Origin of the sequence: Puniceibacterium sediminis, from assembly GCF_900188035.1 — a bacterium.
Taxonomy (GTDB): domain Bacteria; phylum Pseudomonadota; class Alphaproteobacteria; order Rhodobacterales; family Rhodobacteraceae; genus Puniceibacterium; species Puniceibacterium sediminis.
The window spans coordinates 57,672-169,277 of sequence record NZ_FZNN01000008.1; the positions used below are offsets into that span (position 1 = coordinate 57,672).

Sequence of the window (111,606 nt, forward strand, 5' to 3'; positions counted from 1 at the left end):
TCCTGACCTTTGTCGTCGTGGTAATCGGCGGAATCGGGTCAATCCGCGGCGCATTCATGGGTGCGCTGCTGGTGGCGATTGTGGACACTCTGGGCCGCACCTTTGGCCCGATCCTGCTGCGCTATGTTATGGAGCCATCCGCTGCGGGCCAGACCGGCCGTATGCTGGCACCGATGCTCGTCTACATCCTGATGGCAGCGATCCTGTTCGCCCGCCCGCAGGGCCTGTTCGGGCAACGCACGACATGAGTGTCTCAGCCCCCCCCACAGCCCGCCGCCCTGTTCTGATGTCCGCGCGGATCTGGTTCGCGCTGCTGATCTTTGCCGGTTTTGCTGCCCTGCCCCTCATCGCCGTGGTGACAGACGATCCCTTTCTGCTGCTGATCGGCACCCGCATCCTCGCCTATGCCATCGCCGCGATGGCGCTGGACCTGATCCTTGGCTACGGCGCGATGGTCAGCTTTGGCCATGCGGCATACCTCGGGTTCGGGGCCTATGCCGTGGCAATCCTGAACAGCTATGGCGTGACCGATCTGACCCTGCACATCACTTTCGCCGTGGCGATTTCCGCGCTTTTTGCTACGATCACCGGTGCGATTTCGCTGCGCACACGCGGCGTCTACTTTATCATGATCACTCTGGCCTTCGGGCAGATGGCCTATTTCTTCTTTGTCTCTCTCTCGGCCTATGGCGGCGATGACGGCACACCTCTGGCGACCCGCTCCACCCTGTTCGGCAGCGCCGCGCTAGAGGATGACAGGGTGATGTTCTACGTCGCCCTCGCCCTGCTGATCGCGCTGTTCATCGTCGCCACCCGCATCGTCGGGTCGCGCTTTGGCCGCGTGCTGATCGGCACCCGCGAAAACCCCGTGCGGATGGAAGCGATTGGCCTCTCGCCCTTCCGCTACCAGCTGACGGCCTTCGTGATCTCGGGCTGCATGACCTCGGTCGCGGGGGTGATCCTTGCCAATCAGGCCGAATTCGTCTCGCCCGCCTTCATGTCCTGGCATCGCTCGGGCGAGCTGATCGTGATGGTCGTGCTGGGCGGCATCGGCAACCTCACCGGTGCCATCGGCGGCGCTGTCGTGGCGCTGCTGCTCGAAGACTGGCTTGCCGTTCTGACCGAACACTGGCGGCTGCTGTTCGGCGTCTTTCTGATCCTCATGGTGCTCTATTCGCCGCACGGGATCACCGGCGCGCTGGAACGTTTCACAAGGGGGCGGAAATGAGCCTTCTGTCAGTGCGCAACCTTTGCAAGAATTACGGCGCCCTCGAGGTGACCCGCGATGTCTCGCTCGATGTTCAGCCCGGCGAATTGCACGCCATCATCGGCCCCAATGGCGCGGGCAAGACCACGCTGATCGGGCAGCTGTCTGGCCAGATCGAACCGGATTCGGGGACTGTCTCGCTCGAAGGGCAGGACATCACCAAACGCTCCATGGCTGAACGCGTGCACCTTGGCCTTGCGCGATCCTTCCAGATCACCTCGATCCTGCCGCGCTTTACCGTGCTTGAGAACGTGGCGCTGGCCGTGCAGGCCCGGTCGGGGTCCTCCTTCCGCTTCTTTGCACCTGTCGCCACCGAAAAACCCCTGAACGACGCCGCGATGCAGGCGCTGGTCGAGGCTGGGCTTGCGGACCGCGCCGGGGTGCGGGCCAGCGCCCTGTCCCATGGTGAACACCGTCGACTGGAACTGGCGATTGCGCTGGCCACCGAACCCAAGGTCTTGCTGCTGGACGAACCGCTCGCCGGTACGGGCGGCGAAGAGGCTGATGCGTTCATCGAACGACTGCGCGCGCTCAAGGGCCGCTTTGCCATCGTGCTGATCGAACATGATATGGAGGCGGTCTTTGCCCTTGCCGACAGGATCTCGGTGCTGGTCTATGGTGAAATCATCGCCTCGGGCACGCCGGACGTGATCCGCAACGATCCCAAAGTCCGCGCCGCCTATCTCGGTGATGAGGAGGCTGCCTGATGCTCGAAGTCACCGGACTGACCGCCGCCTACGGCGACAGCCGCATCCTTTTCGGCATCGACCTGCATGTCGCCAAGGGCGAAGTCGTGACCCTGCTGGGCCGCAACGGCATGGGCAAGACGACGACGATCCGCTCGATCTTTGGCCTGCTCAAACCGACCGGTGGCACGGTCCGGATCGACGGTCAGGATCTGACCGGGGCCGAACCGCATCTGGTGGCGGGCGCCGGTCTGGGTCTGGTGCCCGAGGGCAGACAGATCTTTCCCACACTGACAGTGCAGGAAAACCTTCAGGCGACCGCGACCAAAGGCAAATGGACCCTGCAAGGGATCTACGACCTGTTCCCACGCCTGCACGAACGCCGCCGCAACATGGGCAACCAGCTGTCTGGGGGCGAACAGCAGATGCTGGCCATCGGGCGCGCGCTCATGACCAATCCCCGCCTCGTGGTGCTGGATGAGGCGACCGAAGGCCTTGCCCCGCTGATCCGCGCCGATATCTGGGCCTGCCTCACCCGGCTCAAATCCGAGGGCGAGGCGATCCTTGTCATCGACAAGAACGTCGACGCGCTGACAAAATTCGCCGACCGCCATGTGGTGATCGAAAAGGGCCAGGTCGTGTGGCAGGGCACGACGGCTGATATTCTGGCGACCCCGGACGTCAAGGACCGGTTCCTGCATGTCTGACCCAACCCAAAGGACCTCATGATGAAGATGATCCCCGGTGTGACAAAATCCGGTTCCGGCATGGACAATATCAGCTGGAACATCCTCGGGCAGACCTATGTGCCCAAGCAACATTCTGAATCCTCGATGTCGTGGCACGCGACCCTGCCCAAGGGCACATTCGTGCCGCCGCACATCCACCCCCATCAGGACGAATTCATCTATGTTCTCGAAGGCCGGTTCGATCTGCTGCTGAACGGGGTCGAAACCTATGCCGAACCCGGTGATCTGATCCGCCTGCCGATGGGCATTCCGCACGGCATCTTCAACAAGACCGACACCACCATCAAATGCCTGTTCTGGGTCGCCCCGTCCCGCAGGCTTTATGATCTGTTCTGGGCTCTGCACAACCTGGGCCCCAAGGCCAATCCGGCGGATGTGGTCGCCGTTTCCGCCCAGCACGAGGTCGATTTCCTGCCCCCGCCCGAGGAGGCGTAAATGAAGGTCCTGATCGCAGGCGCCGGGATCGGCGGGCTGGTGACGGCCTTGATGCTGCACCGGCGCGGCATCCCCGTCCAAGTGTTCGAGGCATCGCGCGAAGTGCGCGAAGTCGGCGTGGGGATCAACGTCCTGCCCCACGCAATCCGGGAGCTTGAGGCATTGGGCCTCCTGCCCGCCCTCGACAAGGTCGGCGTTCGCACACGCAAGCTGTCCTACCTCACCAAGCAGGGGCAAGAGGTCTGGTCTGAACTGCGCGGCCTGCATGCGGGCCACGAGGTGCCACAGTTTTCGATCCACCGGGGCCGACTGCAAAAGACGATCTATGACGCGGTGATTGCCCGTCTCGGGCCGGATTCGGTGCTGACCGGCCGCCGCATGGCCGGCTTTGTTCAGGATGAATCCGGCGTAACCGCGCATTTCACGGATTCGGTCGAAGGCGGTCCGGGCATCAGCGCCCGGGGCGATGTTCTGATCTGTGCCGACGGCATCCATTCGCAGGGGCGCAAGACATTTTACCCAGACGAAGGCGCGCCCAGTTGGCAGGGCGTCGCCATGTGGCGTGGTGCTGCGGACTGGCCGGTCTGGCTGGATGGCGAAAGCATGGCCATCGGCGGCGGGCTGGGTGGCAAGTTCGTGCTCTATCCCATCGCCCCCGCCAGGGACGGCAAGCAGCTGACAAACTGGGTGGTGAATATCCGCATCAAGGATCCCGCCATTTCCGGCCCGCCGCCGGACAACTGGTCACGTCAGGTGCCGCTCGCGACCGTGCTGCCGCATGCCAAACGTTTCAACGTACCGGGCATGGACATCGAAGGGCTGGTGCGTGCCACCCCCGCGATTTTCGAATACCCGATGGCGGACCGCGATCCCCTGCCCCGCTGGACATTTGGCCGCGTCACCCTGCTGGGCGATGCGGCGCATCCCATGTACCCGGTCGGATCAAACGGTGCCTCGCAGGCGATACTGGATGCCCGCTGCATTGCCGACAATCTGGCCACGGCGGAACATCCGCGTGCCGCGCTCTGGGCCTATGAAAAGGGCCGCCTGCCAAAGACTGCCGAAGTGGTGCGCACCAACCGGCTTGGCGGACCCGAGCGGGTAATCGACGCCGTGGAAAAGCTCGCCCCCGCAGGCTTTGACGATATCGACCGCGTGCTCAGCCTCGAGGCGCGGCAGGCCATCGTCGGCGGCTATGCCAGCATGGCCGGGTTTTCCAGCGTCACAACCGGGCGCAAGGCGGGCTGACCCATTCTGCGGCGTGGCGGACTGGCAGGCTGCGCGTCACCACAATTGCGCGGCTGCCCGCGATCAAGCCACTTCATTGCCGCCGGGGGCGCGCTAACCCGTGGTCCGGGGCGTTGATGCGGGCAACTTCCCTTTCGCCCCCGCGCAAATGAACCCATGCTCCGGCGACGGAACTGGCCACATCGCGCGTTGAACCCAAAAGGCCGCAATCGGGGACAGTTTGAACATAACGGGACGACACAGGTTCGGCGCGCACATCAGATGTGCGCTCTTCATGCTTCAATTTCGGGTGTCCGACGCGCTGCAGGCATTGGCATTCACGGACCAGAAGCTATTGTCCGGCACAACCACCGATTTTTCGGCCACCGGTCCCTCAACCGCTTCCCCGACCGTCCGCCAATTGAACGAAAGACATCACGCATGAACCTCCGCACTCCCGCCATGACTATTGTGACACTTGGCCTTGCGGCCTGCACGGCTGTCGGCCCGAACTACAAGGCCCCCGACATAGCCCTGACCGCCAGCTATGTCGAAGGCGGCGCCGCGCCCATAGGCGATGTCAGCCAGCAGTTGTGGTGGACGGACTATCAGGACAAGACGCTGAACGCTCTGGTTGATCGGGGTCTTGCACAGAACCTCGACATCCGCACCGCGATCGAACGCATCACCGAAGCACAGGCAAGCCTGCGCACTACCGGTCTGTCCTCTCAGGTGGGCGGCTCGCTCAGCGGCAGCCTGAAACGGTCCGGGTCGACGGGCGTCGATTATACGCAAAGCACCTCGGCAACGTTCAACCCCTCAATCATCCTCGACCTGTTTGGCGGCGAACAGCGGACCCGCGAACAGGCACTGGCGCAACTCGAAGCCGCGCAGCTGGACGTGGGCGTCGCACGTCTGGCGTTTCTGTCCGCGCTGATCTCGAACTATATCGACGCGCGCTATTACCAAGAGGCGCTGGCCATCACCCGTCAGAACCTCAGCAGCCGCGGCGAAACGCTGGATCTGGTCAAACGCCAGCGCAGTGCCGGGACGGTTTCGGATCTCGACGTCGCGCGCGCGCAGGCCGTTTACGACGAAACCCGGGCCAACGTCCCCTCGCTTGAGGCGAACTTTCTGGCCACGGTCTATGCCCTTGCGACCCTGCTCGCGGAACCGGCACAACCGCTGATCGCATCCCTGCAACGTGGCGCACCGCAGCCAAGGGCGCGCGGCAACAGCGGCGTCGGCATTCCGGCGGATCTGCTGCGCAACCGCCCGGACGTGCGTTCCTCCGAACGCGATCTCGCCGCCGCAGTGGCCGCCATCGGCGTCGCCGAGGCGCAGCTTTTCCCGGCGCTCAGCCTGAGCGGAACCGTGACCAGCGCGGCAACCCGCAGCTGGAATTTCGGCCCCGCCATCAGTATTCCGGTTCTGAACCAGCCGGTGCTGCGCGGAAACCGCGATCAGGCCATCAGCCGGGCGCGGCAGGCAGAACTGGCCTGGCGTGCCTCCGTTCTGGGCGCGGTCGAGGACGTTCAATCGGCACAGACCGCCTATAGCCGCAGCGCCGCCACGGTGTCGGCGACCCGCGCGGCCCTGACCTCCTACGAACGTGTGGTCGAACTGTCCCGCGCAACCTACGAAGGCGGCACCACAACCCTGCTCGACCTGCTGGATTCCGAACGTTCGCGCGGCAGCGCGCAACTGTCGCTGGCGCAGTCGGTGCGCGATCAGGCCAACGACTGGGGCACCTTGCAGATCGCCTCGGGGCGCGGCTGGAATTACCAGCGCTGAACCGGCAACGGGGTTTCACACGCCCCGAACCCTGCTAGGGTTCGGCGTGCCCCGGCTGAAAGGACCCACGCCAAGTGCTGTCTGCCCGCGACCTGACCAAAAGCTTTACCACTTCCGAAGGGTCGCTTCAGGTGCTCAGCGGCGTCTCGGTCGATGTGGCACAGGGCGAAAGCGTCGCCCTGACCGGCGAAAGCGGGTCAGGCAAAAGCACACTGCTGCATCTGCTGGGCTGCCTTGATACCCCCGACAGCGGCACGATCACCCTCAAGGGCGCGCCGCTGCACGATCTAGATGAGGCGGGCCGCGCGCAAATCCGCCGCTCCCGCGTCAGCGTGATCTTCCAACAGCTGAACCTCATCCCCTCGCTCACCGTGGCGCAGAACCTCGACTTTCAGGCGCGGCTGGCCGGGGTGCTGGACCCAAGCTGGCAACAGGAACTCACGCAACGGCTTGGTCTGACCCACCTGCTGACCCGCTACCCCGAACAGTTGTCGGGTGGACAGCAGCAGCGCGTCGCGATCGGCCGGTCCCTCGCGATCCGTCCGGAACTGGTTCTGGCGGACGAACCAACCGGAAATCTGGACGAGGCGACGGCGGAAACCGTGCTGGACCTGCTGCTCGAAGGCGTCGGGCGCAGCGGATCGGCACTGCTGATGGTGACCCATTCCCCACGGCTGGCGGCGCGGCTGGACCGTGTCCTGCATCTGCAAGAAGGCCGGTTGCGGTGAACCGGGCGGCCTTTGCCGCGCTGTGGTCGCACTGGCGGCGCCACCCGGTTCAACTGGCCACTTTGGTCGCGGGGCTGGCACTCGCAACCGCGCTCTGGTCCGGGGTGCAGGCCATCAACGCCGAGGCGCGCAAAAGCTACGACCGCGCGGCGGGCGTGCTGGGTCAGGATCAGCTAGACCGGCTTGAGGCATCGGGCGGCATCACGGTCGCGCAATACGTCGCCCTGCGCCGCGCCGGATGGAATGTAACCCCGATGGTCGAAGGCGACCTGCCCAAAGACAATCTGCACATTCTGGGCGTCGACCCGCTGACCGCGCCGCCGCAACCGGCGCTGGCCGCCTTTGCCGGGGATGGTACAGCCCTCGCCGCATTTCTGGGGAACGGCTTTCTGCTGGTCTCGCCCGAAACTGCCGCCCGGCTGGACAACGCCGACCTCCCGCCACTGCGCATCGCCGCAGACGTCCCACCAGACACCGCAATCACCGATATCGGCGTCGCCCTGCGGCTGCTGAACACCGACCGGCTGAGCCATCTTCTGATCGCGCGCCAGCAGCCGATGGGCTTGGCACCGCTGTCGGACATCACCGATCTGCGCCGCGTCACCCCGCAGGATCAGTCGTCACTGGCGCAACTGACCGAGAGCTTTCATCTCAACCTCACCGCTTTTGGCCTGCTGTCCTTTGCCGTGGGGCTTTTCATCGTGCAATCCGCCATCGGCCTCGCCTTCGAACAACGGCGCGCCACCTTTCGTACCCTGCGCGCGCTTGGGCTTGGCCTGCGGCGGCTGATGACCCTTCTGGCGCTTGAACTTGGGGCCATCGCGCTGGTTTCCGGCATCGTCGGAATTGCCCTTGGGTATGGTATCGCGGCGGCGCTGCTGCCCGATGTCGCCGGGACATTGCGCGGGCTTTATGGCGCGCAGATCACCGGCACGCTTGGCTTTGATCCGCTCTGGGCGCTGTCGGCGCTTGGCATCGCCTTGCTGGGTGTGACAGCGGCAGGCGCGCAGGCATTGTGGCGGGTGGCGCGGATGCCGCTTCTGGCCCCGGCGCAGCCACGGGCATGGGCCATGGCGTCAGGCCGCGCAATCCGCGTTCAAACCGCTGCCGCCCTTGGCCTGCTGACCATTTCCGCAGCATTGGTGATCTGGGGCGGCTCTCTGATGGCAGGGTTTGCCTGTCTCGCCGCGCTGCTGATCGGGGCGGCTCTGGCACTGCCCGTGATGCTTCTGGCCCTGCTGCGGCTGGCGCGCAAATTCGCGCGGGGGCCGCTGGGCGAATGGCTGGTCGCCGATGCGCGCCAGCAGGTTCCCGCACTTTCGCTGGCCTTGATGGCCCTGTTGCTGGCGCTGTCGGCAAATATTGGCGTCGGTACGATGGTTGGGTCGTTCCGAACCACCTTTACCGGCTGGCTGGATCAGCGGCTGGCGTCGGAACTCTACATCACCGCCCCCACCGCTGACGAGGCTGACGAGATCCGCGCCTATCTTGCCCCCCGCAGCGATGCGGTGCTGCCGATCTGGTCGGTGGACATCACCCTGCGCGGTGCGCGGGCACAAGTTTACGGCATCGCGGATCACGCCACCTATCGCGACAACTGGCCACTGCTGCAGGCACTGCCCGAAGCCTGGGACCGACTTGCCAACGGCACCGGAGTCCTGATCAACGAACAGATGGCGCGCCGCGATCGCCTTGGGCTGGGCGATATGCTGGCGCTGGCCGATGGTTGGAGCGAACCGGTGCTTGGCATCTATTCCGACTATGGCAACCCGCAGGCCCAGCTGATCACCGGGACAGATGCGCTGGCGGCGCGCTATCCCGACACGCCTGTGCTGCGCTTTGCCGTGCGGGTCGCCCCCGCCCGCGTGCCCGGGCTGATCGCCGATCTGACCGACCGCTTTGCCCTGCCCGAAGGCACCTTGCGCAACCAGAGTGAGGTCAAGGCAGCGGCGATGAATGTCTTTGATCAGACCTTTGTCGTGACCGGGGCGCTGAACGTCCTCACGCTGGGCGTTGCGGGATTTGCCATGCTGACCAGCCTTCTGACCCTGTCGACACTGCGCTTGCCTCAGGTCGCGCCGGTCTGGGCGCTGGGGGTCGCGCCCCGCCAGATCGCACTGGCAGAACTGGCCCGCACCGCACTTTTGGCCGCGCTGACCTGGGCGCTGTCGATACCCGTGGGCTTGGCCCTCGCCTGGGTGCTGCTTGCCGTGGTCAATGTGCAGGCCTTTGGCTGGCGCCTGCCGATGCAGGTGTTCCCCGACGGCTGGCTGTGGCTGGGACTCTGGGCGCTGATCGCCGCCCTTCTGGCCAGCGCATGGCCGGTCTGGCGGCTGGTATCGCTGCCCGGCGGGCAATTGCTGCGGGTGTTCGCCAATGATCGCTAGGGCCCTGACATTCCTCTGGATCTGCCTTTCCAGCGCTGTCAGCGCGCAGGGGTTTGCGGGCCTTGGCACCGACGCCGACGGGTATGCCCTGCCCTCTGCACAGACCGCACTCACCTTCCCAACTGACCACCTGTCCCATCCCGATTTCCGCATCGAATGGTGGTATCTGACGGCCAATCTGCAGGGCGCCGATGGCCGCGAATACGGCGTGCAATGGACGCTATTCCGCTCTGCCCTCGCGCCAGAAACCGGCAGCGGCTGGCAAACCCCGCAAATCTGGATGGGCCATGCTGCGCTGACCTCGGCGCGCACTCACCGCTTTGCCCAGAAACTGGCGCGCGGCGGGATCGGTCAGGCCGGGGTCACGGCCGCCCCCTTCGACGCCTTCATCGACGATTGGCAAATGCAAAGCCAAGCAACGACAGGCGATCCGCTGGACGCTCTGATCCTGCGCGCCCGTGGCGATGATTTCGCCTACGATCTCAACATGCGCGCGCAGGGCGATCTGGTGTTGCAGGGCGATCAGGGCTTTTCCCTGAAATCCCCGACGGGCGAGGCAAGCTATTATTACTCGCAGCCTTTCTATCAGGTCAGCGGCACACTCACCTTGCCCGACGGCGACATCGCGGTCACAGGGCAGGCCTGGCTTGACCACGAATGGTCGTCACAACCCCTGAACGAAGATCAGGATGGCTGGGACTGGCTGTCGCTACACTTCGAGGATGGCTCCAAAATGATGGGCTTTGGCCTGCGCAGCGGATCGGGCGCCCATTTCACCTCGGCCACATGGGTGACGCCTGTGGGCGAGACAACGGCCTACGGCGACGGAGCCCTTGCCCTGGAACCGTTGGAGACGGCACGGGTCGCCGGTCGCGACCTGCCAGTGCGCTGGCGCGTAACCCTGCCCGCACGCGGGATCGATATCGTGACCGAACCGCTCAACCCCCAAAGCTGGATGGGGACAGGCTTTCCCTATTGGGAAGGCCCGATCCGGTTCAGCGGAACGCACAGCGGCAGCGGATATCTGGAAATGACGGGATACGACTGATGCGGCGGCGCTAATTATACGCAGGCTTGGCCGCAGACCATCCCACGCCCCCAGAAGGCCGCTTGCCCATTGCCCCCGTCCCGCTGGCGTCTAAAGTGCGGCGCAAACGCGACGGGGGGAACGCATGTTCATCGGGATCGATATCGGCACATCCGCGGTCAAGGTCAGCCTGACGGATGCGGATTTGCAGCCGCTTGCCACGGCAACGGTCCCGTTGGCCATTTCGCATCCCCACAGTGGTCACAGCGAACAGAACCCCGCCGATTGGTGGGCCGCAGTCCAAAAGGCAGTTGCCGAGGTGCTTGCCACACACCCCGCCGCCGCCAGTTCGCTGCAAGGGATCGGCCTCTCGGGGCAGATGCACGGGGCTGTGCTGCTTGATGCCCAGCGGCAGGTGATCCGCCCGGCGATCCTGTGGAACGACGGGCGCAGCGATGCACAATGTCAGGGCCTGATGCAGGACGCGCCGCACCTCGCGGCGCTTGCGGGTGTGAACCCCATGGCCGGCTTTACCGCGCCCAAGATCCTGTGGCTGAAAACCCACGAACCCGAAAACCATGCCCGCATCAGCCATGTGCTGCTGCCCAAGGATTACATCGGCCTGCAACTCCACGGCGCATTGGTCACGGACCCCTGCGATGCGGCGGGAACATGGTGGTTCGATCAGGCCGCACGACGCTGGTCACCGGAATTATGCGCCGCAACCGCGACAAATCCCGACTGGCTGCCCAGAGTATGCGAAGGCACCGAGGCGGCAGGACACCTGACCCCACAGGCGGCCGCCACACTGGGTCTGCCCGCGGGCATTCCCGTGGCGGCAGGCGGCGGCGACGCAGCCGCCGGGGCCGTGGCCGTGGGGGCGGTCATGGATGGGTCGGCGTTCATCTCGCTCGGGACCTCGGGGCAGCTGTTCGTCACCACCGATACCTTCCGCGCAGCCCCCGAAAAGGGCATCCATTCCTACGCTCATTGCCTGCCGGATCTGTGGTTCCAGATGGCGGCGATGCTGAACGGCGCGCGCCCGCTCAGCTGGTTTTCCGAAGTGACCGGCACCCCCGTCGGCGACCTGCTGCAAGAGGCAGAAACCGCACAGCCAGACCGGGTGCCGCTGTTCCTGCCCTACCTCACCGGCGAACGCACGCCCCATGCCGACGCCCGGATCCGGGGCGCGTTCTATGGGTTGGGCGATGCCACCGGGCGGGCCGAAATGGCACGGGGGATCGTCGATGCCATTGCCTACAGCTTTGCCGATGCGCGTGACGCGATCCAGTCGGTTACCCCCATGCCATCGTCGCTGCTGGCCATTGGCGGCGGCAGCAAAAGCGACCTGCTGCTTCAGACCATCGCCGATGTGACAGGCCTGGAATTGCACCGGGGCGAAGGGTCCCCCGCTGGCCCGGCGCTTGGCGCGGCTCGGCTGGCGGCGGTGGCGGCGGGTGTATCCAGAGTGTCCGACATCGGCCAAAGCACCGAAATCACAGCCGTTTTCAAACCACAGGATGTGCCGCGCCATATTGGACGGCTGGCAACCTACCGTGCGCTTTATGGCGCGCTGAAACAGGTCCGCGACCTGCCACGCTGATCATCGAAACAAAAAAGGCGGTGCCGGACAACCGGCGGGCGTTTGAACCCGCTGTTATCTGGCGCCGCCCAATGACGTTTCAGAAAGGCGTGCCCTACCCGGTCTGATCCACATAGGCCTTCAGCGTCGCCTCAACCCCATCAGACCAAAGCGCGTCCAGCCAGGCGGCAAAGGCAGACTGAAACGCGTCAGATTCAGACAGCGCCCCGAACACGGCTTCGTTCGTCAGGAAAGCCGAAGGCGTTTCCTTGGACTCCAGCGCAAGCCGCGTCAACATTTCGGCGTTGTCGTCATTGACCAGCATCGGTTGACCGGCATCGTCGGTGCCCGCGCAGTAACGGCACCAAAGCGCGACTTCCAGCGCGAGGCCCTGAAACGCGGTATTCTCGGCCAGCGCTTCGGACAGGATCGGCAGCACGAACTTGGGCTGGCGGTTCGACCCGTCAAGGCACAGACGCTGGACCGTATCCCCAACCTCGGGATTGGAAAACCGCTCAAGGATCTTTTCGAAATAGGCGTCATAGCTCACACCCGGGATCGGCTTGAGCGAGGGCATGAATTCACGCGTCTCAATCGCGGTGAGCCATGCACGAATGCGCGGATCGGCCATGCCATCATGCACGAAATGATGTCCCAGCAGCGCCGAAGGATAGGCAATCGCCGCGTGCCCACCATTCAGGATACGCAGCTTCATCAGCTCATATGGCGCGACGTTTTCGACAAATTCGGCCCCGACGGTTTCCAGCGCCGGGCGACCTTGGGGAAAGGTATCCTCAAGCACCCACTGCCGGAAGGGTTCGCAAACCACAGGTGCGGCGTCGATGATGCCGAACTTGTCCATCACCATCGCGCGTTCGCGATCAGACGTCGCCGGCGTGATGCAATCCACCATCGAATTCGGAAAGGCGATGTTTGCACTGATCCAATCGGCGAACGCCGGGTCGGACAGGCGGGCCAGCCCGGTGACGGTCTGTTCCGCTACATGGCCGTTTTCCGGCAGGTTGTCGCAGGACAGCACCGTGAACGGCTCCAGCCCGGCATCCCGGCGCTGTCGCAGCGCCTTGAGGATCATGCCAAACACCGTCTTGGGCGCATCCGGGGATGCGGCATCGGCTGTCATATCGGCGTGTTCGGCGTCAAATCCAGTGGTGCGGGCATTCACATAATAGCCGCCTTCGGTGATGGTCAGCGAAACGATGCGGATATCGGCCTCGGCCATGCGGGCCACGGTCTTGTCCGCATCAACCTCGACAAAGTCGATCATCGCGCCGGTGACCTGGGCAGACAGCCCCTTTGGGTCAAGCTCGACAACTGTGGTCAGCCAGTCCTGCGCCGCCAGCCGGTCGCGCATTGCGCTGTCGCCGGGGCGCACGCCGGCACCCACCAGCGCCCAGTCATGGCTGGCCCCAGTGGCAAACAGACGGTCAAGGTAGACCGCCATATGGGCGCGGTGAAAGTTGCCCACACCGACATGCAGGATGCCGGGGGTCAGCGCGCTGCGGTCATAGGCCGGGGCGGCAACGCCCGCAGGCAGTTTGTCCAGCGCAGAATTATCAAGGTGCAGTGCCATCAGCTCATCCAGTTTCCGCCATCGACGTTAAAGCATTGGGCGACGATGTAGTCGGCCTCGGGCGTGGCAAGGAAGATCGCCATGCCGCTCAGGTCGTCTGCGGTGCCCATGCGCCCGTAGGGCACGGCCGCGCCGACCTGTTGCTTCTTTTCGCCGGGTTTCAGGTTTTCATATTTAGCAAAGAACGCATCGACGCCGTCCCAGTGTTCGCCATCGACCACGCCGGGCGCGATGGCATTGACGTTGATGCCGTGTTTGATCAGGTCCAGCCCCGCCGATTGCGTCAGGCTGATCACAGCCGCCTTTGACGCACAGTAGACCGCGACAAGCGCTTCGCCCCGCCGCCCCGCTTGGCTGGCCATGTTGATGATCTTGCCACCTTGCCCGCGCGCCACCATCGACTTGGCGACCGCCTGCATCATGAACAGCGTGCCTGCGACGTTGATGCCAAACACGCGGTCATAATCCGCACGCGCGATCTCGGCGATCGGCGCGGCGCTAAAGATCGCCGCGTTGTTGATCAGGATGTCGATGCCACCCAGTTTCGACACGGCTTCGGCCACGCAGGCGTCAATGCTGGCCTGATCCGAAACATCCACATGCACCGCCTCAGCTCCGATTTCACTCGCGGTCTTTTGCGCCGCTTCAAGGTTGATATCGGCAATCGCCACCCGGGCGCCTTCGCGAATATAGGCCTCGGCAAAGGTTCTGCCGATGCCGCGGGCGGCACCGGTGATCAGGGCGGTTTTACCCGCAAGCCGTGTCATGAAAGGCGCAGCCCCGAGTCGTCAAAGCGGTGCATTTTTTCCATGTCGGGGGTCAGGTAAACGTCATCCCCGGCCTTCAACTCGACTTCGCCCGGAACGCGGACGGTCATGTCATCGGCAAGGCCGGTGTCATGCACATAAAAGAACGTATCCGACCCCAGGTGTTCGGACACGCCAACGCGGCCCTTCCACATGCCTTCGGTCGCTGAGACGCTGATATGTTCGGGGCGGATGCCGATGGTCTTGCAGCCATGCTTGGACGCCTCGGAACCTTCGATCAGGTTCATCTTGGGTGATCCGATGAAACCAGCCACAAACAGGTTACGCGGCGTGCGGTACAGTTCCAGCGGCGACCCGACCTGTTCGATGTGACCGGCACGCAGCACGACGATCTTGTCGGCCATGGTCATGGCTTCGACCTGATCGTGGGTCACATAGATCATCGTGGTCTTGAGCCGGGCATGAAGTTCCGTGATCTCAAGCCGCATCCCGACGCGCAGGGCGGCATCAAGGTTCGACAAAGGTTCGTCAAACAGGAATGCCGCCGGTTCACGCACAATAGCGCGGCCAATGGCCACCCGCTGACGCTGACCACCCGACAACTGCCCGGGGCGGCGGTCGATGTAGTCGGTTAGGTTCAGAACCTTCGCGGCATTGTCGATCCGCCGCTTCTGCTCATCCTCAGGCATCCCCGCCATTTTCAGCGGAAATGCGATATTCTTGCGAACCGACATATGCGGATATAGCGCGTAGCTTTGAAACACCATCGCAAGACCGCGCTTGGCGGGCGGCGTTTCGGTGGCGTCTTTGCCGTCGATGCGGATCTGGCCGCCGCTGACGTCCTCTAGCCCGGCGATCAGGCGCAGCAGGGTGGATTTACCGCAGCCCGAGGGGCCGACGAAAACCACGAATTCGCCTTCTTCGATCGTCAGATCCAGCGGCGGGATGACCTCGACTTCGCCGAAGCGCTTGGCCACCTTGTCAAGAGTAATGCGTCCCATGAGTATACTTCCTTATTTGACGGCGCCGAAGGTGAGGCCACGGACAAGCTGTTTCTGGCTGAACCAGCCCATGATGAGGATTGGCGCGATGGCCATGGTGCTGGCCGCGCTGAGTTTTGCGTAAAACAGCCCCTCGGGTGAGGAATAGCTGGCGATAAAGGCCGTGAGCGGCGCGGCATTGGCGGCCGTCAGGTTCAGCGTCCAGAATGCCTCGTTCCAGGCCAGGATGATGTTGAGCAGCATGGTCGATGCAATGCCCGGTACCGCCATCGGCGTCAGGACATAGATGATCTCGTTGCGCAGCGACGCGCCATCCATCCGGGCCGCCTCAAGGATATCAACAGGGATTTCCTTGAAGTAGGTGTAGAGCATCCAGATGATGATCGGCAGGTTGATCAGCGTCAGCACAATCACCAGACCGGTGCGGGTATCAAGCAGCCCGACGTTCTTGAAGATCAGATAGATCGGGATCAGCACGCCGACGGGGGGCAGCATCTTGGTCGACAGCATCCACATCAGAATGTTCTTGGTGCCCTTCCCCGGCACAAAGGCCATCGACCAGGCGGCGGGCACGGCGATGATCAGCCCGATCAGGGTCGAACCGACCGAAATCACCACCGAGTTCATGAAGAACCGGAAGTAGTTCGAGCGTTCCATCACGATGCCATAGTTCTCGATCGTCCAGTCAAAGAACACAAAGCTCGGCGGCGATGCGATCGCCTCGGCTTCGCTCTTGAAGCTGGTGAGAACGGTCCAGAGGATCGGAAAGAAGATCAGGAACCCGATGCTCCAGGCGATCACGGTCATGGTGATCTTGCGGTTGGTTGTGACTGCGCGGGCCATCAGAATATCTCCTTATGGGAGTGTGTGATCTGTGTCGGGGTCATGATCACGCGTCCAGGTTCTTGCCGATCATCCGCATCAGGAAGATCGCAACGATATTGGCCAGGATGATGGCGACGACACCGCCAGCCGATCCACCGCCAACGTCAAAGTTCAGCAGCGACTGGGCGTAGACCAGGTAAGTCAGGTTCGTCGATGAGGTGCCCGGGCCGCCGTTGGTGGTCACGAGGATCTCGGCGAAGACCGACAGAAGAAAGATCGTCTGGATCAGGATCACCACGGTGATGGCACGCGAAAGGTGCGGCACGACCATGTAGAAGAACCGCGCCAGCGGCCCCGCCCCGTCCATTTCGGCCGCTTCCATGCGCTCACTGTCCAACGACTGCATCGCGGTCAGCAGGATCAGCGTGGCGAACGGCAGCCATTGCCAGCTGACGATCAGGATGATCGATGCCAGCGGGGCATGTGCAAGAAAATCAAACGGTTGCAGACCCAGGAACTTGGCCATGTAGGCGAAAAGCCCGTTCACCGGGTTCATGAACATGTTCTTCCACACCAGCGCGGACACGGTCGGCATGACAAAGAATGGCGCAATCACCAGGATCCGCACGATCCCCTGCCCCCACATCGGCTGATCCAGCAGCAATGCCAGCAGCACGCCGCCAACGATGGTGATGATCAGCACACCACCAACCAGCACAAGCGTGTTGGTCAGGGCGGAAAAGAACGCCGGATCGGTCAGGAAATAGGTGTAGTTTTCAAAGCCGACAAAGGGGTTCGCCCCCGGCATCAGCAGGTTGTAGCGCAGGAAGGAAAAGTAGAGCGTCAGGCTCAGCGGGATGATCATCCACGCCAAAAGCAGAATGACCGAAGGCGAGATCATGAGACGTGCGGCGGATCGGGAATGCTGGGTGGACATCAATACTCTCCTGGTGCGGACAGAGTTATAGCGACGCGTATAGAACCCGGTATCCGGGAGATTTACGCACAGGAGTCGCTTTAAAGGTCAGTATCAGCCTAACCTGCAAAAATGTGGCAAAGCCAGCATTATTTGCAGGTTAGATGGGCGGGGCCAAGCATTGGCCCCGCCGGGGGGAGGTATTTACTTGATGTAACCCGCGCGTGTCATCTCGCGTGTGGCCATGGTCTGGGCCGCGGCAAGCGCATCTTCCGCCGACATCTGCCCGGCAAGTGCTGCCGAGAATTGCTGGCCGACACCGGTAGCAATGCCCTGGAACTCGGGGATCGCGACAAACTGGACACCGGTATAAGGCACCGGATCCACGGTCGGGTTGGTCGGGTCAGCCGAGTTGATCGACTCGAGCGTCATCTTGGCGAACGGAACCTTCTGGTACTCCGCATTGTCATAAAGCGACTGACGTGTGCCGGGGGGAACATTGGCCCAGCCTTCGTTTTCAGCCACCAGTGCGAGGTATTCCTTCGAGGTCGCCCATTCGACGAACTTCTTGGCAGCTTCCTCTTTCTGAGTGCCCGCCGGGATGCCCAGCGACCATGCCCAGAGCCAGTTGCCGCGCTTGCCCAGACCATTGTCAGGCGCAAGAGCAAAGCCGACCTTGTCCGCTACGGAAGAATCCGTCGGGTTGGTCACAAAGGATGCCGCAACGGTTGCGTCGATCCACATGCCGCACTTGCCGGTCTGGAACAGCGACAGGTTCTCGTTGAAACCGTTGCTGGACGAACCGGGAGGGCCGTAGTTGTTCATCAGGTCAAGATAGTCGGTCAGCGTCGCCTTCCATGCGTCACTGTCGAATTGCGGCTGCCAGTTCTCGTCGAACCAACGCGCACCGTAAGAGTTGGACATGGCGGTCAGGAAGGCCATGTTCTCGCCCCAGCCGGCCTTGCCACGCAGACAGATGCCGTAGATCTCGCCATCCTTGTCGGTCATTGCCGCCGCGGCTTCCTTGATGAACGCCCATGTCGGCGCGTCGGGCATTTCCAGACCGGCCTTCTCCATCAGATCGGTGCGGTACATCACCATCGAGGATTCGCCATAGAACGGCGCGGCATAAAGTTCGCCATCGACGGTCAGGCCACCACGGATGGCGGGCAGGATATCGTCGGCATCATAGCTTTCGGGCAGATCGTTCAGCGAAACCAGCCAGCCCTGCTTGCCCCAGATCGGAACTTCGTAGGTGCCGATGGTCATCACGTCGTACTGACCGCCCTTGGTTGCAACGTCCGTGGTCACACGCTGGCGCAGAACGTTTTCTTCCAAGGTAACCCACTCGACATCGATGCCGGGGTTCTTGGCTTTGAAATCGTCGGTCAGGCCCTGCATCCGGATCATGTCGCCGTTGTTCACGGTCGCAATGGTGATCGTCGTATCCTGGGCGCTGGCAATGCCAGCGGCGGCGCACAGAGCAGTTGCACCCAAAAGGGTGCTCAGTCGAATTGTCATAATTTCCTCCCTATTGCCACATTGGGCAAATGCTTATCGCGTGGGCAAATGTTCGCTCAGCAAAGTGAGTCTGTCAAGAGTTGCATTCACAAGACGCAAATATTTCAGGCAAAACCCTGAAAAACTTAAATTCTTAAGGGAAATTTCAGGCGAGAAGGCTCGCGGCGGTCGATTCATTGGTGATCAGACCACTGATCAGGTTACCGGCAATCGCCGCCTTGATCGCCGCAATCTTGGCCTGCCCGACGGCAACAGCAACCACATCACGGTCACTCGCCACGGGCAGTGGCGCGCTGGCGACGCGGCTGTTAAAATCTGTGTCGATCCGCACGCCCTGCGCATCGTAGATCCAGCTGGTGATCTCTCCGGTCGCACCGGCGGCCTCCAGTATCTCCATTTCGGCGTCCGAGATGAAGCCATCGACATACAGCGGCGCCGAACGCCCCATGTTGCCAATACCCACCAGGGTCAGATCGGCGCGCTTGCACAGTTCCAGCGTGTGGCGCACCGCCTCCTGCCCCTGTAGCAGGCGCAGCTCTTCTTCGTCGCGGGCCAGCACGGGCAATGGATAGGGATAGTGCTGCGCGCCCACCCGGTCAGCCATGCGGATTGTCGCGTTATAGGGCGTCGCCGAACCATCGGCCATCATGTTGCCCAGCAGTGAAACGATCCGGTGCTGCGGGCAGGACATGCGCGGCAACTGCTCGACACAGGCCTTCAGCGCGCGGCCCGTCCCCAGCGCAATGATCTGCGGTTCGGGCAGTTTCAGCCGACGCTCCAGTTCCGCCGCCGCAGCGATCGCAACCCCGGTCAGCAGATCCGGCGCGTCCGGGTCGGACGGAACCACCTCGCAGAACCGCAGGCCGAACCGTTCGGTCAGCGCCATCGCCAGATCCATGCAGGCGGCAATCGGGTGGTCGATGCGCACCTTGACCAGCCGTTCGGACATCGCCAGCGACACCAGCCGCTGCACCGACTGGCGCGACACGCCCAGCTTGCGCGCGATCTCGTCCTGAGTGTTGCCGGCGACATAGTACAGCCACCCTGCCCGCGCCGCATCGTCCAGACGTGTTGTTTCCGGCGTGATGCGTCCCAGGGTCACAGCAACCTCTCCTTCTCAATCAGATGAAAGCAGGTTCTGCGGGAAATTTGACCAGCTGTCAAAACATGTGACGGTTTCCTCAGCGTCGGGCACATGCCCGGCAAGGTGTGAACCGCCCGTATAGCGCATCACTTTCATGCCCGCCGCAAGCCCCGCCGTCATGCCCGGGCGACTGTCCTCGATCACCAGAACACGATCCGGCGGAACGTGCATCTGACTGGCAGCAAACAGAAAAAGATCCGGCGCGGGTTTACCGTTGCGCACCTGCGACGCGGTGAAAACGTTCGGGCCAAAGAACTGCGCAAGGCCGGTGACCTGCAGCGAATTCTGCGCGCGCGGCGGGCTCGAACTTGTCGCGACGCAGGCCGAGCAGCCAAGCCGCGACAGCACCGATACAACGCCATCAGTCGGGCGCAGCTCGGTCTGGAACCGTTTCAAAAGCGCCGAACGATAGCGCGCCTCGAACCCTTCGGGCAGGTCCGTGTCGAATGCGGCATTGATCGCGCGGGCGACGGTGGGAAAGCTGCGGCCCAGGAAATGCTTGCGGATATAGGGTTGATCAAGATGAATGCCGACGCCCGCCAACTCGGTGATCAGAACCTCAGCGCTCAGCATCTCGCTGTCGACCAGCACACCGTCGCAATCAAAGATCACAAGGTCGATATCGTCAGAAAAGGAAGGCATAGACCAGCACCCAGATCGACAGAGTTACCGCACAGATCAGCGCATATGCGCCATTCCAGACCAATCCCACCTTCTGCGCGCTGATGCCCGCAAAGGACCCGATCAGCAGCGTCGTCGCGGTGAATGGCGATGTAATGCCACTCAGCACCCAACCCGCCGTGATCGCAACCACCAGCGCCACCGGATCAATGCCCAGCGTCGCCGCATCCGGCACCAGCGGTGCCAAAAGCGTAACCGCCAGAATCGGGTTCATCCCCGCCTGCCCCGCCAGCGGAATGATCCAGACCAGCGCCAAAAGGATCAACCAGGTCGGCAGGGCCGCCACATCCAGCCCCGCACGCGCAATCAGCGGCACCAGCAGCGCCGATCCCACCGTGCCGATATAGCCCGCCATCATCAGCAACGTCAGCTCGGACCGATACCCCGGCAGCTCCGTGACCACATAATCGCGCAACCGGGCCGTGATCGCGCCCAGCCCCCCGGGGCCGCGATTCTGGATAAACAGCCACCCCACGGCAATCGTCGGCACGATCAGCGTGACAAGGCCAATCACCCGCACATCCGTCAGGAAATGCAGAATGGTAACGCTGCTCACCAGAAGGCCCAACAGGATCAGCAGCGGTGTCATCACCGCCCAACTGCCGCTCGGATCCCTGCGCTGCGGCGGCGGCGCCGAAAGTTTTGGTTTGAACGCGGTATCAAGGCCCCAGCCAATGCCTGCCACCAGCGCCGAGGTCACCAGCCCCGGCACCACGGCCTGCGCCCAGGACGTGCCGGGCACCACTGTGGTGGAAATGGCAACGGCAAAGGACAGCGGCGACCACGGCAGGGTCGACACAAACGCCCGCTGAATCGCCAGCAGCATACGCCGGATGCGATGGCCGCGAATTTCGGCGTTGGGCTCGGCGCTGGCATTGGCCAGCGCAAGCGCCCCCAGCAGCTGGATCGCACCGTAATTCAACAGCAGCGCAAAGCCCTGCCCGCCCAGCGTCAGCGCCGCATAGCGCCGCCCCGGGCGCTGTTCCGACAGGAACCGCCCGGCCTGCTGAATGGCCGGAGAGGTCTGCGCCACATTGCGCAGGGTCGACAGCGCCGAGAAAAACGCCGCAATAAACCCTGCGGATTCCAGCGCCCTGATGGTCGTCGCCTGCCAATCACCCTGTGTCAGCGCAAGTGCGACGGTCAGCGCGGCGGCAACGGCGATAAAGGCCTTGCGAGACGCGCGAACCTGCATGGCGAAAAATGCGATGACGACAATCACGAGGTAAGGCTTCATCGCGCCGGGCCAGCTGGCGATCCCCCATTCGCGGCAAATGAACAGGATCGTGATGGCCGTCAGCAAAATCCCGACGATACGATCAGCCAGGCGTCCTTTGAACATGAATTGCCTTCCCGGTAGCGTGGTCCATGTCTGCAAGCCATGTCCGGTATTTGCAAGGGGCCAAAGCGCCCCGTTATGCGGGGCAAAGCACCTGCGCCAGCAAACGCCGCTCTGACGAGCATCGCGAAAACCCGCGTACAAAGCGCCGATCCTGCACCGACGGGAATGGTGCACTTGGGCCGATCAGGCCCCTCAGCCGGTCCGCTCAGCGCGGCATCTCAATCCGCGCAAACGCGCCCGCCTGGACGAGCGATCCGGCAACGGTGGCGGCTGCAATTCACACAACATCCGGGGTTGCTAGCCAGGCCAGCAATCACGCGTTCAATCACCCGCGGATCACAGGCGCGAACGGCCGCTTACTCCGCTGTCGACGACAAAACCGGCAGGATGACCGTAAAGGTTGTCCCCTTGCCCGACGCCGCCGTCCTCACATCAACCTTGCCGCCATAAGTCCGCACGATCTTTTTCAGAATCGCCAGCCCCATGCCAGCGCCATCTTCCTGATCGCGCGACACAAGTTTCGACATTGGCATGAAAATCAGATGACGCACTTCCTCCGGAATCCCCGGACCGTCGTCGGTCACCTCAAGCTGCCAGTTCACCGAATCCAGCGCCTGCGCCTTTACGACAATCTCGGGCGAATGTGTCGGGTGGAAACCGATCGCGTTGCCGACCAGAATCGCAAAGACACGCTTGAGATCGGTCTCACCCATACGGACCAGCTGATCCGCGACCAAATCGTGCACGGTGACCCGCGAACTGATCGAAATATCCTCCAGAACATCCTGAAGGATTTCAGAGGGGTTCAACAGTTCGACTTGCTGCATGCGTCCAACGCGAGAGTATTCGAGCAGCCCGCTCAGCATCGCATCAAGCCGCGTGGCATGTGAGCTGAGAAGCTTGAGATGCCGCGCGCTCTTGCCCGGCAATTGAATCGCCGCCTCTTCCAGATCTTCGACTATCCAGCAGGGCAGTTCCTGCAGCGCCCGCACTGATGCCCGCAAATCATGCGAGATCCGATACATGATTTCGTCAAGCTCGGATTCGGTATTCCCGAGAGGATAGTTCGGACCATTTGCATGAAGGTCCTGGCTCTGCATTTCCATTGTGAACTCCTGGATGGCTTCAGCTTGGGGCGGACAAGCGACCATGGTAACGATTGATTTCGGCCACTATTGAAAACAGTTGACGGGGCGCGTCATTTGGAATTGGCGCTTCCCGCCATATCGGGCTGGTCCGCGGGCCGACCTCCTTACCCGTCAGATCGATGTAACGAAACGCAATTGTGCTGGCGAAGAACTCCTCCTGAGTCCGGGTGTCGATTACATTTTCATTTCATAGATCCGCAGCCGTTAACCGCCGGTAAATATGGGTCATTTAACACTCGTGACCGGCAGCGGCTTTGACATTGGTCTGTGCGCCTCAGCGCGCACAGCCGTGGCGCAACAAGGACAACTGCATATCAGGATTGAGATAAAATGATGAATGAAACAGACGTCACATTTCTCGTTGTGGACGACGATGAGGTTTCAGTCATGGCGATCGAACGGGCGATTCGCAAACTGAACATCACCAATCCGGTCCGGATCGCGCGCGATGGCCTTGAGGCACTCGAATTGCTGACCAGCAAGGACCACGATCCCGTGCGCCGCCCCTTCATCATCCTTCTGGACGTCAACATGCCGCGGATGAACGGGCATGAATTCCTCGCCGCCCTGCGCACCAATCCAGAGCTTAAGGGGTCCGTGGTCTTCATGCTTACCACCTCGGATGCGCCAAAGGATGTCGCCGCGGCCTACCGGCAGACGGTTGCCGGCTACATCGTCAAAGAGGACGCCTACAGTTCGATAAAATCAGCGATCGAACTGCTCGGTGCCTATATCAAGATCGTCCGCCTGCCGGACTAAGCCCCGATTTTGTCTAAGACAATTAACAGTTTCGAAGCCAGTTTGCAGGCAAACTGCAGCTGCCGCCAAAGTCATCGGAGGAGCGCAACATCATGCTGGCCACGAACACAGCTCCGCAGACATCAAACAGCTTCCGGCCTGCGTTCACCCGGTTGCGCGTGCTGATTCTCGACGACAGCGAACTGGATCGGCTTCGTCTGATACGGATGTGCGATCGTGCGGGGATAGCCGTCGAAACGGTCGAGGCCAGCGATCTGAAAACCTTTTCCGATGCGCTGGACCAGTCGGCTTTCGATCTCGTGTTCGTCGATTACCTCCTCGCGGAAGAGACCGGATTACAGGCGGTTGAGGTTCTCAGATCGCGGATCGACCCCGCGAGTTGCGCCGTGATCATGCTTGTCGGGGTTGGCCGCATCCAGACCGCGGTCGAGGCGATACGCAAGGGCTGCTCGGACTATCTTTTGAAGGAAGAACTGACAACGGCCACGCTGCGCCACTCGGTCGATGCTGCGATAGAACAGCTGTGCAGCCAGCGCGAGGCCAGCAAGGAGAGCACCTTGGATGCAGCTCTCGAACGGACGGTCGGGCAGAATCTCAACAAATTCTCAAGGTCGATGCGTTCTCTCCTGTCCACCACCCTTCTACGAACAGCCAGGGCACGCGAATCCACAATGCCGAAACAGGACAACATCGACCAAATCGAAGATGACTGCTTTAAGATACTGAAAGTGCTTTCAGATTTTCACGCCGATACAGTATCTCTTTTGGAAAGATCCGCCCGGCGCCGCCTGCCAAAGGGGCCGGGCGTATGACCCGTTTCCACCCTGCCACCCCGCCGCGCGAACAGGTTCGCGACTTGGCCAACAGTGCCATCCGTGACCCGATCTGCCCATGTTCAAAATAATCCAAACCTTGATGACGTCCGTGACGGACCGGCTTTTGCCCACGACCCTTCGGGGTCGAATTCTGCTGATCGTAATCGCCAGCACCTTCAGCCTTGCGGTGATAAATACGCTCACGAGCTACTACATTACCAACCGGCTGGTCACCCAGACTGCGGGCGAAAGGCTCGAAGCCCAGGGCCGACTTTATGCGGACAAGTTTAAGTTTCAGCTCTCGGCCATCCGCAGTGACGCCCATGTGCTCAGGGAAGCCACACCAATCCAGAAGATCATCCGCGCCAGCCGCGCGCCTGACCGTCTTGATCCGGTCAGTGGCAGCAGCCTGGATTCGCACAGACAAAACCTCGCGGTGGCATTCACAACGTTTCTACGGACGCGGCGGCACTTCACGCAGATCCGCTTCATCGGGCTGGCGGACAACGGCCGCGAAATCGTACGCGTCGACCGCAGCCCTGCGGGCATTCAGATCACCAGCAAAGACGCCCTGCAGGAAAAAGCAAACGAAGAGTACCTGCTCGCCCTTCCAACATTGGGCCGAAGCGGCTTCTACGTCTCCAAAGTCACGCTGAACCGTGAAAATGGCGGGGTGTCCGATCCGCCTTTGCCGACGATGCGACTGGTCGAACCGGTGAGGGATGAAAACGGCCATCTTTTCGGCGCAGTCGTGATAAACGTAGATTACGAGGCATTTTTACGCAGCGCGATGCCGAATATTCCGCCTGCGGTGCAAATAACGGCCCTCAACGAAAACGGCGATGCGCTGATATTCGGCCCGGGGCAAGCCACACCGGAATTCACTTTTCATCTGGACGACACGCCGTTGTCGCGATCCCAGATCACGGGATTTGAGGGGCTCACCTCGCATGTTTCCATGTCTCGGGGCGCGGCCTCGATCCTGATTCCGGTGGCAGTTGGCAGCGCCTGGTCGCCCTTCACCTTCGGGATCGTCGCGAGCCTTCCGGCCGGAACATTTCTGGCCCCGGTCAAGGACGCTGTGCGCCGCACGACGGCCTGGTCGGTGATCTTCATTGCGCTCGCCACGCTCATTTCTGCCATCTTCGCGCGGCTGCTGACCAGCCCGTTACAACGGCTCAGCGCCCAGATTCTCAACCCCAGCGAAAACCGCGCCCCGATCGAGGCCGTGTTGAATTCACGCGACGAAATCGGGGATCTTGCCCGCGCCTTTCTGGACAGGAACAACGCCCTCATCGACGAGGCAAATCAGGCGCAGGCCATTCTGCGCCAAACTGCAGAGGGGGTCCTGACGATGGACGATCTCGGGCATCTGCGAACCATCAACCCCTCAGGGATCAGGATGTTCGGGCTGAGCGATGTGGATTACGTCGGATGGCATGTGAACCGCCTGATGCCGGACTGGGTCGACACCGGCACGGCAGAAATGCCGTTCGATGCCGCAAACTTGCTGCCGGATACGGGCAGCCGCGAATTCATCGCCGTCCATCAGGATGGCAGCGCCTTTCCCGTGGACGTCGCGATCAGCCATTTCCGGGTTGGCGCCGCTCTCTACGTCGCTGCTATGGTACGTGACATTTCGGAACGCGAACAACACCTCCAAGAGTTGACCACGCTGATCGAGGCACTGAAACGCTCCAACACGGAACTGGACAGTTTCGCCTATGTGGCATCCCACGACCTGAAGGCGCCACTGCGGGTGATCGACAATGCTTCGAAATGGATCGAAGAGGATCTGGCCGGCAAGCTCGACCCCGAATCCCGTGAAAATCTCGATCTCATCCGCAGCAGGATCAACCGTATGGAACGGCTGCTTGACGACCTGCTTGAACACTCTCGTATCGGGCGTGTCGACCACGGCACCCAAATGGTCAATGGCAGCGTTCTTCTCGAAGAGGTGCGCGGGCTGTTGCCCTTCACTCCCGAGTTCAAGATCGGGGTAGGCCCCGGATTTGACGATATCACCTTGCCCGTGCTGCCGCTGCGGCCGATCCTGCAGAACCTGATCGGCAATGCGATCAAGCACCATGACCGCAGCGCCGGGCGTATCCAGCTTGAGATCACCGAAACGGCCGATGCGGTGACCTTCAGGGTGACCGATGACGGTCCGGGAATCGCGCCCGAACATCACGAACGTGTCTTTGGCCTGTTCCAGACATTGCATCCCCGGGACGAAGTTGAAGGCAGCGGAATGGGGTTGGCCATGGTCAAGAAAAACGTCGAAGTGTTCGGAGGCTCACTCCGCCTGATCTCTGACGGCGTCAGGAGCACGACCTTCGAATTCACACTCCCGAAGTTCTGGAAAAACGCATCATCGCGAGAGGAGGCGGCATGAATATGCACGTCAAAGGCACGAACACGCAGGTTTCCATTCTGCTGGTCGAGGACGATGACGGCGACGCCAAGGCGGTCCGCCGTGCCTTCGCCGCGGCCCGGATCAGCAATCCGATCATCCGCCTGACGAACGGGGCCAAGGCTCTGCAATTTCTCAAGCAGGAAACCGAGGCCACCCCCCCTCGTCGCTACATACTTCTGGTAGACGTGAACATGCCGGTGATGAACGGCCACGAAATGGTGGCAAAGTTGCGCGAAACACCGGAACTTAATCGATCAATCGTGTTCATGCTGACCACCTCGGACGACGAGCGCGACATAAACGCCGCCTACGACAACCTGGTGGCAGGCTATATTCTGAAACAGACAGCGGGGCGTGATTTTTTGAAATTGATGGAAATGCTCGGTGCCTATTGGCGTCTTGTTGAGATTCCAGACATCAGCGCGAATTGCGGGCACATCTGATGCCCGACAGTTATACCGCCTGGATCATTGATGACGACGCAGGCGATCGCAAGGCCATCTCGCGCTATCTGCGCCGCTCCGGTCTGGCCTGTCGACTCAGCGAATTCTCTTCGCTGACACAGGCGCTTGCCGGTGATCACGACAATCAGCCCGAAATCGCCTTTCTGGACTATAACATGCCCGACATGGACGGGCTCTCGGCCGTCGCCAAGATGCTGAAAATCTGGCCGGATCTGGCAATTGTGGTGGTGACCGGCCAGGGCGATGAAAAGATTGCCGCAGCCGCAATCTCGGCGGGCGCGACCGAATATATCCCGAAACGGGATCTCAACGAAAACGCCATCCAGAGAAGCGCGGAAAACGCGCTCAAACTTGCACGACTCAGATCCCAGATCACCGCGCAGCACACAGAGCTCGAGGCCTTTGTCCATGTCCTGGTGCACGACCTCGCCGCGCCGATCCGGGGGGTCGACATGCTGTCCGACATCTTGCTGGAACATATTGAAGATGGCGATCTGGACGGCGTGTCAGAAATTTCCCACAAGATGCAAAATCAGACCCGGCGCATGTCGGCGCTGCTCAAAAGCCTGCGCGCCTATGCATTTCTGGATCGCCCGCCAACTTTCGAGAAGATGGAAACAGCAGATATCATCGCCGATGTGACCGAATTTCTGGCCATGGAAATAAGCGAGGCAGGCGCCACCATCGAAACGGACCATCTGCCCACCCTTTACGGCGACCGCGCGCAACTGAGCCAGCTGTTCCAGAACATCATCGCCAACGGAATCAAATTCTGCGTCGGCCGCCCGCCGGTTGTGCGCATAACCGGGGCAGGCCAGAACGGGAACATGGCGCAGATCGTGTTTGCGGATAATGGCATCGGCATCGCCAAGCAGGATCTGCCCAAGATGTTCGAACCCTTCATGCGCCTGAACCATCAGTCCGAATTCAAGGGATCCGGGTTGGGTCTGGCCACCTGCGCGCGCATCATCAAACGTCATCGCGGCAGGATTCGTGTCGAATCAACTCCGGGTGAGGGGACACAGTTCATTCTGGACCTTCCGGTCCAACCTGCGGGGCAGATATTGCCGTGATCGGCCGCGCCCGCGAAACACACCGCCAGATCGCCCGCCGATCAGGCCGCGGCAAGAGCGCACATTTCGCGAGTTGCCATTCGCCTGCCCCCTTCTAAACTGTATTCAACGCCGTGACAGGCGCAGCAAAGCGCCGTGTGCCAGATACAGGAGGACGCCATGCTCGATGGTTTCACCGCAGAAACGCTTGCACGTGCCCAATTTGCTTTCACCGTTTCGTTTCACATCATCTTTCCGGCGTTTTCGATCGGCCTGGCCAGCTTCCTCGCGGTGCTGAACGCCCAGTGGTTGCGCACCGGGGATGAAACCTATCTGCATCTGTTCAACTACTGGAAAAAGATCTTTGCCGTCGCCTTTGGCATGGGCGTCGTGTCGGGCATCGTGATGTCCTACCAGTTCGGCACGAACTGGAGCGTTTATGCCGACAAGACCGGCCCGGTGCTTGGCCCCCTCATGGCCTACGAGGTGCTGTCGGCGTTTTTCCTCGAGGCCGGCTTTCTGGGCATCATGCTGTTCGGGCGGGAAAAGGTCGGCAACGGGCTGCACATGTTCGCCACCGCCATGGTCGCCTTTGGCACGCTGATGTCCGCGACCTGGATCCTGTCGGTGAATTCCTGGATGCAGACGCCTGCGGGCTATGGCGTGAATGATGTCGGCCAGTTCATTCCGCTCGATTGGTGGGCGGTCATCTTCAACCCCTCCTTCCCCTACCGGCTGGTCCATATGGTGCTGGCCGCGTACCTCACCACGGCCTTTGTCGTGGCCGGGGTGGCCGGCTGGCACCTGCTGCGCGACTCGGCCCGCGCCGAAACCCGGCGGATGTTTTCCATGGCGATGTGGATGGCGGTCATCGTCACCCCGATCCAGATCTTTGCCGGGGATGAACACGGGCTGAACACGCTGGAACATCAGCCGGTCAAGATCATGGCGATGGAGGGGCATTACGACAGCCACCCCGACGGCGCGCCGCTGATCCTGTTCGGCATCCCCAACCCCACGGAAAAGCGTATCGACTACGCGATCCAGATCCCCAAACTGTCCAGCCTGATCCTCAAACATGACCTGAACGCCCCGCTGGATGGCCTCGACTCTGTGCCAGAGGCCGATCAGCCGCCCGTCACCATCGTGTTTTTCAGCTTCCGGGTGATGATCGCGATTGGCTTTGCCATGCTCGGCATCGGCATCTGGGGCATTGTCCAGCGCTTCAAGGGACGGCTTTACGATGACCGCTGGCTGCACCGCGCCGCACTTGTGATGGGTCCCAGCGGCTTTGTCGCCGTGCTGGCCGGCTGGATCACAACCGAGGTCGGCCGCCAGCCCTTTACCGTCTACGGGTTGCTGCGCACCGCCGACAGCCTCGCCCCCATCGCGGCCCCCGCCGTGGCCGCCTCGCTGATTGCCTTCATCGTGGTCTATTTCTTCGTCTTTGGCGCGGGCACCTATTATATCCTGCGCATGATGGGCAAACCGCCCGGCACCGACCGGCTGGGCCTGAACGACGCGCCCGTCCGCGCCGCCGGTGTCACCCCGGCCCAGCAGCCCCGCAACCAGACAAGCCCAGCGGAATAGGAGAGCGATATGGTCATTGATTATGCCTTCATCTGGGCCGGCATCATCGCCTTTTCCGTGCTGGTCTATGTGGTCATGGACGGCTTCGATCTGGGCGTCGGCATCCTGTTCCCCTTCGGCCGCTCCGAAGCGGATCGCAACCTGATGATGAACTCGGTCGCCCCGATCTGGGACGGCAACGAAACCTGGCTCGTGCTGGGCGGCGGCGGGCTTTTCGCCGTCTTCCCGCTGGCCTATGCGGTCATCATGCCGGCACTCTACATGCCGATCATCCTGATGCTGCTGGCGCTGGTGTTTCGTGGCGTGGCCTTTGAATATCGTTGGCGAACAAAGCGTTGGAAACCGGTCTGGGACATCGCCTTTTTCGGCGGATCCACCATCGCGGCCTTCATGCAGGGCATCGCTCTGGGCGCAATCGTTCAGGGGATCGAGGTCGCGAACCGCGCCTATTCGGGCGGCTGGTGGGACTGGCTCACGCCGTTTTCCGTCCTGACCGGCGTGGCCGTGGTGATCGGTTATGCGCTCCTCGGGGCCACCTGGCTCAACCTCAAACTGGGCGGCCCGGTGCAGGCCCAGATGCGCGGCTATGCCCGGCCCCTGGCCATCGCGACGCTGGGCGCTATCGGCCTTGTCAGCGTCCTCACCCCGTTTCAGGACATCGTCTATTTCGAACGCTGGTTCAAACTGCCGGGCATCGCGTTCAGCATGGTCATGCCCGCGCTCATGCTTCTGACCACGTGGAAGCTGTTCACCGGGTTGCGCGACCATCACGATCTCACGCCGTTCCTCGCCTCGCTCGCGCTCTTCGGGATCAGCTTTATCGGCATCGGAATCAGCTTTTATCCCTACATGGTGCCGCCAAAACTGACGATCTGGCAGGTCGCCGCCCCCGAGAGCAGCCTGAAATTCACGCTGGTCGGCGCGCTGGTGCTGGTGCCGCTGATCCTGGGCTACACCGCCTATGCCTACTGGGTGTTCCGCGGCAAGATCGACCCGGAACAGGGATACCACTGATGGCGCAGAACCGGCTGGGCGCACGTCTGGCGTGGTTCGCCGCGATCTGGCTGGCCAGTGTCGCGGCGCTGGCGGTCGTGGCCTATGGCATCAAACTGCTGATCAGCTAAGCTCCAGTCCCCGGTAGTGATCGCTGATCGCCCCGGCTGTGGTGAACCAGACCCGCCCGTCGGCGCGATCTTTCAGGGTGCCCAGCGCCCGGGCAAGGTGTTTGATGCGGTGCGGATGCCCCATCAGATAGCCATGCAGCGCGATCCCCATGACCAGCGGTCGCCGCGCGCTTTCCTCGATCATCACGTCAAAGGCGTCGATGATCATATCGGCAAAATCCACCCCCTCCCGCTTGCGCCCGACGATCTGCGGAATATCGTTCAGCTCCTGCGGATAGGGCACCGACAAAATGCGCCCGGCCCGCGTCTGCATCCAGACAGGCTGATCGTCATGGCACCAGTCCAGCAGATATTCATAGCCCGCCTCGTCCAACAGATCCGGCGTCAGCGCACTTTGCGAAATCCACGGCCCCAGCCACCCCTTCGGCGCGCGCCCCTCCTGCGCGGTGATCCGCGCCGTCGCCTCCCGGATCAGCGCCGCCTCGCCCGCCTCGTCCAGAATGCCCTGCCGTTCCGAATTGCTGCGCCCATGGCCGGCAATCTCGTCGCCCCGCGCACGGAACCCCTCGACCACCCCCGGCGCGGCATCATACATTTCACTATTCGCCAGCGCCGTGCAGGGCAGTTCCAGCCGGTCGAACAGCTCCAGCATCCGCCAGACCCCCACCCGGTTGCCATAGTCCCGCCAGCCATAGTTCAGCACATCCGGCTGCGGCCCACCCGGCGCCAGTTCCGCGCCCAGCCCCTGACCAAAGTCGAAACACTCAAGGTTCATGCCCAGATAAATCGCCAGCCGCGCGCCCCCCGGCCAGTCGAAATCGGGCCGGTCGGTGATCGGGCTAAAAGGATATCTGCCGTGGTCGGTAAGGGTCATGTCGCGCCTCCTGAATGCCCATTGGACACGCAGATCGACAGGCTGCAACCTCCAATCCCCGCAGACCGGGGGACCCGCTCATAAGTCTATACAAAACCGCCCGGCGCTGCGCATTTTTCAACCCTTGGCGCAGATTGCGCCTCAAAACGGCAAACAGCCATACGCCAGCCATACGGTTTCCATACGCTTGCCATACCGGCTCCATACGGCTTTTGGCGGCTACTGCGCCGCCATCCGCAGGCTCGCGATCAGCTGGTGAAACTTCTCACCCTGCACCGCCACATGCGCCCGCAGAGTATCCGCCGCCAGCACCGCATTTCCGTCGCGCAGGGCCTCCACGATCGTCTCGTGTTCGGACATCGACTGCCCCATCCGCCCCCGCCAACGCAGCTGCACCCGGCGGAACGGAATCAGCCGCCGGTTCAGCCGCAGCGCCTCATGCTCAAGAAAGCTGTTGCCGGTTTCGTGGTAGATAACGTGATGAAATTCCTGGTTTTCCCGGTAATATCCATCCGCGTCGCCCGCCGTCACCGCCGCCTGACACAGCGCATTGGTCTGCGCCAACCTGTCCAGCGCCGCGTCCGAAATCCGCATCGCCGCCAACCGCCCGCAGGCGGCCTCGATCTCGGCCATGGTCTCGAACATCTGCATCAGCTCGACCGGGCCGGGCTGGCGAATGAACACGCCGCGCCGGGGCAGTTGCTCGGCCAGACCGGACACCACAAGCCGTTGCAATGCCTCACGAATTGGCGTTCTGGACACCCCAAAGCGGGCCGCCAGCGTGATCTCGTCCAGACGGTCCCCGTCGTTGAATTCGCCGGTAAAGACCATCTCTTCAAGCGCGTCTGCAATCTCGTTCGGGCGCATCTTTTCCATCCCCGGATGCTACGGTGACGGCGCTTTGTCGGCAAGATGCAAATTCTTGTATACAAGATGATTGACTCTGTGTGCCCCATCCCGCACCCTTCGCCCATCAAGTCCGACCGGGGAGGGTCGGACGTTTCTGGGAGGAAATGATGAAAAACTTTTTGAAAACAACAGCCGCCGCGCTGACTCTGGCCGCGCTGGCCAGCACCGCACAGGCCACCGAACTGCGCCTGTCGCACCAGTGGTCCGGCAACGACGTGCGCAACAAGATCGCCGAAATGGTGGCCGAAGATGTCGCCGCCGCCAATGTCGATCTCACCATCAAGGTCTTCGGCTCGCAGTCGCTTTTCAAGGCGCGCGAACAGTATACGCCGCTGTCGCGTGGCCAGCTGGACATGACCGTCCTGCCCCTGTCCTACGCGGGCGGTCAGCAGCCTGCCTATAACCTCACACTGATGCCCGGACTGGTGAAAAACCTCGACCACGGCGACCGGCTGTCGCATTCGCCTTTCATGGAAAAACTTCAGGAAATCATGGCCGGCGATGACGTTATGGTGCTGGTCCACGGCTATCTTGCGGGCGGTTTCGGCTCCAACAAGGGCTGCATCACCAAGCCTGCCGATGTGAAGGGAATCGCGATCCGCGCAGCCGGAAAATCCTTTGAAGAGATGCTGGCCGGTGCCGGTGCGTCGATCTCCTCCATGGCCTCGTCCGAGATTTACCCGGCCCTCCAGACAGGCGTTCTGGATGCCACCAACACCTCGTCCGAAAGCTTTGTCAGCTACCGCCTTTACGAACAGCTGAAGTGCTACACACCCGCTGGCGACACCGCCCTGTGGTTCATGTACCAGCCGATGCTGATCAACAAGACGACCTTTGAATCGCTGACCCCCGAGCAGCAGAAGGCACTGACCGACGCCGCCGCCAAGGCCGAAGCCTTCTATCTCGAAGAGGGCAAGAAGGGCGACGAAACCGCACGCCAGACCTTTGCCGATGCGGGTGTCGAAATCGCCGACATGACACCGGAAGACTTTGACCAGTGGCTGGCTTTGGCCAAGACCACGGCATTCCCGGTTTTCGTGTCCGAAACGCCGAACGGTCAGGAACTTCTCGACATGGCACTTGAAGTAAAGTGATCCCCCTGCGCCCGCTCTGCCCCCCAAGTTGAGGCAGCGCGGGCGCCCCCCTTTGCCGACCGGAGCCACCCTAAATGACCGACTTCGCCCATCCCGGCGCCGTTCCAATCCCCGTGCGGATCATCCGCCGGGTTTCGGATCTTTGCGGCGTGATCGCCGCCCTGATGATCCTGCTGTCCGTGTTCATCACCTGCCAGATGATCTTTGTCCGGCTGATCCTGAAACAGTCCACCTTCTGGCAGACAGAGGCCGTGATCTACCTTGTCATCGCCGCCACGCTTCTGGGCCTGTCCTACGTCCAACTCCTGCGCGGGCACGTAGGCGTTGACCTTTTGCCGGGGCTGATGCCACCGGGCGCGCGCCGGGTCCTCGCACTCTTTGTGCTGATCATGACCCTCGCGATGGCGGCGGTGATGATCTATTACGGCTATGACACCTTCCACCTTGCCTGGTCGCGCAACTGGAAATCCGAAAGCGTCTGGGGCTTCCCGCTCTGGATCCCCTATCTCACGGTGCCGCTGGGTTTTGCGCTGTTCTTCCTGCAACTCGCCGCCGACCTCTGGATGACCGTAACCGGACGCGACAATCCCCTCGCTCCCTCCATGGTGCCTGACATCCAGCCACAGAAAGAAGGTCACTGATGGATCCGCTCACACTGGCACTGCTCGTCGCGATCATCACCATTGTCGTGCTGTTTTCGGGCATTTCGGTGGCATCCGGTCTGCTGATCGTCGCCACAGGTTTCCTTCTGGTTTTCGACGGGGTGCGGTCCCTTGCCTCCCTGCCCGACCTGTTTTTTGCCGAACTCAACAGCTTCGCCCTGCTGTCGATCCCGATGTTCATCATCATGGGTGCCTCCATCGCGTCGACCCGTGCCGGCGCTGATCTTTACGAGGCACTGGAACGCTGGCTGACCCGTGTTCCCGGCGGCCTTGTGATTTCCAACCTCGGGGCCTGTGCGCTGTTTGCGGCGATGTCTGGGTCGTCCCCCGCCACCTGCGCCGCCATCGGCAAGATGGGCATCCCCGAGATGCGCAAGCGCGGTTATCCGGATGGTGTCGCCGCAGGTTCCATCGCGGCGGGCGGCACGCTTGGCATTCTGATCCCGCCGTCGGTGACGATGATCGTCTACGGCATCGCCACTGAATCCTCGATCGGGCGGTTGTTTCTGGCCGGCGTCCTGCCCGGTATCATGCTGGTCGCCCTGTTCATGGCCTGGTCGATCTACGCCACCTGGCGGTCGGGCGATGCCCGTGTCCTGTCAGCGACCGACTATAGCTGGAAGCAAAAATTCGAGATCCTGCCAAAGGTCCTGCCGTTCCTCCTGATCATCCTCGGTGTGCTTTATGCCATGTACGGCGGCATCGCGACGCCGTCCGAAACAGCCGCCGTTGGTGCCCTGCTCTGTCTGGTCATCGCCGTGCTGATCTACAAGATGTGGCACCCGCGCGACCTGTGGGTGGTACTGCGCGATTCAACGCGGGAATCGGTGATGATCCTGTTCATCATCGGCGCGGCGGGTGTGTTTTCCTACATGCTCTCAAGCCTGTTCATCACGCAGAGCATCGCGGAATGGATCGGCACGCTGGACGTGAACCGCTGGGTTCTGATGGCGATGATCAACCTGTTCCTGTTGGTTGCGGGCTTCTTCCTGCCCCCAGTGGCGGTGATCCTCATGGCAGCGCCCATTTTGTTGCCAATCATCACCACCGCCGGTTTCGATCCGATCTGGTTCGCAGTGATCCTGACCATCAACATGGAGATCGGCTTGATTTCGCCCCCGGTCGGGCTCAACCTCTATGTCATCAACGGCATTGCGCCCGACATCTCGCTCAAGACCATCCTGCTCGGGTCCCTGCCCTACGTCGCCTGCATGGTGCTGGCCATCGTGCTGCTCTGCCTCTTTCCGGGTATCGCCACCTGGCTCCCGGACTATGTGATGGGACAAAGACTATGAGCCTTTTCGCGGACCTCCTTTCGACTGTCTTCGAACGTCGTTATCGCGGTGCCACTGAACCGGACCGCAAGGGTCGCAGCATCGAAGAGTTGTGCGCCGACCTGATCAGTAATGCCGGCGAGGTGTCGGGCACCGAACTGGCGCGCCTGATCCTGGATCGCTACGCCGCGATGGAGTGGGAGGAAAAGCGCGCCTTCTTTGCCTATCTCACCACCTCTCAGGGCATCGATACCGCCGCCACACGCACCGCCCTCGACACCTATGAGGCAGGTCCGAACAAGGCCAGCTACCGCGCCCTGATGGATCTGGTCGAACCACCCCGGCAGGAGTTAGCGCGGCGGCTGAATCAAGTGCCGGGGGCGACCGGGCAGCTGGTCGAAATGCGCGCGGACCTGTTGCGCATGACCGACAAGAACCCCGAATTCGCCATGCTGGATCTGGACCTGCGCCACCTGTTCGCCTCGTGGTTCAACCGCGGATTTCTGGTGCTGCGCCCCATCAGTTGGGAAACCCCCGCCGAGATATTGGAAAAGATCATCGTCTACGAGGCGGTGCACGCCATCCACAGCTGGGACGATCTGCGCCGCCGCCTGCAGCCCGAGGACCGTCGCTGCTTTGCGTTCTTCCACCCCTCCATGCCAAGCGAGCCGCTGATATTTGTCGAAGTCGCCTTGACCAAAGGTATTTCAACATCGATTCAGGACTTGCTGGCCGACGGGCGTGCGCCAATGGCGGCGCGGGCTGCGGATACCGCAGTGTTCTACTCGATCTCGAACTGTCAGGCCGGGCTCGCGGGGATTTCCTTTGGCAATTCCCTGATCAAGCAGGTGGTCGCGGACCTCAGCCGCGAACTTCCGGGCCTCAAGACATTCGTCACCCTTTCGCCAATTCCCGGCCTCACCCGCTGGCTGGAAAAGGAAGGCCGCCCCCTGCCCGGTGACCCCACGGCGCAACGCCAGTTGTCGGCGCACTACCTGACAAACGCCAAACGCCCGGACGGTGGCCCCGTCGACCCCGTGGCGCGGTTCCATTTGGGCAATGGCGCACGGGTCCATGCGGTGCATGCAGGTGCCGACACTTCGGCCAACGGGCTGCGGCAATCGGGCGGTGTGATGGTGAACTACCTTTACGATCTTGCCCAGATCACGCAGAACCACGAACGATTTGCAACCGCAGGCACCGTAGCCGCCTCGCCCGAGGTACGCGCGCTTGCCTCTGCCGTGTCGCTACAGGACGCATGAAGGACCAACACATGGCCAACCCGCTTTATGACACGCTTTTCGGACGCCACGCCGGGAAGAGTACAGTCTTTCTGCACCTTCCGGATGGCGCCACGCTGACTCATGACGCCTTTCTGCGTCTGGCTGCGCGCATTGCGCATGTCCTGACCGACCTGGGCCTGAAACCCGGCGACCGCCTTGCCGCACAGATCGAAAAGTCGCCCGAAGCACTGGCCGTCTATGCCGCCTGCGTTCAGGCCGGTGTGGTCTTTTTGCCGCTGAATACCGGCTACATGGGCGAAGAAATCCGCTATTTCGTTGAGAATTCCGGCGCAAAACTGCTGCTTTGTGATGCCACCAAGGCAGAGGCTCTGTCGCCCCTCGCCAAAGATTGTGGCGCCTTGATCGAGACGCTGAATGGCGATGGCACGGGCACCTTGATGGAGGCCGCCAAGTCCAAGCCCGACAGCTTTGGCACCGTCCCCCGCACCGCCGACGACCTTGCCGCCTTCCTCTACACCTCGGGTACCACGGGGCGGTCCAAAGGGGCGATGCTGACCCAGTCCAACCTGCTGAGCAATGCCCAGACGCTGGCCGACTATTGGCATTTCACCGCGGATGATGTCCTTCTTCATGCCCTGCCGATCTTTCACACTCACGGGTTGTTCGTGGCGACAAACACCCTGCTGATCGCTGGCGGGTCGATGATTTTCCTGCCTAAATTCGATCTCGACCAGATGATTGCCCGCCTGCCGCAGGCCACAACCATGATGGGCGTGCCGACCTTTTACACCCGTCTGCTGGACGATCCGCGCTTTGACCGCGACCTGACCCGGCACATGCGCCTGTTCATTTCGGGCTCTGCGCCACTTTTGGCCGAAACCCATGTCCAGTTCGAAGGCCGCACCGGGCATCGGATCCTAGAACGGTACGGCATGACCGAAACCAATATGAACACCTCGAACCCTTATGACGGTGAACGTCGCGCGGGCACGGTGGGCTTCCCCCTGCCCGGTGTCGAGCTGAAGATCACCGACCCTGCGACCGGCGCGACCCTGCCACAGGGTGAAATAGGCCAGATCGAAGTGCGCGGCCCGAACGTGTTCAAAGGCTACTGGCAGATGCCCGAAAAAACCGCCGAAGAGCTGCGTGCCGATGGCTTCTTCATCACCGGGGACCTCGGTCAGGTGGACAGCGACGGCTATGTCTCGATCGTGGGGCGCAACAAGGACCTGATCATTTCCGGCGGGTACAACATCTACCCCAAGGAAATAGAACTGCTGCTCGACGATCAGCCGGGTGTGCTGGAATCCGCCGTGATTGGCGTGCCACACCCGGATTTCGGCGAAACCGTGGTGGGGATTCTGGTGCCCTCACCCGGGGCCCAGCCGGATCTGGAAGCGATCAGCGCGCAGATGAAGGCCTCTCTGGCCCGTTTCAAGCACCCCCGCAAGTTGGTGATTCTGCCGGAACTGCCCCGCAACACCATGGGAAAGGTGCAGAAAAAGGCGCTGCGCGATCAGTTCGGGGATCTGTTTACCACCGCGTAGGGGCTTGGCGGATCAGTCGGCGTGGCGCTGGCCGCTACGCCGCACCTGAACCACCTGCGCCAGGATCGACAGGGCGATTTCCTCAGGCGTCAGGGCATGGATATCCAGCCCGGCCGGCGCCTGTACCCGGGCCAGATCCCGCGCGGCGATGCCTTCTGCCGCCAGCTTTTCGGACAGGGCGGCGAATTTGCGGCGTGACCCGACAAAGGCCAGAAAGATCGCCCCGGACGCCAATGCCATGCGCAGGCCGTCCAGATCACCCTTGCCCTGCGTTGCCACCACCACCAGCCTTTGCGCGCCTGCGGAAACTGGCTCAAGCGGTTCCGCCAGCGGCATCGCGTTCAGGCGGAAACCGAACCCTGCCGCCAGCCGCACAAGGGCCACCGCCACGGGCGAAGCCCCCAGCACCACCAGTTCTGGCTGGGGCAGATGCGGTTCCACAAACACATCCATCGATCCCTTGCTGGGGCAGCCGTTGCGCGCAAAGCGCACGCCCTCAACATCGCTGCCAGCAGTCACCCCGCGCCCCTGCAACAGATCCTCTGGCATCAGCGACAGGAATTTCGGCTGTCCGTCCGCCAGCGCCTCTTGCGCTGCTCGCGCCAGCGCAGACCGCACGCAGCCACCGCCAATCCAGCCACCGCCAATGGTCCCGTCAGAGTGGATCAGCGCCCGCGCGCCGGGCTTGGCCGCCGTCGCGCCGACCGTGCGCACCACCGTCGCCACGGCAAAAGGGGTTCCGGCGGCACGTAAACCTTCGGCCAGCCGGGTCATCTCGTCTTCCAGTGGCGTCACGTCGATCACAACCGTGTAAACTCCTGTTCCAGTGCAGCAAGGTCCGACAGCGTCCCCGCCGCGGCAAAGTGGTCGAGGTGCGGCAATGCCGCAGCCATGCCCGCCGCGACCGGCGCATAGCCTGCCCAGCCCTTGAGCGGGTTCAGCCAGACAATCCGGCACCCCCGCCGCCGCAGACGCAGCAGCGCGTCCCCAAGAACTTCGGGCGGGTCGGTGTCGTACCCATCCGACAGGATCACCACAACGCTGCGCCCGTTCACCAATCGACGGGCATGGGTGGCGGCAAACTGGTCCAGCGCCGCTCCGATCTTTGATCCGCCACCAAATCCATCGGCCAGCAGCGTCAGCCGGTTCAGCGCGCGCAAACCATCGGGGTCGCGCAGCGCCTCTGTGATACGCACGAGTCTGGTGTGAAACAGGTAAGCATCTGCCGCAGAATCGGCGCGCATCAGCCCAGCGAGAAAAGCCAAGAACACCCGCGCGTAGATTGTCATCGACCCGGACACATCACACAGGGCCACAATCCGCACTGGCCGATCCGGACGCTTGCGGCGCGGTAGACGCACAGGTTCGCCCCCGGTGGACAGGCTTTGTCGCAGCACGCGGCGCATGTCGAGCATCGCCCCCTTTTTCGCCGCGCGCCTTCTGCGCGAACGCCGGTCGCGCAGGGCCAAGGCAAGTCGCCGCGCCACGGTTTCGGCGTCGCGGATGTCTTCGGGGCTGACCAGATCGCGCAGATCGGTTTTCATCAGATTCTGGAGCCGCGATCCGACCAACCGCCCCTCCCCGCTCACCATGGCCTCGCCTTCGCCACCGGAGTCGTCGGGGCTATCCATTCGGCCGTTTCCGTCGGTCTCGGGGCCTTGGGCGGAACGCGAATTGCGCATGTGTTCGGTCGATGCCGAAGTTGAGGGAACCACCTTTTCCCGCACTCTGCCATCGTTGCGCCAGTAGGCGTCGAACAGATCCTCAAAGCCCGCCACTTCGTCCGCGCAACCGGTGCAGACCGCCTGCAGGGCAAGCCGCGCCTCAACCGGATCAGAGGCCCGGACATGGGTCAAAGCTTCGACTGCGAGCGCGGTTTCCCCGACCCCCAGACGCAGGCCATGATCGCGCAGATGCGCCATGAACCCGGCGACCCGCGCATTGGGTCCGGGATCGCGCCCGGCAAATCGCGTGACCTTGCTCATGCCGCCCGCCCTGCCAACCGCTGCGCCACTTCGGTGGGGATGTTGTCGCGGTCGGTCCGGGTCTTCAGCAAGGTCGCGAGTGTCGCCTGCAACACCTGAGGATCGGAATTCAGATCCGCGATGCCAAGGCCGGACAGCGCAGCTGCAAAGTCGAGCATCTCGGCCACGCCGGGGGTTTTTTCCAGTTCTTCGCGCCGCAGCGCCTGCACAAAGCCGACGATCTGCCCGGCCAGTAAATCCTCGATCCCCGGTATGCGCGCGCGCAGGATCGCAAGTTCGGTGGCCCGATCGGGGTAATCCACATGGGCATAGAGACAGCGCCGCCGCAATGCGTCCGACAGATCGCGTGTGCCATTGGCGGTCAGAATGACCATGGGCCGGGTGGTGGCCGTGATCGTTCCCAGTTCAGGGATGGAAATCTGAAATTCGGACAGGATTTCGAGCAGATAAGCCTCGAACTCCTCATCCGCGCGGTCGATCTCGTCAATCAGAAGGACCGGCGCGACAGCCTGGCGGATCGCCTTGAGAAGCGGGCGTTCCAGCAGGTAATCATCGGAAAAGATACGGGCCTCGACCGCGCTGCCGGTTTCTCCGTCCTCGGCGGCCGCACGGATCGCCAACAGTTGGCGCTGATAGTTCCATTCATAGATCGCCTGCCCCGCATCCAGCCCTTCGTAACATTGCAGACGGATCAGTTGGGTCGACTTCACCGCGGCCAGAACCCGCGCCACCTCGGTCTTGCCGACCCCTGCTGCCCCCTCCAACAGCAGGGGCCGACCCAGCGACAGCGCAAGATATAACGCCATTGCCAGATCATCGGACGCGACATAGCCCTGTTGGGCCATGTCCGTCTGAAGATCATTCCAGCTCATGCCCGATTACCCGTGCAGACCCAGACCTTCGGCAATGCGCCAGATCCGCCAGTGATCGTGCGGCATGTGGCTTTGCCTCAGTCCGAAGGCGCGGAAAGCATCGTGAACCGCGTTGGAAAACATCGGCACGCCTCCGACGTTCGGGCTTTCCCCAACGCCTTTGGCACCGATGGGATGGTGCGGGCTGGGGGTTTCTGTGAAATCGGTCGTGTAGTGCGGCGTCTCGACCGCCGTGGGCAGAAAGAAATCCATCAGCGTGCCGGTCTTGCAGTTGCCCATCTCGTCATAGGCAATCTCTTGCCCCATCGCGATGGCATAGGCCTCGGTCAGACCGCCGTGCACCTGTCCTTCGATCACCATTGGGTTGATGCGGGTGCCGCAATCGTCCAGCGCATAGACCTGCCGGATTTCGGTCTGTCCGGTGTCGACGTCCAGATCCATCACGCAGATGTAGGCCCCAAAAGGGTAGGTCATGTTGGGCGGATCATAGTAGCTGACCGCCTCAAGGCCCGGCTCAAGCCCCGGAATGGCCTGATTGTAGGCGGCGTATGCGATTTCCTTCATCGTCTTGAACCGCTCAGGCGCGCCTTTGACGACAAACCGGTCGACATCGAATTCCACATCGTTGTCATGCACTTCCAGCAGATAGGCCGCGATCATCTGCGCCTTGGCGCGGATCTTGCGCCCCGCCAGCGCCGTTGCCGCCCCCGCAACAGGGGTCGAGCGTGACCCGTAGGTGCCAAGCCCATAGGGCGCGGTATCGGTGTCGCCCTCCTCAATCGTGATGCTATCGGCAGAGATGCCGATTTCCGACGCGAGGATTTGCGCAAAGGTCGTCGCGTGTCCCTGCCCCTGGCTGATCGTACCCAGACGAGCGGTGGCGCTGCCGGTCGGGTGGATACGGATCTCGCAGGAATCGAACATCCCCATACCAAGGATATCGCAGTTCTTGACCGGCCCGGCCCCAACGATTTCGGTAAAGAACGACAGACCGATGCCCATCAGCTTGCGCGTCTCACCGCGTTTAAAGGCCTCAACCCGCTCGGCCTGTTCCGCCCGCAGACCGTCATAGTTGACTGCGGTCAACGCCTTGTCCCAGGCGGTGTGATAGTCACCCGAGTCATATTCCCAGCCCAGGGCAGAGTGATATGGGAACTGGTCCTTGCGAATGAAGTTGATCCGGCGCAGCTCTGCCGCGTCCATGTTCAACTCCTGCGCCAGCACCTCGATCATGCGTTCGATGAAATACGCAGCCTCGGTCACACGGAAGGAACAGCGATAGGCCACGCCCCCCGGTGCCTTGTTGGTGTAGACGCCATCCACGCCTACGTAAGCCACGGGAATGTCGTAACTTCCGGTGCAGATGTGGAAGAATCCAGCGGGGAACTTGGTTGGATCGGCGCAGGCATCAAACGCCCCGTGATCAGCGGTCACATGGCAGTGCAGCCCGGTGATCTTGCCCTCTTTGGTGGCGCTGATGCGGCCCTTCATCCAGTAGTCACGGGCAAAGGCGGTGGCCATCAGGTTTTCCATCCGGTCTTCGACCCACTTCACCGGTTTGCCGGTCACGATGGAGGCGACGATAGAGCAGACATAACCGGGATAAACGCCGACCTTGTTGCCAAAGCCCCCCCCAATGTCGGGACTGACGACGCGGATGTTATGTTCCTCGATCCCCGAGAGAAGAGAGGCGACCGTGCGCACCACATGCGGTGCCTGAAAGGTGCCGTACAGCGTGAGCTTACCGTTCACCTTGTCCATCGACGCAACGCAGCCGCAGGTTTCCAACGGGCACGGGTGCGTGCGGTGGTAGTAGATCGTCTCTTCGGCGACGACCTCGGCCTCGTCCAGAACAGCCTCGGTTGCGGCCTTGTCGCCCTCTTCCCAGAGGAAAATATGGTTGGGGTGACGGCGCTCTCCGTGCGCGCCAGAGGTTTGACCTTCCAGATCCTCCCTCAACACTGTCGCGCCCGGCTCAAGCGCCTTGAACGGGTCGACGATGACCGGCAGCTCCTCGTAGTCGACCTCGACCAATTCGACCGCATCGGCGGCGACATAACGATCGCGGGCCACCACATAGGCGACCTCTTGTCCCTGAAACAGCACCTTGCCGTCGGCAAGGACCATCTGCTTGTCGCCGGCCAAAGTCGGCATCCAGTGAAGGCCTAGCGGCTCCAGATCCTTGGCGGTCAGGACCGCGACAACCCCGTCCAGCGCCATCGCCGCATCGATGTTGATCGAAACAACGCGGGCATGGGCATAGGGCGAACGGACGAAATCGCCGTGCAGCATACCGGGCATCTTGATGTCGTCGACATAGTTGCCCTTGCCTTGGGTAAACCTTGCGTCCTCGACCCGCTTGCGCGAACAGCCGAGGCCCTTGAGATTGGCGATGCGGTCATCGCGGTCTGGCGAAAGATCATTCATTCTGCGGCCTCCTTTGCGGCGGACAATTCGGTGGCGGCGGCAAGCACGGATTTGACGATGTTCTGATAACCGGTGCAGCGGCAAAGGTTGCCAGCCATGCCGAAACGCACGTCTTCTTCGGTCGGGTTCGGGTTATCTTCCAACAGCTTGGTCGCACGGGTGATCATCCCCGGCGTGCAGAAACCGCACTGCAGCCCGTGATGTTCGCGGAACGCATTCTGCAGGACATGCAGGCTGTCCGGGCTGCCGATGCCTTCGATCGTGGTGATTTCCGCGCCGTTGGCCTGAGCGGCGAAAACGGTACAGGATTTCACGGACTTGCCATCCATCGTCACCGTGCAGGCGCCACAATGGGACGTCTCGCAACCGACGTGCGGGCCTGTGATGTTCAGCCGCTCGCGCAACACATAAATCAGCAATTCGCGCGGTTCGGCCAAAAGCTCCTGCGTTTCTCCGTTCACGGTCAGGGTAATCTGCATTTTCTTGGACATGGTGTTCTCCTTACGCGCGGGACCAGGCGCGTGTGATCGCGCGGGACAGGGTGATGCCGGCAACGTGGCGTTTGAATGCGACGGGGCCACGGTTGTCTTCTCCCGGGTCGATATCGCCGTCCATCGCGGCCATGGCCTTGGCGATTGCACCGCTATCGCAGGCAGTGCCGTCAAGGGCCGCGGCAGCAGCTTCGGACCAGACAGGCACGTCGCTGAGGTTGGTCATGGCAATCGATGCCGTGGCGCAGGTCCCACCCTCTTTCGTCAGCAGAACTGCGGCGGCGGCGGTGGCGTAGTCGCCAATCTTGCGCTTTTGCTTTTCGTAGGCAAATCCGCCCGCGTGCGCCGGAAAGGTGATCCGGGTCAGAATTTCTTCATCTGTGCGCGCCGTCATATAGGCCGCCTCAAAGAAGTTCCGCGCCGCCACGGTGCGGGTGCCATCCGGACCGATCAGGGAAAATTCCGCGCCAAGGCATTGCATGATGCCCGGCATGTCGTTGCCGGGATCGCCGTTGGCGACGTTGCCACCGATTGTGCCCATATAGCGGACCTGAGGATCAGCAATCTGAAGCGCGGCTTCGCGCAGGATCGGAGCAGCGCGCAACAGATCCGTGCTCTCGATGACTTCGTGCTGGGTGACCATCGCACCGATGCTGACCGTATCGCCGTCCACGCGGATACCACGCAGATCGGCGATCGCCTGCAAGTCAATCAGGTGCGGCACTTCGGCCATGCGCAGTTTCATCATCGGGATCAGGCTATGCCCCCCCGCCATGACGCGCGCATCGTCGCCATGTGTCTGCAGCAGGGACAGCGCGTCCTGCAGGGATTCGGGCCGATAGTATTCAAAGGCTGCCGGGATCATATGGTGGCTCCTCCCAAAGCTTATGTCCGTGTCATGCACGCAGACTAGGCAGGCATAGGGAAAAGCGTGCGAAAATTGAGCGAAATGACGGTTTCCCTGCACGAATTGCGAAATTAGCGCACGAAATGCGAAACATAACCCGGGTGTGAAACCGGGAGGATGATCTGCACGCGGCCCGGGTGACGCTTCGTTGCAGCCGTCCCATCACCGACTGTTCGACGTCGTTTCACCTACAGGATGCCAAGGCAGAATGGAGCGCATCAAACAAGCTGCATCGACCCGTTTGCGCGAGGTGATGCCGCCCCGGCTCAACCTGTCAAAGGCCCAGTGCGGCGCGGACAGGTTTGAGTTTGGATCGGCTTACCGGGGCCTTTTCCAACGGTGGAAAGCTGTCGAAATAGACGATGCCGCTGTCCTTGAGCCGTTCAAACCGGGTCACATGCGCCGGGTTGATCAGGTAACTGCGATGCGCGCGGATGAAACTGCCGCCTTTCAGGCGCGACTCGGCCTCGGTGATGGACCAGGCACAGAAAAGCTTTGCATCGCGGGTATAAAGGCAGGTGTAATGCCCTTCGGCGCGGATGGCACCCACTGCGGCCGCAGACAAAAACCGGGTCCGGCCATTCTGCTCATAGGGTATCTGTCGGGGCGTCGGCACTTCTGGCGCGGCGCTCTCGGGGGGCGGCAGAACCTCAGGCTGGGTTTCGGTCCCGGCCTCCTCAGGCGATTGCCGACCGCTCTCGGTCGGTGCCAGAAAGGTCACGCCGGTCAACAGGAAGGCCCCGCACAGAACAAAGCTGCTCAGCACCACACCAATGGCCATGACCTCGTTCCCGATCAGCGGGCCCACGTCGCGCACCACCGCACCCAGCGCAAAGCGCGAGCTCAGGATCGCGACGAAATGCACGCAAAACACCGCCAGCCCAAAGCCCAGTGTGCCCAGCAGCAGGTTGCGCTGGGTGCGCTTGCCGTAGGCCAGCCAGACCGCACCGATGCTAAGCGCAAGCGACGCGCAAATGGCCAGAAGCAGACCTAAAGGCGTATAGACTGCGCGGCAGAGTTGCAAACCTGCCATCCCGGTATAATGCATCGCCACAATGCCTATACCAATGATCCCGCCAGCCAGCGTCAGCGTCGTCGGCGTGCGTGGGCGAAAATGCAACAGCAGCAACGAACAGCCGACAATCAGGATCGCGATCAGCGCCGATATCAAGGTGATCACCGCATCATAGTAAAACAGCACAGGAAGCTGCATTCCCAGCATCGCGACAAAGTGCATCGACCAGATTCCGCCACCCAGGGCAATTGCCGCAAGCGCAACGGAAATCTTTCGATGTCCCAATGACTTGTGACGCAATCCACTGGTGAGGGACAGGCCAGTAAATCCGGCCATCAGGGCCACCGCAAGCGAGGCGACCACGAGCCATGGGTTGTGCGTATACTGCAAGAATTGCATGCCCTGTGATACTCCGTAGCCGGGGCCAGTCGCAAGCCGCCGCGTTCGCGTGTATTCTGTCACACGGATTGGACACACAAAGCAAAATGTGATGCTGTGCCAGTAGCCGTTCAGCCCGGAACACACTAAGATTGCGGCCAAAGAGGGACGAGCAGGGAGACCCAGCCTTATGTTTTGGTGTAATGGCCTGTCACGCGGGCTGATGCTTGTCGCGGTCTCCGTGCTGGTGGTGCCTGCCCCGGCGGATGCCCTCGATAAGGTGGTTTTCCGGCTGGCAAAAGAGGACGACGAGTTGCGCTCCTATCTGCGCAACGCCTCTGCGCTACAGACCGCGTTCGAAGATGAAAGGGTCACCGCACAGGATCTCTTTGCCGCCGCTCTTGCGGATTATGGCCGCCTGCTGGATGCGCTTTATGCCAACGGTTACTATGGGCCCACCATCGACATTCTGATCGACGGGCGCCAAGCTTCGGACATTCCGCTGCTTTCGGTGCCGACGCAACTCAGCGACGTGCAGGTGCTGATCAATCAGGGGCCGCTTTACCGATTTGGCCGGGCCGAGATTTCCCCCCTGCCCCCGGGCGCCGAATTGCCGTCGAATTTCGGGCGAAATGATCGTGCGCGCAGCCTGAGCGTGGGAGACGCCCTTGACGCCGCCATCATATCTTGGCGCGACGCAGGCTATGCCAAGGCCAGCCTCGAAAGCCAAAGCGTCGTTGCAGATCACGCCCGCAATAAGCTGGATGTGGCGATGCGGATCACCCCGGGACCGTTGGTGAAATTCGGCGAAATCCGACGCACCCAGCCCAGTGCCGTACGCACGACAGTCATCCGAAGGATCGCCTCGATCCCGACCGGCAGTCAGTTTTCCCCCGAAGCCCTGCGCCAGGCTGAACAGCGTCTGCGTCGGACCAGAGCATTTTCTTCGGTCGCGTTGGCCGAAGGGGAAACCATCGCCGCTGACGGCACTATGGAAATCGGCGTCACTGTGGTGGACGCCAAACCGCGCCGCTTTGGCTTTGGCGCTGAGATATCCAGCCTGGAAGGCGTCCAACTCTCCAGCTTCTGGCTCCATCGCAATCTTTTTGGCGGGGCTGAACGCCTGCGGATCGACGGCGAGGTGACGAACATCGGCTCTGCTGACAGCGGGATCGACTACTCTCTGGGTGCGCGGCTCGAAGTGCCTGCAGTGCTGGGACCGGACACCGATGGGTTCATCTATTCCGAACTCGCGCACCTGGACGAGCCGACCTATCTGTCGGACCGTATCGAGCTGGGTCTCGGTCTGAGCCGGATCTACTCCGAATTCCTGACCGCCGAGGCTGGCGTAAGCTTTGTCTATTCCGAAACGCAGGACGATCTGGGTGACAGAAACTTCACCCTGCTGACCTTTCCTTTTTCGGCGACGCTGGACAAGCGTGACAGCGACCTCGACCCCAGAACCGGTTTTTACCTCGATGCCAGCACCAGGCCCTATCTGGGTCTGAACGGCAGCCAGTCTGGTGCCAGGCTTCAGGGCGACGCGCGATACTACTTCCCGGTGGTCGAAGACAAGAGCCAGGTGCTTGCAGCGCGATTGCAGATTGGATCGGTTGTTGGTTCGGATCTGGAAAAGACGCTGCCGGAATATCTATTTACTTCGGGCGGCGGCGGCACCGTCCGCGGACAGCCCTACCAATCGCTCGACATTGACCTTGGCAATGACGACACAACCGGCGGGCGCAGCTTTGTCGGCGTTTCTACCGAATATCGCACGAACCTCAGTGGCAACCTCGCCGCCGTGGCCTTTTACGATGCGGGCTATATCGGCGAGAACAGTTTTTACGACGGTTCCGGTAACTGGCATTCCGGTGCCGGCCTTGGCATCCGCTACAACACCGGCATCGGGCCAATCCGTTTTGACGTGGCGGCCCCCGTCAGCGGCGAAACCGGCTCGGGCGTACAATTCTACATCGGCATAGGACAAGCATTTTGACTCGCATTCGGTTCTGCCTTCTTTTCTTCGTGGCGCTGTTTGCAACACAGCCTGTCTTTTCGCAGTCATCAGAAACCGAAGAGGACGACCGCGGCTACCTTCAGGCCCTGCTCGAGGATAACCTGTCAGCCGAAGGTCGTCAGATCCGCATCCAGGGTTTTTCCGGCGCCCTGTCGTCGCGGGCGACCATCGAACAGCTGACAATTTCTGATACCGAAGGTGTCTGGATCACTCTGAACGACGTCGGCCTATCGTGGAATCGTCTTGCCATTCTGCGTGGGCGGATCGAGATTGCCGAACTCTCGGCCAAAGAGGTGCTGCTGCCGCGTAAGCCTGTGGCCAACACTGCCCTCCCCGACCCCGAAGCAAAGCCTTTCAGCCTGCCGGAACTGCCGGTTTCGGTCGAGATCGAAGAATTGAACATCGACCGCGCCGTTCTGGGCGCACCCATTCTGGGGGTCGAGGCTGTGGTTTCAGTGAGCGGTTCCGCCAGCCTTGCCGATGGAGCGCTTGATGCCAATCTGCAAATCGCACGGATCGACGGAATGGCCGGAGAGTTGTCGCTAAAAGCCGCCTATGCCAACGAAACAAAAAACATTTCTCTGGACCTGAGCCTGATCGAGGGGCCCGGCGGCATCGTCTCGACGCTGATGGAGCTGCCGGACAGCCCAGCCATTGCACTGAACGTGCAGGGCAATGGCCCGCTGGACGATTTCAGCGCTGACCTGTCACTGGCAACGGACGGTGAGGATCGACTGAATGGTCGCCTGACGTTGGCCGCGCTGCCCGATGATGGCCCCGACGGCAGCGCCTTTTCGGCGACGCTTTCGGGCGACATCCGCCCAATGCTGCCGCCCGAAAACCGTGCCTTCTTTGGTCCCGACCTGAACCTTGACGTGCAGGGACAGACTCTTGCTGACGGACGTATGCGGCTGAACACGCTGGACCTTACGACTGGATCTCTGACGCTTACCGGCAATCTGGCGCTTGGGTCGGACAAATGGCCGGAAGAGGTGGAGCTAGCCGGACGTATCGTCAATGCCGCTGGCGGGGCGCTATTGCTACCGCTTCCCGGGGTCGAAACGCGGATCGACAGCCTCGACCTTGATGTGAACTTCAACGCTTCTGACAGCGACAGCTGGAGCGCGGATTTGGTACTATCAGGTCTCGACCGGCCCGATATCAAGCTTGCACAACTGCGGCTGAACGGTCTGGGGCGGCTTAGTCAGGGCGAAGGGACCTCGCTTGGAAACGTTGCTGGTCGGTTCGACATTGGCGCATATGGGATCAGCCCCACGGATGCCAAATTGGCCACCGCCCTGGGCGAGGCGATTAGCGGCGATATCGTATTCGACTGGAACGAAGGCGCGCCTCTCGATCTGGCACCAATCACCTTGACCGGTGCCGGGATGGACCTGAACGGTTCGATCCGGATCACTGGCCTCAGCGACACCTTCGCGCCGCAAATCATCGGAAACGCGGAACTCGCCGCTGTCGATATATCGCGGTTTTCCGGTCTTGCCGGGCGTAATCTGGGCGGTGCAGTGAACCTCACCCTGACCGGCTCGACCAAACCACTGGATGGCGCCTTTGATGCCACGATCAACGGTAGCACCCGCGATCTGGTAACGGGCGTCGCCGAAGCTGATCGCATTCTGGCCGGTGAGGCGACTCTGGCAATCGACGCTGCGCGCGACGAAAACGGCATCTTGGTGCGTACGCTGAATATCGAGGCAACTGGTGGTACACTTAGCGCTGAGGGACGTCTGCGAACCAGTGACAGCGCCGCACGCTTCGACGTGACGCTGAACGATACCGCGCTGGTGTTGCCGCAGCTGAGCGGGCCTGCGCAGGTGCGGGGCCAGTTGGACCAGGTCGGTACTCTTTGGACGTTTGACACCACGGCCTCTGGCCCCGGTGATGCGGATATCCGGGCCCGTATCCTTGCCAGTTACAAAGACGGCACCGTCAGCAACATCAACGGTATGGGCACCATTGAAGCCGATGATATCGCCCCTTATGGCGCGATCGCCAAGCGTGACATCGCAGGCGCGGTCGATCTGGCAGGATCAGGCGCATTCGATCCCGCGACGCAGTATTTCTCGGTTGCGCTGACGGGCGGCGCGACCGACTTGCAGACAAATGTGCCACAAGTCGACAGCCTTTTGTCCGGAAAGATGACTGTTGTTCTGGAAGCCGAGCGCGACGCTGACGGTATCGTCGTGCGCAATCTGGACCTGCAGGCCTCGGGTCTGACGGCGCTGGCAAGCGGGCAGCAAACCAAAGACGGCAGTCTTTCAAAATTCGATATCCGCCTGCCCGATGCGTCGCGGATCGATCCGCGCCTAAAAGGTGCCGCAAGGGCGCAGGGCACGCTAAAGCAGGTGGACACGACCTATACGCTCAACACTCAGGCCACCGGACCGGGCGGGGTAGATGTGGCTGCCGAAGTCATTGCCCAATACTCCAACTCGGTTCTGGGTCAGGTGCAGGGCAGCGGCACGGTCAAAGCCGCTGATCTGGCACCGTACTCCGCCCTGGCGCAGCGGGACATTGGCGGGGCCGTGGACCTGTCCGGATCGGGCGGCTATGATCCCGCCACCAAGTTCTTTTCCGCTGATATACAAGGGTCGGTCACCGACCTGAAGACGAATATCGACCAGTTGGACGGACTTCTGACTGGCCGCAGCACGATCATGGTCGATGTGACAAAGAACGCCGATGGCATTCTGTTGCGCAATCTGGACGTGGACGCCAGCGGGTTGATCGCCGCCGCCAACGGGGTGCTGCGCGACACCGACAGTTCCGCGCGGTTCGACGTTCGGCTGCCCGATGCATCACGTGCCGTACCGGGCCTGAACGGCGCTGCGCAGGTCAGCGGCACCCTGGATCAAGCCGGCGACGAATGGACGGTCGACGCCACTGCGACCGGACCTGGCGGGGTCGCTTTGGATGCTAGTGTTGTGGCGCAGTATGCCGATCGGGTCTTTGGCCAGATCACGGGATCGGGCACCGTCAAGGCCGACTCCCTTTCGCCCTATGCCGGGCTGGTGAACCGCCCCATCGGCGGCAGCCTGAACGTCACCGGGGCGGGCAGCTTCGATCCCCGAGACAACACCTTTGCCGCCGAAGCAACCGGCACCGCCCGGGATCTGCACAGCGGCATAGATGCTGTGGACAAGCTGGTCGCGGGTCAGGCCGACTTTGCCTTGAACGCAGAGCGCGACGACAGCGGTGTGATAACGGTGCGAGCTTTTGACCTTACCACCGGACAAATCAACGCCACCGTCAGCGGCGCACTTGGGACCGCGTCCAGTAACCTCGTTTATGATGTACAGCTTCGCGATCTGGGATTGTTCGCACCCGGTTTCAACGGGCCCGCCACCGCCAGCGGCACCGCGAGCACCCAAGGTGACAGCTACCGTGTAGATGCGAACGTGTCCGGACCCGGCGGCACCAATGCACAGGTTAGCGGCACGGTCGCGCCGGACGCCAGCAGTGCGGACATCTCGGCCACGGGCAGCGCACCATTGGCCCTTGCCAACATATTTCTGGAACCCAACATCTTGAGCGGCACAGCCGACTTTAACCTGCGACTGAATGGCGCTCCGGGGCTTGACGCGCTGTCGGGAACTGTGCGCACGGCGGGCGCAAGTTTGGTGCTGCCTTCAGCGCCCCTGAACCTGAACGACATCGATGCGATAATCACGCTGAACAGTGGACAGGCAAATGTTGATCTTACGACCCAGACGTCGACCCGGGGCACCATCACCGTGCGCGGCCCGATCACCCTTTCCGCTCCATTCAATGGTGATCTTGCACTGCAGCTGAACGCTGTGGCCATCTCCGACCCCGGACTTTATGACACCGAGATCAGTGGCAAGCTGACGCTGGTTGGGCCGCTGGCATCTTCTGCGGCCCTTGAAGGCACATTACAGATGGACAAGGTCGAAGTGCGGGTGGCCGACACCGGCCTTGGCACAGCGGGCGGCAATTTCGAACTCCGCCACATCAACGAAACCGCAGCATCGCGTCAGACACGCGCGCGTGCCGGGCGGCTTGACAAAGTCACTGACGATGGCGGCGGTGGGCTGGACTACAGCCTCAACGTGCTACTGAAAGCGCCGAGCCAGATTTTCATCCGGGGACGTGGTCTGGACGCCGAACTCGGCGGCGAAATCCGCCTGCGCGGCACCCTGTCGGACATCGTGCCCGACGGGCGGTTTGATTTGGTGCGCGGAAGGCTCGATATTCTGGGCCAGCGGATCGAACTGGATCAGGCATCAATCGTCATGCGCGGCAGCCTTGTTCCCACCATCAATATTGTGGCAACGACGCAGCGCGAAGATACCTCGATCCAATTCGAGATCCGCGGCGTCGTCTATGACCCGGACGTGACCATCTCGTCGAGCCCCGAACGACCAGAGGAAGAAGTGTTGGCGCTGCTGTTGTTCGGTCGGGATGTGACACAGATCTCGGCCTTTCAGGCGCTCCGCCTTGCCTCGGCGATCAACACGCTGGTGGGTACGGGCGGCGATGGGATTGTCGAAAGGTTACGGATGGGATTTGGCGTGGACGATCTCGACGTGTCGACCGCAGAGGATGGCACAACGGAACTGCGGGTCGGCAAATACCTCACAGACAACGTTTATACCGACGTCACGGTGGGGGCTGCGGGCCAGAGCGAAATCAACCTCAACCTCGACATCACCTCGTCCATCACCGCGCGGGGCACTGCGTCGTCGGACGGCAACACCGGGCTCGGGCTCTTCTTCGAAAAGGATTACTGAGCTAGTCGCTGGTGGCGGCCTCACCGCAAAAGATAAGCGCGCCGTCCTTATGGGCGGCGCGCTTATGGTGTTGAAACACCGAATATCCGGCCAACCGGCCTAGCTGTGATGATCCGGACGCAGGATATCCCCTGCGGTCAGAACGGGCTCTGCCGGTATTTCCGATGCGTCGAGCATGCCCGCCACCCGTTCAAGAACGGCAACTATCATCGCCTGCTCCCAGTCGGGCAGACCTTCGAACTGGGCGACGTAACGCTGTTGCAGCGCGTCCGGAGCAACGTTCACCTTGTCGCGTCCTGCTGCAGTAATCTCGAGATCCGTTTGACGGCGGTCGGTCAGGGATTTGTGCCGTTCGAGAAAACCATAACCTTCGAGTTTCTTGATCAGCACCGAAATCGTCGCCTGCGACACACCCATGCGGGTCGCAATTTCGGTCGGGGTGCTGTGCCCCTTCTCGGCCACGATCTGCAGCACACGCAACTGGACAGCCGTTACGCCCGCGTCGCGCGCGAGTGCACGTCCGTAAAGCTCGGTCGCGCGCAGGATACGTCGCAACGCGATAAGGCTGGTATCGGTCCTGTCCATTTCGGTCTCGTCCTCAGTTCGGGAGAGCTTACGCCCAGACCGTGGGATTGCACAACTCCCCGAAACACTTTGAAGTCTACTTTGATCTAACATGAAGTATGATATACAAAACTAAGCATTTTACCGCAAGATACCCTATGAAAACGTAAATTCATTCATATTTTCGTGGAACAAATCACGTCATGAAGAATTATTACTTTAATCATTGAAACAACTGCGGAAAGAAACTACTTAGTCACTCAAAGCAATCCAAGACAACGCAATGAAACCGAGGTACTCCCGTGCAAACACTGCAAAGCGTCAAGCCTGAAGGCACTGTGACTTTTCGCAAGCCCGTCCGTGAGGATGGTGCAGACATCTGGGAGTTGATTCGCGCATGCAAGCCGCTGGACGAAAACTCGATGTATGCGAACCTTCTGCAATCGGACCACTTCCGCGACACTTGCGTGGTGGCCGAAATGGACGGGGCGATCATCGGCTGGATCTCGGCATACCTCATGCCGCAGGACGCGGACTGCGTCTTTGTTTGGCAGGTGGCCGTGTCTGCAGATGCACGCGGGATCGGCCTTGGCACACGCATGCTGGACGCACTGATGCGGCGCGACGAAACGGCAAATGCAAAGCGGATGCAGACCACGATCACGCTGGACAACGATGCCTCTTGGGCGCTGTTTCGCAAGTTCGCCAACAAGAACGGCGCAGATCTGTCGTCCGAGGCGCATTTTACCCGGGATACCCACTTTCAGGGTGAACATGCCACCGAACACATGGTCACCATCTTTTTCCGAGAGGCGCTGAAGAGCGTCGCCTGACTCAGGCAAGCCGCCCAGCCTCTCCTCCCCCCAATCAAAGGAATGCCATATGTCTTCTGAGACACAGAAAACCATTTTCGAAACCCGTGAAAGCCAGGTGCGCAGCTACTGCCGCAGTTTTGATACCGTGTTCACCAAAGCCTCCGGGTCGGAAATGACCGATGCAGACGGCAAGACCTATATCGACTTTCTCGCCGGGTGCTCATCGCTCAACTACGGCCACAACGATCCGGACATGAAGCAGGCGTTGATCGACCACATCATGGCCGACGGCATATCCCACGCTCTGGACATGTACACCGATACGAAGGCGAAGTTCCTGCAGACCTTTGAGGATGTGATCCTCAAGCCGCGCGGCATGGATCACAAGGTGATGATGACCGGCCCCACCGGCACCAACGCGGTTGAGGCGGCGATGAAGCTGGCGCGCAAGGTCACGGGGCGTCGCAACATCATCGCATTCACCAACGGTTTTCACGGCATGACCATGGGCGCACTGGCGGCCACCGGCAATATCGGCAAGCGCGGTGGTGCCGGTCCGGTGTCGCTGGGCGATGTCACCCGCATGCCGTTCGAGGGATCGCTCGGCGACATCGATACGCTTCAGGTGATCGAAGCGATGCTGGACAACCCGTCGGGCGGGATCGAAGCCCCCGCCGCCTTTATTGTCGAGCCTATTCAAGGCGAAGGCGGCCTGAACGCCGCATCTGCCGCTTGGATGGAGGGTATTGCCCAGATCGCGAAAAAGCACGGCGCGCTGTTCATCGTGGACGACATTCAGGCGGGCTGCGGCCGGGCCGGGACGTTCTTTTCGTTCGAGAACATGAACTTTGAACCGGACCTGATTCCCTTGGCCAAAAGCTTTTCGGGCATGGGCCTGCCCTTTGCCGCCCTGCTGATCAAGCCAGAACTCGACATCTGGAAGCCTGCCGAACACAACGGCACCTTTCGCGGCAACACCCACGCCTTTGTCACAGCACGCGTTGCCATCGAGAAATTCTGGAGCGACAACACGTTCCAGCAGAGCCTTGCCGACAAGGCACTGATCCTGACCGCTGGCCTGCAGGCCGTTGCCGATCAGGTTGGCGGTGCCACGATCAAGGGTCGCGGGTTGATGCAGGGTGTGGATGTGGGTTCCGGCGAACTGGCCGCCGACATCTGCGCGCGCTGCTTTGAAATGGGTCTGATCATCGAAACGTCAGGCGCCCATGACGAAGTCGTCAAGGTCCTTGCCCCCCTCACAACGCCGACCCGGACGTTCCAGAAGGGTCTCGAGATCCTTCTCGACGCGACCCGGGACATGACGGCACAACACAAGATCGCAGCGGAGTAATTGAAATGATTGTACGCGACGTAAACAAACTCAAAGACACCGACCGCGCCGTTTCCGACGCCGACTGGACATCCGTGCGGATGCTGCTGGCCGACGACAAGATGGGCTTTTCGTTCCACATCACCTACCTCAAGGCCGGTTCGGAGCACACGTTCCACTACAAGAACCACTTCGAGAGCGTGTATTGCATGTCCGGCAAAGGTTCGATCACTGATCTGGCCACTGGCGAGACGCACAACATCTATCCCGGCGTCATGTACGCGCTGAACCTGCACGACAAACACGTGCTGCGCGCCCAAGAAGAACTGGTCATGGCCTGCTGCTTCAATCCGCCTGTGACCGGCACCGAGGTACACCAGGAAGACGGGTCCTATGCCGCGCCCGAAGAGGTTGCGTAAGCAGGGGACAGCATGACTGTAGAATTCAAGAACCACACGGTAGAGAAGATCGGCGGGACGTCCATGTCCCGCCTGTCCGAATTGCTGGAACCACTGTTCCGGGTCAACGATCCTGAATACAATCGCATCTTCGTCGTTTCCGCCTTTGGCGGGATCACCAACCTGTTGCTGGAGCACAAGAAAAGCCAGGAACCGGGGGTCTACGCCCACTTCAGCAACGAAACCGAGGGCCACGCATGGATGGGCGCGTTATCCCGTGTCGATGCCGCCATGCGTGACGCACACGAGGCCGTTCTGGACGATGCAGGCGACCGCGCGCAGGCCGCCGACTTTGTCCGCGAGCGGATCGAAGGTGCACGGTCCTGCCTGATCGACCTGCAACGGTTGTGTTCCTATGGTCATTTCCGTCTGTCGCAACACATGGCCCTGACGCGCGAATTGCTGTCTGGCTTGGGCGAATCCCATTCGGCCTTTGTCACTGCCCTGCTGCTGCGCCGTAACGGCATCAACGCGCGTTTCGTGGACCTTTCGGGCTGGCGCGATGAACGCGAGATGACGCTGGATGAACGGATTCTGGATGGGCTCGCGGATATCGACCTGACGCAGGAAATGCCAATCGTGACTGGCTATGCGCAATGCGTCGAAGGGTTGATGAACAAGTTCGACCGTGGCTATTCCGAAGTGACCTTCAGCCAGATCGCCGCACTCACCCACGCGCGCGAAGCGATCATTCACAAGGAATTCCACCTGTCTTCGGCGGATCCCAAACTGGTCGGTGCCGCGAATGTACGCAAGCTGGGCCATACCAACTATGACGTGGCCGACCAGCTGAGCAACATGGGAATGGAGGCGATCCACCCGACCGCCGCCAAGGCCCTGCGTCAGGCAGAGGTATCGCTGCGCGTCACCAACGCCTTTGAACCGCATGATCCGGGCACGCTGATCGACGATGCAGAGGCCGAAAAGGGCGTCGCGGAAATCGTGACCGGGCTAGATATCTATGCCTTTGAGCTGTTCGAACAGGATATGGTCGGGGTCAAAGGCTACGATGCCAAGGTGCTGGAACGTCTGACGCGGTACAATTGCCGGATCGTGTCCAAAACCTCGAACGCCAATACCATTACCCACTTCGTCGACGCACCTCTGAGCCTGATCAAGAAGGTCGAAAAAGACCTGAGCGAGTTCTACCCGAACGCCGATATCAACGTGAAATCGGCGGCGATCGTTTCAGTTATCGGTCGTGATCTGCGGGGCCTGCACGTGCTGGAACGTGGTTTGGGTGCCCTGCGCCGCGCAGGCGTAGACGTGATCAGTGCGCATCAGACCACCCGCACCGTGGATGCGCAGTTCGTGGTCGGGCGCGACTCGCTTAATACCTCGATCAAGTCGCTGCACGATACCTTCATGGTCACCGACGGAGAAGTCGCCAAGCTGGTGGCCTGATCCAACGGAAATGACCGCATTACGGCCCTGCCCCTGTGGCGGGGCCGTTTTTACGCAGGCTTGGCGCTGATTTGGGTTTGACTTGGCGTAACTTCCCCGCGCCAAGTGGCGCCATGGAATTCATACCCAACCCTTCCCGCCCCGACCGCGTCACACCGTCCGCGCCCAGTTTTCCCCTGCCTGCGGACATCCCCTATCCGCTGGACGATGCCACCCCGGTGCTGGCCCTTCTGGGCCGCTGCCCCGCCGCACAGGAAACCCCTCTGGTCGATCTGAGTGATCTGGCTGCCGAATGCGGGATCGCGACGCTCTGGGCCAAGGATGAGCGGACGCGCATGGGACTGGGCAGTTTCAAGGCGCTTGGTGCCGCCTATGTCATCGCCCATGCCGCTGCCGAGGCTAATCCCGACGATCCCCTTGGCGCACTGAAAGGGCGGACGTTTGTCACCGCAAGTGCAGGAAATCATGGGTTATCGGTCGCGGCCGGGGCTGCCATCTTTGGCGCGCGCGCGGTGATCTATCTGTCGGACACCGTACCGGACAGCTTTGCCCAGCGGCTGACCGCTAAAGGCGCCGAAGTCGTGCGCGCCGGACGCACCTACGAGGCAAGCATGGACGCCGCCGCCCAAACAGCCGAGGCCGAGGGCTGGACCCTGCTGTCGGACAGTTCCTGGGAAGGCTACACCGAGATCCCGCAGCGGTTGATGCAGGGCTATCTGGCGCTGATGGCCGAGGTCGCGGAACAGGTGACTGAGCCGCCCACCCATGTTTTTGTGCAGGCCGGTGTTGGCGGCCTTGCCGCCGCCGTGGCCGTCTATGTCCGCGCCAGATGGGGGGATGCACCCTATGTCGTGGTGGTCGAACCCGACGCCGCGCCCTGCATCGCGCAGTCTTTGGCCAATGGCGCGTTCACACCGGTGCGCGGGCCCGTTTCGGATATGGGGCGGCTGGATTGCAAGGAGGCGTCGATGATTGCCCTGCGCGGCCTTGCCCGCGATGCGGACGCAGTCGTCACACTGTCGGATCCCGAGGTGAATGGCGTGCTCAAACGGCTGGCGGACCTTGGCGTCGCCACGACCGCCTCGGGTGGCGCCAGCCTTGCAGCCGTGATGCTGAGCAGGACACACCGCGACGCCCTTGGTCTGGATCCAACATCACGTGTGCTGACCTTTGTGACCGAAGCGCCATGAGCCTGAGCCTGCCCGCCTCTGAATTCCGGAACCGCGTCGCGCGGGCGCAGACGCGGATGGCGGGCCTTGATCTGGGTGCCCTTCTGGTCACGTCTGAGGCCGATCTGCGCTATTTCAGCGGATTTCTCACGCGGTTCTGGGAAAGCCCGAGCCGACCCTGGTTCCTGATCGTCCCGGCATCGGGTGATCCGGTGGCAGTGATCCCGGCGATCGGAGAGGCGTTGATGCAGCGCACCTGGGTCCGCGATATCCGCTGCTGGCCCGCCCCGCGCCCCAGTGATGACGGAATCAGCATGCTGGCCGATACCTTGTCGGAACTCGCGCCGGGTGGGCGGATCGGCATGCCCATGGGCCCGGGCACACAGTTGCGCATGCCTCTGGCGGACTATTTTACGCTGCGATCGGTTCTGGGGGGAATGTCCATCGTGCCGGATCAGGGGCTGGTTCAGGATCTACGGGCGGTGAAATCCCCGGCAGAGATTGCGCTGATCCGGCAGGCCTGCGCCATCGGCGGGCGGGCGTTTGACCGTGTGCCGCAGATCGCTGCGGCGGGCGTCGGGCTGGATCGTGTCTTCCGCGATTTCCAGCGGCTTTGCCTTGAGGAAGGCGCCGACTGGGTGCCCTACCTTGCCGGGGCTTCGGATCAGGGCGGCTATGCCGACGTGATTTCGCCCGCAACCAGCGCGCCTTTGCGGGCTGGGGACGTGCTCATGTTGGACACCGGATTGGTGCACGAGGGGTACTTTTGCGACTTTGACCGCAACTATTCAGTCGGGCAGCCATCCCAAGAGGTCCGCGATGCCCATGCCCGCCTGATCGACGCAACGGCTGCCGGATTTTCCGCCGCCCGGGCCGGGGCCAAGGCCTGCGATCTTCATGCTGCGATGTCGGCGGTTCCGGGCGCGCGTACGGCGCCGGGGCGTCTTGGTCACGGGTTGGGGATGCAGTTGACCGAAGGGTTTTCCATTCTGCCCGACGACATTTCCGAAATGCAGGTCGGCATGGTTCTGACGCTTGAACCCTGCATCGCCATGACGGATGGACGGATCATGGTACACGAGGAAAACATCGTGATTGGCAGTGACGGGCCGGACTGGCTGTCACCACCGGCGGGGCCGGACATCCCTATACTGGAGGGGATCCTGTGATCGACTTTGCCTATGAGGCACTGCCCACGGACGAGTTGCGCATTGGGCTGATCGTGCTGCAAACGGATGAGAGCCTGGAGCGGGATCTGCGCCAGTTGATCCCTGCGCAGATCAATCTTCTGGTCAGCCGTGTCCCCAGCGGGGACGAGGTGACCCCCGACACCCTGCGTCAGATGGCCCGCGATCTACCCGCTGCGGCGCGGCTGTTACCACAGGCGCAGAGTTACGCTGTCATAGGGTATGGCTGCACTTCGGGGTCGGCGATCATCGGCCCAGCGGTGGTGTCCAAACTGGTCAGGGCCGCCGCGCCAACGCCCGAGGTCACCAATCCTGTCAGCGCGCTGGTCGCGGCCTGCGCGGCGCTGGGGCTGCGGCGGTTGGCGGTGCTGTCGCCCTACGTGGCCGAGGTGTCGGATCGCTTACGCGATGTGCTTGCAGACGAAGGTATCGACACACCTGTTTTCGGCAGTTTCAATGAGGCGCGCGAGGACAGGGTGGTGCGGATCGCCCCGGTTTCGATCCTTGCGGCGGCCGAGGCTTTGGCGGCCAAGGGCGGTGTGGACGGAATATTCCTGTCTTGCACCAACCTGCGGACGCTTGAGGTGATCGCGGCGCTGGAGGCACGGACCGGCCTGCCGGTTCTGTCCAGCAATCAGGTGCTGGGTTGGCATATGCTGCGCCGTGCCGGGGTCGGGGACCGGATGCAGGGATATGGGCGGCTGTTCGCGGAGTGCTGAGGGCCGCAGATCGAATTGTTCACTTCGTAGGGGCACTTTGCACAGATGGGTTCCGCCCTACTCTGCAGCCTGTGCCAGTGGCAGTCCACCAATCTGGGTGAGCAAATCGACAATCGCCTCGATCCCCTTGCCGTGGCGCAATGAGGCAAAGACAAACGGTTTGCCCGCGCGCATCCGCGTCGCGTCCCGTTCCATCACATCAAGAGAGGCGCCGACATAGGGCGCAAGATCCGTCTTGTTGATCACGAGGATATCCGAACGGGTGATCGCCGGGCCGCCCTTGCGCGGAATCTCTTCGCCTGCGGCCACGTCGATCACGTAGATCGTCACATCTGCCAGCTCCGGCGAGAAGGTGGCCGACAGGTTGTCACCACCCGATTCGATCAGGATCAGGTCCAGATCCGGGTGCGCTGCGTTGAGTTCGGCAATGGCGGACAGGTTGATCGAGGCATCCTCGCGGATCGCCGTATGCGGGCAGCCGCCGGTTTCCACACCCTTGATCCGGTCGAGTGGCAATACCTGCAGGCGCATCAGCGCCTCGGCATCTTCCTGGGTGTAGATATCGTTCGTCACCACCGCCATCGACAGGCGATCCCGCAAGGCAAGGCACAGGGCAGCTGTCAACGTGGTCTTGCCGGCACCGACCGGACCGCCAAGGCCGACTCGCAAGGGTCCGTTGAGGGATGTCATGGCGTTCTCCTTCAGGAGCGGAAAAGACGTGAATAAAGCTGATCGTGGCGCTGACTGGCGATGTCGATCATAGGGGCGAAGCCGCCGATGTCGTCAAGGTCCGCCGTCAACGCACGCTTGGCCAGCAGCGTGCAAAGAGGCGTCAGGGCGTGAATAATATGCTGCCCATCTGTCTGGCCCAGTGGAATCAGGCGAATGCCCGCCCCTGCGAGATTGGAGGCAAAGGCTTGCAGGTACAGCGTGAGCGCTGAGGGCAATGGCAGATCGAGGAGTGCAACTATGCGGCCCATGGCAACCGGATAGGGCAACGGCGGGATATCAAGGCCCCAGACATCGGACACAGTTCTGGCCAGCGCCGCGCCCTGCAGTTCGGTTTCCCGGCGGCGTTCATGCGAGGGGGAAAGCGCCAGGGCAAGTTCGGCCAAGGCATCGGTATCCGAGCCTTGTGCAGCCTGCGCCATCAGAACGGCGTCGGACCAGCCCGCGCCGTGTTCCAGCACTATTTCCAGCCAGTCCTGCAAACCGGCCGCATCAACCACCTGCCCCGCCTGCACGCAGGTTTCCAGCCCGTGGGAATAGGCGAAGGCGCCCACCGGAAAGGCGGGCGAGAACAACTGGTGCAGGGTCAGAATGGGATCAGTCGTGGTCATGATCGTGCGGATGCGCGTGGGCATGACCGTGTTCGTGATCATGGGAATGACTATGCGACTCGGGGCCGTGGCTGTGGCTGTGGCTGTGGGAATGATCGTGGCCATGGGTGCGGCCCATGCCATAAGCGCCGCCTTCGGGCGTGAAGGGTTCCGTCACCTCGTGCACCGTCGCGCCGATGCGGATCAGCATGTCGCGAATGACATGATCATGCTGGATCAGCAGCCGATTGGCTTCGATCTGGCAGGGGGTGTGACGGTTGCCCACATGCCAGGCGATGCGCGTCATGTCCGGACCGGTGATTTCGAGCAAAGGCTGGGCTGCTGCGACGATCTCGATCTCTTCTCCGGTGGTGGTCACAAGAACCCCGCCATGATCAAGAGATGTCGTCTGTGGGAGGTCGGCCAGAACCGTCCGGCCATCCTCAAGCGTGAGCACCTTGCGGCGTAGAAAGCGGTCTTCGTAGTCCAGAACGGCGCGGCCGATGGGCTGAGCCCCGAGTGGAGCCGCGCGATAGGACTGGGCGGTATAGGCGGGGGCGCTCATGCGCGCCCCCAAGCCGTAAGAGGCCGATACGTAACCAGCTTTAGAAGGTTGTGCGGAACACGTGGGGCACGATCTGTTCGCGCTTCAACCCACGGGCGGCCAGCTGCTCGTCGCTCATCGCCTGAAGGGCGCGCACACCGCGCATGCGGGGCTGATTTTCGGCGTAGCGGTCGATCCAGCCAGCAAAGCCTTCTACGATGCGGGTCAACAGCGGGGTCTTGGGGTAAGTGTCGTTGAATGAGAGGACGTGTGCCATGATGTGCTTTCGATTTTGACTGTGCGTCTGTTTCGTTGCACATCAAATAGGCAGAAAAAGAACGCGTAGACACCCCCGTTTGGGCATCCCCGCAATGCAATTGGCGCATGGCTGATTTTAAGGTTTTATTCATGATCAGAACAGGAAATAGCGCTGCGCCAGCGGCAGTTCAGAGGCCGGTTCGCAGGTCAGAAGTTCTCCGTCGGCGCGCACCTCGTAGGTTTCTGGGTTCACTTCGATATGCGGCAGCGCATCGTTCAGGATCAGGTCCTTCTTGCCGATGCCGCGGGTGTTGCGCACAGGCACCGTCTGTTTCGCCAGACCCAGAGTGCCGCGGATGTCGTTGGAATGGGCGGCTTCGGAGACAAAGGTCACGGCAGAATGTTCGACCGACCGGCCATAGGCACCAAACATCGGACGCGTATAGACCGGTTGCGGCGTCGGGATCGAAGCGTTGGGATCACCCATCTGCGCGCAGACAATGGTGCCCGACATCAGGACCATTTCCGGTTTGACGCCAAAGAAGGCAGGTTTCCAGAGCACGAGGTCGGCGCGCTTGCCCGGCTCGATGCTGCCGATCTCATGCGCGATGCCATGGGCGATGGCCGGGTTGATGGTGTATTTCGCAATATACCGGCGGACGCGCATGTTGTCGTTGTCGCCGGTTTCTATCGACAGCTTGCCACGCTGTTTCTTCATCTTGTCGGCGGTTTGCCAGGTGCGAATGATCACCTCGCCCACCCGGCCCATCGCCTGAGAATCGCTCGCGATGATCGAAAAGGCCCCCATGTCATGCAGGATATCTTCGGCTGCGATCGTTTCGCGGCGGATGCGGGATTCGGCAAAGGCGACATCTTCGGGGATGGATTTATCAAGGTGATGACAGACCATGAGCATATCCAGATGCTCTTCCAACGTGTTGACCGTATAGGGCCGCGTCGGGTTGGTCGATGACGGCAGTACAAAGGATTCACCGCAGATCTTGATGATGTCGGGCGCGTGTCCGCCCCCTGCCCCTTCGGTATGGAAGGCGTGGATGGTGCGGCCCTTCATCGCCTTTACGGTATTTTCCACGAACCCGGATTCATTCAGCGTATCGGTGTGGATCATCACCTGAACATCGTAATCATCCGCCACGGACAGACAGCAGTCGATGGCGCCGGGGGTGGTGCCCCAATCCTCGTGCAGTTTCAGCGAACAGGCCCCACCAAGGATCTGTTCGATCAGTGCGGCGGGCAGCGATGCATTGCCCTTGCCCGCGAAGGCGAGGTTCATCGGGAAGGCATCCGCTGATTGCAGCATGCGACCAAGATGCCAGGCACCCGGTGTGCAGGTGGTGGCCAGCGTGCCGTGCGCGGGGCCGGTGCCGCCGCCAAGCATCGTTGTCAGACCGGAATGCAGCGCGTCGTCAATTTGTTGCGGGCAGATGAAATGGATATGGGAATCAAAGCCGCCAGCGGTGAGGATCCGCCCCTCGGCGGCGATGATCTCGGTTCCCGGGCCGATGATGATATCGACGCCGGATTGGGTGTCGGGGTTCCCGGCCTTGCCGATGGTTTGGATGCGTCCGTCGCGCAAACCGACATCTGCCTTGTAGATCCCCGAATGGTCCACGATCAGCGCGTTGGTGATGACCGTGTCCATCGCCCCCTCGGCACGGGTGGTCTGGGACTGGCCCATGCCGTCACGAATGACCTTGCCACCGCCGAACTTGACCTCTTCGCCATAGGTGGTGAGATCGCGTTCAACTTCGATGATCAGGTCGGTATCGGCAAGCCGCAGCTTGTCCCCGGTGGTGGGGCCGAACATGGCGGCATAATCGGCGCGGGCTATTCTGGCGGGCATGGGTCTTAAGTCCTCAGTTGAATTTCGGGCCGCGCTTGGCCAAACGGTTCGAGTTGCTGCGGGTCTTGGCGCGCAGCGGTCGGATGGATGTGTTCATGATCTGGTCAGGGCGCGCGCCGTTCATCGACGCGCTTACGGCATTCATCGCCGACTTCATCAGCGCCGGGGGCTTTTCGTGTACCATCCGGGTGTTTTCGGACTTTCCCACATTCCAAAGCCCGGCCATCCCCATGATGCGCATCGTCATGACAGCATGGGTTTCAACGGCAAGAAGGCTCATCTGAAGCGTGGTGTGCCAGAGGTCAATCAGTGTTGCGGGACGGGGCATCACAAGCCTCCATGGATGAGGCGCTGCCCGCAGCAGTCAGCCTTGGTTGCGGGAATAGACGCGGATGCGGCAGACCCGCGGCTCTGGTAGAGGCTGCGAGCCGGGGTCATCATCCAATCCGCAGCTGCGACCCTGCGATTTCGAGACATTAGGCCCACTCAGGTGCCCGCCTTGGGGGGCACGGGCGTCGTTTCAATCTTTGCCGCGGGCTTTGGTTTTTCCCCTGTAGGGGCAGTCGGCGTTGCCTTTGCAGCAGTCCGAGGTTGGGATGCAGTCTTGGCTCTTGCCGGTTTCTTGGGGGCGGATTTGCGTCGCGCCGGTGCCTTAGGCTTGGCCGCCGGTTCAGGGGTCTTGGCGGCGGGGGCTGCTGACGGTGTGGTGGCCGAGGTGTCCACTTTTGACTGCTCTGTTGCAGATTTTGCGGTTGGCGCTGCCTTGGCTGCCGGTGTGACAACGGCTGTGGGCTGTGGGGTTGGAACGGCCTTGGGTGCCGAAGCAGCCACGGTTGCGGGCTTTGCGTTCGCGACCGCCTTGGGGGCCGGAGCGGGAGCAGCCTTGGCCTTGGGAGCGGGCGTCGCGGTCTTGGGGACCTTTGGCGCGGTTTTAGCCCGCGTCGGCGCAGGACTTGGCCGCACAGTGGCGCGCGGCGAAGCACGCTTTGCCGCTGGTGCCTTGGCTTTGGCTGCCGCAGGAACCACGGCCGCAGGCTCTGCCGAGACCGCCAACTTTTGCCCCAACTCCATCATCAGCCCATGTTGCCGCAGACCTGCCTGAAAGAGCGTCTGGCCGACCTTGACCTGAGACGTCCAGATTTTTCCCGACGCCTTGATACAGGCGAGCGTCATGTGAAAGGGTTGCATCAACAGGGGCATGAGTCTCTCCTTTTTTACTTCGAAAGTAACAAGTTACCGGACCGCTGAGGTCAGGTTGGCACGGTATCAGCTGAGGCGCGGTCGCATGATCAAAGATCCCCCATCACGGCCTGATTGAAACCAAAGATCCGCCGTTTTCCGGCGATCGGGATCAATTGCACCTCGCGGCGCTGGCCCGGTTCGAACCGGACAGCGGTGCCGGCGGCGATGTCCAGCCGCATGCCGCGTGCCGCGCCCCGGTCGAAATCAAGTGCCTCATTCGCCTCGCCAAAATGGTAATGGCTGCCGATCTGCACCGGGCGGTCGCCCGTATTGGCGACCATGAGGGTAATCGCCTTGCTGCCGTCGTTCAGCGTCAGCGTACCTTCGGCCGGGAAAAGCTCGCCGGGGATCATTTGCGCCCCTTTACCCGGGTCAGAACCATCCGTCCCGCAATGGCAATGACGCCCAGAGCCGCCACGATCGTCAGCCAGTTCGCCCCGTCATGCGGATGCAGATGCGCGCCGGGATGCGCCAGAACCGGGGATGCGGCGGCGGTGAAAAGCAGGGCGGGAGTGGCGATGCGTGTCATGGGTCTGTCCTTTGGGCTGGCAGTCTTGAACGTGGGTCAGCGGATCGGGTTGTGCACGGTGACCAGCTTGGTCCCGTCGGGAAAGGTGGCTTCGACCTGCACTTCGGGGATCATCTCGGAAATCCCCTCCATGCACTGGTCGCGGGTGATCACATGGGCACCCGCCTGCATCATCTGGGCCACCGACTTGCCGTCGCGCGCGCCTTCGACCACGGCATCGGTGATCAGGGCAATGGCTTCGGGATAGTTCAGCTTGACCCCACGGGCCAGCCGCTTGCGCGCCACTTCGGCGGCCATGGCGATCATCAGTTTGTCTTTTTCGCGGGGCGTCAGTTGCATTTGGTCAGGCTTCCGATGGGTTAGAGCATCCAGGGTCGGGGCAGATCGCCACCCGAAAGGTGACGCAGGATCGGTATGAGGCTGCGGCGCATGTCAAACCCGTCCGGGGCCGTGATGCGCAGGAAAAGCAAGTCGTCGGTCAGGGCCGAAACCCCGGCACCATCGGGCAACAGAGCGCGCAGAGTGTCAAGGTGTCGGCCTGCCCCGGGCGACGCGAAGATGACCGACGAAACCGCACCGCAGCCCGCCGCAACGAACCGACGGGCAAGCGTTGCATCGGCGTCGCCGTCTAGCCGCAGACGGTCGGCAAAGGCGAGGTGCCCGTCGATGCGCAGTGCGATGCGGTCCCGCAGGGACAGTTCGCGCACGGTTTCACCCATGGCGGCACGGCCAAAGATCAGCGTTTCAACCGCCAGCAGCGTGGAATCCCCGGCCATGTCGATGTTCAGCGTCCGGTCAAGTGCCGAGCAATCAAAGAGGATCGTCTCTTGCGGCAACCAGTCAATGCGCGCGCCGGAGGCAATGGTCAAAGTGGTTTCAACGCGCCCCGGATCGCCGGGAAGGGCGCGATAGACCCGTTCGGCGGCCTGACTCGTCAGGCTAAGATGCGCGCCGGCCGCTGCCTCGAAATGCGCCGAAAACTGGTCGCCCCCCGTGACGCCGCCCGAGGTATTGAGCCAGACCGCTGGCAGCGCCGCGCCAGAGGGCCGCGGGAACAGCAAACGAGACGCCCCGGACTGATGCAGATCGGCGATGACCGTCTGGTCTGAACGACAGCGCGCGGCCAGATGCGTCCGTCCCCGGGCGCGCTGCGCCGCAGGGGCTGGGGCCTTGGTCATGCTCTGATCGTAGGGGATGACGGCCTCTCCGCGCTATGGTGTGACTGGGTTGTTTCACGCCCCACCACAGGGGCAAGAAGCACGCCGCGCGTCAGGTGCCGGGTGCCCGTCGGCGCAAGGACTGCGCCCGATTTTAAGGCGTGAAAATCCGTTTCCGCACAATCCTTCAGCACAATTGAATCACCATTCATCCGCCGCCTTTTGCGCCGCCTGCGGGGTGAATTCGCAACGGTCCGGCTTGATATCCAGCAGTGGCGTACCGTCCAGACAATCGAGGCCACGAACCACCAATGTCGACCCTTCGCGGCGTATCAGGCGTACGCGGGAAGTGCCGATGGGATTGGGCCGGACCGGGGATCGCAGGGCAAAGGTACCACGGGTCCGGCCATCGCTACGGGGGCTTTGCGTGATCAGATCACGGCGCGATTCGTGCAGCCAGTACAGCACCTCAAGGTTCTCGAACTCCTCGATCCCGTCCAGCGCCGCGGACCAGGGCGGGTCGATTTCAAGCCGACATACCGGCCCGTCGGCGCGCCCCTGCCGGGGACAATCGTCGCGGGTGAGGAACGGGGTTCGGATACGCCCGATAAAGCGCAGGCTGGCATCTGCGGCCGGGGCCAGTTCGGCCCGTTGCTCTCCGGGGCGTGTATCGGTGATGTCCTGATCCATGGCCGCCTCTCTTTCCGTGCGACAAATCTACACGATTTCAGGAAGATGGGAAGCATGTGCCAGCGACTTTAATGCAGGACAAAACGTGTACCCGAGAGGCATTGAGCGGAGAGAGCCGGGCCGCGCCTGCCCTGCCTGAGACACTGCACCCGCAGTGCCAAGGTAGGAGTATTGCAGCCATCCCGGCATTGCCTCTTGCACCGAAACCGTATCTGACGCAATAATCCCGGAAATTATGCAAAGGCGGGAAATTTTGCAGAACATCGGAGAGGCATTATCCTTGGCTTTCGCGCTGGTTTTGTCCGGCGACGGCGATCTTTACCGGATTGTTGCCCTGTCCCTGCGTGTCAGCCTGACCGCGACGGGGTTGGCCTGCCTTTTTGGCCTGCCTCTTGGTGCCCTTCTGGCAGTGGCACGGTTCCGTGGGCGGAACGCGGCGCTGGTGCTGGTCAATGCACTGATGGGCCTGCCGCCGGTTGTCGTGGGTCTGCTGGTCTATCTGCATCTGTCCCGTTCCGGTCCTCTGGGGTTTCTGGGTCTGCTTTATACGCCCACCGCGATGATCATCGCGCAGTGCATTCTGATCACGCCCATTGTCGCAGCCTTATCGCGACAGGTTCTTGAAGATCTGAACGATGAGTACGCCGAACAATTCCGCTCACTCAGCCTGACGCGTCGCCAGAGCATGACCGCGCTGATCTGGGATGGTCGTTTTACCCTGCTGACCGTGGCGCTGGCGGGCTTTGGCCGCGCGGTGGCCGAGGTCGGCGCGGTGATCATCGTGGGCGGCAATATCGACCATCTGACGCGGGTGATGACCACCGCAATCGCGCTTGAGACATCAAAGGGCGACCTCGCGCTCGCGCTTGCCTTGGGGATCGTGTTGATGGTGATCGCGCTGGGGGTCAATGCGCTGGTGCATTCGGTGCGGATGTCCGCAGTACGGCAAGCCTATGCGTGAAGTGCCCGTGCCCCCACCGGTTTCCTGCCAGCGCGTGCTGCCCTTTCCCGGCCGCGCGGCATCCGGGCCATGCCTGTCCGCCTGCGGATTGCGCTACGAGGCCGGCGGGCGGGTATTGATCGACGGGCTGGATCTGAGCCTGGGACGCGACGGGATCACCATGGTGATGGGCCCGAACGGGGCAGGCAAGAGCCTGCTGCTGAGGCTGCTGCACGGGCTGATCCCACCCGAGAAGGGCAGCGTCTTCTGGGGCGACACCCTGTTGGATGCGGAGGCCCGCAAACGTCAGGCCATGGTGTTCCAGAAACCCGTGCTTTTGCGCCGTTCTGTCGCCGCGAATGTGGATTTTGTGCTGCGCCCCGGTGACCCCGTCCGCTGTGACGCCCTGCTTGAGCGGGTCGGTCTGCTGGCGCGCGCGGACCAGCCGGCGCGGCTGTTGTCGGGGGGCGAACAGCAGCGGCTGGCGCTGGCCCGCGCGCTTGCGACCGGACCTAACCTGTTGTTTCTGGACGAACCTACGGCAAGCCTTGATCCCGCATCGGCGCTGATGATCGAAGACATCCTGCGCGAGGAACGCAGCCGCGGCACCAAGATCGTCTGCGTCACGCATGACATCGGTCAGGCCCGGCGGCTGGCGGATGACGTGGTGTTTCTGTCGCAGGGTCGGCTGGTCGAACATCGCGCAGCGGCTGCCTTTTTCAAGGCGCCAGCAGCCCCCGCCGCGCAGGCATACCTAGAGGGTCGCCTGACCCTCTGATCCGTTTCCAACCATCCGAGGAGGAGTTTACGATGGGTTTTCGCACGCTGATTTCAACCGTGGCCGTGCTGGCGCTTGGCGCAGGGGCCGCGCTGGCGCAGGACCAGTCCATACTGGTGCAGTCCACGACCTCGACCGCGAATTCGGGGCTTTATGACTATCTGCTGCCCAAGTTCACCGAAGAGTCGGGGATTACCGTCAACGTTGTCGCCGTGGGCACCGGACAGGCGATCAAGAACGCGGAAAACTGTGATGCCGATGTGCTGCTGGTGCATGCCAAGGCGTCGGAAGAAGCGTTCGTGAAGGCCGGTTTTGGCGTTGAACGGTCAGATCTGATGTACAACGATTTCATCGTTGTAGGCCCCGAAACCGACCCGGCGGGCGTCGATGGCATGAGCGATGCAAAGGCCGCGATGCAAAAGATCGCCGAGGCGGAGGCGCTGTTTGCGTCGCGCGGCGACGATTCGGGCACGCACAAGAAAGAGCTGTCGCTGTGGAAGATGGCGGGGGTGGATGCCGCTGCGGCTTCGGGGGGCTGGTACCGTGAAACCGGGTCTGGCATGGGGGCCACGCTGAACGCGGCGCTGGGGATGAATGCCTATGCGCTGACCGACCGCGCCACATGGATCAGCTTTGAAAACAAAGGCGATTTCAACATCGCCGTCGAAGGTGACCCGGAGTTGTTCAACCAGTATGGCGTGATCCTCGTGAACCCGGAAAGATGCCCGTCGGTCAAGGCAGAGGCGGGTCAGGCGTTCATCGACTGGCTGCTCTCCGACGCAGGCCAGCAGGAAATCGCGGGTTACAAACTGAACGACAAGCAGCTGTTTTTCCCCAACGCTCCGAAGTGACAAACGGGCTCTGGCGGCGGTGGGAAACTGTGGCCAGAGCCCCCGAAAACGGCGTATGGAACCCGTATGGCAAGCGTATGGTTTTCGTATGGCTCGGGTATGGTTTCGCGCTGTGGGGCGGTTTGGGTCACGGTCCCGACCGCACCAACCCTTGCAGGAATTCCCGCACCGACTCCGGGTGATCCGGCGGCACTTGTCGCGCGCGCGCATCCATCGCATAGTCGCGCCCGATCATGACAGAGACATCCGACCAGACCAGACCCGAATTTCTGACCGTGCGCGAGCTGGCAGAGCTTTTGCGCATCAAGGAACGCAAGGTCTATGACCTTGCCGCCACCGGTGCCGTGCCCTGTTCCAAGGTGACCGGCAAGCTGCTGTTCCCCGAGGCCGAAATCCGCGCCTGGATCGCCCGGGGCAGTTCCGCCCCCGCCGGGCAGGAGGTGATCGCCCGCCCGCAGGTGTTTCTGGGATCCCATGACCCGCTTCTGGACTGGGCGCTGCGGCAATCGCGCTGTGGTATCGCCACCTATTTCGACGGCTCTCTGGACGGTCTGGACCGGTTTGATGCGATCGAGGGCATGGCATCCGGGCTGCATGTCTTTGACCCCGAGGCGCAGAGCTGGAACCTGCCGGCGGTGCGGCCGCGGTTCGCGGCGCAGAACGTGGTGCTGCTGGCCTTTGCCACCCGGCGGCGCGGGCTGATCCTGCCCCCCGGCGGCAGTGCGCGGATCAAGGGCATCGGCGATCTGGTCGGCAGCCGCATCGCCCCCCGCCAGCCGGAATCCGGCACACATGGGTTGTTCGAACATCTGCGCGCCAAGGCGGGTCTGGGCCGGGATGCGCTGATCTACACCGATACCGCCCGCAGCGAAGCCGATGCCGTGATGGCGGTGCAGGACGGCAGCGCCGACGTGGCCTTCGGGCTCGAGGCGCTGGCGCGGCCCTATGGATTGGACTTTGTGCCGGTGGTTGATGAACGCTTTGACCTGCTGGTGGATCGCAAGGCCTGGTTCGACGCGCCGCTGCAACAGCTTGTCGCGTTTTTCCGCAGCGACACCTTTGCCCGCCATGCCGCCGGCCTTGGCGGCTATGATATCAGCGAAATCGGCGCGGTGCGCTGGAACGCCTGACCCGAACGGCCCTTTGGAAAGTCTGCTCATGTTTCTGCAACTGTTTCTGGGAAGTGTGCTGATCGGTGCGACGGTTCTGGCCGCGGCCCTGTCCTGGTGGGGGCTTGAGGTGATGCTGCGCCGCATCCACAACTGGGTGTTGCGCCCGCCACATGGTCTCAAGCTGAGCGTTGTGCTGTCGCTTGCGATGTTCTGGACCCTGATGATGATGACCGCCGCCGTCTGGATCTGGGCGGTGGCCCTGTGGCTTTTGCAGATCTTCGTGACGTTCGAAGCGTCGGTCTATTTCGCGCTGGTCGCCTTTACCACGCTGGGTTTTGGCGATCTGCTGCTGCCGGTGCAATGGCGTCTGCTGGGGGGGCTGGCGGCGGCCAATGGTCTGCTGATCTTTGGTCTGCTGACGGCGATGCTGGTGGAAACCCTGAGCCAGACGCGAAGCCATCAGCGTGAACATAGGCGCAAGGGCGGCTAGAACCGGTTTTCGACCAGATGCACCAGCTGTGCGCCCAGCGCGATGAAGGGTTCACGCAGGCGCGCCATGGGGGGCACTGACAGATCCCGCAGCGGCAGAGGGATTTCGTCAAGGCGGCGCTGGCCATTCAGGTGTTCGGCCAGCAACCGGCCAAAGACCGTGCCCGGCGCGATGCCGCGACCGTTGTAGCCGCTGATCGCCAGGATATCGGGGCCGAAGCGGCTGAGTCTTGGCATATTGTCGGCGGTCATGCCGATCTGCCCGTACCAGCCGGATTCGAATGCGACCGCACCCAGCTGCGGGAAAATCCGCGCGATGGCACGTTGCGCCCAGCCCCGGTGGACCGACTGGCCGGTCCCCCTGAAACTGCCGATCGAGCCGAAGATCAGCCGCCCGGCGGCATCCATGCGGAAGGAGCTGAGCACTTCGCGCGTGTCCCAGGCCCCTTGGCGGCTGGGCAGGATCGTCTGGCGCAGGTTGTCCGACAGCGGTTTGGTGGCAAAGTTGAAATAGGGTAGCATGATCTGGGTCTGGCGGATTTCGGGAAAGATATGCTGGGTATAGGCATCGGTGGCGAGGATCACCTTGCCGGCGGTGATGCGGCCATGTGGGGTGCGCAGGGTCACGCCATTCGGGCCGGGGTGGATGTCGGTGACCGGCGTGCCGGTGAATATATGCGCCCCGGCGTTTTGCGCGGCCTGCGCCAGCCCACGGGCATAGGCCAGCGGCTGGATCGTCCCGGCCCGATGGTCAAGCAGCGCACCGCAATAAGCATCGGTTCCCAGCGCCGATGCCGCATCCGGCCCGTTCAGCACCTGTAGATCGACGCCCCGGCGCGCCCATTGTTCGGACCTCTGGGTGATTTCGCGCTGGCAGGTGGCGCGGACAGCGCAGTGCAGGGTGCCACTGGTCTGCGCCTCGCAATTGATGGATTCGGCGCGGATCAGGTCGAAAACCTCGGCCGGTCCCTGCCCCAGCAGGTCAAGCAGGCGTTCACCCATCTCCACGCCCAGCGTCTCGGTGATCTTGTCGGGCATCACCCACATGCCCGCATTCACGAGGCCAACGTTGCGCCCGGATCCGCCAAAGCCGACCTCCACCGCTTCGGCCACGGCTACGCTTTGACCGCCGCGCGCCAGATGCAGCGCCGCAGATAGGCCAGTGTAGCCTGCGCCGACAATGGCGACGTCTACCGTGATGTCGCGATCCAACGGTGCGGTGGGGGGCGCTGCGGGCGCGGTGCGCTCCCAGGCACCGTGACTGGTGGGATCGTTGTTCATGGGGTCCGTCGTCTGTTGCGTTTTGCGAACACTGCCCGCTTCGGCAGGCGGGCGCAATCGGTCTGAGCGTTCGTTGGCCCGCCGCCCTGTTTCAGCCCCGACCGGGGCGTCGGAACAGTGTCGTCACGGCAAAGAATATCGCAGCGACGCAGACCATCGACGGCCCCGCAGGTGTGTCGAGCAGGAATGCCCCCTGCAACCCGCCAAGTGCGGCCAGCCCGCCGATCACGGCAGCGAGGACGGCCATTCGTTCCGGTGTCGTGCTAAGCGCACGCGCGGCGGCGGCGGGGATGATCAGCATCGCGCCGATCAGCAGCGCGCCAACCACCTTGATCGCGACCGCAACCACGATGGCCAAGGCAAGCGTCAGCACCAGCTGTTCGCGGCGCGGATTGATACCGGCGGAATAGGCCAGATCCGGTGACAGCGTGGACAGCAGCAGCTGTTGCCAGCGCGCCCAGAGCAGGCCAAGCACGACCGCAGCGCCGCCCCAGATCACCAGCAGATCGCCCTTGGACACCGCAAGGATATCGCCGAACAGGTAGGCCGAGAGGTCAATCCGCACCCCGGGCAGAAAGGTCACGGCCACAAGCCCGAAGGCCAGCGACGAATGTGCCAGCACCCCCAGCATCGTGTCCATCCCGTAGCCGCGCCCGGACAGCGACGACACTGTCACGGCCATGGCCAGAGCCACGGCCAGTGCCCCGGCAAAGACCGACATCGACAGCGCCAGTGACAGCACGACGCCCAGGATTGCCGCATGGGCCGTGGCATCGCCGAAATAGGCCATGCGGCGCCAGACCACGAAACACCCCAAGGGTGCTGCGGCCAGTGCCACGCCCAGCCCGGCCAGCGCCGCGCGGATCAGAAAATCGTCCAGCATCAGTGGGTTTTCTCCGTCTTGGGTGCCTGTGCGCCATGTGCGTGGTCATGGCTGTGGCTATGGTGCTCGTGGACGTGCCCATGGTCGTGATGCGCATGTCCGTGGTCATGGCTGTGGGTGTGTTCATGCCGGTAGAGCGCCAGCGCGCCTTGCGTGCCCGAGCCGAACAGCGCGCGGTATTCGGCGGCCTGCGCCACCACGTCAGGTGTCCCGGCGCAGCAGACATGGCCGTTGAGACAGACAACCCTGTCCGAGGCCGCCATGACGACGTGGAGTTCGTGGCTGACCATCAGCACGGCACAGCCGAGCCGCCCCCGGATATGTTCGATCTGCCGGTAAAAGGCCGCTGATCCCGGCTGATCAAGCCCTTGGGTCGGTTCGTCCAGCAGCAGGATCTCGGGTTTGTTCAGCAATGCGCGGGCGAGCAGCACGCGCTGAAACTGGCCACCGGACAGATCGGCCAGCTGACGGTGTTCCAGTGCCCCGGCCCCGGCTTCGGTCAGCACCGCTTCGCGTTCCTGCGCCGTGACGCGGCGCGGCAGATCCAGAAACCGCCCCACGGTAATCGGCAGGGTCGGGTCAACTTGCAGCTTTTGCGGCACATAGCCCAGCCGCAGCCCCCGCTTGCGGACCACCTGACCCGCGGCCAGCGGCAGCGCCCCGATCAGCGCGCGCAAAAGCGTGGATTTGCCAGAGCCGTTCGGGCCGACGATGGTCACGATCTCTTCGGCGTGCACTGCCAGATCGACGCCCTGCAATGCCACCGACCGGCCATAGCGCACCGAGAGGCTACGCGCCTCGATCAGGGGTTGGGTGGTGTCGTGTTTGCCCCCGCTCATGATCATGCTGCGACCTCGGGCTGGCAGGTGGGGCACAGGCCTTCGGCCTCGATCACCATGCGTTCGACGGCGAAACCCAGTTCTGCGGCGGCGTCGCAGACCGTGTTGGTCGCGTCGGCGATATGTGCCTCGGCCACGGCGTCGCATTTGCGACAGATCAGAAAGGCCGGCGCGTGGCGTTCCCCGGGATGGGCGCAGGCGACAAAGGCGTTCAGGCGTTCAATCTTGTGCGCAAAGCCATTTTTCACGAGGAATTCCAATGCCCTATAGGCCACGGGCGGCTGCGATCCCAACCCTTCGGCGCGCAGGTGATCCAGCACGTCATAGGCCCCCATGGCGCGATGTTCCTGCAGCAGGATTTCGACCACCCGGCGGCGCACGGGCGTCAGTTGCAACCCCTTGTCGGCGCAGGCATCCGAAACGGTGCGAAGGTTCGAGGCGATACAGCTTTTGTGATCGTGGTGTTCAAATCCGACGGCATCCATGGCGTCACCCCGCGTTTGGGTTTCATTGCGTTTGGGGATTGATATGTTATATCATAACACCTAACAAGCACTAAATCTCACATCGCACGGTTCCGGACGCAACGCACAAAACGCGAACTGCCCGTGCCTGCACCCGCTGACCGCCGAAACACCACGCAAAAGGATATCCCATGCTGAAACGTCTCCTCCTCCCGGCCCTGCTGGCCACGACCACTGCCGCGCTTGCCGAGGTACCAAAGGTTGCCACCGATATCGCCCCGGTTCAGGGCCTTGTTGCCGCTGTCATGGGGGATCTTGGCCAGCCCGCGCTGGTTGTGCCCCGGGGTGCCTCGCCGCATGATCACGCCCTGCGACCGTCCGAGGCGGGCCATCTGCAAGGCGCGGATCTGGTCGTCTGGATAGGTCCGGACCTTATGCCCAACCTTGTCAAACCGCTTGAGACCTTGGCCGGTGGCGCCCTGATCATGACCCTGGCCGATCTGCCGGGCAGCCACCTGTTGCCAAGCCGGACCGAGGCGGTGTTTGGCGAGGTGGAGGATCACGGGCACGACGACGAGCATGGCGATGAGCATGAGGCAGAGGATCACGGCGCGGAGCATGACCATGGCGATGCGGCCCATGATCCGCATCTGTGGCTTGACCCGGACAACGCGCTGCTCTGGCTAGATGCGATCGCGACGCAGCTCTCGAAGCTTGACCCGGACAATGCCGACACCTACGCCGCCAATGCTGCCGCCGCCAAGGCAGCCGTAACCGCAGCGGTCGGTCAGGCGCAGGCCCGCCTGTCGCCGGTGCATGAGACCCCCTACCTGTCGCTCCACGATGCCTATCAGTATTTCGAAGAAGTCTTTGATCTGCACCCGCTTGGCGCCATTTCCCTGAGCGATGCGACCACCCCCGGGCCTGCCCGGCTGGCATCCCTGCGCGCAGCCCTGATGCAGCGCGGCGTGACCTGCGTTCTGGCGGAACCGGGTGGACCGGAGGGGTTTTTGCAGGCCCTGGGCGATACGGCATCGTTGCAGGTGAGCGAAGTCGACCCCCTTGGTGCAGCCCTTCCCGATGGCGCGGGTTTTTATCCTGCGCTGATCACCGACACGGCGGACCGGATCGCGGATTGTCTGACACCGGCCAGCTGAGCCAGGCTGCGACCATTGATCTAAACCGGGCTGTCGGCTTGACAGCCCGGTGATGACAGGGCTTTTCTGCGCACACTCAGGAAAGCGCCCCATGACCCAGACCCAAGATTTGCGTGCCCTTGCGCGCCGCCTGTTCGACGCGGCTGTTACCGCCGCCGATCCCGCATTGGCCGTGCGTCGGCAGCTGGCGCTGACGCCGCTGCCGCAACCCAAGGGCCGCACCGTGCTGATCGCGGTGGGCAAGGCCGCGCCGACCATGCTGGCCGAGGCGCTGAAACACGTCAGCGGCCCGTTTGAGGCACTGGCCGTCACCCATCATGAGAATACGCAAAAGGTACCCGGTGCCCGGGTGCTGAACGCGGGCCACCCGGTGCCCGATGCAGCCGGTGAAGCCGCGGGTCAGGCGGTGATGGATCTGCTCGATACCTGCGGGGCCGAGGATCAGGTGATCGCGCTGATTTCGGGCGGGGGTTCGGCGCTGCTGCCTGCCCCGATCAAGGGGCTGACCCTGGCCGACAAGGCAGCGGTCAATCAGGTGCTGCTGTCAGGCGGCCTTGATATCGTTGCGATGAATCTGGTGCGACAGCAGTTGTCAAAGCTGAAGGGCGGCGGTTTCCTGCGCCGTGCGGCGCCTGCCCCTGTGACCGCGCTGATCCTATCGGACGTCATCGGCGACGATCTGCGCGCCATCGCATCGGGTCCCACGGTCGGGCCCATCGGCACCGCAGCCGAGGCGCGCGCCATGCTGGAACGGCATGGTCTTTGGGACAAGCTGCCCGCGTCAGCACGCGACGCACTGGCCACGGCCCGCGCGGTCGAACCGGTGCCAGAGGCGATCAACATCATGGTCGGGTCGAACGGTCAGTCGGTGACGGCAATGGCCGACCTGGCCCGGGTCGAGGGCTGGGCCGTGCGCCAGTCAGCCACGCCATTGGTTGGTGATGTGGATTCGGCGGCGCAAGAGGTTCTGGCCCTGATGACCCCGGTCGAGGTGCCCACGGCACTGCTGTTTGGCGGTGAAACCACGGTGATCCTGCGCGGCGACGGGCGTGGCGGACGCAATCAGGAACTTGCCCTGCGCGTGGCGTTGTCCGCCCCCGATCTGGCGCAGGACTGGCTGTTCCTGTCAGGCGGCACCGACGGGCGCGACGGACCCACCGATGCGGCTGGTGGGGTGGTGGACTCAGGCACTATTAACCGGATTTCCGGGGCGGGTCAGGATGTCGGCAAGCTGTTGGAAAACAACGACAGTTATGCGGCTTTGGCGGCGGCGGGCGATTTGCTGATGACGGGGGCCACGGGCACAAATGTGGCCGATGTTCAGGTGCTGCTGATCCGGCCGTGAGGCGGGTAGCGCAAATTGACAACCAACCCCACGAGGTTGTCAGATAGACTAGGCTCGGAAGCCAAGCTCCCAGCCCGGAATCAAGCGCACAGCGCGCCGGGCAGCGCCTGCCCGTTTGGGCGGGCTGGCGCTTTGGTGAGGTTAGCGCGGATATCGGAGGTAAGAGGGTGGTTGAGGGATAAAGTGCCCTGCTCATAGGTTGGCAGCGCCACCCCACGGGCAGGCGCGGCCCTCTGGTGCGCTCAACCTTGGACCGAAACCTTACCGACCCGACCCGCAAAGGGCTTCAGGGTCACGCCGTCGGCTTCCAGCGCCGCCTTGACCGACCGGGCGATGTCCAGCGCGGTCTTGCCGTCGCCATGCAAACAGATCGTGTCGACCGCCGCCGGGATACGCTTGCCGCTTTCTGTCACGATGGCCCCTGCCGCGACCATTTCCACCATCCGCCGACCGGCGAGTTCTGGGTCATGGATCACCGCGCCGGGTTGGCTGCGATCAACCAGCGTCGCATCGTCGTTATAGGCGCGGTCGGCAAAAATTTCACCTGCCCAGTTACAGCCCAAAGCTTCGACCGCGTCCTGCTGCGCCGTCGCGGCCAGCACCATCACGATGATATCCGGGTCCACGTCCAGCGCGCCCTGATAACAGGCGCGCGCCATCGCCGCGTCGGCAGAGGCCATGTTGGCCAGCATCCCGTGCAGTTTCAGATGCCGGACAGTGCCCCCTTCGGCCGCAGCCATCGCCCGGGCCGCGCCCAGTTGGTAGCGGACCAGATTGCGTAAGGAGCCGTGCGGCAGGTCCATTCGGCGGCGGCCAAATCCCTGAAGGTCGGGAAACCCGGGATGCGCGCCGATGCCGGTGCCACTGGCCACCGCTTCGCGCATCGTCGTGGCCATCACGTCCCAGTCGCCGGCATGAAATCCACAGGCGACATTGGCCGATGTCACGACGCGCAGCAATTCCGCGTCCGTGCCCATCACCCAGGGGCCAAAGCTTTCGCCCATGTCGGCGTTCAGATCGACGGTTCTGGTCATGTCATCTCTCCTTAAATATCACCGCCTGCGGTCACGCCGCTGATCAGCTGGTAGGACAGCAGATCGCGGATGTCGTGCGGGTCGCGCACCAGCGGTTTGATCTGCCGGGGCAGGCCTTTGATCTCGGCGCGAAAGCGGCGCTCAGCCTCAAGCGCGTCTGCCATGGTCACAAAGCGGAATTCCAGTGTCGCGCCTGCCGGGGCCTGCGCCACGCGCGGCAGATCGCAGGGCAGCACGGTGCCAATGCGGGGATAGCCGCCGGTGGTCTGGCTTTCGGCCATCAGCACAAAGGGCGCGCCGTCGCCGGTCACCTGAATATCGCCCGGTACGATCATTTCCGACACGACCGACAGCCCGCCCGACACGCTGAAACCTTCGCCCTGACTGTCGAGGCGAACGCCCATCCGATTGGCGCGGGTGTCACGTTTGAAACGGGTCTTGGCAAAACGGTCGCGCTGATCCTGCGGGAACAATTCGGTTTGAAGGCTGGGGACGACACGCACAGTGCCGCCATTGAACCGGTCGGCTTGCGGCAGGTGCAGGCCCGTGTCGCCGCCCACGTCTGTGCCCAGCGGCAGGCGATCCCCCGCTGCGACGGGTTTGCCCAAGCCTGCGGCGAGATGAGTCGAGCGGGCACCCAGCACTTGCGGGACGTCGATGCCGCCACCCACATGCAGATAGCCATAGGCGCCTGCAGTCACCGGGCCGATGTCCAGAATGGCGCCCTTGGGTAGCAGATGGGATGCCCCCCAGGTCAGGTTTGCGCCGTCCAGTGTCACCCGCATCGGCGCGCCGGTCAGGGCGATGCGCGTGTCGCGATCCACCTCAAACCGGCCACCCGTCCCGGCCATTTCCAGCACGGCAAGGTCTGCCCCCTGCCCCAGCAGTGCGGCCCCTTCGGCAAGCGCCAGCCGGTCCATCGCGCCGCCGCGTGACAGGCCAAAGGCCAGTGTGCCACTGCGGCCCATGTCCTGCACCGTTATTCCGGGACCTGCGCGGTGGACTGTCAGCAGGCTCATCGGATCGCCTCTGATGTGGCGCCGCCATCGGGGTCTGCGTCCATATTGGCCAGATGTTCGGGGGCGGTGGGCACGAACTGCGCCTCATCCCCCGGGCGCAGGACGAAGGGCGTGTCGCTGTCGGGGCGAAACAGGCGAAAGGCGGTCTGGCCGATATGCCGCCAGCCGGTTGGGGTGGTGACCGAAAACAGCACGAGCTGGCGAATGGCGACCACCAGCGCGCCCATCGGCACGGTTGGTGTCAGCGCGTTCTGGCGGGGAATGTCCCAGACCTTTGGCAATTCACCCAAATAGGGCTGACCGGGGGCGAAACCGATGGTGGTGACGCGGACCCGCGCGGATGAGATCGATTCGATGGCCTGTTCGACGGTGAGGCCTGCGACGGCAGCGGCCTCGGCCAGTTGCGGGGCGCGGTCGGTGCCGTAGACCGTGGGGATGCGGAAAAACCGCCGTCCCGCGGGCAGATCCGCCGAGGTCCAGTCCCTTTGCGCCAGCAGCTGTTCCAGCTGCGGTTTCAGTGCATCCGCGCCCGGCCCGAGCGGGTCGAACCTGAGATAGGTTGAAACGAGCGAGGTCGAGGTTTCCTCGACCCCGGTCCAGCCCGCCCGGTCGACAGCGGCGCGAAAGGCAAGGGCAGCGCGGTTGGCGGGTTCGGACAGGCGGTCGCCAAAGCTGACCAGAAGGCCGTCGGTGCCGACGCTGCGGATGCGCGGGAAGGCGGGGTTATCGGTCATAAATACGCCTCAGCAGGATGGGTGTGAGGTACATGGGGATCTGGTAACAGCCGATAAAGACCAGCAGCGGATCGGTCACACCCACCGGCAGGGCGACCAGAAACAGCGCGATGTTGCGGTTGCCCGCGATGATCGACACCGGCACGGCCCAGCCCTGTGGCCCCCAGACCCGGCGCAGCAGCGCAAAGCTGATCAGTTGCAGTCCGAAATTCACCGCCACCACTGCCGCGAGCCAGATGGACAGCCGTGCCGGGTCGGTACGTGCGAGCGGGCCGATGGCCGACATGAGGCCCACGACGATCACCGCCAGCGCCAGCGCCGAAATGCCGTCGAGCGCGCGGGTCTGATCCTGTGACGGGCTTGGCAGGCAGAAGGCGCGGAGCGCGAAGCCGCCCGCCACCGCGAGCATGGTGACCATGATCAGCCGCATCACGGCGGCAAGCGCGGCCCCGGCCCCGCCAAGCTGCGGCAGCAGGGCAAGCAGCGGCAGCACCGTCAGCGGAAACAGCAGTGTGCCCAGCACCAATATGCGCATCGCCGGGGCGGGATCCTGCCCCGCCATGATCGCGAAATTCGGCGCGCCGGTGACCGAGGGGGCCGCCAGCATCAGCACCACGGCCAGCGCAAAAGGCGTGTCCAGCACGCCAAGACCAGCGCAGATCGCAACGGCGATCAGGGGCAGTGCGACCTGCAACACCGCCACCACGCCCAGCGACCGCCGCCCCAGCGCCAGACCGCCCAGAGCCGCCCGTGGCCCGACCCGCAGCGCGGTGAGGAACAGCAGCAGCGCGACCAGTTCGGGCAGCCAGGGCCGCAGGGTTTGCGCCAGATCCGGCAGCACCAGCCCGGCCAGCAGCCCCAGCACAAGACAAAGCCGCGCGTGACGCGCAAGGAAATGCAGCAGGGTCACGGGTCATCGGGCCTCGCGGATGGTGTCGGGTAGCCAGAGTGCGAGATCCGGCAGCCAGATCAGCACGAAGACCATGACCACCATGATCAGGAACATCGGCATCGCGGCGCGGGTGATATAGCCCATTTCGTGGTCCGTCATGCCTTGGAGGACGAACAGGTTGAAGCCTATGGGCGGAGTGATCTGCGCCATTTCGACCACCACCACGACGAAGATGCCGAACCAGATGAGGTCGATGCCTGCCTCGCGTACCATGGGTTCGACCACCGCCATGGTCAGGACGACCGAAGATATGCCGTCAAGGAACATGCCCAGCACGATGTAGAACACCAGGAGCGCCATGAGCAGCTGGAAGCGGCTGAGCTCCATGGATGCGATCAGGTCGGCCAGTGCGCGTGGCAGGCCGGTAAAACCCATGGAGAGTTTGAGGAAGGCCGCGCCGATCAGGATGAGGGCGATCATGGCGCTGGTGCGGGTTGCGCCCATCAGGCTGGCATTGAAGGTTTGCCAGTTCAGCGACCCCTGCCCGGCGGCAAGGACAAGCGCGCCGATGACTCCAAAGGCCGCAGCCTCGGTTGCGGTGGCAAAGCCGAGGTACATGGAGCCGATCACCACGACGATGAGGCAGATCACCGGCAGCAGGAAGCGGGAGTTGCGCAGCTTTTCCGCGAAGGACATGCCGGTTTCGGCGATGGGTGCCCAGGTTTTCGAGAATGTGGCGTAAAGTGCGACGTAGCCCATGAACATCACCGCCAGAACAAGGCCCGGGATGACCCCGGCAAAGAACAGCGCGGTGATGGATTCGTTGACCGACACGCCATAAACGATCAGCGCGAGGCTGGGCGGGATCATCAGGCCCAGCGTTGCCGCCCCGGCCAGCGTGCCGATGATCAGCCGTTCTGGATAGTTGCGCGCGCGCAGTTCCGGGATCGACATCTTGCCCACGGTGGACAGCGTTGCGGCGGATGACCCCGACACAGCGGCAAAGACCGTACAGCCGACGATATTGGTATGGACGAGGCCACCCGGCAGGCGGGCAAGCCATGGGGAGAGGCCCTTGAACATATCCTCGGACAGGCGTGTGCGGTACAATACCTCGCCCATCCAGATGAACAGTGGCAGCGCGGTCAGGGTCCAGCTGGACGAGGTGGCCCAGATTGTCGTGACCATGACGTCACCCACGGGGCGGGTGGTGAAAAGCTCCATCCCGACCCATGCAACGCCCATCAGTGCAAGGCCGACCCAGAGGCCGGTGCCGAGCAGCAGGAACAGCACAAAGAGGAAGAGCGCGATGGCGTAGAGTTCGGTCATGTCACTCTCCGTGGCTTTGATCGACAAGATCGCGGGTGATGCGGTGATCGCCCTTGACCAGCACGTGGATCAGATGGTCGGTCAGCGCGATGGCAAGGATGCCGCCGCCAAAGACCATGACCGACTGGGGTATCCAGAGGGCGGTGGCGTCCTGCGATTGTGAGACTTCGTTGAATTTCCACGACCAATAAGTGAACCAGTAGGCGTAGTAAGTGAAATACCACGCAATCGCCGCGCCAAGGCCAAAGCACCAGATTTCCAGCAGCCAGCGCACGCGTTTGGGCACTGCGCCCAGCAGGATCGACACCCGGATATGTGCGCCCCGGTTCAGGGCGTTGGCAAAGGACAGGAAGGATGCCGCCGCCATGGCATAGCCGGCATAGGAGGCACCGCCCGGAAAGACAGTGCCGGTCCAGCGGGCCAGCATCTGGGCGATGATCAGCAGCAGGATGGCAATCAGGCAAAGCGCGGCGAGTATGCCCGCGCCAAGGTACAGAGCATCCAGCCCACGTCGCAAGGATCTGAGTGCGGTCATCGCAGCCTCCGGGTTCCTGACAGATAGGGTGGCCCCGAAAGGGACCACCGCGTCATAATTGTGTGGAAAGGCGTTTCAGCCCGCACCACGGTCATATTTAAGCACGAGCCGCGCATCGTTGGGCCGCGGTTCGGCGATGCAACGGTCGAGCGTGGCACTTTATCCCGCAACGTACGTCTGACCTAAGTACGTAACACCCAGCCTCATCAAATCGCCGTGCCGGGGGGCGGCCCGACGATGCGCGGCGGCCTTGCGGCCTTGTTTCCGCGCAGGTGCCTTCATTCGTGCCACAGCAACTATGTTGAGTGTCACGTCACTGCATCGCGTGGTAGTTGTCGATGATGGTCTGACCGGCGGCACCGGCCTGTTCCAGCCATTCGGTGGTCATCGTCTCGCCCACGGCGCGCAGTTCGGATTCGAGCTGTTCCGACGGGGGTTGTACCATCATGCCGCCGGCGCGCAGGCCCTCATAGGTGAAGTTGGTGTATTCCTTGGAGCGATACAGCCCGGCATATTCGGCCAGAGCCGCGCAGCCTTCGATCACGGCCTTGCTGGCGTCGGATGTATCTGCCCAGACCTCGGCGTTGACCATGATGTAGTTGCGCGGCAGCCAGGCATCGACCTGATAGAAGTGTGTGAGCGATTCCCAGACCTTCTGGTCATAGCCCGTAGCCCCCGAAGAAATCATCGATTCCGCAACGCCGGTGGCAAAGGCCTGGCTGAGTTCGGCGGCTTCGATCGTGACGGGGGCCATGCCGGTCAGTTCGGCCAGACGCGCGGTCGCGTTGTTGTAAGAGCGGAACTTGATGCCTGCCATGTCGGCGACCGAGTTCACCTCTTTGTTGAAATACAGCCCCTGGGGCGGCCACGGCACGGAATAGAGCAGGTGCAGGTTCTGATCGGCCAGAACGCTCTCGATCTCGGGCTTGGCGGCCTCCCACAGCTTGGCGTGGTCGTCAAAGCTGGGCGACAGGAAGGGGATGGAGTCAAAGCCGAAGATAGCGTTTTCATTGGCGTGGCCGGACAACAGGCGTTCACCGATGGGCACCTGACCGGTCTGGATCGCGCGCTTGATATCGGCGCCGGCGAACAGCGCGCCGCCCGGGTGGGTCACGATCTCGACCTCGCCCATGGTGCCGGTGGTCACGCAATTGGCGAATTCCGCGCCAGTGGCCGAGTGGAAGTTGGTCGCGGAATAGGCCATCGGCATATCCCATGTTTCGGCCATGGCGGGCGCGGTCAGCGCCGTGGCGCAGGCAAGTCCCGTTAGAGTATTTGCAAACAGTTTCATATCAGTATCTCCCGTGTTGAATGTGATACATTAAGTAAACCGCCCCGGTTGGTACGGGGTCAGGTCGGTATTGGACGGTTGTCCCGTCATGAGACCGGCAAGCAGCCGACCTGTCTTTGGACCCGCGGTCAGGCCGATGTGCTGATGGCCAAAAGCGGCGTATATTCCCGTCTCGCGGACCTGCCCGATGAGCGGCAGGCTGTCGGTGGTGGCGGGGCGATGGCCCATCCATTCAACCTCTTCCCCGTGGGTCAGCCCCGGGAAGGCGCGTTTGACGTGTCGGCGCAGCAGCTCAAACGGCGCGCGCGAGGGGGGCGCATCAAGGCCACCAAATTCAACGATTCCGGCGCAGCGCAGCCCGTCGTCCATCGGCGTGGCGACGAATTTTCCGGACTGGATCATGAAGGGCATCCGTGGACCGTTCTGCGCGCCCTGAAACACGATGTGATAGCCGCGTTCGGATTCCAGCGGGATGTTCAGGTCGAGCTTTTTCATCAGCGGGCCGGACCAGATGCCCGAGGCAATGACAGCCCGGTCGCAGGCGATTGGGCCATCGGCTGTCAGCACCTCGGTGATACGACCGTCGGTCAGGGTGACGTCCTGCACAGCGGTCTGGCGGATCACGCCGCCCATCGCCTCAAAATCCTTTGCCAGCGCTTTGACATAACCGCCGGGGTCGCGGACATGACCGTGGTCCTGCATCACCGCGAGGCAGTGGATCGATGGACCGAGAGCCGGTTCATATTCCTGCACGGCAGCGCCTTCGATCAGGCGCGGGGTAAAGCCGTGTTCGGCGCGCAAAGCCCAGGAGGATGCGTCGGCGTCAAAATCAGCACGATTGGCATAGGCATAGGCATAATCGCTGGGTACCACGAAGGAGCGCGCCGACAGGCCATCGGTCAGGGCCATGTGCTGATCGACGCTGTCCGACACGATGGGCGAAAGGCCCTGGGCAAGACGCCGGGTGTCCGGCGCATTGGCGTGGCTGAGGTATTTCATCAGCCAGGGCAGCAGGCGCGGCAGGTAGGCCCATTTCAGGAACAGGGGCGCGTCGCGGTCCAGCAACATGCCCGGTGCCTTGCGGATCAGCCCGGGGGCGGTGACCGGCAGCATGGCGCAGGCGGCAAGCACCCCGCCATTGCCATGGGATGTGCCCTCGCCCGGGGGGGCGCGGTCGACCAGTGTGACAGCGGCCCCATAACGGCGCAGCCAGATCGCAGTGGATACGCCGACAATTCCGGCACCGATGACGACGACATGATCTTGATGGGTGGACATATCAGGTACCGGCCATGAGTGATTCCATCCCGGCATTCTGAACTAGACTGACACCACGTCAACAAAATGTTGACAAATTGTCAGGATCGGCTTTGCTGATGCTCATGAAACAGAATGATCTAGGACCGGTCGTGTCGTCGGCCCATCTGGCGGGCGGTGCCTTTCCCGAGATATCAGAGTTCGAATTCGGGCTGACGCTGGCGAACAATGCGTTTCAGCGCTGGATTGTGCGTGCCATGGCGACGGCGGGGCATCCGGGGCTGACCGCGCTTGAGGTGCTGGTGCTGCATTCGGTCTATCACCGTGAGCGGCCCAAGCGGCTGGCCGATCTGTGTCTGGTGCTGAACATCGAGGATACGCATACCGTCAACTACGCGATCAAGAAATTGGCCCGTGCGGGCCTTGTCGTCGAAGGGCGGCAGGGCAAGGAAAAGACGGTTTCGGCCACCGAGGAAGGTGCCACCGCCTGCGAAAAATACCGCGAGATCCGCGATGCGCTGCTGCTGAGTGCGGTGGGTGAGCTGGGGTTTGAGCCGGAACAGATCACGCGTCTGTCGACGCTGCTGCGGCTGATGTCAGGCCAGTACGATCAGGCGGCACGGGCGGCGACGACGTATTGAACGGCCCTGCGGGAGGTCAGTGCAACGCAGGCGCCGGGCAACGCCTGCGGCTTGATTTCGGGCGGGTTTCTTACCTGCACGCAGGGCCCTACCCGCCGCCCGCGCGCTACAGGATCCGCTGCAACGCGGCCAGAAACGCGGCCACTTCGGCCTGAGAGTTGTAGTGGCACAGCGACACGCGCACGCAGCCCTTTTGCCCCAGTGGGGTCAGGATATTGCCGGAATAGTGGTCATCCTTGCGCAGATGCACGCGGATGCCCTCGGCCTTGAGCGCCGAAACGATGTCGACCGCCGCGATGTTTTCCGAGGCAAAGGAGACCAGACCTTCACGCGCGGGATTGTCGACGCCGCCGATGACGATCACGCCGGGCATTTCGGCCAGCCCCGGCAGGTTGCCGGTGCCCTGCAGCATCGCGTTGGTCAGCGACGCCTCGTGTGCATGGATCGCCTGGCCGGCTGCTTCGATCCGTTCGCGGGGATCGGTGCTGTCGGTGAATTCCCCGCCCAGCCAATCGAAATACCCGACCACATCCGAAAAGGTCGCGTATGATCCGGTGTCTCGGGTCCCGAGTTCCCAGCTGCCCTCGGGTCCGCCGACAAGCGAGTTGTGCGGCAGGGCTGATAGCCGGTCCGAGGCCCAGGCGATGCCGTAGCCGTGGCGCGAAAACACCTTGTAGGGCGAGATCACATAGCCGTCGATGTCATAGGATGCGATGTCGATGCGACCGTGGCTGGCGTGCTGGATGCCGTCGACGATGATATAGGCGTCGGGCGCTGTGGCGCGGATGAGGCGGGCAATCGCCGCCACGTCCATCGCCATGCCGGTCACCGGCGAGGTGTGCAGAATCGTCGCGACCCGTGTGTCGGGTGTGACGTACTGCGCATATTGTTCGGCCGTCACCAGCCCCAGCGCGTCGTCATGGGGAACCTGAACGTACTCCTTGCCCGCCACTGCGGCCCAGCGTGTGCAGGCCGAACGGGACGCGGGGTGTTCAACGGTCGCCCCCAGCACGATGCCGCCCGGTGCCGCGCCAAGGATCGCGTCGCAGATCAGGCGAAAGGTAAGCTCGGTGCCGCTTTCACCCACAAAAACGGCGCCGGTGGGGGCATTGAAGAAGGTGCGAATGTCGGATTTCGCGCGGTCAATGGTAGCGACCAAAGCATGAGAGGCGACGTTGTCCCGGCCCTGATTGTCGGGGATCGCGGCGAATTTAGCCGACGTGTCGACCACCGAATTCAGCGTCAGCGCCCCGCCGGCGTTTTCGAAAAACACACGCGGCCCGTCGAAGGGACAGCTGTCGACATGGGCAAAGCGCGCGCGGACCTGGTCCAGCAATCCGGGTTTCTGGTCAAACATGTGGTGGCCTTCTGTAGTGGGGAAATGGGGCAAATATGGGGTTTGCAGATGTCGCCGACATCCCGCACCATACGCATGCCACTGATGCCGATTTCCCCTGAGGCTTCAAGTCAAAGCCGCGTTCGGGTGGTAAAAATCCGCGATACGCGGGATCGCAGGGAGGTCTTTCTGTGGGACCCGCGGAATCCTGCACCAACATGCACACCAGACAGACGCCGACCTGTCCGCTGGCGCGTGTTAGTGCGGTCTTTCCGGCGTTTCCATGGCGTTCAGGACCGCGTCCAGCGCCTCTTCGATGTCGTCGGGATCTTCGGACGGCAGGGCGTAACTGCCGCTCATCCATTTCCCAAGATCGACATCCGCACAGCGTTTCGAGCAGAAGGGGCGGTATGCGGCTTCGGTGGCGCGCTTGCAGATCGGACAGCTCACTTCAGCACCGCTGACAGGGCGATCCGATCGCGTTTGCGTTGCAATTCCAGATTGCCCATCGGGGTCCAGCCCACCAGGGTCGTCTCGATCGTGCAGAGCTTCAGCGCCGCGCGCAGGGCGGATTCAATCGTGCGGCGATCCTTTTTCGGGACCGGCGCCGGGTCGATGGTGATCTGACCGCCCAGACCGCGCAGGCGCAGCTGGCGGGGCAGATCCTTCATCGCGGCCATGTTGGCCTTCAGGCCGGCGGCGGGCGTCGTGTCGCCCCCGGTGTTGATGTCCACGGCGACCAGCGCGCGGGTGGGTTCGATGAACATGGACCCTTCACCCAGCGTGACTTTGGCGCTGCGCAATTCTTCGATGGCGTCCAGAACGCCCTGATTTTCAAAGCTGCCCGCTTCGGTGTCGATATCGGCAGGTTCGACCCATTCCCGCCATGCGATCGCATGGGGGCTGTCGCCTTCGACCAGAGTTTCAGCGTCGCCTGTGGCATCGTTCATCACGGTATTGGCGAGGTCGGACATGGCACGGATATCTTCGGCAATCTCGTCCGCATCGGCTCCGGCGCAGGAGGACCGCAGAATGAGGCCGTGGGTCCCATCCTCCATCACTTCGTGGGCGAGTTCGGTCAGGCGAACGCGTTCCTCTTCATCCCGAATGGAACGTGAGACGTTGAAGCCGGGCGCATCCGGGGTGACGATGGCATAGCGGCTCTTGAACAGGATCTTGGTGGTGACGGGGATCGCCTTGCCCGCCTCGGCGTAGCCGGTGACCTGAACCAGCAGCGGCTGACCGGCGGCCAACCCCTTGATCTGGCGCAGATAACACTGGCCATCTGGGGAGCGCAGGAACATGCCGCCCTGCCCCTTCATCGGGCGCATGGCGATGGCGCGGTAGATGGTGCCGGGACGCGGCAGGTCGGTGTCGACCAGCAGATCCTGAAGGACGCCGTCCACCATGAGGGCGGCGGCCTCAAGCCCGTTGAGGTGGTCAAGCGCGATGGTGCGGCCTTTCATGGCTGCTCCTTCCAAAGGGGGTATCCGGCGGCGCGCAAAAGATGCGCGGTTTCGGCCAGCGGCAGACCGACGACGGCGGTGAACGAACCGGCAATCCACGGGATGAAGGCGCCCGCGGGCCCCTGTATGCCGTAGCCGCCAGCCTTGCCCTGCCAGTCGTTGGTCGCGAGATAAGCGTTCAGTTCTTCGTCCGACAGCGACTTCATCTTGACGGCCGTCACAACGTCGCGTTCCCAGATCCGCTCACCACGACGCACGGCGATGGCGGTGATCACGCGGTGGCGACGCCCCGAGAGGGCAAGCAGGAACTGAGCTGCCTCGCCCGCGTCACGCGGTTTGCCCAGGATGCGACGCCCAAGGGTAACCGTGGTGTCGGCAGACAGAACGATGTCGTCGGGGTCAGACGGGACGGCGAACGCCTTTTCCCGCGCCAGCCGCACGCAATAGGGGCGCGGCAGTTCGCGGGGCAAGGGGTCTTCGTCGATGTCGGGGGCGCGGATGTCATCCGCCACGACCCCCAGCTGGGCCAGCAGTTCACGCCTGCGCGGACTGCCAGAGCCAAGGATCAGTTTCATGCATGCCCCAACGCGCGTTTCAGCGTGGCCAAGCGGCCGGATGTCGGGACAGCGGTCATCATACGCTTACTTGAAGCGGTAGTTGATCCGACCCTTGGTCAGATCGTAGGGGGTCATCTCGACTTGTACTTTGTCGCCTGCGAGGACGCGGATGCGGTTCTTGCGCATCTTGCCTGCCGTGTGTGCGATGATCTCATGGCCGTTTTCAAGCTCGACCCGGAACGTCGCATTCGGCAGGAGTTCTCTTACGACGCCGGGGAATTCGAGCAATTCTTCCTTGGCCATGGTCTCTCCTGAGTTACCGACTCTGCCAAGATGCAGAGCGCAGCACTAAATGGGCGCATTCCGGCAGATTTTCAAGGGCCAAATCAGCGCAAGGGCAGGATCGGCGCAGGGACGTCACGGCCAGTCTGTTCGACCCAGTGCGCGCGGTTCAGTACGACGCCATCGACACGGACATGAGCGATATGGGCAACGTCGACCTCGGCGTAGGTCCAACCGGGCTGATTGAGCACACCTTCGGCGATCACGCCGGTGGCCGGAAAGCCGGTGTCGGGAGGGCCGAAAACGCCGCCCATGCCGCAGTTGGTATCCACCGCTTCGGACCATTTGGCCGAGCCGACGGTCGATGACATGACCGTCACGCATTGCTGCTCCAGCGCGCGAGCCATCGAACCGATGCGCACGCGGGAATAGCCGGTCAGCGCCTCTGTGCACGAAGGAACAAGGATCAGGTCGGCGTCGGACATAGCGCGGGCCAGAAGAGGATATTCGCTGTCATAGCAGATCAGGATGCCGATCTTGCCAAGGGTGGTGTCGAAAATGGTCAGCGGATGCCCCCCCACGACGCCCCATATCTCACGTTCGAAACGTGTCATGATCTGCTTGTCCTGAAATCCGATTGCCCCTGTGGGCGTAAAGAACCGGGCGCGGTTTACCGGTCGGGCGCCAATGGTGGGATCAAAGACCGGGGCAGAGGCGGCGACGATATGGACATTGTACTGCTGCGCAAGCGTCGCGTGCAGCGCATCCGCATCCCGGACACGATCCGATACGGCGTGAAGCGATGCCTCAAGGTCTGCGGCAACCTCGGCTCCGGCAAGGGTGGCAAGCTCCATCGCGCCGTATTCGGGAAAGAGCAGCAGATCAGCGCCCTGCCCCGCAGCCTCGGCCACCCAGGATGTGATCTTGGCCCTGTAGGCATCCCAGTCGGGCAGAAAGTCCATCGGATAGGCGGCAGTGGCGATTTTCATTGGGTGGTCCTGTGGTCAGAGGTCAGTCGTTTACGGATGGGTCTGGCGGGCAGCTTTGTCTTGTTCAGTGCGTTTGACCCAGAATTGCAGGGGCTTGGCAGTTTCGACGTCCTGATCTGTATCCTTCCACCGGAACTGCGCCACAACCCCATCAAGCGGTGCGTAGCCGCGTTTGCGCCAGAAAGCGTCCAGAGGTGCATAATCCGCAGGCCGTAGCGGATGATCCGCCGGACGCATGACCGAACAGAAGGCCGTGACGGCGAAACCGAGGCGGCGAGCGTGTTCTTCGCGCAGATCAAAGAAGCGATGTCCGATCCCTTGCCCGCGGCATTCGCGCAGCAGCACGGATTCGGCGCAGTAGAAAATGTCCGACAGCGCCAGACCGCTGCCGTCAAAGGCTGCGGCAAAATCCTGAGCGTGATCCGACATCGGCGCACCGGTCGAAGCCCCGACCAGCCTGTCGTCATCGAAGGCCGCCACCAGCACCGCGCGGTCACTGTCGCGATAGGTCTGCAGATAGGACCGTTCGTAATCCAGATCGCCGTCATAGAGATAGGGCCAGCTGCGGAACACCGCAATACGCAGCCGCGCCACATCGTCCAGCGCTGCGGCAAGCGCGTCGCCTGTCAGCACCTCGACCCGCATCAGGAGACCTGTTTGATCCAGTCCGACAGGTTGTAATAGGTCACCACGCGGGTGATTTCCCCGTCATGGATGGAAAAGAACGACCCCGCCGGCAGACGATAGGTTTGGCCCTTGGCCTCTGGCAGGCCGGGGTCGGTTGCAAGGTAGGTGCCGTTCACCATGAACTCTGCGGCACCGCGCGCGCCATCCTCTGCCTCGAAAAGTACCAGTTCGGTCAACTTTTCATCGTAGCAGCGATCCATATGGGCACAGAATTCTGCAAAAGCCTCGCGTCCGATGCGTACGCGCCCTTCGTTCACGTAATGCGCCACTTCGTCCGCCAGACAGTCGAGCATGCCCGCCGTGTCACCCCGGTTGAAGGCATCAAAATATCGTTGCAGAACTGCCGTGGTCATCAGTGTCCCCACTTTCCTTTGAGTTGATCAAATATCTGGTCCCGCGTCTGACGGTATGCATTCAGCTTGGCCTCACGCGATTCCCCGAGACCCGTCGGGTCCATGATTGGCCAATATTCCACCGAAAGGTGAAAGAGCCGTGTCAGATCCAGCGCCTTGCGCTGCGAGGCGGGCGACATCGCTACAATCAGATCGAAACCTGACAGCGCCTCGCCATGTTGTTCCAGATCGTCAAAGCTCCGAGCCGTGTGGCGCGACAGTTCGACCTCGATCTCTTTACACGCGGCGATCGCGAAACCGTCGATGTCGAGATCGTTGAGCACCCCGACAGATTGCACATAAGTATCAAAGCCATAGAGCTTTTTCATGATCCCCTCTGCCATGGGCGAACGGACGGCATTGTGGTCACAACAGAACAGAACCGATTGCGGCAGTGTGGTTGGCACCCGTCAGCCCCCGAAGTGCAAAACGCAGACAAGGGTGAAAAGGCGCCGCGCGGTGTCGTCGTCAATCTCTGCCTTGCCCTCCAGCCGCTCCTGCAGGATCCGCGCGCCTTCGTTGTGGATGCCGCGACGGGCCATGTCTATGGTTTCGATCTGGCTGGGCGGGAGGTTCTTGACCGCGTCGAAATAGCTTTTGCAGATCTGGAAGTAGTCCTTGACCACCTGCCGGAAGGGCGACAGCGACAAATGGAATTCCGCAGCCTTTTCATGGCTTTCCGTGGCGACATCAAACACGAGCCGCTTTTCCCGGATCGACAGGCCGACGTGGTAAGGCCCGGATGGCATGGTGCGGCCATCCCGGTTTGGCAGCACAAAGGAATTCTGCTCCATCAGATCGAACATGGCCACACGGCGTTCCTGTTCGATTTCAGGCGTCGGCGGCGGAAGACCGGCGTCATCCAGCTCGATATGTGCAATACGGCTCATCGACTGCCCCTTTAGACGATCACATTCCGGGAAAATCCTTAACGCGTTCACATGCCTGGGGCAATTGCGCTGTTTGGCGCTGAGGCACGACGGGTGAAGCGCGCCAGAAATACAGATGGAAATGTTGGAATAGTGCTAGCAAGTCCGGATATTTCTAAAATTTTAAAGCATAAAATCCGAACAATGCCAGAAATAGATAATATGATGAAATTTGTTACGAACTACTTTCTGCGCTCTACTGCCCCGGATCGTTCAGCTTTTGCAGCCTAGCGGTCACTGACAGGCCGTGTGCCTCAAGGCTTTCGGACGTGGCCAGCCGTTCAGCCGCCGGACCGATGGCGCGCAACGCCTCGGGCGTCATGCGGGCCAGTGTGGTGCGTTTGACAAAATCCAGCACCGAAAGCCCCGAGGAAAACCGCGCCGAACGTGCCGTGGGCAGGACGTGGTTTGGCCCGCCGACATAGTCGCCAATGGCTTCGGGCGTCCATTGGCCAAGGAAAATCGCGCCGGCGTGGCTGATCTTTGCGCTCAGCGCATCGGGATCAGCCACGCAGAGTTCCAGGTGTTCCGGGGCAATGCGGTCTGACAGTTGCGCCGCCTCCTCCAGATCACGCACAATGATCACCGCACCAAAGTCGCGCCAGCTGGCCCGGGCAATAGCGCGACGTTCGAGCGTTTCCAGCCGTTTTTCAACCGCTTGCGCGACGTTGTTACCAAAAGCAGCGTCGGTGGTGATCAGGATGGACTGCGCGCTTTCATCATGTTCCGCCTGACTGAGCAGGTCGAGCGCGATCCAATCCGGGTCGTTGTCGCCATCGGCAATGACCAGAATTTCGGACGGGCCGGCGATCATGTCGATGCCGACCTTGCCAAAGACCCGCCGTTTCGCCGCCGCGACAAAGGCATTGCCGGGGCCGGTGATCTTGTCCACTGCCGGAATCGTTTCGGTCCCATAGGCCAGCGCCGCAATCGCCTGCGCGCCACCGATGCGGTAAATTTCGTCCACGCCACTGATCCGCGCGGCCAGCAGGACCAGCGGATTGATCACGCCATCCGGTGTGGGCACAGTGATGCACAGACGCGGCACGCCTGCCACCTTGGCCGGGATCGCGTTCATCAACACCGAAGACGGATAGCTTGCCAGCCCGCCCGGGACATATAGCCCCGCCGCGCCGACCGGCGTCCAGCGCCAACCCAGCGTTGCACCATCGGGATCGGTCCACATGGCATCATCGGGCATCTGGCGCGCGTGATAGGCGCGGATACGTTCGGCGGCCAGTTCAAGTGCCGCGCGGTCGGCGGGCGAGACCTTGGCGATTTCCGCATCGACCTCTTCGCGGCTGAAGGCCAGCCCATCGGCCGTCAGTGTCAGCCGGTCGAATTTGGCGGTGAGGTCCAGAACGGCACGGTCGCCACGGTCGCGGACATCCTGGATGATTCCGGCAACGACAGCGTCGACATCGGGGCTGTCTTCACGCTTGGCATTGAGCAGCGTGATGAAGGACGTTTCGAAATCAGACTGGGTTGTGTCGAGAAAGACCGGCATGGCAGACCCCTTTGCTTTGCCGCGACATAACCTGTGGGGCGGCGAGCCTCAAGATGCGGGCTGGTGCGATCAGTTTGTAGACTTAGGACCGGGGGGCGAGCCCCGGTCCCGTGGAATATTTTCCGGCAGATGAAGCCAAAAGGATCTTGGCGAGGTCCTGCGCGGTTTAGTCCGGATGGCTTGGGGTTTTGCCGGACGGGGCCACGTAGGGGCGCGTCACATCCTTGAGCGTGACATCAAGCGCCTCGACCTGCGCCCGCAGCGCACCGTCGCCCGCAAGGGTCAGCAGGACATTGCCCGAGGCGTCCGGCCCCGGCTCGAACGTCACTGAAAGCAGCGACAGGATGGTATCGCGATCCGAACGGTCGATACCCTGGCTGCCGACGCCCATCACGTTTTCGATCAGCAGAACCGATTGCACGCGTTCAGGTGGGCGCTTGCCGACAGGCCGATCCTCCCACCGCATGCGGTTGACCAGCAGCGCCAGACGGCGGCTTTTCGGCTGCCAGGTCATCTCGGAAATCGGAAAGACCGCGTCCTGCGCAAGGGCCGACAAGATGCCAAGATCCTCGACATCCATGGCGCCGAGGTTCAGCGGGCGGGCGGTGCCGTCTTCAAAGCGTGCATCTTCGGTCATTGGCCTTTCACCCGTTCAATCTTGGCCCCCACGCCAGACAATTTGCGCACCACATGTTCATAGCCGCGATCGAGATGATAGACCCGGTTGACGATGGTTTCCCCCTGCGCGGCGAGCCCGGCAAGGATGAGCGAGACAGACGCCCGCAGATCGGTCGCCATCACCGGCGCGCCCTTGAGCTGCTTGACCCCGGTCACGGTCGCATGACCGCCGTGTACCTCGATCTTGGCCCCCATCCGCATCAGTTCGGGCGCATGCATGAAGCGATTCTCGAAGATCTTTTCCTCAAGGACCGACGTCCCTTCGGCAGTGCAAAGCAGCGCCATCATCTGGGCCTGCAGGTCGGTGGGAAAGCCCGGGAAGGGCTCGGTCGTCACATCGACGGCGCGGATGCTGCCATTCTTGCGCGCAACAGTCAGGCCTTCGGGTGTCTCTGTGACGTTGATGCCCGCCGCATCCAGCTTTTCGCAGAAGGCTGCCAGCAGGTCGATCCGCCCGCCCAGCAGCGTCACCTCACCACCGCAGATCGCCGGGGCCAGCATGTAGGTGCCAAGTTCGATGCGGTCGGTCACAACCCGGTGAGTCGCCCCACCAAGACGATCGACGCCCTGAATGGTGATCGTATGCGTCCCCTCGCCTTCGATCTGCGCGCCCATCTTGCGCAGGCACTGGGCCAGATCGACGATTTCGGGTTCGCGCGCGGCGTTGCGGATTTCGGTTGTGCCTTTGGCCAGCGTCGCCGCCATCAATGCGTTTTCCGTGGCCCCGACCGAGGCAATCGGGAAATCAATGATTCCCCCCCGCAGCCCGCCCGCAGGTGCCTTGGCATGCACATAGCCGTCGCGCAGATCCAGCTCTGCCCCTAACGCCTCAAGCGCCTTGAGGTGCAGGTCCACAGGCCGCGCACCGATCGCGCAACCGCCGGGAAGCGACACAATAGCATGGCCGTCCCGAGCGAGCATCGGCCCCAAGACAAGGATCGAGGCGCGCATCTTGCGCACGATGTCATAGTCGGCGATGTGGTTGTGGATATTGTGGCTCGACAGGGCGAGGACCTGGCCATCCTGAAGGCTCTGTACCTCGGCACCCAGCGATTGCAGCAGAGTGGTCATGGTACGGATGTCCGACAGGCGCGGCGCATTGGTCAGCGTCAGCGGTTCATCGCTGAGCAGCGTGGCGGGCATAAGGGTAAGGCAGGCGTTTTTCGCGCCTGCGATGGGGATCTGGCCGGACAACGGCCCGCCCCCCGTGACGATGATCGAATCCATGCCTGTTTATCCTTTGTCTTTCTCCGCGCCCTCGGGCTGCGGCTTTTCGCCTGTCCGGGCCCGGGACTGCGCCTTGCGGCGTGCCAGATTCGCCTTGAGCGCGCTTTTGAGGCGTGCATCACGGTGGTCTTTGGGTGTTTTCGGCGGGCGTTGTTTCTGCTCCATGGCCTCTCTGTAACGCAGAGGGCAAAAAGCGTCCAGATTGCCCTTGCACCGAATGGGAATTGCGTCTAATCACCCGCCACGCCAACAAGGCGACAGATGCTGTGGTAGCTCAGTGGTAGAGCACACCCTTGGTAAGGGTGAGGTCGAGAGTTCAATCCTCTCTCACAGCACCATCTTTTTCCCTTCAATATCAAAAAGATGCAGTGTATCAGTGGCTTGGATGACGCTCGGTTCTACACCGAGGTTCCACACCACCATGGTTCTGCACATATCCCGCCCCCACAAATACCCGAAGACCGGCGTCTATTGTTTCCGGCAGAAAACCCCTGCCGACCTGCGCAAGGTCTATGGAAAGTCGGAGATCAGTTGGTCGTTGAAGACCAAGAATGAGGACGAGGCGAAGCTTCGACACGTTGAGGCGCTTCGCAAACAGGCACTCGTTTGGCGAACCCTCAGGACCGCATCGGGATCGATTCCGCACAAAAATCTCGTGGCAATTGCAGGAGGTTTCTACCGTTCGCTGGTGGCGATGATCGAAGATGAACCCGGTGAATCCTCAATCTGGACCACGATGATCGACAAGTTCTCTGACGAGGAGCCGAGTGCTGACGCCCTCGAAAAGTGGTTCGGGCCAGACGCCGACCGGTTGCTGCGTGAAGAAGGGGTGTCAGCCGATGCCTACAGCCGTGCCCGCCTGTGCGAAGAGTTGCACAAGGTCTGGCTGCAATGGTCAGGTTTCCAGTTGCGGCGTTCAGAGGGCGATTACAGCCCCGACCCGAAGGCTGACAGATTTCCCCCTAAGGAGACCCTGCACATGCCCGCAGAGGCGTCTTCGGTGACTGAAACAACCATCTCCGTCTCAGGCTTGTTCAACCTCTGGGAGCGTGATCACCTTGCCAACGGAAAGCCGCAGAAAACCGTCGATGACTTCCGGCAGAAGATCGGTGACCTTACGGCCTTTCTTGGCCACGATGACGCGCAGCAGGTGTCGGCACGTTCGTTCCAGAGATGGCCACTGTGACCTTTTACCCAGCGCCATTCGACGGCCTGCCGTTCGGTGGCACCTTGGAGGCGTTTCCATAGGTCGCCGTTGTCAGGCGCCTTGCCGTCGCTTTTGCGCCATCCCCGTTTTTCCCACCCCGGCAGCCATTCGGTGAAGCCCTTCAGGACGTGCTGTGAACTGCTGATGATGGTAATGGACAGGCTGGCCAAATACCTAACTCCATATGTCCTGCGACGAATGTCAGTCCGTTCAGCGCTGACATAAGTTCCGCACGGTTGTTCGATGTAATTTATTTTACGGCTCGGTGCCGTTCCTCCTGGGCTATAATCGTTCCTGTTTCGTTCAGGTGGAGCGCGACGCTGCCCCAGCCACCGGGACCGGGGTTCGATGTCGGCTTCGGCCAAACGCTCGGTGTATCGAATGGACAGATATTGCCCGTCCCACTGCCCGGCAGGGTTTTGCGTAGCAATGCCCGAGAGGGGGCGGTCCACCGTGCAGCGCGCCAGCGAAAAGCCCTCGCGCTTCAGCTGATGCCAAGCCTTGCGAACCCCATGGGCCTGGTAGCTCTCATCCCAGACCCGTTTGATCACCGGGCAAAGCTCTCGGTCCCGCTGATGGCGCGCCGAAGCTTTGCTAGGGTCCGTGCAGCACGCCAGATGGTGATAATATGTCCCCTCCCGGCAGATTGCTGCGCAATCGCCTGCCGGGCAATGAATGAAGGCAATCACCGCTTCAGTGGGCGGTCGAGTTCCGCCTAGGCAAAATACGCCGAAGCCTTGCGGAGGACCTCATTGGCCTGGCGTAGTTCGCGAACCTCACGTTCCAGAGCCTTGATCCGATCCCGTTCCTCAGTCGTCGCGCATGCCGCTGTCCTTCTCGGCCTGCTTGACCCATTCGCGTAAGGTCTGCGGAATACATCCGATCTTCGGTGCAATGGCCGCAATCGCGCCCGCCTGCGTTTCCTACGAGCGTTGATGGTCGAAGATCATCCTGACCGAACGCGCGCGAACCTCAGGCGAGTAGCGATTTGCCATTTTGTTTTTCGTCATAACCGTCATCCTTACTTAAGTTGACGGTCTCCGACAGACCCGGGGCGATTCATTACGCAGGCCGAAGCCGGTCATTCTACTTCGCGAGCCCTAAATCTTCTTTCGACACCACATCAGTGCCTCGATGAGCTGTGATCCATTTGTTCAGCGTCGACATCCCGACACCAAGGTCGTCAGCCACCTGTTTGCGCATAAGCCCACTTGTCAGCGCGATCCACACAACATCTTGCCGGAATTCGTCCGTCTGTTTCAGTCCCATCGTCAGTCTTCTTTGTTGCAGTAAATGCTATCAAAGGAGCGGCATCAAACCGCGACAGGTCCACGCTGCAATTTCACGATACAATTTCTGTCAGATCATCGAACAAAATCAGATACTTCATACTTGATCAGGGCGCGCTAAAGAAGCGATCCACCAGCGTCGCGGCAATTGTCCGAGAAACGCTCATACTCGGATGATTCGCATCGAAAAGCGTCGGCGCACCATCCAGCACAAGATGGCAGTCTGCACCCGGGCAGATGATCGGCGCGGGATCAAAGATGACCGCACCATCCAGCTTTTTCAGATAGGTCATCATCGGGCTATGGATGGGTTCGAACGCGCTGAATGGAAACACCTGCTCGCCGCCTCTAGCCAAGTAAGCCGGAACACTGACGCCCGGCGTAGGAAGCTGTGCGACCACAATGACGTAAAGCCCATTTTCTGCCAGCCGCTCCACGGTTTCGGCAAAGCGCGATTGAAAGCCCGGCTTCTTGAGGGCGGTATCGAACCGAAGCGTTAGAATGACAGTTCGGATATTGGACGCAGGATCAATTAGAAATTTTATCACTTCTTCATTATGTTCATCGCAGAGTGGGCGTTTTTCTCTTTTGAATCCTATTACGGGCGGGCACCCGGAATAGGTGATCTGCCGCACAGGAATCAGTTCACTAAGCGCGTAGCTTAGTTCCACACCATGGCTATCGCCCCAAACTGCAGTGAAGGGGATGCCATCCCCCAGCGTACACGCCTCAGATGGCGGCGCTATACCGGATTTGGGGTGGCAACGCTCTCGCTCGGGACTAACATCGTCAATTGCGGCGCCGAAGCGGGCGATATCGTCTGAGAAACGCTCAGGCCAGCCATCGGTCTTGTGGATTCCAATGGCCAGAACGGTCACTGCGGCCATACCGATGGCAGACCCTGCCATTATGCTCCGACGTGGCACGCGGATTTTGTCACGGAATGGCAGCTCGATAAAGCGCCATGACAGCCATGCCATCAGAATGGAAATAACGACCACTGCGGATTGCGAGGCCAAGCCGTTCAGCCAGCCCCCATCGCGGGCGAAGACTATGAGCGGCCAGTGCCAAAGGTAGAGCGAATAGGAAATTAGACCGATCCAGCGGATCGGTCGCCAGCCAAGGATGGCTCCAGCCCGCGTTCCCTCCCCGCACAGGATTACCATTACAGCCCCCAGGACCGGCACCGCCGCGACCGTTCCGGGGAACGCCATATCGCTGTCGATCAGCACCACACCCGCGAGTATCAGGCCAATTCCAAGGGTTGTCAGGATCTCGCACGCCAATCGGCTACCCGGACGAGATGGTATTCCGACGGCGATGAGCGAACCTGCGGACAGCTCCCATGCTCGAGTCGGTAAGAGGTAAAAGGAAGACTCCGGATAACTTTGCGTCAGGATCGCGCAGAACGCGAACGACACGGCGGTTAAAAAAAACAGAACGAATTTTAGAAACTGGGGGGCTAGCCGTAGCACCAATATAAGGATGATCGGGGCAAATATGTAGAATTGTTCTTCGACGCCAAGAGACCACGTATGCAACAGTGGTTTTTCTTCGGCCAGTGGCGAAAAGTACCCCGATTGCAGCCAGAGGACGATGTTTACAACAAAAAATATCGCCCCTATTACCTGTGCCGGGAGCAGTCGCAATTCGCTTGGCAACAAAAAAAAGAGAGAGCCCAGGATGACGAAAGCGATTAGGGCAAAAAGGGCGGGTATGATACGGCGCAGGCGCCTCTCGTAAAAGTCTAGAAAGCTGAAGCGACCATCTCGGGCCTCTTCATAAATGATGGTTGTAATAAGATATCCGCTAATCACGAAAAATACGTCGACACCGATGAACCCGCCCTTGATGCCAGAAAATCCGGCATGGAACAGGACCACGGGAAGGACTGCAATCGCACGTAATCCGTCGATGTCGGATCTATACTTCACTCAACGATCATCCTCATCCGAACCGAAAGGAATACAACTCTGAAACTGACAGTCCCCAGACGCAAGGCCTCCTGCTACACTGTGGCATTTATTTGAGCAATCGATGATTGGGCTTGCTGTGCCTACGTTTTGGCCCTGTCGCGCTTGGATGCTGCTGCTTTGATAGCTGTCCGTTGTCAGGGTTCTGGCACCAATAGCAGCTTGAATTAAGGGAGATAGCCTGCCTCATCTCATAGGCTAACTGCTCACTCCCGGCATCTGGTGGATCGGAGTGAAGATGAAACGAACTGGCCCTGAAGTCGCTGTCTTGGATGAGTATTCGCAGGATCTTAGTCCCCCGAGCGTTTTCAGCCTTCGGGCGAAGTTGCAGGCAACAATGAAGTCGCAACGCAGGCAGCACGGCGGCTCGCCGCTGGGTCCATGTCGTCGGCTCCTTCCCAGAAGGTCGTTCAGGACGATGTTGTCGAGAATGTTCCCCGCGACCAGACGCTCCGGCTTGCTGTTCTTGTCTTCGGGTGCCTTGAGAGCGAGGCACTGTCCGCTGGCGATCGCGGGGCACATCCACGCCACCATACCTGGCCTTCAGCTTGTCCCTTGCGCCCAGGCTAACGGAATGTTTGCAACATCTCTGCCTCTTGTTCCTTGCTCACCTGTCCTCTCGGCCGACTGCTTCGCAATCGCCTGCCGGGCAGCGGAAAATTTGCGGCTCAGTGAAGCGGTTTGTCGTCAGTCGTTTGCTCGTGCGTGTTTTGGCAGACTGTACATTAGACTGATGGACCTGCGGGGGCAGGTCACAAAGCTATGTAAGCGCCAGCGTGCTGAAATATCTTCCGGCCCATAGGGTACCGCGCGCGACTTCCAGATCTACGATAGCATCGGGATTTTACTGATCGAGGTTCAGGAGGTGCAGGAACTCATCAAAAGCACCAGAAAAGCGCCCAATAAAAGTATGGGCCCAAGATCAAAACCTGCCGCTTAGCCGTTAAAAACAAGGATAAACTGGTGCGGGTGGCCGGACTCGAACCGGCACTCCGTGAGGAAAGGGTGTTTGAGACCCTCGCGTCTACCATTCCGCCACACCCGCACGTGGCACGGTTTATGTCCCCGCAGAGAAACCGTCAAGCGGGTTACACGCCGCTTGTGTAAGACTTATCCGTAGGCGCCTTAATACCGCCGGAAGGTCCCGCTGTGCAGAAATCTCCGCCAAGGCTTGACCCCCCGCGCCGCCCATGGTCTGACGCTGGGGAACGCTGAACGAGGGCCTGATGCTGCACCGCCTTTATACCCGCATGCTGTCTATGGCCGATCATCCCCATGCGCTCTGGGTGCTGGCCGCTGTGGCTTTTGTGGAAAGCTCGGTCTTTCCGATTCCACCTGACGTGCTGATGATTCCGATGATCCTTGCCCGTCCCAGCCGGGCCTGGCTGATCGCGGGCGTGGCGATGGTCGCTTCGGTAATGGGTGGCATGCTGGGATATGCCATCGGTTATTTCTTTTACGAACAGATCGGGGCGCCAATCCTTCAATCACTGGGCAAAGGCGACGCCGTCGAGGCCTTTAGCACGCGGTTCAACGACTTTGGTTTCTGGGCCGTTTTGGTCGCCGGGATCACGCCGTTTCCGTACAAGGTCATCACCATCATGTCGGGCTGGACGGCGATGCCGCTGGGCACATTCATCGTCACGTCGATCATCGCGCGGGGGGCGCGGTTCTTTATCGTGGCGGGCTTGCTGCGGGTCTTTGGCGCCCCGGCGCGGGCCTTTATTGAAAAGCGGCTGGGTCTGGTCTTTACCGTCTTCCTCGTTCTGCTTGTGGGCAGCTTCTATCTGGTGCGTTACCTATGAGCCGAAAACTTCTCATTCTGATCGCCACTGTCGGATCTGCCGCCCTGCTGATGGGCGCGCTTGGGTTTCAGTACATCGGCGGCCTGCCACCGTGTAAATTGTGCTACTGGCAGCGATATCCTCATATGGCCGCCGTCGTGATCGGCGTGGCCGCCGTGTTCCTGCGCAGCCGACTGCTGCCGGTATTGGGCGCGCTGGCGGCGCTGGCATCGGCGAATGTCGGAGTTTACCACACCGGGGTCGAGCGCGGCTGGTGGGAAGGTCCGACCACCTGCACTTCTGGCCCGATCAGCGGGTTGTCGACCGATGCGCTGCTCGATCAGATCATGGCCGCGCCGATGGTGCGCTGCGATGACATCGCCTGGCAAATGTTGGGCCTGTCGATGGCAAGCTGGAACGCCATCGCATCGCTTGCCCTTGCGCTGATCTGGATAGCGGCGGCCCGTCGGGAGGCCTGACCCCCTTTCGGCACGACGGTTTTCAGGCTCCCATGCGCATCCTATCAGGCTGACGGGCCATGCTACGGCACATGCCTCCTCCCCTTTGCCCGCCAGATCTGCTAGACCGCGCGGCAAATATCCGAAATCTCGCTTCTCAGGAGTCCTACATGCAGACCAAACGCATCCTTCTCGTCGGCGCCCCTGTGGACAGCGGAAAGACCCGCCTTGGCTGCCTCATGGGGCCTGACGCCTATCGCACCGCCCGGCTAGGGGGCGCACTGAGTGATCTGGGTCACGAGGTCAGCGATCTGGGCAATGTGAGGCCTGATGCCACGGATGTCGCCCCGCGGCCCGGCCTGCATGAATTGCCGTTGACCATCGGTTGGACCTCGGCGCTCAGCCGCGCGGCAAGCGAAGCCATGGCGCAGGGAATGCCGATTTTCATGGGTGGCGATCACGCGCTGTCGCTGGGCACGGTGCACGGTGTGGCCGCCCATGCCGCCGCGACGGGCCGTCCTCAGTTTGTGCTGTGGCTTGATGCCCACAGCGATTTCCATACGCTTGAGACGACGGATTCTGGCAACCTGCACGGCACGCCACTGGGCTATCTTACCGGACGGTCGGGGTTTGACAGCTTTCCGCCTGTGCCCCACCCGATTCCCGAAGATCAAGTCTGCATAATAGGCCTGCGTTCGGTCGACACCGCCGAACGCAATATGCTGGAAAAGACCGCCATCCGCCGCCACGACATGCGCGACATCGACGAGAACGGCATCGCCAAACTGCTGGGCGGATTTCTCGACATTGTGGCCGCCGCCGGTGGCGCGCTGCATGTATCGCTTGATGTGGATTTCCTCGACCCCTCCGTGGCACCTGCTGTCGGCACAACGGTTCCGGGCGGGGCGACGGTGCGTGAGGCGCATCTGGTGATGGAGATGCTGCACGACAGCGGTCTGATGACGTCGCTTGATCTGGTCGAACTGAACCCGATGCTGGACGACCGGGGGCGTACGGCGCAGCTTATGGTCGACCTTGCGGCCTCGGCCCTGGGCCGACGCGTATTCGACCGTCCTACCCCGCGCGGATTATAAAACCCGACGCCCCCGGGGTTTCATCTGCCAAAAATTCTCCGGGGGGCAGCGCTCCTGCCGCTCCCAAAGCCCGCGCAGGCGCGAAATGTCAGAGCGCCTGAAGCCCGCCGCGGAACCGTCGCATGTTCGCCTGATATCCAAGAGCCGACTTGCGCAACGCTTCGATCGCCGCTTCGTCCAGCGGGCGGATCACCTTGCCCGGCACGCCCATCACCAGCGATCCATCGGGGATCACTTTGCCTTCGGTGATCAGCGACCCGGCCCCGATCAGGCAGTTTTTACCAATCTTCGCGCCATTCAGAATGGTCGCGCCCATACCGATCAGCGAATTTTCACCAATCGTGCAGCCGTGCAGCATGACCTTGTGCCCGATGGTGCAGCCCGCGCCGATCACCAGAGGGTACCCCATGTCGGTATGGCAGACGACGTTTTCCTGCAGATTGCTGCCCGCACCGATGCGGATTTCTTCGTTGTCGCCACGCAGGGTGGACCCGAACCAGACCGACGCGCCGGGTTCCAGTACCACGCGCCCGATCACATTCGCATCCGGTGCGATCCATGTATCCTCGGCAATCTCGGGTGTCTGGCCGTCAAGGCTGTACAAAGTCATGGCTGTCCCTCATCGAATTCGTGCTGAAGCTTGCGTACATGGGCATTAAGTCCGGGCTGCTGGCTGCGGCGCAGCCGTGCGGCGGTGACGATGCTTTTCAGATGCGCCTCTGTCGTGTCGAGATCGTCGTTCACCAGTACAAAGTCATAACCGTCCCAGTGGCTGATCTCGTCCCAGCTTTTCTGCATCCGCTTGGCGATCGTGTCGTCGGTGTCCTGCCCGCGCGCCATCAGCCGCCGACGCAGCTCAATGATCGAGGGTGGCAGCAGAAAGATCGACAGGGTGTGCAGCCCCAGATCCGAGTTTCTAATCTGCTGAGCTCCCTGCCAGTCGATGTCGAACAGCACGTCCTGCCCGGCCTCGATCGCCTTGCGCACGGGTTCCTTGGGCGATCCGTAGAAATTACCAAAGACATGCGCATGTTCCAGCATGCCGCCGTTGGCCACCTGCTTCTTGAAGTCCGAGTCGGTCAGAAAATGATAGTCTTCACCATCGACCTCGCCGGGGCGGGGCGCACGAGTGGTGGCCGAGACGGAAAAGACGATGCGTTCGTCCCAATCCCGCAGCCTGCGCGCCAATGTCGATTTCCCCGCGCCCGAAGGCGAGGACAGGATGATCAGAAGGCCGCGCCTGTCGCTCATGTCTTACTCCACATTTTGCACTTGTTCGCGCATCTGGTCGATAACGGTCTTGAGGTCCAGCCCCACCCGCGTCAGCGGCGCGGACTGCGCCTTGGAACACAGGGTGTTGGCCTCGCGGTTGAATTCCTGCATCAGGAAATCGAGCTTGCGCCCCACCGGCCCGGGCTGATCCAGCAAATCGCGTGCCGCGTCCACATGGGCGCGCAAGCGGTCAAGTTCTTCGGTCACATCCGCCTTGACGGCGATCAGCGCCAGTTCCTGAGACACCCGCTGTGGGTCGGCACCTTCGGTGTTGTCCATGACCCGTGCCAGCGCCGCGCGCAGCTTCTGGCCCTGTTCGTCGCGGCGCGCGTCTATCTGGTCGGCCGCCGCGCGGGTCAGCGCATCAATTTCGTCCAATTGCGAGGACAGGATCGTCTGCAGCGCCTGCCCTTCAGTCTTCCGCATGGCTATGAACTGGTCCAGCACCTGCGCGAATTCGCTTAGCAACTGAGTGCACAATGCCTTGGTGTCCGTTTCGGTCGCGCTGGCGTCAAGGATACCACGCAGGCCGACAATCTGTGCGGCTGTAGACGGCGCAAGCGACAACCCGCGGCCCATTGCCTGCTCTTCAATCTTTGTCATGGCATCCAGAACGATGGCAAGAAACGGCTCGGACAACTGCAGACCAGTATCTTCGCCCGTGCCCTGAAGCCGTAGTGTTATAGTAACGTTGCCGCGCGTAAGCTCTGTGGAGGCTGCGGCCTTGAGCCCCGGTTCGAGGCCGTCGATCCAGTCCGGCACGCGGATGCGAAGATCCAGCCCCTTGCCGTTGACACCGCGCATGTCCCAAGTCCAGCGCAGGCTTTCACGCCCGCCAGCCGCCCCTGCAAATCCCGTCATTGACTGCCGCATGCACACCTCCGGGATTTTCCCTAGTCAACCGCCCCTCACAAATCAAGCGCTTGTCATTCTGCAGCCTGCCGACCCGCGCACGTTAACCAATTGGGTCAAATTGAGGCGAATTTAGGACCAACCTGCGGTATTAAGGTTTTAGTAAGGAATGTGAAGGCACGTAGTTAAGAACCGTTAAGCACGGTGGAGACTGCGCCCGCTCAGGAGCAGAAAGATGTTTGGTTTCGGAAGAGACGAAAAAAATGTGGTGTCGATGATGACCCGTGAAAATGAACGACGTATGGCACCGCTTCGCGAAGTTGAGTCATACTGGCATTCGCTTTGCGGCGTGGACACCATTCCTGTTCGCAGCCAGATCGACCCACGCGGAATCGAGGGCGCGCTTGAATATGCCTTTCTGGCGGAGCGCATCGCCCCCGGGATGGCCAAGATCCGCGTCGCGGGATCGCACCTGTCGGACCTGATGGGGATGGAAGTATCGGGCATGCCGATGAGCAGTCTGTTTGCACCCGAGGCGCGCGAGGCATTGGCGCGGGATGTGACGCGGCTTTTTGCAGAACCCGCCATTCTACGGGCGCAGCTGCGCGCTGAAGACGGTTTCGGCAAGCCCGAGATCAGCGGCCAGCTGCTTTTGATGCCGTTGCGCTCGGACATGGGGGATGTGAGCCGGGCAATAGGTTGCCTGATTACCCGAGGCCGCATCGGCCGGGTGCCACGGCGCTTTTTGCTGGACCATATCGAGGTGACACCAGTGTTCGAAAATGACGTGGCGGCCCCTGCGCCCGAAGTCACGCCGACGCGCCCCACCGAAGACTATCTGAAGCCCCGCACACCCCGGGCCGGTCAGTTTGACGAACCCGCAGCGCCCTTTACGACCGAGCGACGCAGCCCCAAGCGGCCAGATCTGCGTATCGTGGTCTCGAACGACATCTGAACCGGTATTATTCCGGAAACAGAAAGGCCGCCGTGGTTTTCCACAGCGGCCTTTTTCGTGAACTGAAATCCGTTCACTCGGCAGCGAGCAGACTTATCTTGTGTTCCGAGATCACGTCGCGAAATTCCGGCGTCATATTGGCATAGGCCAAGATCGCGCGCAGCATACCTTCTTTAGATCCGCAGTCATACCGCTGGCCGCTAAATCGATACCCGGACAGACCGATACGCGGCGTCGCACGCGAGATGGCGTCTGTCAGCTGGATCTCTCCACCTGCACCGGGTTCCTGATCACGCAGGTCGTCAAAGATTGATCCATCAAGCACGTAGCGTCCAACCACCGCCTGCCGCGATGGGGCATCGGCGGGAGCGGGCTTTTCGACCATGCCGTCAGCCCAAAGCACCTTGTCGTCGCGCCCGGTCACCGACAGGATGCCATAGCTTTTTACAGCATCCGGATCGACCTGCATCGTGGCGACCATGTGCCCCGCACCACCTTGTGCATAGGCCTCGATCATCTCGGAGAGGCAGCCGATTTCACCTAAAATCAGATCATCCGGCAAGACGACGGCGACGGGCCCAGGCAGCGCGTCCTCAGCCGCGCAAAGAACTGCGTGGCCAAGGCCGAGAGGTTCGTCCTGCATGACAAAGCGCACGTCTATCTTGTCCGTATCGAGCGCGTTTTCAACCAGACGGTCGGCCACGTCATGCTTGCCCTTGGCACAAAGCTGTTCGTGCAGCACCGCGTCATGCGTGACGTATTTTTCGATGGCCCCCTTTGACGGGTGACTGACAAAAATCATCCGTTCGATTCCGGCGGCGCGCGCTTCGTCGATGGCAAACTGGATCAGCGGACGGTCCAGCACGGGCAGCAGTTCTTTCGGCGTGGCCTTGGTCGCCGGAAGGAAACGGGTCCCCAAACCCGCAACCGGAAAAATGGCGGTGCGTACAGGCAGAGGTGTTGCAATTACTTTCGGTTCCATTTGGTTCGGTTCTCCTGAACAGAAGTGCGCGCTGGAAGTTTTCGCCGCAGCGCAGCATTGCTTGTAAACCTATCCATACTTGCGCATGAGTCAAAAGGTCTTCGTTGCCGTTTCAACGCGCTAACAGGTGCAGAGTTCCTGACCTTTCAGACACACTTAGTTTTCAGTGGCTTGCACGCGATGGCGCCTTTCTGCGGCGTTTCCCGGCAAAGCTGGAACACGCACAGGATGTTGAATCCGAAGCCCGTTTTTGTGATAAATTCTCGGAAATCCGATGACTAACGCCCTGACTTCGGGCAGCGGAGCCGACATACCGCACAAAATTCACGCAATTGCCGTCTGGCACTGGACGACAGGTGAAAGTCGTCCATGTCATGGTAGACTGGTTGCGATGTACGCCTAGTTCTTAGGCAGTATGACTTCGTGACAGCAGGCGAAACGCCAGAGATCAAGGAACAGAATGGACGGAGACAGATTGGAGAATTCAATCACACCGACATCAAACGTCGGATCAGCGCGCGTGCATGCCCATCCCTACGGACGGGTGGCGGTTCTGGGCACAGGCAGCTGGGGTACGGCGCTTGCCATGGTTGCGGCCACCGCGGGCCGTGAGGTGCGGCTATGGGGGCGACGCCAGCAACTGAGCGATGCGGTCGAGGCGACAAGGATCAACGCGGAATACCTGCCCGATGTGCCACTGCATGACAGTATTTTCGTGACCAGCGAGCTGTCCAAGGCGCTGGAAGGTGCACAGGCGGTACTGATCGCGACGCCATCGCGCACACTCCGTGAACTTTGCGGCTCGATCCGCCCGCACCTGCCCAAAGGCATCCCGCTTGCGCTGTGCTGCAAGGGTATCGAACGGGGCACAGGATTCCTGCTGTCGCATCTGGTCTCCGAGGAACTGCCCGGCCATCCGGTTGGCGCCTTGTCCGGCCCGACCTTCGCCAGAGAAACCGCGCTTGGGCATCCGACAGCAGCGACCATCGCCTTTCCCTTTACCTACGAAGACCGGCTGGACCCGGCCAAAAGCCCGGCTGCACGGTTGGCGGTGTCAATGTCCTCAGCCGCGTTCCGGCCCTATGTGTCTGACGACCCGGTGGGCGTCGAGATCGGCGGCGCGGTCAAGAACGTGATAGCCATCGCTTGCGGCATGATGACTGGTGCCGGCTTTGCCGAAAACACCCGTGCGGCATTGATCACCCGTGGCATCGACGAGATGAAGTTCCTGGCCGAGGCCCTGGGCGGGCGACGCGAAACCGTGACTGGCCTGTCCGGCGCGGGTGATCTGACGCTTACCTGTTCCAGCATGACCTCGCGCAACATGTCGCTGGGGGTGCAGCTGGGAAAGGGTATTCCCCGGAACAAGTGTTTTGACGGGCGCGATGTCGTGGTCGAAGGCGAGGTAAACGCAGTTTCGGTCGTCGATCTGGCCCGTCGCATCCGCGTCCGCATGCCGATTTGCGAGGCGGTACACGCCATCCTATATGAACAGGCTGACCTGGCGACCGCCTTTTCCGACCTCTGGGCGCGGCCCATCGAATCAGAACCCCGGACGCTGGACATTGAATTGGCCCATCCGACAACACTGCGAGAGACATGATGACCCTGCATACCCCCGTGACCGCCGTACCGATCAACGCTCGAAAATTCGTTCTGGCAACCGATCTGGACGGAACCTTCCTTGGTGGATCGGAGGCCGAGCGCAAGACGCTCTATGACTGGATCGAGGCGAACCGCGACACCATCGGCCTGATCTTTGTCACCGGACGCGACCCAAAGTTCATCGGCGAATTGTGCGGCAGCGGCGTGCCGTGGCCGGAATACGTGATCGGTGACGTGGGCACGACAATCGCAAGGGTGCACAACCGCGTGATCGAACCCATCGTGCCGCTGGAAGAGGATATCGCGAGCCGCTGGGGCAACGCCGGTGACGCGGTCCGCGCAGCGCTGCACGGGCATCCAGGCCTTACCCTGCAACCGACCGAGTTCCGCTACCGGGTGAGCTATAATCTGCATCCCGGCAGCTTTGATGCCGCCGCCCACGAAATCGTCGAAAAACTGGGC

Annotated in this window: 110 protein-coding genes, 2 tRNA genes and 3 pseudogenes (2 of these 115 running past the window's edge); 49 read left to right on the forward strand and 66 right to left on the reverse strand. The window is 62.0% G+C overall.

Translation table 11 applies throughout. The annotated features are described in order from the left end of the window. The 11 genes from CHB75_RS10310 to xylB form a co-directional block, all read left to right on the forward strand. Positions 1-248 carry the 3' portion of a branched-chain amino acid ABC transporter permease gene (locus CHB75_RS10310; RefSeq protein ID WP_089270474.1) on the forward strand. Its footprint begins 673 nt before the window's first position, so only the last 248 of its 921 coding nucleotides appear in the window; the start codon falls outside the window, past its left edge; its stop codon occupies positions 246-248. Continuing rightward, positions 245-1,228 (forward strand): branched-chain amino acid ABC transporter permease, encoded by a 984-nt coding sequence (locus CHB75_RS10315; RefSeq protein ID WP_089270475.1) that lies wholly within the window; start codon positions 245-247, stop codon positions 1,226-1,228. Before CHB75_RS10310 ends, CHB75_RS10315 begins: the two co-directional genes overlap by 4 nt. After that, positions 1,225-1,974: an ABC transporter ATP-binding protein gene (locus CHB75_RS10320; protein WP_089270476.1), complete on the forward strand. Its 750-nt coding sequence runs from the start codon at positions 1,225-1,227 to the stop codon at positions 1,972-1,974. The genes CHB75_RS10315 and CHB75_RS10320 overlap by 4 nt, the downstream gene beginning before the upstream one ends. Further along, positions 1,974-2,660: an ABC transporter ATP-binding protein gene (locus CHB75_RS10325; protein WP_089270477.1), complete on the forward strand. Its 687-nt coding sequence runs from the start codon at positions 1,974-1,976 to the stop codon at positions 2,658-2,660. The genes CHB75_RS10320 and CHB75_RS10325 overlap by 1 nt, the downstream gene beginning before the upstream one ends. Before the next feature lie 21 nt (positions 2,661-2,681). Further along, on the forward strand, positions 2,682-3,137 hold the full coding sequence (locus CHB75_RS10330; protein ID WP_425439498.1) for a cupin domain-containing protein: 456 nt from the start codon (positions 2,682-2,684) through the stop codon (positions 3,135-3,137). Next, on the forward strand, positions 3,138-4,385 hold the full coding sequence (locus tag CHB75_RS10335; RefSeq protein WP_089270478.1) for a flavin-dependent oxidoreductase: 1,248 nt from the start codon (positions 3,138-3,140) through the stop codon (positions 4,383-4,385). A 420-nt stretch (positions 4,386-4,805) separates the two neighbouring features. Continuing rightward, positions 4,806-6,158, forward strand: a complete 1,353-nt coding sequence (locus tag CHB75_RS10340; RefSeq protein WP_245840882.1) for an efflux transporter outer membrane subunit — start codon at positions 4,806-4,808, stop codon at positions 6,156-6,158. A 74-nt stretch (positions 6,159-6,232) separates the two neighbouring features. Then, positions 6,233-6,886 (forward strand): ABC transporter ATP-binding protein, encoded by a 654-nt coding sequence (locus CHB75_RS10345; protein ID WP_089270479.1) that lies wholly within the window; start codon positions 6,233-6,235, stop codon positions 6,884-6,886. Then, complete coding sequence (locus CHB75_RS10350) at positions 6,883-9,273, forward strand: ABC transporter permease (protein ID WP_089270480.1); 2,391 nt, start codon at positions 6,883-6,885, stop codon at positions 9,271-9,273. Before CHB75_RS10345 ends, CHB75_RS10350 begins: the two co-directional genes overlap by 4 nt. Continuing rightward, positions 9,263-10,321, forward strand: coding sequence for a lipocalin-like domain-containing protein (locus CHB75_RS10355; protein WP_089270481.1), 1,059 nt, complete (start codon positions 9,263-9,265; stop codon positions 10,319-10,321). Before CHB75_RS10350 ends, CHB75_RS10355 begins: the two co-directional genes overlap by 11 nt. 124 nt (positions 10,322-10,445) lie before the next feature. Beyond that, a complete protein-coding gene (gene xylB, locus CHB75_RS10360; RefSeq protein WP_089270482.1) occupies positions 10,446-11,903 on the forward strand; it encodes a xylulokinase in 1,458 nt (485 codons plus the stop codon). Between the two features lie 94 nt (positions 11,904-11,997). Here xylB and CHB75_RS10365 read toward each other — a convergent pair whose 3' ends face one another. The 10 genes from CHB75_RS10365 to CHB75_RS10410 all read right to left on the reverse strand — a co-directional run bounded on the left by CHB75_RS10365 (position 11,998) and on the right by CHB75_RS10410 (position 22,776). Then, positions 11,998-13,473 carry a mannitol dehydrogenase family protein gene (locus CHB75_RS10365; protein WP_089270483.1) on the reverse strand — a complete coding sequence of 492 codons (1,476 nt, stop codon included), beginning with the start codon at positions 13,471-13,473 and terminating at the stop codon, positions 11,998-12,000. Then, positions 13,473-14,240, reverse strand: coding sequence for an L-iditol 2-dehydrogenase (locus CHB75_RS10370; RefSeq protein WP_089270484.1), 768 nt, complete (start codon positions 14,238-14,240; stop codon positions 13,473-13,475). The genes CHB75_RS10365 and CHB75_RS10370 overlap by 1 nt, the downstream gene beginning before the upstream one ends. Continuing rightward, a complete protein-coding gene (locus tag CHB75_RS10375; protein WP_089270485.1) occupies positions 14,237-15,241 on the reverse strand; it encodes an ABC transporter ATP-binding protein in 1,005 nt (334 codons plus the stop codon). The genes CHB75_RS10370 and CHB75_RS10375 overlap by 4 nt, the downstream gene beginning before the upstream one ends. 12 nt (positions 15,242-15,253) lie before the next feature. Beyond that, positions 15,254-16,084, reverse strand: coding sequence for a carbohydrate ABC transporter permease (locus CHB75_RS10380; RefSeq protein ID WP_089270486.1), 831 nt, complete (start codon positions 16,082-16,084; stop codon positions 15,254-15,256). Between the two features lie 46 nt (positions 16,085-16,130). After that, on the reverse strand, positions 16,131-17,003 hold the full coding sequence (locus tag CHB75_RS10385; RefSeq protein WP_089270487.1) for a carbohydrate ABC transporter permease: 873 nt from the start codon (positions 17,001-17,003) through the stop codon (positions 16,131-16,133). A gap of 183 nt (positions 17,004-17,186) precedes the next feature. After that, positions 17,187-18,503 (reverse strand): ABC transporter substrate-binding protein, encoded by a 1,317-nt coding sequence (locus CHB75_RS10390; RefSeq protein WP_089270488.1) that lies wholly within the window; start codon positions 18,501-18,503, stop codon positions 17,187-17,189. Positions 18,504-18,648: 145 nt separating this feature from the next. Beyond that, the gene (locus CHB75_RS10395; RefSeq protein WP_245840883.1) at positions 18,649-19,605 is read right to left on the reverse strand and encodes a sugar-binding transcriptional regulator; all 957 of its coding nucleotides are present in this window, start codon (positions 19,603-19,605) and stop codon (positions 18,649-18,651) included. A gap of 15 nt (positions 19,606-19,620) precedes the next feature. After that, positions 19,621-20,289 (reverse strand): HAD family hydrolase, encoded by a 669-nt coding sequence (locus tag CHB75_RS10400; protein ID WP_089270489.1) that lies wholly within the window; start codon positions 20,287-20,289, stop codon positions 19,621-19,623. Next, positions 20,273-21,670: a hypothetical protein gene (locus CHB75_RS10405; RefSeq protein WP_089270490.1), complete on the reverse strand. Its 1,398-nt coding sequence runs from the start codon at positions 21,668-21,670 to the stop codon at positions 20,273-20,275. Before CHB75_RS10405 ends, CHB75_RS10400 begins: the two co-directional genes overlap by 17 nt. A 356-nt stretch (positions 21,671-22,026) precedes the next feature. Beyond that, entirely contained in the window at positions 22,027-22,776 is a 750-nt protein-coding gene (locus tag CHB75_RS10410) for a sensor histidine kinase (RefSeq protein WP_176439114.1), read from the reverse strand. A 372-nt stretch (positions 22,777-23,148) separates the two neighbouring features. On the opposite strand from CHB75_RS10410, the gene CHB75_RS10415 reads away from it, so the two are divergent. The 8 genes from CHB75_RS10415 to CHB75_RS10450 all read left to right on the forward strand — a co-directional run bounded on the left by CHB75_RS10415 (position 23,149) and on the right by CHB75_RS10450 (position 31,038). Continuing rightward, positions 23,149-23,577 carry a response regulator gene (locus CHB75_RS10415; protein ID WP_089270492.1) on the forward strand — a complete coding sequence of 143 codons (429 nt, stop codon included), beginning with the start codon at positions 23,149-23,151 and terminating at the stop codon, positions 23,575-23,577. A 92-nt stretch (positions 23,578-23,669) separates the two neighbouring features. Further along, positions 23,670-24,389 (forward strand): response regulator, encoded by a 720-nt coding sequence (locus tag CHB75_RS10420; RefSeq protein WP_089270493.1) that lies wholly within the window; start codon positions 23,670-23,672, stop codon positions 24,387-24,389. 127 nt (positions 24,390-24,516) lie between these two features. Further along, complete coding sequence (locus tag CHB75_RS10425; protein WP_176439115.1) at positions 24,517-26,787, forward strand: sensor histidine kinase; 2,271 nt, start codon at positions 24,517-24,519, stop codon at positions 26,785-26,787. Continuing rightward, entirely contained in the window at positions 26,784-27,251 is a 468-nt protein-coding gene (locus CHB75_RS10430) for a response regulator (protein ID WP_217898778.1), read from the forward strand. Before CHB75_RS10425 ends, CHB75_RS10430 begins: the two co-directional genes overlap by 4 nt. After that, positions 27,251-28,345 carry a sensor histidine kinase gene (locus CHB75_RS10435; protein ID WP_089270495.1) on the forward strand — a complete coding sequence of 365 codons (1,095 nt, stop codon included), beginning with the start codon at positions 27,251-27,253 and terminating at the stop codon, positions 28,343-28,345. The genes CHB75_RS10430 and CHB75_RS10435 overlap by 1 nt, the downstream gene beginning before the upstream one ends. Positions 28,346-28,504: 159 nt before the next feature. Further along, entirely contained in the window at positions 28,505-29,914 is a 1,410-nt protein-coding gene (locus CHB75_RS10440; RefSeq protein WP_089270496.1) for a cytochrome ubiquinol oxidase subunit I, read from the forward strand. A gap of 9 nt (positions 29,915-29,923) precedes the next feature. Further along, positions 29,924-30,928, forward strand: a complete 1,005-nt coding sequence (cydB, locus tag CHB75_RS10445) for a cytochrome d ubiquinol oxidase subunit II (RefSeq protein ID WP_089270497.1) — start codon at positions 29,924-29,926, stop codon at positions 30,926-30,928. Beyond that, the gene (locus CHB75_RS10450; RefSeq protein ID WP_089270498.1) at positions 30,928-31,038 is read left to right on the forward strand and encodes a DUF2474 family protein; all 111 of its coding nucleotides are present in this window, start codon (positions 30,928-30,930) and stop codon (positions 31,036-31,038) included. The genes cydB and CHB75_RS10450 overlap by 1 nt, the downstream gene beginning before the upstream one ends. Here the strand turns inward: CHB75_RS10450 and CHB75_RS10455 are convergent. Both CHB75_RS10455 and CHB75_RS10460 read right to left on the reverse strand, forming a co-directional pair. Further along, on the reverse strand, positions 31,031-31,912 hold the full coding sequence (locus CHB75_RS10455) for a polysaccharide deacetylase family protein (protein WP_089270499.1): 882 nt from the start codon (positions 31,910-31,912) through the stop codon (positions 31,031-31,033). The two genes, CHB75_RS10450 and CHB75_RS10455, sit on opposite strands and share 8 nt — an antisense overlap. A 219-nt stretch (positions 31,913-32,131) precedes the next feature. Continuing rightward, positions 32,132-32,788, reverse strand: coding sequence for a GntR family transcriptional regulator (locus tag CHB75_RS10460; RefSeq protein ID WP_089270500.1), 657 nt, complete (start codon positions 32,786-32,788; stop codon positions 32,132-32,134). Positions 32,789-32,928: 140 nt separating this feature from the next. Between CHB75_RS10460 and dctP the strand changes: the two genes are divergently transcribed. The 5 genes from dctP (at position 32,929) to CHB75_RS10485 (ending at position 38,642) form a co-directional block, all read left to right on the forward strand. Beyond that, entirely contained in the window at positions 32,929-33,915 is a 987-nt protein-coding gene (gene dctP / locus CHB75_RS10465) for a TRAP transporter substrate-binding protein DctP (RefSeq protein ID WP_089270587.1), read from the forward strand. 74 nt (positions 33,916-33,989) lie between these two features. Beyond that, the gene (locus tag CHB75_RS10470; protein WP_089270501.1) at positions 33,990-34,556 is read left to right on the forward strand and encodes a TRAP transporter small permease; all 567 of its coding nucleotides are present in this window, start codon (positions 33,990-33,992) and stop codon (positions 34,554-34,556) included. Continuing rightward, positions 34,556-35,872, forward strand: a complete 1,317-nt coding sequence (locus tag CHB75_RS10475) for a TRAP transporter large permease (protein WP_089270502.1) — start codon at positions 34,556-34,558, stop codon at positions 35,870-35,872. The genes CHB75_RS10470 and CHB75_RS10475 overlap by 1 nt, the downstream gene beginning before the upstream one ends. Beyond that, positions 35,869-37,113, forward strand: coding sequence for a malonyl-CoA decarboxylase (locus tag CHB75_RS10480; protein WP_089270503.1), 1,245 nt, complete (start codon positions 35,869-35,871; stop codon positions 37,111-37,113). Before CHB75_RS10475 ends, CHB75_RS10480 begins: the two co-directional genes overlap by 4 nt. Before the next feature lie 11 nt (positions 37,114-37,124). Continuing rightward, positions 37,125-38,642, forward strand: coding sequence for a malonate--CoA ligase (locus tag CHB75_RS10485; protein ID WP_089270504.1), 1,518 nt, complete (start codon positions 37,125-37,127; stop codon positions 38,640-38,642). A 12-nt stretch (positions 38,643-38,654) separates the two neighbouring features. Here the strand turns inward: CHB75_RS10485 and CHB75_RS10490 are convergent, their stop codons facing one another. From CHB75_RS10490 to CHB75_RS10520, 7 genes are all read right to left on the reverse strand, one after another. After that, positions 38,655-39,446 carry an XdhC family protein gene (locus CHB75_RS10490; RefSeq protein ID WP_342745303.1) on the reverse strand — a complete coding sequence of 264 codons (792 nt, stop codon included), beginning with the start codon at positions 39,444-39,446 and terminating at the stop codon, positions 38,655-38,657. Then, positions 39,443-40,627 (reverse strand): vWA domain-containing protein, encoded by a 1,185-nt coding sequence (locus CHB75_RS10495; protein ID WP_089270505.1) that lies wholly within the window; start codon positions 40,625-40,627, stop codon positions 39,443-39,445. The genes CHB75_RS10490 and CHB75_RS10495 overlap by 4 nt, the downstream gene beginning before the upstream one ends. After that, positions 40,624-41,499 carry an AAA family ATPase gene (locus CHB75_RS10500; protein ID WP_089270506.1) on the reverse strand — a complete coding sequence of 292 codons (876 nt, stop codon included), beginning with the start codon at positions 41,497-41,499 and terminating at the stop codon, positions 40,624-40,626. The genes CHB75_RS10495 and CHB75_RS10500 overlap by 4 nt, the downstream gene beginning before the upstream one ends. A gap of 6 nt (positions 41,500-41,505) precedes the next feature. Next, positions 41,506-43,926 carry an aerobic carbon-monoxide dehydrogenase large subunit gene (locus CHB75_RS10505; RefSeq protein WP_089270507.1) on the reverse strand — a complete coding sequence of 807 codons (2,421 nt, stop codon included), beginning with the start codon at positions 43,924-43,926 and terminating at the stop codon, positions 41,506-41,508. Beyond that, positions 43,923-44,417: a (2Fe-2S)-binding protein gene (locus tag CHB75_RS10510; protein WP_089270508.1), complete on the reverse strand. Its 495-nt coding sequence runs from the start codon at positions 44,415-44,417 to the stop codon at positions 43,923-43,925. The genes CHB75_RS10505 and CHB75_RS10510 overlap by 4 nt, the downstream gene beginning before the upstream one ends. A gap of 10 nt (positions 44,418-44,427) precedes the next feature. Further along, positions 44,428-45,282: an FAD binding domain-containing protein gene (locus tag CHB75_RS10515; RefSeq protein ID WP_089270509.1), complete on the reverse strand. Its 855-nt coding sequence runs from the start codon at positions 45,280-45,282 to the stop codon at positions 44,428-44,430. A 316-nt stretch (positions 45,283-45,598) separates the two neighbouring features. After that, positions 45,599-46,738: an MHYT domain-containing protein gene (locus tag CHB75_RS10520; RefSeq protein WP_089270510.1), complete on the reverse strand. Its 1,140-nt coding sequence runs from the start codon at positions 46,736-46,738 to the stop codon at positions 45,599-45,601. Between the two features lie 169 nt (positions 46,739-46,907). Here CHB75_RS10520 and CHB75_RS10525 point away from each other — a divergent pair, with 169 nt between their 5' ends. Both CHB75_RS10525 and CHB75_RS10530 read left to right on the forward strand, forming a co-directional pair. Further along, positions 46,908-48,713, forward strand: a complete 1,806-nt coding sequence (locus CHB75_RS10525; protein WP_245840884.1) for an autotransporter assembly complex protein TamA — start codon at positions 46,908-46,910, stop codon at positions 48,711-48,713. Further along, on the forward strand, positions 48,710-53,503 hold the full coding sequence (locus CHB75_RS10530; protein WP_089270511.1) for a translocation/assembly module TamB domain-containing protein: 4,794 nt from the start codon (positions 48,710-48,712) through the stop codon (positions 53,501-53,503). The genes CHB75_RS10525 and CHB75_RS10530 overlap by 4 nt, the downstream gene beginning before the upstream one ends. A gap of 99 nt (positions 53,504-53,602) precedes the next feature. On the opposite strand, the gene CHB75_RS10535 is transcribed toward CHB75_RS10530, so the two are convergent. Next, positions 53,603-54,088 (reverse strand): MarR family winged helix-turn-helix transcriptional regulator, encoded by a 486-nt coding sequence (locus CHB75_RS10535; protein ID WP_089270512.1) that lies wholly within the window; start codon positions 54,086-54,088, stop codon positions 53,603-53,605. A 281-nt stretch (positions 54,089-54,369) separates the two neighbouring features. Here CHB75_RS10535 and ectA point away from each other — a divergent pair, with 281 nt between their 5' ends. The 7 genes from ectA to CHB75_RS10570 all read left to right on the forward strand — a co-directional run bounded on the left by ectA (position 54,370) and on the right by CHB75_RS10570 (position 61,149). Then, positions 54,370-54,900, forward strand: coding sequence for a diaminobutyrate acetyltransferase (ectA, locus tag CHB75_RS10540; protein WP_089270513.1), 531 nt, complete (start codon positions 54,370-54,372; stop codon positions 54,898-54,900). A gap of 49 nt (positions 54,901-54,949) precedes the next feature. Further along, positions 54,950-56,233 (forward strand): diaminobutyrate--2-oxoglutarate transaminase, encoded by a 1,284-nt coding sequence (gene ectB / locus CHB75_RS10545; protein ID WP_089270514.1) that lies wholly within the window; start codon positions 54,950-54,952, stop codon positions 56,231-56,233. A 5-nt stretch (positions 56,234-56,238) separates the two neighbouring features. Then, the gene (locus tag CHB75_RS10550; RefSeq protein ID WP_089270515.1) at positions 56,239-56,631 is read left to right on the forward strand and encodes an ectoine synthase; all 393 of its coding nucleotides are present in this window, start codon (positions 56,239-56,241) and stop codon (positions 56,629-56,631) included. A gap of 12 nt (positions 56,632-56,643) precedes the next feature. Continuing rightward, complete coding sequence (locus CHB75_RS10555) at positions 56,644-58,074, forward strand: aspartate kinase (RefSeq protein ID WP_089270516.1); 1,431 nt, start codon at positions 56,644-56,646, stop codon at positions 58,072-58,074. A 113-nt stretch (positions 58,075-58,187) separates the two neighbouring features. Then, a complete protein-coding gene (locus CHB75_RS10560; RefSeq protein ID WP_089270517.1) occupies positions 58,188-59,264 on the forward strand; it encodes a diaminopropionate ammonia-lyase in 1,077 nt (358 codons plus the stop codon). Then, positions 59,261-60,412: a M24 family metallopeptidase gene (locus tag CHB75_RS10565; RefSeq protein ID WP_089270518.1), complete on the forward strand. Its 1,152-nt coding sequence runs from the start codon at positions 59,261-59,263 to the stop codon at positions 60,410-60,412. The genes CHB75_RS10560 and CHB75_RS10565 overlap by 4 nt, the downstream gene beginning before the upstream one ends. Next, positions 60,412-61,149: an aspartate racemase/maleate isomerase family protein gene (locus tag CHB75_RS10570; RefSeq protein ID WP_089270590.1), complete on the forward strand. Its 738-nt coding sequence runs from the start codon at positions 60,412-60,414 to the stop codon at positions 61,147-61,149. The genes CHB75_RS10565 and CHB75_RS10570 overlap by 1 nt, the downstream gene beginning before the upstream one ends. A 57-nt stretch (positions 61,150-61,206) precedes the next feature. Here CHB75_RS10570 and ureG read toward each other — a convergent pair whose 3' ends face one another. The 12 genes from ureG to tsaA form a co-directional block, all read right to left on the reverse strand. Continuing rightward, entirely contained in the window at positions 61,207-61,839 is a 633-nt protein-coding gene (ureG, locus tag CHB75_RS10575) for an urease accessory protein UreG (RefSeq protein ID WP_089270519.1), read from the reverse strand. 11 nt (positions 61,840-61,850) lie between these two features. Further along, the gene (locus CHB75_RS10580) at positions 61,851-62,513 is read right to left on the reverse strand and encodes an urease accessory protein UreF (protein ID WP_245840888.1); all 663 of its coding nucleotides are present in this window, start codon (positions 62,511-62,513) and stop codon (positions 61,851-61,853) included. Next, the gene (locus CHB75_RS10585) at positions 62,476-63,033 is read right to left on the reverse strand and encodes an urease accessory protein UreE (RefSeq protein WP_089270520.1); all 558 of its coding nucleotides are present in this window, start codon (positions 63,031-63,033) and stop codon (positions 62,476-62,478) included. Before CHB75_RS10585 ends, CHB75_RS10580 begins: the two co-directional genes overlap by 38 nt. A 40-nt stretch (positions 63,034-63,073) precedes the next feature. Next, positions 63,074-63,289, reverse strand: coding sequence for a DUF1127 domain-containing protein (locus CHB75_RS10590; RefSeq protein ID WP_089270521.1), 216 nt, complete (start codon positions 63,287-63,289; stop codon positions 63,074-63,076). Between the two features lie 135 nt (positions 63,290-63,424). Next, entirely contained in the window at positions 63,425-65,134 is a 1,710-nt protein-coding gene (gene ureC, locus CHB75_RS10595; RefSeq protein WP_089270522.1) for an urease subunit alpha, read from the reverse strand. 13 nt (positions 65,135-65,147) lie between these two features. Beyond that, positions 65,148-65,462 carry a hypothetical protein gene (locus CHB75_RS10600; protein WP_089270523.1) on the reverse strand — a complete coding sequence of 105 codons (315 nt, stop codon included), beginning with the start codon at positions 65,460-65,462 and terminating at the stop codon, positions 65,148-65,150. A 158-nt stretch (positions 65,463-65,620) separates the two neighbouring features. Then, a complete protein-coding gene (locus CHB75_RS10605; RefSeq protein ID WP_089270524.1) occupies positions 65,621-66,334 on the reverse strand; it encodes a hypothetical protein in 714 nt (237 codons plus the stop codon). Positions 66,335-66,423: 89 nt separating this feature from the next. Continuing rightward, on the reverse strand, positions 66,424-66,729 hold the full coding sequence (locus CHB75_RS10610) for an urease subunit beta (RefSeq protein ID WP_089270525.1): 306 nt from the start codon (positions 66,727-66,729) through the stop codon (positions 66,424-66,426). After that, complete coding sequence (locus CHB75_RS10615; protein ID WP_089270526.1) at positions 66,726-66,905, reverse strand: hypothetical protein; 180 nt, start codon at positions 66,903-66,905, stop codon at positions 66,726-66,728. The genes CHB75_RS10610 and CHB75_RS10615 overlap by 4 nt, the downstream gene beginning before the upstream one ends. A gap of 36 nt (positions 66,906-66,941) precedes the next feature. Then, the gene (locus CHB75_RS10620) at positions 66,942-67,244 is read right to left on the reverse strand and encodes an urease subunit gamma (protein WP_089270527.1); all 303 of its coding nucleotides are present in this window, start codon (positions 67,242-67,244) and stop codon (positions 66,942-66,944) included. 20 nt (positions 67,245-67,264) lie between these two features. Next, positions 67,265-68,083, reverse strand: a complete 819-nt coding sequence (locus CHB75_RS10625; RefSeq protein WP_089270528.1) for an urease accessory protein UreD — start codon at positions 68,081-68,083, stop codon at positions 67,265-67,267. A 180-nt stretch (positions 68,084-68,263) separates the two neighbouring features. Next, the gene (gene tsaA, locus CHB75_RS10630) at positions 68,264-68,752 is read right to left on the reverse strand and encodes a tRNA (N6-threonylcarbamoyladenosine(37)-N6)-methyltransferase TrmO (RefSeq protein WP_089270529.1); all 489 of its coding nucleotides are present in this window, start codon (positions 68,750-68,752) and stop codon (positions 68,264-68,266) included. Between the two features lie 253 nt (positions 68,753-69,005). On the opposite strand from tsaA, the gene CHB75_RS10635 reads away from it, so the two are divergent. From CHB75_RS10635 to CHB75_RS10655, 5 genes are all read left to right on the forward strand, one after another. After that, the gene (locus CHB75_RS10635; protein WP_089270530.1) at positions 69,006-69,713 is read left to right on the forward strand and encodes an ABC transporter permease; all 708 of its coding nucleotides are present in this window, start codon (positions 69,006-69,008) and stop codon (positions 69,711-69,713) included. Beyond that, positions 69,706-70,470, forward strand: a complete 765-nt coding sequence (locus tag CHB75_RS10640) for an ATP-binding cassette domain-containing protein (protein WP_089270531.1) — start codon at positions 69,706-69,708, stop codon at positions 70,468-70,470. The genes CHB75_RS10635 and CHB75_RS10640 overlap by 8 nt, the downstream gene beginning before the upstream one ends. A gap of 32 nt (positions 70,471-70,502) precedes the next feature. Beyond that, positions 70,503-71,321, forward strand: a complete 819-nt coding sequence (locus CHB75_RS10645; protein ID WP_089270532.1) for an ABC transporter substrate-binding protein — start codon at positions 70,503-70,505, stop codon at positions 71,319-71,321. A gap of 233 nt (positions 71,322-71,554) precedes the next feature. Then, complete coding sequence (locus CHB75_RS10650) at positions 71,555-72,451, forward strand: helix-turn-helix transcriptional regulator (protein ID WP_089270533.1); 897 nt, start codon at positions 71,555-71,557, stop codon at positions 72,449-72,451. Positions 72,452-72,479: 28 nt separating this feature from the next. Beyond that, the gene (locus CHB75_RS10655) at positions 72,480-72,923 is read left to right on the forward strand and encodes an ion channel (RefSeq protein ID WP_089270534.1); all 444 of its coding nucleotides are present in this window, start codon (positions 72,480-72,482) and stop codon (positions 72,921-72,923) included. On the opposite strand, the gene CHB75_RS10660 is transcribed toward CHB75_RS10655, so the two are convergent. From CHB75_RS10660 to CHB75_RS10675, 4 genes are all read right to left on the reverse strand, one after another. Beyond that, a complete protein-coding gene (locus tag CHB75_RS10660; protein WP_089270535.1) occupies positions 72,920-74,203 on the reverse strand; it encodes an NAD(P)/FAD-dependent oxidoreductase in 1,284 nt (427 codons plus the stop codon). The genes CHB75_RS10655 and CHB75_RS10660 overlap by 4 nt on opposite strands. 91 nt (positions 74,204-74,294) lie before the next feature. Further along, a complete protein-coding gene (locus tag CHB75_RS10665; protein WP_089270536.1) occupies positions 74,295-75,086 on the reverse strand; it encodes a metal ABC transporter permease in 792 nt (263 codons plus the stop codon). Then, the gene (locus CHB75_RS10670) at positions 75,086-75,925 is read right to left on the reverse strand and encodes a metal ABC transporter ATP-binding protein (RefSeq protein WP_089270592.1); all 840 of its coding nucleotides are present in this window, start codon (positions 75,923-75,925) and stop codon (positions 75,086-75,088) included. The genes CHB75_RS10665 and CHB75_RS10670 overlap by 1 nt, the downstream gene beginning before the upstream one ends. Before the next feature lie 2 nt (positions 75,926-75,927). Continuing rightward, a complete protein-coding gene (locus CHB75_RS10675) occupies positions 75,928-76,410 on the reverse strand; it encodes a transcriptional repressor (RefSeq protein ID WP_089270537.1) in 483 nt (160 codons plus the stop codon). 170 nt (positions 76,411-76,580) lie between these two features. Between CHB75_RS10675 and CHB75_RS10680 the strand changes: the two genes are divergently transcribed. Both CHB75_RS10680 and CHB75_RS10685 read left to right on the forward strand, forming a co-directional pair. Further along, positions 76,581-77,546 (forward strand): zinc ABC transporter substrate-binding protein, encoded by a 966-nt coding sequence (locus CHB75_RS10680; protein WP_089270538.1) that lies wholly within the window; start codon positions 76,581-76,583, stop codon positions 77,544-77,546. Positions 77,547-77,637: 91 nt separating this feature from the next. Continuing rightward, entirely contained in the window at positions 77,638-78,891 is a 1,254-nt protein-coding gene (locus CHB75_RS10685) for a glycerate kinase type-2 family protein (protein WP_089270539.1), read from the forward strand. A 242-nt stretch (positions 78,892-79,133) separates the two neighbouring features. On the opposite strand, the gene CHB75_RS10690 is transcribed toward CHB75_RS10685, so the two are convergent. The 8 genes from CHB75_RS10690 to CHB75_RS10725 form a co-directional block, all read right to left on the reverse strand. Further along, on the reverse strand, positions 79,134-79,925 hold the full coding sequence (locus CHB75_RS10690; protein ID WP_089270540.1) for a LamB/YcsF family protein: 792 nt from the start codon (positions 79,923-79,925) through the stop codon (positions 79,134-79,136). Positions 79,926-79,936: 11 nt separating this feature from the next. Next, on the reverse strand, positions 79,937-80,944 hold the full coding sequence (locus tag CHB75_RS10695; protein ID WP_089270541.1) for a 5-oxoprolinase subunit C family protein: 1,008 nt from the start codon (positions 80,942-80,944) through the stop codon (positions 79,937-79,939). Beyond that, on the reverse strand, positions 80,941-81,678 hold the full coding sequence (locus CHB75_RS10700; RefSeq protein ID WP_089270542.1) for a 5-oxoprolinase subunit B family protein: 738 nt from the start codon (positions 81,676-81,678) through the stop codon (positions 80,941-80,943). Before CHB75_RS10700 ends, CHB75_RS10695 begins: the two co-directional genes overlap by 4 nt. Further along, positions 81,668-82,588, reverse strand: a complete 921-nt coding sequence (locus tag CHB75_RS10705; RefSeq protein WP_089270543.1) for a hypothetical protein — start codon at positions 82,586-82,588, stop codon at positions 81,668-81,670. The genes CHB75_RS10700 and CHB75_RS10705 overlap by 11 nt, the downstream gene beginning before the upstream one ends. Before the next feature lie 3 nt (positions 82,589-82,591). Further along, positions 82,592-83,899 carry a TRAP transporter large permease gene (locus CHB75_RS10710; RefSeq protein ID WP_089270544.1) on the reverse strand — a complete coding sequence of 436 codons (1,308 nt, stop codon included), beginning with the start codon at positions 83,897-83,899 and terminating at the stop codon, positions 82,592-82,594. A 1-nt stretch (position 83,900) separates the two neighbouring features. Beyond that, entirely contained in the window at positions 83,901-84,434 is a 534-nt protein-coding gene (locus tag CHB75_RS10715) for a TRAP transporter small permease (RefSeq protein ID WP_089270545.1), read from the reverse strand. 313 nt (positions 84,435-84,747) lie between these two features. Next, a complete protein-coding gene (locus tag CHB75_RS10720) occupies positions 84,748-85,725 on the reverse strand; it encodes a TRAP transporter substrate-binding protein (RefSeq protein WP_089270546.1) in 978 nt (325 codons plus the stop codon). Between the two features lie 30 nt (positions 85,726-85,755). Beyond that, on the reverse strand, positions 85,756-87,003 hold the full coding sequence (locus CHB75_RS10725) for an NAD(P)/FAD-dependent oxidoreductase (protein ID WP_089270547.1): 1,248 nt from the start codon (positions 87,001-87,003) through the stop codon (positions 85,756-85,758). Positions 87,004-87,101: 98 nt separating this feature from the next. Here CHB75_RS10725 and CHB75_RS10730 point away from each other — a divergent pair, with 98 nt between their 5' ends. After that, positions 87,102-87,623, forward strand: a complete 522-nt coding sequence (locus CHB75_RS10730; RefSeq protein ID WP_245840890.1) for a winged helix DNA-binding protein — start codon at positions 87,102-87,104, stop codon at positions 87,621-87,623. Positions 87,624-87,729: 106 nt separating this feature from the next. Here CHB75_RS10730 and CHB75_RS10735 read toward each other — a convergent pair whose 3' ends face one another. The 13 genes from CHB75_RS10735 to murA form a co-directional block, all read right to left on the reverse strand. Then, on the reverse strand, positions 87,730-88,980 hold the full coding sequence (locus CHB75_RS10735) for an aminotransferase class V-fold PLP-dependent enzyme (protein ID WP_089270548.1): 1,251 nt from the start codon (positions 88,978-88,980) through the stop codon (positions 87,730-87,732). Positions 88,981-89,217: 237 nt separating this feature from the next. Next, a complete protein-coding gene (locus CHB75_RS10740; RefSeq protein WP_089270549.1) occupies positions 89,218-89,409 on the reverse strand; it encodes a DNA gyrase inhibitor YacG in 192 nt (63 codons plus the stop codon). Beyond that, a complete protein-coding gene (locus CHB75_RS10745) occupies positions 89,406-90,425 on the reverse strand; it encodes a ribonuclease E/G (protein ID WP_089270550.1) in 1,020 nt (339 codons plus the stop codon). Before CHB75_RS10745 ends, CHB75_RS10740 begins: the two co-directional genes overlap by 4 nt. Continuing rightward, complete coding sequence (locus CHB75_RS10750) at positions 90,422-91,000, reverse strand: Maf family protein (protein WP_089270551.1); 579 nt, start codon at positions 90,998-91,000, stop codon at positions 90,422-90,424. Before CHB75_RS10750 ends, CHB75_RS10745 begins: the two co-directional genes overlap by 4 nt. 66 nt (positions 91,001-91,066) lie before the next feature. Further along, on the reverse strand, positions 91,067-91,285 hold the full coding sequence (infA, locus tag CHB75_RS10755; RefSeq protein WP_089270552.1) for a translation initiation factor IF-1: 219 nt from the start codon (positions 91,283-91,285) through the stop codon (positions 91,067-91,069). Between the two features lie 83 nt (positions 91,286-91,368). Next, the gene (locus CHB75_RS10760; protein ID WP_089270553.1) at positions 91,369-92,253 is read right to left on the reverse strand and encodes a carbon-nitrogen hydrolase family protein; all 885 of its coding nucleotides are present in this window, start codon (positions 92,251-92,253) and stop codon (positions 91,369-91,371) included. A 30-nt stretch (positions 92,254-92,283) separates the two neighbouring features. Then, on the reverse strand, positions 92,284-92,898 hold the full coding sequence (locus CHB75_RS10765) for a GNAT family N-acetyltransferase (protein ID WP_089270554.1): 615 nt from the start codon (positions 92,896-92,898) through the stop codon (positions 92,284-92,286). Further along, positions 92,898-93,293, reverse strand: coding sequence for a ketosteroid isomerase-related protein (locus CHB75_RS10770; protein WP_089270555.1), 396 nt, complete (start codon positions 93,291-93,293; stop codon positions 92,898-92,900). The genes CHB75_RS10765 and CHB75_RS10770 overlap by 1 nt, the downstream gene beginning before the upstream one ends. Continuing rightward, positions 93,293-93,676 (reverse strand): arsenate-mycothiol transferase ArsC, encoded by a 384-nt coding sequence (locus CHB75_RS10775; protein ID WP_245840899.1) that lies wholly within the window; start codon positions 93,674-93,676, stop codon positions 93,293-93,295. Before CHB75_RS10775 ends, CHB75_RS10770 begins: the two co-directional genes overlap by 1 nt. Positions 93,677-93,742: 66 nt before the next feature. Next, entirely contained in the window at positions 93,743-94,222 is a 480-nt protein-coding gene (locus CHB75_RS10780; protein ID WP_089270557.1) for a UPF0262 family protein, read from the reverse strand. A 235-nt stretch (positions 94,223-94,457) separates the two neighbouring features. Then, a complete protein-coding gene (gene hisD / locus CHB75_RS10785) occupies positions 94,458-95,768 on the reverse strand; it encodes a histidinol dehydrogenase (protein WP_089270558.1) in 1,311 nt (436 codons plus the stop codon). 166 nt (positions 95,769-95,934) lie between these two features. Continuing rightward, entirely contained in the window at positions 95,935-96,405 is a 471-nt protein-coding gene (locus CHB75_RS10790) for a DUF2948 family protein (protein ID WP_089270559.1), read from the reverse strand. Then, a complete protein-coding gene (gene murA, locus CHB75_RS10795; protein WP_089270560.1) occupies positions 96,402-97,673 on the reverse strand; it encodes a UDP-N-acetylglucosamine 1-carboxyvinyltransferase in 1,272 nt (423 codons plus the stop codon). The genes CHB75_RS10790 and murA overlap by 4 nt, the downstream gene beginning before the upstream one ends. A 263-nt stretch (positions 97,674-97,936) precedes the next feature. Between murA and CHB75_RS10800 the strand changes: the two genes are divergently transcribed. Both CHB75_RS10800 and CHB75_RS21850 read left to right on the forward strand, forming a co-directional pair. Next, positions 97,937-98,011: transfer RNA gene (locus CHB75_RS10800), tRNA-Thr, on the forward strand. Positions 98,012-98,058: 47 nt separating this feature from the next. Beyond that, positions 98,059-98,859 (forward strand): DUF6538 domain-containing protein, encoded by an 801-nt coding sequence (locus CHB75_RS21850; protein ID WP_342745305.1) that lies wholly within the window; start codon positions 98,059-98,061, stop codon positions 98,857-98,859. Positions 98,860-98,879: 20 nt separating this feature from the next. Here the strand turns inward: CHB75_RS21850 and CHB75_RS22480 are convergent. The 5 genes and pseudogenes from CHB75_RS22480 to CHB75_RS10830 form a co-directional block, all read right to left on the reverse strand. After that, positions 98,880-99,332 (reverse strand): annotated as a pseudogene (locus CHB75_RS22480) (RNase H family protein); the annotation flags it as partial. Then, positions 99,309-99,890: pseudogene (locus CHB75_RS10810) on the reverse strand (transposase); the annotation flags it as partial. The pseudogenes CHB75_RS10810 and CHB75_RS22480, both read right to left, overlap by 24 nt. Positions 99,891-99,969: 79 nt before the next feature. Beyond that, positions 99,970-100,149 (reverse strand): annotated as a pseudogene (locus tag CHB75_RS10815) (transposase); the annotation flags it as partial. Between the two features lie 127 nt (positions 100,150-100,276). Continuing rightward, positions 100,277-102,103, reverse strand: coding sequence for an acyltransferase family protein (locus CHB75_RS10825; protein ID WP_089270561.1), 1,827 nt, complete (start codon positions 102,101-102,103; stop codon positions 100,277-100,279). A gap of 1,000 nt (positions 102,104-103,103) precedes the next feature. Next, positions 103,104-103,187, reverse strand: a tRNA-Leu gene (locus CHB75_RS10830). Between the two features lie 181 nt (positions 103,188-103,368). Here CHB75_RS10830 and CHB75_RS10835 point away from each other — a divergent pair. The 3 genes from CHB75_RS10835 (at position 103,369) to rocF (ending at position 105,478) form a co-directional block, all read left to right on the forward strand. Further along, positions 103,369-103,947, forward strand: coding sequence for a YqaA family protein (locus tag CHB75_RS10835; protein WP_089270562.1), 579 nt, complete (start codon positions 103,369-103,371; stop codon positions 103,945-103,947). Then, positions 103,944-104,405 (forward strand): disulfide bond formation protein B, encoded by a 462-nt coding sequence (locus CHB75_RS10840; RefSeq protein ID WP_089270563.1) that lies wholly within the window; start codon positions 103,944-103,946, stop codon positions 104,403-104,405. The genes CHB75_RS10835 and CHB75_RS10840 overlap by 4 nt, the downstream gene beginning before the upstream one ends. 149 nt (positions 104,406-104,554) lie before the next feature. Continuing rightward, positions 104,555-105,478 (forward strand): arginase, encoded by a 924-nt coding sequence (gene rocF, locus CHB75_RS10845; RefSeq protein WP_089270564.1) that lies wholly within the window; start codon positions 104,555-104,557, stop codon positions 105,476-105,478. Between the two features lie 88 nt (positions 105,479-105,566). Here rocF and CHB75_RS10850 read toward each other — a convergent pair whose 3' ends face one another. The 3 genes from CHB75_RS10850 to CHB75_RS10860 are packed head-to-tail and all read right to left on the reverse strand — an operon-like array spanning position 105,567 to position 107,623. Next, positions 105,567-106,088: a gamma carbonic anhydrase family protein gene (locus CHB75_RS10850; protein WP_089270565.1), complete on the reverse strand. Its 522-nt coding sequence runs from the start codon at positions 106,086-106,088 to the stop codon at positions 105,567-105,569. After that, the gene (gene gmk / locus CHB75_RS10855) at positions 106,085-106,729 is read right to left on the reverse strand and encodes a guanylate kinase (RefSeq protein WP_089270566.1); all 645 of its coding nucleotides are present in this window, start codon (positions 106,727-106,729) and stop codon (positions 106,085-106,087) included. The genes CHB75_RS10850 and gmk overlap by 4 nt, the downstream gene beginning before the upstream one ends. A gap of 3 nt (positions 106,730-106,732) precedes the next feature. Continuing rightward, complete coding sequence (locus CHB75_RS10860) at positions 106,733-107,623, reverse strand: YicC/YloC family endoribonuclease (protein WP_089270567.1); 891 nt, start codon at positions 107,621-107,623, stop codon at positions 106,733-106,735. Between the two features lie 214 nt (positions 107,624-107,837). Here CHB75_RS10860 and CHB75_RS10865 point away from each other — a divergent pair, with 214 nt between their 5' ends. After that, positions 107,838-108,557: a PAS domain-containing protein gene (locus CHB75_RS10865; RefSeq protein WP_089270568.1), complete on the forward strand. Its 720-nt coding sequence runs from the start codon at positions 107,838-107,840 to the stop codon at positions 108,555-108,557. A gap of 73 nt (positions 108,558-108,630) precedes the next feature. Here CHB75_RS10865 and CHB75_RS10870 read toward each other — a convergent pair whose 3' ends face one another. After that, positions 108,631-109,539, reverse strand: coding sequence for a UTP--glucose-1-phosphate uridylyltransferase (locus CHB75_RS10870; RefSeq protein WP_089270569.1), 909 nt, complete (start codon positions 109,537-109,539; stop codon positions 108,631-108,633). Positions 109,540-109,999: 460 nt separating this feature from the next. Between CHB75_RS10870 and CHB75_RS10875 the strand changes: the two genes are divergently transcribed. Together CHB75_RS10875 and CHB75_RS10880 are read left to right on the forward strand one after the other, a co-directional pair. Continuing rightward, a complete protein-coding gene (locus CHB75_RS10875) occupies positions 110,000-111,142 on the forward strand; it encodes an NAD(P)H-dependent glycerol-3-phosphate dehydrogenase (protein WP_089270570.1) in 1,143 nt (380 codons plus the stop codon). Beyond that, a protein-coding gene (locus CHB75_RS10880) for an HAD-IIB family hydrolase (RefSeq protein ID WP_089270594.1) crosses the window boundary here: on the forward strand, positions 111,142-111,606 show its 5' portion. It continues 315 nt past the right edge of the window; only the first 465 of its 780 coding nucleotides appear in the window; its start codon is at positions 111,142-111,144; its stop codon lies beyond the right edge, outside the window. The genes CHB75_RS10875 and CHB75_RS10880 overlap by 1 nt, the downstream gene beginning before the upstream one ends.

What these genes read in the sequence shown, in the direction of transcription:
- CHB75_RS10315 (WP_089270475.1), top strand. Translation starts at nt 245, where the DNA reads ATGAGTGTCTCAGCCCCCCCCACAGCCCGCCGCCCTGTTCTGATGTCC.
- CHB75_RS10320 (WP_089270476.1), top strand. Translation starts at nt 1,225, where the DNA reads ATGAGCCTTCTGTCAGTGCGCAACCTTTGCAAGAATTACGGCGCCCTC.
- CHB75_RS10325 (WP_089270477.1), top strand. Translation starts at nt 1,974, where the DNA reads ATGCTCGAAGTCACCGGACTGACCGCCGCCTACGGCGACAGCCGCATC.
- CHB75_RS10330 (WP_425439498.1), top strand. Translation starts at nt 2,682, where the DNA reads ATGAAGATGATCCCCGGTGTGACAAAATCCGGTTCCGGCATGGACAAT.
- CHB75_RS10335 (WP_089270478.1), top strand. Translation starts at nt 3,138, where the DNA reads ATGAAGGTCCTGATCGCAGGCGCCGGGATCGGCGGGCTGGTGACGGCC.
- CHB75_RS10340 (WP_245840882.1), top strand. Translation starts at nt 4,806, where the DNA reads ATGAACCTCCGCACTCCCGCCATGACTATTGTGACACTTGGCCTTGCG.
- CHB75_RS10355 (WP_089270481.1), top strand. Translation starts at nt 9,263, where the DNA reads ATGATCGCTAGGGCCCTGACATTCCTCTGGATCTGCCTTTCCAGCGCT.
- xylB (WP_089270482.1), top strand. Translation starts at nt 10,446, where the DNA reads ATGTTCATCGGGATCGATATCGGCACATCCGCGGTCAAGGTCAGCCTG.
- CHB75_RS10365 (WP_089270483.1), bottom strand. Translation starts at nt 13,473, where the DNA reads ATGGCACTGCACCTTGATAATTCTGCGCTGGACAAACTGCCTGCGGGC.
- CHB75_RS10370 (WP_089270484.1), bottom strand. Translation starts at nt 14,240, where the DNA reads ATGACACGGCTTGCGGGTAAAACCGCCCTGATCACCGGTGCCGCCCGC.
- CHB75_RS10375 (WP_089270485.1), bottom strand. Translation starts at nt 15,241, where the DNA reads ATGGGACGCATTACTCTTGACAAGGTGGCCAAGCGCTTCGGCGAAGTC.
- CHB75_RS10380 (WP_089270486.1), bottom strand. Translation starts at nt 16,084, where the DNA reads ATGGCCCGCGCAGTCACAACCAACCGCAAGATCACCATGACCGTGATC.
- CHB75_RS10385 (WP_089270487.1), bottom strand. Translation starts at nt 17,003, where the DNA reads ATGTCCACCCAGCATTCCCGATCCGCCGCACGTCTCATGATCTCGCCT.
- CHB75_RS10390 (WP_089270488.1), bottom strand. Translation starts at nt 18,503, where the DNA reads ATGACAATTCGACTGAGCACCCTTTTGGGTGCAACTGCTCTGTGCGCC.
- CHB75_RS10400 (WP_089270489.1), bottom strand. Translation starts at nt 20,289, where the DNA reads ATGCCTTCCTTTTCTGACGATATCGACCTTGTGATCTTTGATTGCGAC.
- CHB75_RS10405 (WP_089270490.1), bottom strand. Translation starts at nt 21,670, where the DNA reads ATGTTCAAAGGACGCCTGGCTGATCGTATCGTCGGGATTTTGCTGACG.
- CHB75_RS10410 (WP_176439114.1), bottom strand. Translation starts at nt 22,776, where the DNA reads ATGGAAATGCAGAGCCAGGACCTTCATGCAAATGGTCCGAACTATCCT.
- CHB75_RS10415 (WP_089270492.1), top strand. Translation starts at nt 23,149, where the DNA reads ATGATGAATGAAACAGACGTCACATTTCTCGTTGTGGACGACGATGAG.
- CHB75_RS10420 (WP_089270493.1), top strand. Translation starts at nt 23,670, where the DNA reads ATGCTGGCCACGAACACAGCTCCGCAGACATCAAACAGCTTCCGGCCT.
- CHB75_RS10430 (WP_217898778.1), top strand. Translation starts at nt 26,784, where the DNA reads ATGAATATGCACGTCAAAGGCACGAACACGCAGGTTTCCATTCTGCTG.
- CHB75_RS10435 (WP_089270495.1), top strand. Translation starts at nt 27,251, where the DNA reads ATGCCCGACAGTTATACCGCCTGGATCATTGATGACGACGCAGGCGAT.
- CHB75_RS10440 (WP_089270496.1), top strand. Translation starts at nt 28,505, where the DNA reads ATGCTCGATGGTTTCACCGCAGAAACGCTTGCACGTGCCCAATTTGCT.
- cydB (WP_089270497.1), top strand. Translation starts at nt 29,924, where the DNA reads ATGGTCATTGATTATGCCTTCATCTGGGCCGGCATCATCGCCTTTTCC.
- CHB75_RS10450 (WP_089270498.1), top strand. Translation starts at nt 30,928, where the DNA reads ATGGCGCAGAACCGGCTGGGCGCACGTCTGGCGTGGTTCGCCGCGATC.
- CHB75_RS10455 (WP_089270499.1), bottom strand. Translation starts at nt 31,912, where the DNA reads ATGACCCTTACCGACCACGGCAGATATCCTTTTAGCCCGATCACCGAC.
- CHB75_RS10460 (WP_089270500.1), bottom strand. Translation starts at nt 32,788, where the DNA reads ATGGAAAAGATGCGCCCGAACGAGATTGCAGACGCGCTTGAAGAGATG.
- dctP (WP_089270587.1), top strand. Translation starts at nt 32,929, where the DNA reads ATGAAAAACTTTTTGAAAACAACAGCCGCCGCGCTGACTCTGGCCGCG.
- CHB75_RS10470 (WP_089270501.1), top strand. Translation starts at nt 33,990, where the DNA reads ATGACCGACTTCGCCCATCCCGGCGCCGTTCCAATCCCCGTGCGGATC.
- CHB75_RS10475 (WP_089270502.1), top strand. Translation starts at nt 34,556, where the DNA reads ATGGATCCGCTCACACTGGCACTGCTCGTCGCGATCATCACCATTGTC.
- CHB75_RS10480 (WP_089270503.1), top strand. Translation starts at nt 35,869, where the DNA reads ATGAGCCTTTTCGCGGACCTCCTTTCGACTGTCTTCGAACGTCGTTAT.
- CHB75_RS10485 (WP_089270504.1), top strand. Translation starts at nt 37,125, where the DNA reads ATGGCCAACCCGCTTTATGACACGCTTTTCGGACGCCACGCCGGGAAG.
- CHB75_RS10495 (WP_089270505.1), bottom strand. Translation starts at nt 40,627, where the DNA reads ATGAGCAAGGTCACGCGATTTGCCGGGCGCGATCCCGGACCCAATGCG.
- CHB75_RS10500 (WP_089270506.1), bottom strand. Translation starts at nt 41,499, where the DNA reads ATGAGCTGGAATGATCTTCAGACGGACATGGCCCAACAGGGCTATGTC.
- CHB75_RS10505 (WP_089270507.1), bottom strand. Translation starts at nt 43,926, where the DNA reads ATGAATGATCTTTCGCCAGACCGCGATGACCGCATCGCCAATCTCAAG.
- CHB75_RS10510 (WP_089270508.1), bottom strand. Translation starts at nt 44,417, where the DNA reads ATGTCCAAGAAAATGCAGATTACCCTGACCGTGAACGGAGAAACGCAG.
- CHB75_RS10515 (WP_089270509.1), bottom strand. Translation starts at nt 45,282, where the DNA reads ATGATCCCGGCAGCCTTTGAATACTATCGGCCCGAATCCCTGCAGGAC.
- CHB75_RS10520 (WP_089270510.1), bottom strand. Translation starts at nt 46,738, where the DNA reads ATGCAATTCTTGCAGTATACGCACAACCCATGGCTCGTGGTCGCCTCG.
- CHB75_RS10525 (WP_245840884.1), top strand. Translation starts at nt 46,908, where the DNA reads ATGTTTTGGTGTAATGGCCTGTCACGCGGGCTGATGCTTGTCGCGGTC.
- CHB75_RS10535 (WP_089270512.1), bottom strand. Translation starts at nt 54,088, where the DNA reads ATGGACAGGACCGATACCAGCCTTATCGCGTTGCGACGTATCCTGCGC.
- ectB (WP_089270514.1), top strand. Translation starts at nt 54,950, where the DNA reads ATGTCTTCTGAGACACAGAAAACCATTTTCGAAACCCGTGAAAGCCAG.
- CHB75_RS10550 (WP_089270515.1), top strand. Translation starts at nt 56,239, where the DNA reads ATGATTGTACGCGACGTAAACAAACTCAAAGACACCGACCGCGCCGTT.
- CHB75_RS10555 (WP_089270516.1), top strand. Translation starts at nt 56,644, where the DNA reads ATGACTGTAGAATTCAAGAACCACACGGTAGAGAAGATCGGCGGGACG.
- CHB75_RS10560 (WP_089270517.1), top strand. Translation starts at nt 58,188, where the DNA reads ATGGAATTCATACCCAACCCTTCCCGCCCCGACCGCGTCACACCGTCC.
- CHB75_RS10565 (WP_089270518.1), top strand. Translation starts at nt 59,261, where the DNA reads ATGAGCCTGAGCCTGCCCGCCTCTGAATTCCGGAACCGCGTCGCGCGG.
- ureG (WP_089270519.1), bottom strand. Translation starts at nt 61,839, where the DNA reads ATGACATCCCTCAACGGACCCTTGCGAGTCGGCCTTGGCGGTCCGGTC.
- CHB75_RS10580 (WP_245840888.1), bottom strand. Translation starts at nt 62,513, where the DNA reads ATGCCCACGCGCATCCGCACGATCATGACCACGACTGATCCCATTCTG.
- CHB75_RS10585 (WP_089270520.1), bottom strand. Translation starts at nt 63,033, where the DNA reads ATGAGCGCCCCCGCCTATACCGCCCAGTCCTATCGCGCGGCTCCACTC.
- CHB75_RS10590 (WP_089270521.1), bottom strand. Translation starts at nt 63,289, where the DNA reads ATGGCACACGTCCTCTCATTCAACGACACTTACCCCAAGACCCCGCTG.
- ureC (WP_089270522.1), bottom strand. Translation starts at nt 65,134, where the DNA reads ATGCCCGCCAGAATAGCCCGCGCCGATTATGCCGCCATGTTCGGCCCC.
- CHB75_RS10600 (WP_089270523.1), bottom strand. Translation starts at nt 65,462, where the DNA reads ATGCCCCGTCCCGCAACACTGATTGACCTCTGGCACACCACGCTTCAG.
- CHB75_RS10605 (WP_089270524.1), bottom strand. Translation starts at nt 66,334, where the DNA reads ATGCCCCTGTTGATGCAACCCTTTCACATGACGCTCGCCTGTATCAAG.
- CHB75_RS10610 (WP_089270525.1), bottom strand. Translation starts at nt 66,729, where the DNA reads ATGATCCCCGGCGAGCTTTTCCCGGCCGAAGGTACGCTGACGCTGAAC.
- CHB75_RS10615 (WP_089270526.1), bottom strand. Translation starts at nt 66,905, where the DNA reads ATGACACGCATCGCCACTCCCGCCCTGCTTTTCACCGCCGCCGCATCC.
- CHB75_RS10620 (WP_089270527.1), bottom strand. Translation starts at nt 67,244, where the DNA reads ATGCAACTGACGCCCCGCGAAAAAGACAAACTGATGATCGCCATGGCC.
- CHB75_RS10625 (WP_089270528.1), bottom strand. Translation starts at nt 68,083, where the DNA reads ATGACCAAGGCCCCAGCCCCTGCGGCGCAGCGCGCCCGGGGACGGACG.
- tsaA (WP_089270529.1), bottom strand. Translation starts at nt 68,752, where the DNA reads ATGGATCAGGACATCACCGATACACGCCCCGGAGAGCAACGGGCCGAA.
- CHB75_RS10640 (WP_089270531.1), top strand. Translation starts at nt 69,706, where the DNA reads ATGCGTGAAGTGCCCGTGCCCCCACCGGTTTCCTGCCAGCGCGTGCTG.
- CHB75_RS10645 (WP_089270532.1), top strand. Translation starts at nt 70,503, where the DNA reads ATGGGTTTTCGCACGCTGATTTCAACCGTGGCCGTGCTGGCGCTTGGC.
- CHB75_RS10650 (WP_089270533.1), top strand. Translation starts at nt 71,555, where the DNA reads ATGACAGAGACATCCGACCAGACCAGACCCGAATTTCTGACCGTGCGC.
- CHB75_RS10655 (WP_089270534.1), top strand. Translation starts at nt 72,480, where the DNA reads ATGTTTCTGCAACTGTTTCTGGGAAGTGTGCTGATCGGTGCGACGGTT.
- CHB75_RS10660 (WP_089270535.1), bottom strand. Translation starts at nt 74,203, where the DNA reads ATGAACAACGATCCCACCAGTCACGGTGCCTGGGAGCGCACCGCGCCC.
- CHB75_RS10665 (WP_089270536.1), bottom strand. Translation starts at nt 75,086, where the DNA reads ATGCTGGACGATTTTCTGATCCGCGCGGCGCTGGCCGGGCTGGGCGTG.
- CHB75_RS10670 (WP_089270592.1), bottom strand. Translation starts at nt 75,925, where the DNA reads ATGAGCGGGGGCAAACACGACACCACCCAACCCCTGATCGAGGCGCGT.
- CHB75_RS10675 (WP_089270537.1), bottom strand. Translation starts at nt 76,410, where the DNA reads ATGGATGCCGTCGGATTTGAACACCACGATCACAAAAGCTGTATCGCC.
- CHB75_RS10680 (WP_089270538.1), top strand. Translation starts at nt 76,581, where the DNA reads ATGCTGAAACGTCTCCTCCTCCCGGCCCTGCTGGCCACGACCACTGCC.
- CHB75_RS10685 (WP_089270539.1), top strand. Translation starts at nt 77,638, where the DNA reads ATGACCCAGACCCAAGATTTGCGTGCCCTTGCGCGCCGCCTGTTCGAC.
- CHB75_RS10690 (WP_089270540.1), bottom strand. Translation starts at nt 79,925, where the DNA reads ATGACCAGAACCGTCGATCTGAACGCCGACATGGGCGAAAGCTTTGGC.
- CHB75_RS10695 (WP_089270541.1), bottom strand. Translation starts at nt 80,944, where the DNA reads ATGAGCCTGCTGACAGTCCACCGCGCAGGTCCCGGAATAACGGTGCAG.
- CHB75_RS10700 (WP_089270542.1), bottom strand. Translation starts at nt 81,678, where the DNA reads ATGACCGATAACCCCGCCTTCCCGCGCATCCGCAGCGTCGGCACCGAC.
- CHB75_RS10710 (WP_089270544.1), bottom strand. Translation starts at nt 83,899, where the DNA reads ATGACCGAACTCTACGCCATCGCGCTCTTCCTCTTTGTGCTGTTCCTG.
- CHB75_RS10715 (WP_089270545.1), bottom strand. Translation starts at nt 84,434, where the DNA reads ATGACCGCACTCAGATCCTTGCGACGTGGGCTGGATGCTCTGTACCTT.
- CHB75_RS10720 (WP_089270546.1), bottom strand. Translation starts at nt 85,725, where the DNA reads ATGAAACTGTTTGCAAATACTCTAACGGGACTTGCCTGCGCCACGGCG.
- CHB75_RS10725 (WP_089270547.1), bottom strand. Translation starts at nt 87,003, where the DNA reads ATGTCCACCCATCAAGATCATGTCGTCGTCATCGGTGCCGGAATTGTC.
- CHB75_RS10730 (WP_245840890.1), top strand. Translation starts at nt 87,102, where the DNA reads ATGCTCATGAAACAGAATGATCTAGGACCGGTCGTGTCGTCGGCCCAT.
- CHB75_RS10735 (WP_089270548.1), bottom strand. Translation starts at nt 88,980, where the DNA reads ATGTTTGACCAGAAACCCGGATTGCTGGACCAGGTCCGCGCGCGCTTT.
- CHB75_RS10745 (WP_089270550.1), bottom strand. Translation starts at nt 90,425, where the DNA reads ATGAAAGGCCGCACCATCGCGCTTGACCACCTCAACGGGCTTGAGGCC.
- CHB75_RS10750 (WP_089270551.1), bottom strand. Translation starts at nt 91,000, where the DNA reads ATGAAACTGATCCTTGGCTCTGGCAGTCCGCGCAGGCGTGAACTGCTG.
- infA (WP_089270552.1), bottom strand. Translation starts at nt 91,285, where the DNA reads ATGGCCAAGGAAGAATTGCTCGAATTCCCCGGCGTCGTAAGAGAACTC.
- CHB75_RS10760 (WP_089270553.1), bottom strand. Translation starts at nt 92,253, where the DNA reads ATGAAAATCGCCACTGCCGCCTATCCGATGGACTTTCTGCCCGACTGG.
- CHB75_RS10765 (WP_089270554.1), bottom strand. Translation starts at nt 92,898, where the DNA reads ATGCGGGTCGAGGTGCTGACAGGCGACGCGCTTGCCGCAGCGCTGGAC.
- CHB75_RS10770 (WP_089270555.1), bottom strand. Translation starts at nt 93,293, where the DNA reads ATGACCACGGCAGTTCTGCAACGATATTTTGATGCCTTCAACCGGGGT.
- CHB75_RS10775 (WP_245840899.1), bottom strand. Translation starts at nt 93,676, where the DNA reads ATGGCAGAGGGGATCATGAAAAAGCTCTATGGCTTTGATACTTATGTG.
- CHB75_RS10780 (WP_089270557.1), bottom strand. Translation starts at nt 94,222, where the DNA reads ATGAGCCGTATTGCACATATCGAGCTGGATGACGCCGGTCTTCCGCCG.
- hisD (WP_089270558.1), bottom strand. Translation starts at nt 95,768, where the DNA reads ATGCCGGTCTTTCTCGACACAACCCAGTCTGATTTCGAAACGTCCTTC.
- CHB75_RS10790 (WP_089270559.1), bottom strand. Translation starts at nt 96,405, where the DNA reads ATGACCGAAGATGCACGCTTTGAAGACGGCACCGCCCGCCCGCTGAAC.
- murA (WP_089270560.1), bottom strand. Translation starts at nt 97,673, where the DNA reads ATGGATTCGATCATCGTCACGGGGGGCGGGCCGTTGTCCGGCCAGATC.
- CHB75_RS21850 (WP_342745305.1), top strand. Translation starts at nt 98,059, where the DNA reads ATGACGCTCGGTTCTACACCGAGGTTCCACACCACCATGGTTCTGCAC.
- CHB75_RS10835 (WP_089270562.1), top strand. Translation starts at nt 103,369, where the DNA reads ATGCTGCACCGCCTTTATACCCGCATGCTGTCTATGGCCGATCATCCC.
- CHB75_RS10840 (WP_089270563.1), top strand. Translation starts at nt 103,944, where the DNA reads ATGAGCCGAAAACTTCTCATTCTGATCGCCACTGTCGGATCTGCCGCC.
- rocF (WP_089270564.1), top strand. Translation starts at nt 104,555, where the DNA reads ATGCAGACCAAACGCATCCTTCTCGTCGGCGCCCCTGTGGACAGCGGA.
- CHB75_RS10850 (WP_089270565.1), bottom strand. Translation starts at nt 106,088, where the DNA reads ATGACTTTGTACAGCCTTGACGGCCAGACACCCGAGATTGCCGAGGAT.
- gmk (WP_089270566.1), bottom strand. Translation starts at nt 106,729, where the DNA reads ATGAGCGACAGGCGCGGCCTTCTGATCATCCTGTCCTCGCCTTCGGGC.
- CHB75_RS10860 (WP_089270567.1), bottom strand. Translation starts at nt 107,623, where the DNA reads ATGCGGCAGTCAATGACGGGATTTGCAGGGGCGGCTGGCGGGCGTGAA.
- CHB75_RS10865 (WP_089270568.1), top strand. Translation starts at nt 107,838, where the DNA reads ATGTTTGGTTTCGGAAGAGACGAAAAAAATGTGGTGTCGATGATGACC.
- CHB75_RS10870 (WP_089270569.1), bottom strand. Translation starts at nt 109,539, where the DNA reads ATGGAACCGAAAGTAATTGCAACACCTCTGCCTGTACGCACCGCCATT.
- CHB75_RS10875 (WP_089270570.1), top strand. Translation starts at nt 110,000, where the DNA reads ATGGACGGAGACAGATTGGAGAATTCAATCACACCGACATCAAACGTC.